Origin of the sequence: Agrobacterium sp. ES01 (assembly GCF_050320885.1) — a bacterium.
GTDB lineage: Bacteria > Pseudomonadota > Alphaproteobacteria > Rhizobiales > Rhizobiaceae > Allorhizobium.
Genome location: NZ_JBNQTH010000001.1, coordinates 1,457,886 through 1,569,340, shown reverse-complemented (window position 1 = coordinate 1,569,340; position 111,455 = coordinate 1,457,886). Strand labels below are relative to the sequence as shown.

The 111,455-nt window shown below is 57.3% G+C and carries 115 protein-coding genes and 1 tRNA gene (1 of these 116 only partly in view); 64 read left to right on the top strand and 52 right to left on the bottom strand.

Annotated elements, in window-relative coordinates:
- The first annotated feature begins 210 nt into the window (after positions 1-210).
- The 8 genes from ACQQ2Q_RS07720 to ACQQ2Q_RS07685 all read left to right on the top strand — a co-directional run bounded on the left by ACQQ2Q_RS07720 (position 211) and on the right by ACQQ2Q_RS07685 (position 10,010).
- Positions 211-1,269 carry a dipeptidase gene (locus ACQQ2Q_RS07720; RefSeq protein WP_428186420.1) on the top strand — a complete coding sequence of 353 codons (1,059 nt, stop codon included), beginning with the start codon at positions 211-213 and terminating at the stop codon, positions 1,267-1,269.
- Positions 1,270-1,494: 225 nt separating this feature from the next.
- The gene (locus ACQQ2Q_RS07715; RefSeq protein WP_428186419.1) at positions 1,495-2,562 is read left to right on the top strand and encodes a DUF2218 domain-containing protein; all 1,068 of its coding nucleotides are present in this window, start codon (positions 1,495-1,497) and stop codon (positions 2,560-2,562) included.
- 240 nt (positions 2,563-2,802) lie between these two features.
- A complete protein-coding gene (locus ACQQ2Q_RS07710) occupies positions 2,803-3,789 on the top strand; it encodes a BMP family protein (RefSeq protein WP_428186418.1) in 987 nt (328 codons plus the stop codon).
- An 11-nt stretch (positions 3,790-3,800) separates the two neighbouring features.
- Entirely contained in the window at positions 3,801-5,204 is a 1,404-nt protein-coding gene (locus tag ACQQ2Q_RS07705; RefSeq protein ID WP_428186417.1) for an amidase, read from the top strand.
- Positions 5,201-6,724 (top strand): ABC transporter ATP-binding protein, encoded by a 1,524-nt coding sequence (locus ACQQ2Q_RS07700; RefSeq protein ID WP_428186416.1) that lies wholly within the window; start codon positions 5,201-5,203, stop codon positions 6,722-6,724. The genes ACQQ2Q_RS07705 and ACQQ2Q_RS07700 overlap by 4 nt, the downstream gene beginning before the upstream one ends.
- Positions 6,714-7,763, top strand: coding sequence for an ABC transporter permease (locus ACQQ2Q_RS07695; protein WP_428186415.1), 1,050 nt, complete (start codon positions 6,714-6,716; stop codon positions 7,761-7,763). Before ACQQ2Q_RS07700 ends, ACQQ2Q_RS07695 begins: the two co-directional genes overlap by 11 nt.
- Positions 7,760-8,704 carry an ABC transporter permease gene (locus ACQQ2Q_RS07690; RefSeq protein ID WP_428186414.1) on the top strand — a complete coding sequence of 315 codons (945 nt, stop codon included), beginning with the start codon at positions 7,760-7,762 and terminating at the stop codon, positions 8,702-8,704. The genes ACQQ2Q_RS07695 and ACQQ2Q_RS07690 overlap by 4 nt, the downstream gene beginning before the upstream one ends.
- Before the next feature lie 19 nt (positions 8,705-8,723).
- Positions 8,724-10,010 (top strand): amidohydrolase family protein, encoded by a 1,287-nt coding sequence (locus ACQQ2Q_RS07685; protein ID WP_428186413.1) that lies wholly within the window; start codon positions 8,724-8,726, stop codon positions 10,008-10,010.
- Between the two features lie 97 nt (positions 10,011-10,107).
- On the opposite strand, the gene ACQQ2Q_RS07680 is transcribed toward ACQQ2Q_RS07685, so the two are convergent.
- The 3 genes from ACQQ2Q_RS07680 to ACQQ2Q_RS07670 all read right to left on the bottom strand — a co-directional run bounded on the left by ACQQ2Q_RS07680 (position 10,108) and on the right by ACQQ2Q_RS07670 (position 12,504).
- Positions 10,108-10,809 carry a pirin family protein gene (locus ACQQ2Q_RS07680; RefSeq protein ID WP_428186412.1) on the bottom strand — a complete coding sequence of 234 codons (702 nt, stop codon included), beginning with the start codon at positions 10,807-10,809 and terminating at the stop codon, positions 10,108-10,110.
- A 93-nt stretch (positions 10,810-10,902) separates the two neighbouring features.
- Complete coding sequence (locus ACQQ2Q_RS07675) at positions 10,903-11,514, bottom strand: alpha/beta hydrolase (protein WP_428186411.1); 612 nt, start codon at positions 11,512-11,514, stop codon at positions 10,903-10,905.
- A gap of 57 nt (positions 11,515-11,571) precedes the next feature.
- Complete coding sequence (locus ACQQ2Q_RS07670; RefSeq protein ID WP_428186410.1) at positions 11,572-12,504, bottom strand: ring-cleaving dioxygenase; 933 nt, start codon at positions 12,502-12,504, stop codon at positions 11,572-11,574.
- Positions 12,505-12,629: 125 nt separating this feature from the next.
- Between ACQQ2Q_RS07670 and ACQQ2Q_RS07665 the strand changes: the two genes are divergently transcribed.
- Entirely contained in the window at positions 12,630-13,529 is a 900-nt protein-coding gene (locus tag ACQQ2Q_RS07665) for a LysR family transcriptional regulator (RefSeq protein ID WP_428186409.1), read from the top strand.
- 10 nt (positions 13,530-13,539) lie between these two features.
- On the opposite strand, the gene ACQQ2Q_RS07660 is transcribed toward ACQQ2Q_RS07665, so the two are convergent.
- The 5 genes from ACQQ2Q_RS07660 to hutI are packed head-to-tail and all read right to left on the bottom strand — an operon-like array spanning position 13,540 to position 19,426.
- The gene (locus ACQQ2Q_RS07660) at positions 13,540-14,115 is read right to left on the bottom strand and encodes a HutD/Ves family protein (protein ID WP_428186408.1); all 576 of its coding nucleotides are present in this window, start codon (positions 14,113-14,115) and stop codon (positions 13,540-13,542) included.
- 17 nt (positions 14,116-14,132) lie between these two features.
- A complete protein-coding gene (hutU, locus tag ACQQ2Q_RS07655) occupies positions 14,133-15,806 on the bottom strand; it encodes a urocanate hydratase (RefSeq protein WP_428186407.1) in 1,674 nt (557 codons plus the stop codon).
- A 2-nt stretch (positions 15,807-15,808) separates the two neighbouring features.
- The gene (hutG, locus tag ACQQ2Q_RS07650) at positions 15,809-16,618 is read right to left on the bottom strand and encodes an N-formylglutamate deformylase (protein ID WP_428186406.1); all 810 of its coding nucleotides are present in this window, start codon (positions 16,616-16,618) and stop codon (positions 15,809-15,811) included.
- 1 nt (position 16,619) lies between these two features.
- On the bottom strand, positions 16,620-18,155 hold the full coding sequence (hutH, locus tag ACQQ2Q_RS07645; protein ID WP_428186405.1) for a histidine ammonia-lyase: 1,536 nt from the start codon (positions 18,153-18,155) through the stop codon (positions 16,620-16,622).
- On the bottom strand, positions 18,152-19,426 hold the full coding sequence (gene hutI / locus ACQQ2Q_RS07640) for an imidazolonepropionase (RefSeq protein ID WP_428186515.1): 1,275 nt from the start codon (positions 19,424-19,426) through the stop codon (positions 18,152-18,154). The genes hutH and hutI overlap by 4 nt, the downstream gene beginning before the upstream one ends.
- A 90-nt stretch (positions 19,427-19,516) precedes the next feature.
- Here hutI and ACQQ2Q_RS07635 point away from each other — a divergent pair, with 90 nt between their 5' ends.
- A complete protein-coding gene (locus tag ACQQ2Q_RS07635; RefSeq protein WP_428186404.1) occupies positions 19,517-20,875 on the top strand; it encodes a formimidoylglutamate deiminase in 1,359 nt (452 codons plus the stop codon).
- Between the two features lie 43 nt (positions 20,876-20,918).
- Positions 20,919-21,659, top strand: coding sequence for a histidine utilization repressor (hutC, locus tag ACQQ2Q_RS07630; RefSeq protein WP_428186403.1), 741 nt, complete (start codon positions 20,919-20,921; stop codon positions 21,657-21,659).
- 37 nt (positions 21,660-21,696) lie between these two features.
- On the opposite strand, the gene ACQQ2Q_RS07625 is transcribed toward hutC, so the two are convergent.
- Complete coding sequence (locus tag ACQQ2Q_RS07625; RefSeq protein WP_428186402.1) at positions 21,697-22,410, bottom strand: GntR family transcriptional regulator; 714 nt, start codon at positions 22,408-22,410, stop codon at positions 21,697-21,699.
- A 260-nt stretch (positions 22,411-22,670) separates the two neighbouring features.
- On the opposite strand from ACQQ2Q_RS07625, the gene ACQQ2Q_RS07620 reads away from it, so the two are divergent.
- From ACQQ2Q_RS07620 to ACQQ2Q_RS07595, 6 genes are all read left to right on the top strand, one after another.
- Complete coding sequence (locus ACQQ2Q_RS07620) at positions 22,671-23,759, top strand: ABC transporter ATP-binding protein (protein WP_428186401.1); 1,089 nt, start codon at positions 22,671-22,673, stop codon at positions 23,757-23,759.
- 36 nt (positions 23,760-23,795) lie between these two features.
- Positions 23,796-25,082 (top strand): ABC transporter substrate-binding protein, encoded by a 1,287-nt coding sequence (locus ACQQ2Q_RS07615; protein ID WP_428186400.1) that lies wholly within the window; start codon positions 23,796-23,798, stop codon positions 25,080-25,082.
- A gap of 151 nt (positions 25,083-25,233) precedes the next feature.
- Complete coding sequence (locus ACQQ2Q_RS07610; RefSeq protein WP_428186399.1) at positions 25,234-26,139, top strand: ABC transporter permease; 906 nt, start codon at positions 25,234-25,236, stop codon at positions 26,137-26,139.
- A gap of 1 nt (position 26,140) precedes the next feature.
- Positions 26,141-26,959 carry an ABC transporter permease gene (locus tag ACQQ2Q_RS07605; protein WP_428186398.1) on the top strand — a complete coding sequence of 273 codons (819 nt, stop codon included), beginning with the start codon at positions 26,141-26,143 and terminating at the stop codon, positions 26,957-26,959.
- Between the two features lie 8 nt (positions 26,960-26,967).
- Positions 26,968-27,711 carry an aspartate/glutamate racemase family protein gene (locus tag ACQQ2Q_RS07600; protein WP_428186397.1) on the top strand — a complete coding sequence of 248 codons (744 nt, stop codon included), beginning with the start codon at positions 26,968-26,970 and terminating at the stop codon, positions 27,709-27,711.
- Positions 27,711-28,556, top strand: a complete 846-nt coding sequence (locus ACQQ2Q_RS07595; RefSeq protein WP_428186396.1) for a GNAT family N-acetyltransferase — start codon at positions 27,711-27,713, stop codon at positions 28,554-28,556. The genes ACQQ2Q_RS07600 and ACQQ2Q_RS07595 overlap by 1 nt, the downstream gene beginning before the upstream one ends.
- A 30-nt stretch (positions 28,557-28,586) precedes the next feature.
- Here the strand turns inward: ACQQ2Q_RS07595 and ACQQ2Q_RS07590 are convergent, their stop codons facing one another.
- From ACQQ2Q_RS07590 to ACQQ2Q_RS07555, 8 genes are all read right to left on the bottom strand, one after another.
- Positions 28,587-29,039: a CoxG family protein gene (locus ACQQ2Q_RS07590; RefSeq protein ID WP_428186395.1), complete on the bottom strand. Its 453-nt coding sequence runs from the start codon at positions 29,037-29,039 to the stop codon at positions 28,587-28,589.
- Between the two features lie 115 nt (positions 29,040-29,154).
- On the bottom strand, positions 29,155-30,459 hold the full coding sequence (gene pncB, locus ACQQ2Q_RS07585; protein ID WP_428186394.1) for a nicotinate phosphoribosyltransferase: 1,305 nt from the start codon (positions 30,457-30,459) through the stop codon (positions 29,155-29,157).
- Between the two features lie 145 nt (positions 30,460-30,604).
- A complete protein-coding gene (locus ACQQ2Q_RS07580) occupies positions 30,605-30,853 on the bottom strand; it encodes a hypothetical protein (protein WP_428186393.1) in 249 nt (82 codons plus the stop codon).
- Between the two features lie 109 nt (positions 30,854-30,962).
- A complete protein-coding gene (locus ACQQ2Q_RS07575; protein WP_428186392.1) occupies positions 30,963-31,925 on the bottom strand; it encodes a 2-hydroxyacid dehydrogenase in 963 nt (320 codons plus the stop codon).
- A gap of 27 nt (positions 31,926-31,952) precedes the next feature.
- A complete protein-coding gene (locus ACQQ2Q_RS07570; RefSeq protein ID WP_428186391.1) occupies positions 31,953-33,584 on the bottom strand; it encodes an ABC transporter ATP-binding protein in 1,632 nt (543 codons plus the stop codon).
- Positions 33,581-34,711 carry an ABC transporter permease gene (locus ACQQ2Q_RS07565; RefSeq protein ID WP_428186514.1) on the bottom strand — a complete coding sequence of 377 codons (1,131 nt, stop codon included), beginning with the start codon at positions 34,709-34,711 and terminating at the stop codon, positions 33,581-33,583. Before ACQQ2Q_RS07565 ends, ACQQ2Q_RS07570 begins: the two co-directional genes overlap by 4 nt.
- Positions 34,712-34,721: 10 nt before the next feature.
- Positions 34,722-35,816, bottom strand: a complete 1,095-nt coding sequence (locus ACQQ2Q_RS07560; RefSeq protein WP_428186390.1) for a microcin C ABC transporter permease YejB — start codon at positions 35,814-35,816, stop codon at positions 34,722-34,724.
- Between the two features lie 159 nt (positions 35,817-35,975).
- Positions 35,976-37,820: an extracellular solute-binding protein gene (locus ACQQ2Q_RS07555; RefSeq protein ID WP_428186389.1), complete on the bottom strand. Its 1,845-nt coding sequence runs from the start codon at positions 37,818-37,820 to the stop codon at positions 35,976-35,978.
- A gap of 178 nt (positions 37,821-37,998) precedes the next feature.
- Between ACQQ2Q_RS07555 and mepA the strand changes: the two genes are divergently transcribed.
- The 6 genes from mepA to ACQQ2Q_RS07525 all read left to right on the top strand — a co-directional run bounded on the left by mepA (position 37,999) and on the right by ACQQ2Q_RS07525 (position 43,961).
- Entirely contained in the window at positions 37,999-39,042 is a 1,044-nt protein-coding gene (mepA, locus tag ACQQ2Q_RS07550) for a penicillin-insensitive murein endopeptidase (protein WP_428186388.1), read from the top strand.
- Between the two features lie 76 nt (positions 39,043-39,118).
- Positions 39,119-39,505, top strand: a complete 387-nt coding sequence (locus ACQQ2Q_RS07545) for a methylglyoxal synthase (RefSeq protein WP_428186387.1) — start codon at positions 39,119-39,121, stop codon at positions 39,503-39,505.
- A 36-nt stretch (positions 39,506-39,541) separates the two neighbouring features.
- Positions 39,542-40,567, top strand: a complete 1,026-nt coding sequence (locus ACQQ2Q_RS07540; RefSeq protein WP_428186386.1) for a glucokinase — start codon at positions 39,542-39,544, stop codon at positions 40,565-40,567.
- A gap of 124 nt (positions 40,568-40,691) precedes the next feature.
- Positions 40,692-42,488 (top strand): ABC transporter ATP-binding protein, encoded by a 1,797-nt coding sequence (locus ACQQ2Q_RS07535; protein ID WP_428186385.1) that lies wholly within the window; start codon positions 40,692-40,694, stop codon positions 42,486-42,488.
- Entirely contained in the window at positions 42,485-43,300 is an 816-nt protein-coding gene (gene dapB, locus ACQQ2Q_RS07530; protein ID WP_428186384.1) for a 4-hydroxy-tetrahydrodipicolinate reductase, read from the top strand. Before ACQQ2Q_RS07535 ends, dapB begins: the two co-directional genes overlap by 4 nt.
- A gap of 25 nt (positions 43,301-43,325) precedes the next feature.
- Positions 43,326-43,961 carry a 2,3-bisphosphoglycerate-dependent phosphoglycerate mutase gene (locus ACQQ2Q_RS07525; protein WP_428186383.1) on the top strand — a complete coding sequence of 212 codons (636 nt, stop codon included), beginning with the start codon at positions 43,326-43,328 and terminating at the stop codon, positions 43,959-43,961.
- Positions 43,962-43,974: 13 nt separating this feature from the next.
- Here the strand turns inward: ACQQ2Q_RS07525 and phnF are convergent, their stop codons facing one another.
- A complete protein-coding gene (gene phnF / locus ACQQ2Q_RS07520; protein WP_428186382.1) occupies positions 43,975-44,715 on the bottom strand; it encodes a phosphonate metabolism transcriptional regulator PhnF in 741 nt (246 codons plus the stop codon).
- Between the two features lie 85 nt (positions 44,716-44,800).
- On the opposite strand from phnF, the gene phnG reads away from it, so the two are divergent.
- From phnG to phnN, 15 genes are all read left to right on the top strand, one after another.
- A complete protein-coding gene (phnG, locus tag ACQQ2Q_RS07515) occupies positions 44,801-45,274 on the top strand; it encodes a phosphonate C-P lyase system protein PhnG (RefSeq protein WP_428186381.1) in 474 nt (157 codons plus the stop codon).
- Positions 45,274-45,882, top strand: a complete 609-nt coding sequence (gene phnH, locus ACQQ2Q_RS07510) for a phosphonate C-P lyase system protein PhnH (protein ID WP_428186380.1) — start codon at positions 45,274-45,276, stop codon at positions 45,880-45,882. The genes phnG and phnH overlap by 1 nt, the downstream gene beginning before the upstream one ends.
- Positions 45,883-45,885: 3 nt before the next feature.
- A complete protein-coding gene (locus ACQQ2Q_RS07505; RefSeq protein WP_428186379.1) occupies positions 45,886-46,998 on the top strand; it encodes a carbon-phosphorus lyase complex subunit PhnI in 1,113 nt (370 codons plus the stop codon).
- Positions 46,995-47,408, top strand: coding sequence for a FosX/FosE/FosI family fosfomycin resistance hydrolase (gene fosX, locus ACQQ2Q_RS07500; RefSeq protein WP_428186378.1), 414 nt, complete (start codon positions 46,995-46,997; stop codon positions 47,406-47,408). Before ACQQ2Q_RS07505 ends, fosX begins: the two co-directional genes overlap by 4 nt.
- 142 nt (positions 47,409-47,550) lie before the next feature.
- A complete protein-coding gene (locus tag ACQQ2Q_RS07495; protein ID WP_428186377.1) occupies positions 47,551-48,465 on the top strand; it encodes an alpha-D-ribose 1-methylphosphonate 5-phosphate C-P-lyase PhnJ in 915 nt (304 codons plus the stop codon).
- Complete coding sequence (gene phnK / locus ACQQ2Q_RS07490) at positions 48,462-49,238, top strand: phosphonate C-P lyase system protein PhnK (RefSeq protein ID WP_428186376.1); 777 nt, start codon at positions 48,462-48,464, stop codon at positions 49,236-49,238. Before ACQQ2Q_RS07495 ends, phnK begins: the two co-directional genes overlap by 4 nt.
- A 16-nt stretch (positions 49,239-49,254) precedes the next feature.
- Complete coding sequence (phnL, locus tag ACQQ2Q_RS07485) at positions 49,255-49,962, top strand: phosphonate C-P lyase system protein PhnL (protein WP_428186375.1); 708 nt, start codon at positions 49,255-49,257, stop codon at positions 49,960-49,962.
- Positions 49,959-50,573, top strand: a complete 615-nt coding sequence (locus ACQQ2Q_RS07480) for a DapH/DapD/GlmU-related protein (protein ID WP_428186374.1) — start codon at positions 49,959-49,961, stop codon at positions 50,571-50,573. The genes phnL and ACQQ2Q_RS07480 overlap by 4 nt, the downstream gene beginning before the upstream one ends.
- Positions 50,574-50,693: 120 nt before the next feature.
- Positions 50,694-51,551: a phosphonate ABC transporter ATP-binding protein gene (gene phnC / locus ACQQ2Q_RS07475; protein WP_428186373.1), complete on the top strand. Its 858-nt coding sequence runs from the start codon at positions 50,694-50,696 to the stop codon at positions 51,549-51,551.
- An 82-nt stretch (positions 51,552-51,633) separates the two neighbouring features.
- Positions 51,634-52,539, top strand: a complete 906-nt coding sequence (gene phnD / locus ACQQ2Q_RS07470; RefSeq protein WP_428186372.1) for a phosphonate ABC transporter substrate-binding protein — start codon at positions 51,634-51,636, stop codon at positions 52,537-52,539.
- A gap of 100 nt (positions 52,540-52,639) precedes the next feature.
- Positions 52,640-53,602, top strand: a complete 963-nt coding sequence (phnE, locus tag ACQQ2Q_RS07465; RefSeq protein ID WP_428186371.1) for a phosphonate ABC transporter, permease protein PhnE — start codon at positions 52,640-52,642, stop codon at positions 53,600-53,602.
- 9 nt (positions 53,603-53,611) lie between these two features.
- Complete coding sequence (gene phnE / locus ACQQ2Q_RS07460; protein ID WP_428186370.1) at positions 53,612-55,111, top strand: phosphonate ABC transporter, permease protein PhnE; 1,500 nt, start codon at positions 53,612-53,614, stop codon at positions 55,109-55,111.
- A gap of 66 nt (positions 55,112-55,177) precedes the next feature.
- Positions 55,178-55,867: a DUF1045 domain-containing protein gene (locus tag ACQQ2Q_RS07455; protein WP_428186369.1), complete on the top strand. Its 690-nt coding sequence runs from the start codon at positions 55,178-55,180 to the stop codon at positions 55,865-55,867.
- A gap of 20 nt (positions 55,868-55,887) precedes the next feature.
- On the top strand, positions 55,888-57,027 hold the full coding sequence (locus ACQQ2Q_RS07450; RefSeq protein ID WP_428186368.1) for an alpha-D-ribose 1-methylphosphonate 5-triphosphate diphosphatase: 1,140 nt from the start codon (positions 55,888-55,890) through the stop codon (positions 57,025-57,027).
- On the top strand, positions 57,027-57,614 hold the full coding sequence (gene phnN, locus ACQQ2Q_RS07445) for a phosphonate metabolism protein/1,5-bisphosphokinase (PRPP-forming) PhnN (protein ID WP_428186367.1): 588 nt from the start codon (positions 57,027-57,029) through the stop codon (positions 57,612-57,614). Before ACQQ2Q_RS07450 ends, phnN begins: the two co-directional genes overlap by 1 nt.
- 4 nt (positions 57,615-57,618) lie before the next feature.
- On the opposite strand, the gene ACQQ2Q_RS07440 is transcribed toward phnN, so the two are convergent.
- The 5 genes from ACQQ2Q_RS07440 to pcaD are packed head-to-tail and all read right to left on the bottom strand — an operon-like array spanning position 57,619 to position 61,301.
- Positions 57,619-58,674, bottom strand: coding sequence for a 3-carboxy-cis,cis-muconate cycloisomerase (locus tag ACQQ2Q_RS07440; RefSeq protein WP_428186366.1), 1,056 nt, complete (start codon positions 58,672-58,674; stop codon positions 57,619-57,621).
- Positions 58,675-58,732: 58 nt separating this feature from the next.
- A complete protein-coding gene (gene pcaG, locus ACQQ2Q_RS07435; RefSeq protein ID WP_428186365.1) occupies positions 58,733-59,350 on the bottom strand; it encodes a protocatechuate 3,4-dioxygenase subunit alpha in 618 nt (205 codons plus the stop codon).
- A gap of 1 nt (position 59,351) precedes the next feature.
- Positions 59,352-60,092 (bottom strand): protocatechuate 3,4-dioxygenase subunit beta, encoded by a 741-nt coding sequence (gene pcaH, locus ACQQ2Q_RS07430; RefSeq protein ID WP_428186364.1) that lies wholly within the window; start codon positions 60,090-60,092, stop codon positions 59,352-59,354.
- Positions 60,089-60,502 carry a 4-carboxymuconolactone decarboxylase gene (gene pcaC / locus ACQQ2Q_RS07425; RefSeq protein ID WP_428186363.1) on the bottom strand — a complete coding sequence of 138 codons (414 nt, stop codon included), beginning with the start codon at positions 60,500-60,502 and terminating at the stop codon, positions 60,089-60,091. Before pcaC ends, pcaH begins: the two co-directional genes overlap by 4 nt.
- Positions 60,503-60,512: 10 nt before the next feature.
- Complete coding sequence (gene pcaD / locus ACQQ2Q_RS07420) at positions 60,513-61,301, bottom strand: 3-oxoadipate enol-lactonase (protein ID WP_428186362.1); 789 nt, start codon at positions 61,299-61,301, stop codon at positions 60,513-60,515.
- A gap of 93 nt (positions 61,302-61,394) precedes the next feature.
- Here pcaD and pcaQ point away from each other — a divergent pair, with 93 nt between their 5' ends.
- From pcaQ to ACQQ2Q_RS07395, 5 genes are all read left to right on the top strand, one after another.
- A complete protein-coding gene (gene pcaQ / locus ACQQ2Q_RS07415) occupies positions 61,395-62,312 on the top strand; it encodes a pca operon transcription factor PcaQ (RefSeq protein WP_428186361.1) in 918 nt (305 codons plus the stop codon).
- 80 nt (positions 62,313-62,392) lie between these two features.
- Positions 62,393-62,662, top strand: a complete 270-nt coding sequence (locus tag ACQQ2Q_RS07410) for a hypothetical protein (RefSeq protein WP_428186360.1) — start codon at positions 62,393-62,395, stop codon at positions 62,660-62,662.
- A 137-nt stretch (positions 62,663-62,799) separates the two neighbouring features.
- The gene (locus ACQQ2Q_RS07405) at positions 62,800-63,009 is read left to right on the top strand and encodes a hypothetical protein (RefSeq protein ID WP_428186359.1); all 210 of its coding nucleotides are present in this window, start codon (positions 62,800-62,802) and stop codon (positions 63,007-63,009) included.
- A 142-nt stretch (positions 63,010-63,151) separates the two neighbouring features.
- Positions 63,152-63,643, top strand: a complete 492-nt coding sequence (locus tag ACQQ2Q_RS07400) for an acyl-CoA thioesterase (protein ID WP_428186358.1) — start codon at positions 63,152-63,154, stop codon at positions 63,641-63,643.
- Positions 63,644-63,728: 85 nt separating this feature from the next.
- On the top strand, positions 63,729-64,022 hold the full coding sequence (locus tag ACQQ2Q_RS07395) for a hypothetical protein (RefSeq protein ID WP_428186357.1): 294 nt from the start codon (positions 63,729-63,731) through the stop codon (positions 64,020-64,022).
- A gap of 107 nt (positions 64,023-64,129) precedes the next feature.
- Here ACQQ2Q_RS07395 and ACQQ2Q_RS07390 read toward each other — a convergent pair whose 3' ends face one another.
- From ACQQ2Q_RS07390 to ACQQ2Q_RS07380, 3 genes are all read right to left on the bottom strand, one after another.
- On the bottom strand, positions 64,130-64,495 hold the full coding sequence (locus ACQQ2Q_RS07390) for a YegP family protein (RefSeq protein ID WP_428186356.1): 366 nt from the start codon (positions 64,493-64,495) through the stop codon (positions 64,130-64,132).
- A gap of 244 nt (positions 64,496-64,739) precedes the next feature.
- Positions 64,740-66,566, bottom strand: a complete 1,827-nt coding sequence (gene lepA, locus ACQQ2Q_RS07385; RefSeq protein WP_428186355.1) for a translation elongation factor 4 — start codon at positions 66,564-66,566, stop codon at positions 64,740-64,742.
- A 206-nt stretch (positions 66,567-66,772) separates the two neighbouring features.
- Complete coding sequence (locus ACQQ2Q_RS07380) at positions 66,773-67,366, bottom strand: GNAT family N-acetyltransferase (RefSeq protein WP_428186354.1); 594 nt, start codon at positions 67,364-67,366, stop codon at positions 66,773-66,775.
- An 81-nt stretch (positions 67,367-67,447) separates the two neighbouring features.
- Between ACQQ2Q_RS07380 and ACQQ2Q_RS07375 the strand changes: the two genes are divergently transcribed.
- The gene (locus ACQQ2Q_RS07375; protein WP_428186353.1) at positions 67,448-67,849 is read left to right on the top strand and encodes a ketosteroid isomerase-related protein; all 402 of its coding nucleotides are present in this window, start codon (positions 67,448-67,450) and stop codon (positions 67,847-67,849) included.
- Positions 67,850-67,890: 41 nt separating this feature from the next.
- On the top strand, positions 67,891-68,412 hold the full coding sequence (locus ACQQ2Q_RS07370; protein WP_428186352.1) for an N-acetyltransferase family protein: 522 nt from the start codon (positions 67,891-67,893) through the stop codon (positions 68,410-68,412).
- A 25-nt stretch (positions 68,413-68,437) separates the two neighbouring features.
- On the opposite strand, the gene ACQQ2Q_RS07365 is transcribed toward ACQQ2Q_RS07370, so the two are convergent.
- Positions 68,438-69,637 (bottom strand): MFS transporter, encoded by a 1,200-nt coding sequence (locus tag ACQQ2Q_RS07365; protein WP_428186513.1) that lies wholly within the window; start codon positions 69,635-69,637, stop codon positions 68,438-68,440.
- Positions 69,638-69,673: 36 nt separating this feature from the next.
- Complete coding sequence (locus ACQQ2Q_RS07360) at positions 69,674-70,294, bottom strand: TetR/AcrR family transcriptional regulator (protein WP_428186351.1); 621 nt, start codon at positions 70,292-70,294, stop codon at positions 69,674-69,676.
- Between the two features lie 184 nt (positions 70,295-70,478).
- Here ACQQ2Q_RS07360 and ACQQ2Q_RS07355 point away from each other — a divergent pair, with 184 nt between their 5' ends.
- Complete coding sequence (locus tag ACQQ2Q_RS07355) at positions 70,479-71,504, top strand: histone deacetylase family protein (RefSeq protein WP_428186350.1); 1,026 nt, start codon at positions 70,479-70,481, stop codon at positions 71,502-71,504.
- 91 nt (positions 71,505-71,595) lie between these two features.
- Here the strand turns inward: ACQQ2Q_RS07355 and ACQQ2Q_RS07350 are convergent, their stop codons facing one another.
- Positions 71,596-72,702 carry a TRAP transporter substrate-binding protein gene (locus ACQQ2Q_RS07350; protein WP_428186349.1) on the bottom strand — a complete coding sequence of 369 codons (1,107 nt, stop codon included), beginning with the start codon at positions 72,700-72,702 and terminating at the stop codon, positions 71,596-71,598.
- Positions 72,703-73,002: 300 nt separating this feature from the next.
- Between ACQQ2Q_RS07350 and mbfA the strand changes: the two genes are divergently transcribed.
- Positions 73,003-73,986: an iron exporter MbfA gene (mbfA, locus tag ACQQ2Q_RS07345; protein WP_428186348.1), complete on the top strand. Its 984-nt coding sequence runs from the start codon at positions 73,003-73,005 to the stop codon at positions 73,984-73,986.
- Positions 73,987-74,059: 73 nt separating this feature from the next.
- Here mbfA and ACQQ2Q_RS07340 read toward each other — a convergent pair whose 3' ends face one another.
- Positions 74,060-74,674 carry a transglutaminase-like cysteine peptidase gene (locus ACQQ2Q_RS07340; protein ID WP_428186347.1) on the bottom strand — a complete coding sequence of 205 codons (615 nt, stop codon included), beginning with the start codon at positions 74,672-74,674 and terminating at the stop codon, positions 74,060-74,062.
- 110 nt (positions 74,675-74,784) lie between these two features.
- The gene (locus ACQQ2Q_RS07335; RefSeq protein ID WP_428186346.1) at positions 74,785-75,591 is read right to left on the bottom strand and encodes an alpha/beta hydrolase; all 807 of its coding nucleotides are present in this window, start codon (positions 75,589-75,591) and stop codon (positions 74,785-74,787) included.
- Between the two features lie 181 nt (positions 75,592-75,772).
- Here ACQQ2Q_RS07335 and infC point away from each other — a divergent pair, with 181 nt between their 5' ends.
- The 7 genes from infC to ACQQ2Q_RS07300 all read left to right on the top strand — a co-directional run bounded on the left by infC (position 75,773) and on the right by ACQQ2Q_RS07300 (position 83,131).
- A complete protein-coding gene (gene infC, locus ACQQ2Q_RS07330; RefSeq protein WP_428186512.1) occupies positions 75,773-76,309 on the top strand; it encodes a translation initiation factor IF-3 in 537 nt (178 codons plus the stop codon).
- Positions 76,310-76,777: 468 nt separating this feature from the next.
- Entirely contained in the window at positions 76,778-76,981 is a 204-nt protein-coding gene (gene rpmI, locus ACQQ2Q_RS07325; protein ID WP_029620731.1) for a 50S ribosomal protein L35, read from the top strand.
- A 39-nt stretch (positions 76,982-77,020) separates the two neighbouring features.
- On the top strand, positions 77,021-77,425 hold the full coding sequence (gene rplT / locus ACQQ2Q_RS07320; RefSeq protein ID WP_428186345.1) for a 50S ribosomal protein L20: 405 nt from the start codon (positions 77,021-77,023) through the stop codon (positions 77,423-77,425).
- A gap of 217 nt (positions 77,426-77,642) precedes the next feature.
- The gene (pheS, locus tag ACQQ2Q_RS07315) at positions 77,643-78,728 is read left to right on the top strand and encodes a phenylalanine--tRNA ligase subunit alpha (RefSeq protein ID WP_428186344.1); all 1,086 of its coding nucleotides are present in this window, start codon (positions 77,643-77,645) and stop codon (positions 78,726-78,728) included.
- 32 nt (positions 78,729-78,760) lie between these two features.
- On the top strand, positions 78,761-79,084 hold the full coding sequence (locus ACQQ2Q_RS07310) for a DUF2442 domain-containing protein (RefSeq protein WP_428186343.1): 324 nt from the start codon (positions 78,761-78,763) through the stop codon (positions 79,082-79,084).
- Complete coding sequence (gene pheT / locus ACQQ2Q_RS07305; RefSeq protein WP_428186511.1) at positions 79,063-81,501, top strand: phenylalanine--tRNA ligase subunit beta; 2,439 nt, start codon at positions 79,063-79,065, stop codon at positions 81,499-81,501. The genes ACQQ2Q_RS07310 and pheT overlap by 22 nt, the downstream gene beginning before the upstream one ends.
- Before the next feature lie 181 nt (positions 81,502-81,682).
- Complete coding sequence (locus ACQQ2Q_RS07300) at positions 81,683-83,131, top strand: diguanylate cyclase domain-containing protein (RefSeq protein ID WP_428186342.1); 1,449 nt, start codon at positions 81,683-81,685, stop codon at positions 83,129-83,131.
- Between the two features lie 55 nt (positions 83,132-83,186).
- Here ACQQ2Q_RS07300 and ACQQ2Q_RS07295 read toward each other — a convergent pair whose 3' ends face one another.
- On the bottom strand, positions 83,187-84,185 hold the full coding sequence (locus ACQQ2Q_RS07295) for an aldo/keto reductase (RefSeq protein ID WP_428186341.1): 999 nt from the start codon (positions 84,183-84,185) through the stop codon (positions 83,187-83,189).
- Positions 84,186-84,303: 118 nt separating this feature from the next.
- On the opposite strand from ACQQ2Q_RS07295, the gene ACQQ2Q_RS07290 reads away from it, so the two are divergent.
- A complete protein-coding gene (locus ACQQ2Q_RS07290; RefSeq protein WP_428186340.1) occupies positions 84,304-85,194 on the top strand; it encodes a LysR family transcriptional regulator in 891 nt (296 codons plus the stop codon).
- 7 nt (positions 85,195-85,201) lie between these two features.
- On the opposite strand, the gene ACQQ2Q_RS07285 is transcribed toward ACQQ2Q_RS07290, so the two are convergent.
- The 4 genes from ACQQ2Q_RS07285 to ACQQ2Q_RS07270 all read right to left on the bottom strand — a co-directional run bounded on the left by ACQQ2Q_RS07285 (position 85,202) and on the right by ACQQ2Q_RS07270 (position 88,274).
- The gene (locus ACQQ2Q_RS07285; protein WP_428186339.1) at positions 85,202-85,651 is read right to left on the bottom strand and encodes an N-acetyltransferase family protein; all 450 of its coding nucleotides are present in this window, start codon (positions 85,649-85,651) and stop codon (positions 85,202-85,204) included.
- Between the two features lie 3 nt (positions 85,652-85,654).
- Complete coding sequence (locus tag ACQQ2Q_RS07280) at positions 85,655-86,605, bottom strand: aldo/keto reductase (RefSeq protein WP_428186338.1); 951 nt, start codon at positions 86,603-86,605, stop codon at positions 85,655-85,657.
- A 119-nt stretch (positions 86,606-86,724) separates the two neighbouring features.
- Complete coding sequence (locus ACQQ2Q_RS07275) at positions 86,725-87,714, bottom strand: GlxA family transcriptional regulator (RefSeq protein ID WP_428186337.1); 990 nt, start codon at positions 87,712-87,714, stop codon at positions 86,725-86,727.
- On the bottom strand, positions 87,711-88,274 hold the full coding sequence (locus ACQQ2Q_RS07270) for an isochorismatase family protein (RefSeq protein ID WP_428186336.1): 564 nt from the start codon (positions 88,272-88,274) through the stop codon (positions 87,711-87,713). Before ACQQ2Q_RS07270 ends, ACQQ2Q_RS07275 begins: the two co-directional genes overlap by 4 nt.
- Positions 88,275-88,479: 205 nt before the next feature.
- On the opposite strand from ACQQ2Q_RS07270, the gene ACQQ2Q_RS07265 reads away from it, so the two are divergent.
- Positions 88,480-89,466, top strand: coding sequence for a Gfo/Idh/MocA family protein (locus ACQQ2Q_RS07265; RefSeq protein ID WP_428186335.1), 987 nt, complete (start codon positions 88,480-88,482; stop codon positions 89,464-89,466).
- A 3-nt stretch (positions 89,467-89,469) separates the two neighbouring features.
- Here ACQQ2Q_RS07265 and ACQQ2Q_RS07260 read toward each other — a convergent pair whose 3' ends face one another.
- Together ACQQ2Q_RS07260 and ACQQ2Q_RS07255 are read right to left on the bottom strand one after the other, a co-directional pair.
- A complete protein-coding gene (locus ACQQ2Q_RS07260) occupies positions 89,470-89,844 on the bottom strand; it encodes a GtrA family protein (RefSeq protein WP_428186334.1) in 375 nt (124 codons plus the stop codon).
- On the bottom strand, positions 89,841-90,857 hold the full coding sequence (locus ACQQ2Q_RS07255) for a glycosyltransferase (protein WP_428186510.1): 1,017 nt from the start codon (positions 90,855-90,857) through the stop codon (positions 89,841-89,843). Before ACQQ2Q_RS07255 ends, ACQQ2Q_RS07260 begins: the two co-directional genes overlap by 4 nt.
- A 141-nt stretch (positions 90,858-90,998) precedes the next feature.
- On the opposite strand from ACQQ2Q_RS07255, the gene ACQQ2Q_RS07250 reads away from it, so the two are divergent.
- The 3 genes from ACQQ2Q_RS07250 (at position 90,999) to ACQQ2Q_RS07240 (ending at position 95,042) form a co-directional block, all read left to right on the top strand.
- Positions 90,999-92,843 carry a hypothetical protein gene (locus ACQQ2Q_RS07250; protein ID WP_428186333.1) on the top strand — a complete coding sequence of 615 codons (1,845 nt, stop codon included), beginning with the start codon at positions 90,999-91,001 and terminating at the stop codon, positions 92,841-92,843.
- 80 nt (positions 92,844-92,923) lie between these two features.
- Positions 92,924-94,564 (top strand): exodeoxyribonuclease VII large subunit, encoded by a 1,641-nt coding sequence (gene xseA / locus ACQQ2Q_RS07245; protein ID WP_428186332.1) that lies wholly within the window; start codon positions 92,924-92,926, stop codon positions 94,562-94,564.
- A gap of 139 nt (positions 94,565-94,703) precedes the next feature.
- Positions 94,704-95,042: a hypothetical protein gene (locus ACQQ2Q_RS07240; RefSeq protein ID WP_428186331.1), complete on the top strand. Its 339-nt coding sequence runs from the start codon at positions 94,704-94,706 to the stop codon at positions 95,040-95,042.
- Between the two features lie 66 nt (positions 95,043-95,108).
- Here ACQQ2Q_RS07240 and ACQQ2Q_RS07235 read toward each other — a convergent pair whose 3' ends face one another.
- The 6 genes from ACQQ2Q_RS07235 to fabA all read right to left on the bottom strand — a co-directional run bounded on the left by ACQQ2Q_RS07235 (position 95,109) and on the right by fabA (position 100,012).
- Positions 95,109-96,362 carry an aminopeptidase gene (locus tag ACQQ2Q_RS07235; protein WP_428186330.1) on the bottom strand — a complete coding sequence of 418 codons (1,254 nt, stop codon included), beginning with the start codon at positions 96,360-96,362 and terminating at the stop codon, positions 95,109-95,111.
- 140 nt (positions 96,363-96,502) lie between these two features.
- Positions 96,503-96,976, bottom strand: coding sequence for a Cys-tRNA(Pro) deacylase (gene ybaK, locus ACQQ2Q_RS07230; protein ID WP_428186329.1), 474 nt, complete (start codon positions 96,974-96,976; stop codon positions 96,503-96,505).
- An 8-nt stretch (positions 96,977-96,984) separates the two neighbouring features.
- Positions 96,985-97,335 (bottom strand): ArsC family reductase, encoded by a 351-nt coding sequence (locus ACQQ2Q_RS07225; RefSeq protein ID WP_428186328.1) that lies wholly within the window; start codon positions 97,333-97,335, stop codon positions 96,985-96,987.
- Between the two features lie 81 nt (positions 97,336-97,416).
- Entirely contained in the window at positions 97,417-98,223 is an 807-nt protein-coding gene (gene fabI, locus ACQQ2Q_RS07220) for an enoyl-ACP reductase FabI (RefSeq protein WP_428186327.1), read from the bottom strand.
- A 5-nt stretch (positions 98,224-98,228) separates the two neighbouring features.
- Positions 98,229-99,452, bottom strand: a complete 1,224-nt coding sequence (gene fabB, locus ACQQ2Q_RS07215; protein WP_428186326.1) for a beta-ketoacyl-ACP synthase I — start codon at positions 99,450-99,452, stop codon at positions 98,229-98,231.
- 44 nt (positions 99,453-99,496) lie between these two features.
- Positions 99,497-100,012: a 3-hydroxyacyl-[acyl-carrier-protein] dehydratase FabA gene (gene fabA / locus ACQQ2Q_RS07210; RefSeq protein WP_428186325.1), complete on the bottom strand. Its 516-nt coding sequence runs from the start codon at positions 100,010-100,012 to the stop codon at positions 99,497-99,499.
- A gap of 331 nt (positions 100,013-100,343) precedes the next feature.
- Here fabA and irrA point away from each other — a divergent pair, with 331 nt between their 5' ends.
- The gene (gene irrA / locus ACQQ2Q_RS07205; RefSeq protein WP_428186324.1) at positions 100,344-100,745 is read left to right on the top strand and encodes an iron response transcriptional regulator IrrA; all 402 of its coding nucleotides are present in this window, start codon (positions 100,344-100,346) and stop codon (positions 100,743-100,745) included.
- 149 nt (positions 100,746-100,894) lie between these two features.
- Positions 100,895-101,365 (top strand): hypothetical protein, encoded by a 471-nt coding sequence (locus ACQQ2Q_RS07200; protein ID WP_428186323.1) that lies wholly within the window; start codon positions 100,895-100,897, stop codon positions 101,363-101,365.
- Positions 101,366-101,375: 10 nt separating this feature from the next.
- Here ACQQ2Q_RS07200 and ACQQ2Q_RS07195 read toward each other — a convergent pair whose 3' ends face one another.
- The 5 genes from ACQQ2Q_RS07195 to ACQQ2Q_RS07175 form a co-directional block, all read right to left on the bottom strand.
- A complete protein-coding gene (locus ACQQ2Q_RS07195; protein ID WP_428186322.1) occupies positions 101,376-102,167 on the bottom strand; it encodes a YdcF family protein in 792 nt (263 codons plus the stop codon).
- Positions 102,168-102,195: 28 nt separating this feature from the next.
- Positions 102,196-103,014, bottom strand: coding sequence for a class I SAM-dependent methyltransferase (locus ACQQ2Q_RS07190; protein ID WP_428186321.1), 819 nt, complete (start codon positions 103,012-103,014; stop codon positions 102,196-102,198).
- A 14-nt stretch (positions 103,015-103,028) separates the two neighbouring features.
- Entirely contained in the window at positions 103,029-103,943 is a 915-nt protein-coding gene (locus ACQQ2Q_RS07185) for a metal-dependent hydrolase (protein ID WP_428186320.1), read from the bottom strand.
- 201 nt (positions 103,944-104,144) lie between these two features.
- Positions 104,145-104,220 (bottom strand) — tRNA-Ala (locus ACQQ2Q_RS07180).
- Between the two features lie 151 nt (positions 104,221-104,371).
- A complete protein-coding gene (locus tag ACQQ2Q_RS07175) occupies positions 104,372-104,758 on the bottom strand; it encodes a TIGR02300 family protein (RefSeq protein WP_428186319.1) in 387 nt (128 codons plus the stop codon).
- Between the two features lie 264 nt (positions 104,759-105,022).
- On the opposite strand from ACQQ2Q_RS07175, the gene cmk reads away from it, so the two are divergent.
- Together cmk and rpsA are read left to right on the top strand one after the other, a co-directional pair.
- Positions 105,023-105,670, top strand: a complete 648-nt coding sequence (gene cmk / locus ACQQ2Q_RS07170; RefSeq protein ID WP_428186318.1) for a (d)CMP kinase — start codon at positions 105,023-105,025, stop codon at positions 105,668-105,670.
- Between the two features lie 169 nt (positions 105,671-105,839).
- Positions 105,840-107,540, top strand: a complete 1,701-nt coding sequence (gene rpsA, locus ACQQ2Q_RS07165; RefSeq protein WP_428186317.1) for a 30S ribosomal protein S1 — start codon at positions 105,840-105,842, stop codon at positions 107,538-107,540.
- A 79-nt stretch (positions 107,541-107,619) separates the two neighbouring features.
- On the opposite strand, the gene ACQQ2Q_RS07160 is transcribed toward rpsA, so the two are convergent.
- Positions 107,620-109,281, bottom strand: coding sequence for a hypothetical protein (locus tag ACQQ2Q_RS07160; protein WP_428186316.1), 1,662 nt, complete (start codon positions 109,279-109,281; stop codon positions 107,620-107,622).
- Positions 109,282-109,558: 277 nt separating this feature from the next.
- Between ACQQ2Q_RS07160 and ACQQ2Q_RS07155 the strand changes: the two genes are divergently transcribed.
- Complete coding sequence (locus tag ACQQ2Q_RS07155) at positions 109,559-110,944, top strand: nicotinate phosphoribosyltransferase (RefSeq protein WP_428186315.1); 1,386 nt, start codon at positions 109,559-109,561, stop codon at positions 110,942-110,944.
- Between the two features lie 10 nt (positions 110,945-110,954).
- Here ACQQ2Q_RS07155 and ACQQ2Q_RS07150 read toward each other — a convergent pair whose 3' ends face one another.
- Together ACQQ2Q_RS07150 and ACQQ2Q_RS07145 are read right to left on the bottom strand one after the other, a co-directional pair.
- On the bottom strand, positions 110,955-111,263 hold the full coding sequence (locus tag ACQQ2Q_RS07150; protein ID WP_428186314.1) for a hypothetical protein: 309 nt from the start codon (positions 111,261-111,263) through the stop codon (positions 110,955-110,957).
- Between the two features lie 147 nt (positions 111,264-111,410).
- Positions 111,411-111,455, bottom strand: the end of a protein-coding gene (locus ACQQ2Q_RS07145; protein ID WP_428186313.1) for a ribonuclease D. It continues 582 nt past the right edge of the window; the window shows 45 of its 627 coding nt (coding positions 583-627); its start codon lies beyond the right edge, outside the window — the gene reads right to left on this strand; the stop codon is at positions 111,411-111,413.

Genomic DNA, 111,455 nt, shown 5'->3' with positions numbered 1-111,455 from the left:
CGGTGTCTATTGCAAGGCCATTGTGAGCATATGGCCTTGCAGGAGCTTAACGTCGAAATCGCGTCACCGTGCTCCATCGGCCTTCAATCTTTGCCGAAAGCTTGCCGTTCCTACGGACGATGTCGTAGACGGCACTCAAACGACGGTCGAAGCAGGACCGATAACGCAGCGAGCGTCGCTGTCCAAAAAATATAACCACGAGGTGACAGAATGAACGAGACCGGGATTGCCGCAGAGCCAGTGCGTGTGCCTGTCTTCGATGGACATAATGACATCCTTTCACGATTGACGCGTGAAGGCGTTGATGGTGCCGAATCCCGTTTTCTGAACGGGCAGCCTGGTGTCCACATCGATCTGCCCCGTGCTCGGATCGGTGGCCTCGCCGGCGGACTTTGTGCCATATACACATGGACTGAGGGCAGAACAGCGGATGCCAATGGCGATCTGCCGCGCGTAGATCGTCGAAGCGCACTTGATCAGACTGTTCAGCAGGCAGCCCTTCTGCACCGCATCGAGGCACAGTCGCAAGGCGCATTCACGATCTGCACAACGGCAGCCGGTATCCGTGATGCAATGAAATCGGGTAGCTTTGCCGCTGTTTTTCACATCGAGGGCATTGAAGCTGCAGGTGATGATCTTGATCTTATCCATCTGCTTTATGCTGCCGGCCTTCGAACTCTCGGTCCGGTCTGGAGCCGTCCGAATATTTTTGCTCACGGCGTTCCCTTCCGTTTTGGTCACAGCCCGGATATCGGGCCCGGATTGACCAAAGCGGGTGCCGACCTCGTTCGACTTTGCAATAGGCTGAAGATCATGGTCGACCTGTCGCATATGAATGACGCCGGCTTCTGGGACATTGCGAAAATCTCCGACGCGCCTCTGGTTGCGTCTCATTCGAATGCGTTCGGCATATGCCCGCACAGCCGCAATGCCACCGACAAGCAACTGGATGCGATCCGCGACACCGGGGGGCTGATCGGCCTCAATTTCGGCGTCAAGTTCCTGGATCCGGATGGCAGACCTGACACTGGACTGAATCTCGAGACAATGGTTCGTCACATCGATTATCTGGTCGAACGGGTGGGCATCGACCATGTCGGCTTTGGCTCTGATTTCGACGGAACGCTGATCTCGGGAAATATCGGTGACGTGACCGGCCTGCCGGTTCTGCTGACTGCGCTCAAATCCGCCGGTTACGATGACGATGCTTTGGCAAAGATCGCGCATCAGAACTGGGTTTCGCTTCTGGAGCGTACCTGGGGCGCCTGACCACATTCGGCCTTAAGTCGATAAATATCATCATTGAGCCTCGCGCCGGCACCGAGTTGCCGGCGTTTTGATTTCTCGTTCTCCGTTTGCCGCTGGACATTCTTCTTCAGGCGATGCTGATTAACTTGACATTTTTACACCAGATTAATATCGCGGTTTGTTAGAGTGTGCGTTCCGGGTAAACGCCGCAACGCCCCACACCTTGTCGAAGGGACGAAAGCACCGATGAATCAGGTTCAGACCTTCACGCTGACTGGCGTTGCAGTGCCTAAAAATGCAGTTCACATGTTGGCGGAAATTAGCGAGCACTTCGCGGAACATGCCGAGGTGAGAGAAAAGGCAGACGGGGTGGTCCTGCTGAGCGAGATCGGTGACGCCGATATAACGCTCAAAGACGGCTCGCTTGAAATCGTTTTGAACTGCCCGACCCAAAAGGCACTTGATGTCAGTCGCAATGTCGTCGCTGAGCATTTGTTTTTCTTTGCCGGGGAAGAGCCTCTTGAGCTGACCTGGGACCAGACCGATGAGCCCAAGCCGGCCCCCAACGTTCACATCGTCAAGGTCGTGTCATCCGAAGACGTCACCCCGCATATGCGCCGTGTCAAAGTCGCCTGCGACGACGTCACGCCGTTTACCGGCGGTGGGTTGCATGTCCGGCTGATGGTGCCGCCCATCGGCCGCAAACCTGTCTGGCCAACCATGCGCGCCGACGGACGCATCGGATGGCCGGAGGGCGATGATGCCCTGTTGGTGCGCATCTATACCATTCGTACGGTCGATCAGGAAAAGGGACATCTGTGGATCGACATCCTGCAACACCCCTCGTCAGAACACGAAACCCCCGGAGCTGACTTTGCTCTTCGCGCTGAACCCGGTCAGGTTCTGGCTCTTATGGGGCCGGGCGGCGGGGGTGTCCCGGAAACTGAAAGCCTGGTGATGGTAGGCGATGAAACGGCTTTGCCGGCCATTGCGCGCATCGCCGCTGAATTGCCGGAAGCCGCCACTATCACGGCTGTGATAGAAGTTGGCGACAAAGCGGAAGAGCAGCCGATCGTCAGTGCCGCGAGGCTCGACATCCGCTGGCTGCACAGGAATTCCTATGCGCCTGATACGCGCTTCGCTCTCGCCGCTGCCCTGTCTGACATGCTGGCGCAGAATGCCGATCCGGATTACATCTGGGCCGCCTGCGAGGGTGGCGAAGCCAAGGAAATCCGAGCGCTTCTGCGCCAAAAAGCGCATCCCAAAAACCGCATGTATGTGGCTGCCTACTGGCAGCAGGGCAAAAGTGCATAAGACATCGCTTCAGTCGCCGTCTGAACACTAACGCGACCTTAGAGAGTGGTTCTGTCGCAAAATGAGGTCGCTCGGGCGTCTGGCAAGGCCTTGGCGACCGCTTGCCCTGCGGCAGCATTAATCCCGGCAGGTGACCTGTGGGAGTAAATTGCCCATTTGCTGGGCTTTAACTTCACTTGACACTTTTTTGGGCTCCCCCTAGAAATCTCTACCAACTGGTAAATTTAAGGGGTCTCAGCCATGACGCATGACATCAAGTTCTCCCGCCGTAGCCTTCTGGCCACCGGTCTCGTTCTCGGTTCGGGCCTTTTTGCGCCGACCCTTCGTGCCGCCGCTCCGATCAAGGTCGCAGGCATTCACGGATCTCCAGTCGAGAACGCCTGGAATTCGGTCTTGCACAAGGCCATGCAGGACGCTGCAGCGGAAGGTGTGATTGAATATGTCTTCTCGGAAGGCGTGTCCGGCACCGATTATGCCCGCGCCATGCGCGAATATGCCGAGCAGGGCAACCAGCTCATCATCGGCGAGGCCTATGCAGTCGAGACCGAAGCCCGTGAAGTGGCTGCCGATTATCCTGAAACCGCATTCGTTCTCGGTTCCAGTGGCAAGGAATCCGGCGACAATTTCGGCGTTTTCGGAACCTGGAATCATGATGGCGCCTATCTCGCTGGCATGCTCGTCGGCAAGATGACCAAGAGCAATATTGTTGGCGCGGTCGGCGCCATGCCAATCCCGGAAGTGAACATGCTGATCAACGCCTTCGGTGAAGGCGTGAAGGCCGTGAACCCGGATGCCAAGCTGCTTGTGTCCTTCATCGGCACCTTCTTCGACCCACCGAAGGCACGCGAAGCCGGTCTGGCCCAGATCGACGCGGGCGCCGATATCCTGTTTGGCGAACGTATCGGCACGGCCGATGCCGCCAAGGAGCGCGGCATCAAGTCTGTCGGGTCGCTGATCGATTACACGCCGCGTTATCCGGAAACTGTTTTCGCCAACGCTTTGTGGGGGTTCCGCCCGATCCTCAATGCTGCTCTCGCAGATGTTGCCGCCGGAAAGCCGGTTGGCAAGGATTACACAGCATTCGGCTTGCTCAAGGAAGGCGGCAGCGATATTGCCTACGTCCAGGGTGCCGCTCCATCGGATGCAGAAGCAGCAATGGAAGCCAAGCGCGAAGAAATCAAGGCCGGCACCTTTGAGGTTCCGCGCAACATGGACGAACCAAAGTAAGCCAATTCCGCATGCATGCCGACGCCACAGCACTCGCCGAAGCGATCGGCTCCGGACAATTGACGGCGCGGCAGGCGATGGAGACATCGCTTGCCGCCGCCACATCCAACGCCTCTCTTGGGGCAATCACCCATCTGGACGAGAAGAAAGGCCGCGCCTCGGCTGACGCATTCGATGCATTGCCGGTCGACCAACGTGCAGCCATGCACTTTGGTGGTGTGCCCACTCTCGCCAAGGATCTCGGCGGTCCGTTTGAAGGCTTTCCGGTCAGTGCTGGTTCCAGCTCGATCCCCCGCAGGGGTGGTATGGCAGATTCTGATCTGGCCATTCGGTTTCGTGGCTCAGGTTTATGCCTGTTCGGATTGACCACAAGCCCCGAATTCGGTTTATCGCTGGCAAGCGAACCGGCAATGGGTCCGGTGTCGCGCAATCCACTCGCACCCCACTTAAGCTCCGGCGGATCGTCAGGCGGGGCAGCGGCAGCCGTTGCAGCTGGCATTGTGTCGATTGCCCATGCAACGGACGCCGGCGGTTCCATCCGCGTGCCCGCCGCCTGTTGTGGACTGATCGGTTTGAAGCCCGGCCGCGGCGCAATACCTGCCGGCCCATCCTATGGTAATTACCTTGGCGGGATCGCCAGCGAACTCGCCATTTGCCGCTCGGTTCGCGATACCGTGTCGATCTTCGCAAATGTGAGCGGCGACGCAAGGGGACCCTTTCCGCCTGTCCTTCAGGTGCCGGCGAAGGAAGAGGGACTGCGCGTTGGCGTATTGACCGATACCGGCGCGGATATGCCGACCGCCCCAGAGCGACTTGAGGCTGTTGAGGCTGCGGCCCGCTCGCTTGAGAAGAAGGGCCATCGGATCATTCCGGTGAAATGGACCGAAATCGATCAATTGGCGCTAGCCAGCGCCACGGCCTTTGCCGATATAGTCTGCATCAATCTCGCCGAAACGGTTGAGCGCCTCTCTGCCGATCTCTCAGGCACCGAGGAGATCACCCAGGCGGTGCTGGAGCGCGGGCTCGACATGCGCGGCACGGATGCATGGCGCGCCATGAATATGCTGGCATTTATCAGCCGGGATCTCTGGCGTCTGTTCGACGATATCGATTGTCTGCTGACGCCGATGCTTGCGACAGCGCCCAAGCCGATTGGCTCCTTTCCGACCGATCATCGCGATGTCGAAGCGCATTTCCAACGCATGACGGCCTTTGCGCCTCTGGCGCCGCTTGCCAATATTTCCGGATTTCCCGCCATCACGCTGCCCTTTGGTGAAGATGGTAAAGGTTTGCCGCTCCCGGTTCAGCTTCTGGCGCCGATGGGTCAGGAAATGCGCCTTCTTGCGCTTGCCGCGCATCTGGAAAAAGAGGAACGTTGGTCCCATCGCTTTCCTGTTGCGGGGTTTGCCCAATGAACGATGCCGTTCTGACAATTTCGGGCGTCAGCAAGCGCTTCGGTGATAACCTCGCCAATGACGATATCTCGCTGAGCCTTGGCGAAGGGGAGATCGTGGCTCTTCTGGGCGAAAACGGTGCCGGCAAGACGACCCTGATGAGCATTCTCTTCGGTCACTACGTCCCGGATACAGGCCATGTCACGGTGATGGGCAAGCAATTGCCGCCCGGCAAGCCACGTGCGGCCATCCGCGCAGGCATCGGCATGGTCCATCAGCACTTCTCGCTGGCACCCAATCTGACCGTGATCGAAAACGTCATGACCGGTACGGAAAGCCTCTGGTCTCCCGCATCATCCGTGGCGGCAGGTCGCAAGAAGCTGATCGAGATTTCAGAGCGCTTCGGGCTCAAGGTCGACCCGGATGCCTGTCTCGCGGAACTGTCTGTCGGCGAGCAGCAGCGTGTGGAGATCCTGAAGGCGCTCTACAATGACGCCCGCATCCTCGTTCTGGATGAGCCGACAGCGGTTCTCACCAAGCTTGAGGCGGAAAAGTTGTTTTCCACCTTGAAGGAAATGGCACGGCTGGGCCTTTCTCTTATTTTCATTTCCCACAAGCTCGATGAGGTCATGGCGACCGCTGACCGCATTGTCGTTTTGCGTGGCGGCAAGCTAGTCGCCGAACGGAGTGCCAGTGAAACCAGCAAAGCAGAACTTGCCGAACTGATGGTCGGTCGCAAGGTGACGAGGCCGGTGCGTGAGGCATCGACACCGGGTGCAGTCGTGCTGGAAGCTGCAGGCATCACCGTGCGCTCTGGTGGCATCGACCGTCTGAAGGCCATCGATTTCCGTCTTCGCGCCGGGGAAGTACTCGGTATCATCGGCGTGTCCGGAAACGGTCAGGCGACATTGGCGCAACTGCTCAGCGGCACCATCGGTAGAACCGCGGGAGATCTGGTGCTGTTCGGACATGGCATCGCCGATCTGACTGTCGCAGAGGCGGTTGAAAAAGGCATCGGGCGTATACCCGAGGACCGCAATCGCGAAGGCGCGATTGGCGAAATGGCCTTATGGGAAAATACAGTTCTCGAAAGGCTTGCGCGTTTCTCCAGGCATGGTCTCGTCAACCGCCAGGCCGGCATCGCTTTTGCCCAGAAGATCATCGATGCATTTGATGTTCGGGGCGGCACGCCGACAAGCCGTATCCGGCTTTTGTCCGGTGGCAACATGCAAAAGCTGATCCTTGGGCGTAACCTGATCGAACATCCCCGTATCTTGCTGGCCGCCCAGCCGGCGCGTGGTCTGGATGAAGGCGCAGTCGCCGCCGTACATGAAAGAATACTGGATGCCCGCAGGGCCGGAACCGCCGTGCTGTTGATCTCCGAGGATCTGGATGAAGTGATGGCGCTGGCCGACCGCATTCAGGCCATTGTCGGCGGCAGGTTGTCGCCACCGGTCAGTGCAGAAGACGTCGATGCCCGCAGGCTCGGTTTGATGATGGCGGGAGAATGGCAAGCACAAGGAATGGCCGATGCGGTTTGAGAGGCGGGAACATCGTCCAACAGCGCTGGTCATCGCCACGCCACTGATTGCCATCATCGGCGCACTGGCGATTGCCGGCATCCTGATCGCTTTTGCCGGCGCACCGGTTTTCGAGGCCTATTGGAAAATCGCAACCGGCGCCTTCGGCTCGCGCTTGTCAGCCACGGAGACCTTGACGCGTGCCACGCCTTTGATTCTGACGGGGCTTGCTGCCGCAGTGGCATTCCGGGCGCGGCTTTGGAACATCGGAGGGGAGGGACAATTCTATCTCGGTGCTATCGCCGTTGCCGCAGCAAGCGCCCATCTCGTTGGCGGTTTACCGTCTTTCATCCAGCTTCCGGTCCTGTTCGTCGTGGGCGCGGGCGCCGGCATGGTTTTGTTGCTCTTGCCGCTTTGGCTGAGGCTTCGCTTTTCCGTTGATGAAGTGGTGACGACGCTGCTCTTGAACTTCGTCGCCATCCTCTTTGTCTCGATGCTGATCGATGGCGTGCTGAAGGATCCGCTGGCCTTTGGCTGGCCGCAATCGCAAGTGGTTGATGCCGCAGCACGCCTGCCAAAACTGCTGGCACGGTCGCGGCTTCATGTCGGTCTGGTCATTGCCGCCGTCATCGCCGTCATCGTCTATTTCGTTCAGACGCGCACCGTCTTCGGTCTCCAGTCACGTGCGGCTGGTCTCAATCCGTCGGGCGCTGCCTTTGCCGGCGTTCCGTTGGCGCGCACTCTGGTCATCGTGGCCATGATCTCAGGCGGTCTTGCAGGGCTTGCAGGCACCATAGAGGTGCTGGGCGTAAAGGGTTATGTGACCACCGATCTTTCGCCCGGCTACGGCTATTCCGGCATCGTGGTTGCCATGCTTGCCAATCTTAATCCGCTGGGTGTGGTGCTGGCGGCCCTCTTCACGGCAACCATGTTCGTCGGTGCCGATGGCATGAGCCGGAGCATGGGTATCCCAAGTTATATTGCTGACGTCACGGTGGCGCTATCGCTGCTCTCGATGCTGGTTGCCGTCTTCTTCACGCAGTACAGGATCCGCCGATGAACGCTCTGGTCGATATCCTTGCCTCTGCCGGTCTTTGGGCCGCGGTTCTACGTATCGCCACGCCGCTCATCCTCGGCACATTGGGCGCGCTGCTGTGCGAGCGCTCCGGTGTCCTCAATCTCGGCATTGAAGGCATTATGACCTTCGGCGCGATGATCGGCTGGCTTGCCGTCTATAATGGTGCAGATCTCTGGACAGGTCTGCTTGTCGCAGCCCTGGGCGGAGCGGTCTTCGGTTTGCTGCATTCGGTTCTCACCGTCACACTTGGCCTGTCGCAACATGTCTCCGGCCTGGGTGTCACGCTGTTTGCCTCAAGCTTCGCCTATTATGTCTTCCGTCTCATGGTCCCAGTCGCAGGCACTCCACCGACAATCGTGCCGTTCCAGCCCATTGATGTGCCGTTCCTCTCGGATCTTCCCTTCGTCGGTTCGGCCTTGTTTACCCAGACGGCGCCAACCTATGTGGCCATTCTGCTGGCTGTCGTGCTTGCCTATGTCATTTCGCGAACGCCCATAGGCCTTGCCATCCGCATGACCGGCGAGAACCCGCATGCAGCAGAAGCGCAGGGCATCAACCCAATGGCGATCCGATACGGTGCCGTCATTGCCGGCAGCGCTTTGATGGGCGTGGGCGGGGCATTTCTGACACTATCAGCCTTTAACAGCTTCTTCCCCACCATGGTGCAGGGGCGCGGCTGGATCTGCATCGCCTTGGTCGTCTTTGCCTCGTGGAAGCCGGAGCGAGCGCTGTTCGGGGCATTGTTGTTTGCCTTTTTCGACGGTTTCCAGCTGCGCTTGCAGACCGTGTTGAGCGGCGTCGTTCCTTATCAGATCTTCCTGATGATCCCTTATATCCTGTCGATCGCAGCCCTTGCCGTCATGGCGCGCCGCGCACGCGTGCCACAGGCGTTGATGCAACCCTATCGGCGCGGCGAGCGCTGAAGCGAAGAGAGACCTTTCCATGTTCGATCTCATGATTCGAAACGCCAATCTGCCGGACGGTCGCAAGGGCATCGACATCGGTGTGTCCGGCGGTAAGATTGCAGCGATCGAGGTAGGATTGCCCGGCGCGGCAGGGGAAGTGATCGATGCCACCGGCCGTCTGGTCAGCACCTCCTTCGTCGATCCGCACTTTCATATGGACGCGACCCTGTCGCTTGGTTTGCCGCGCATGAATGTCTCTGGCACGCTGCTGGAGGGCATTGCGTTGTGGGGCGAACTGCGCCCGCTGCTGACGAAGGAGGCACTGGTCGAGCGTGCGCTTGCCTATTGCGACCTCGCAGTCAGCCAGGGTCTCCTGCATATCCGCACCCATGTCGATACATCCGATCCCCGCCTTGTCACGGCTGAGGCCATGCTGGAGGTCAAGGAGCGCGTTGCGCCCTATATCGATCTACAACTCGTCGCCTTCCCGCAGGATGGCTATTACCGCGCAGAAGAGGGCGCAAAGTCGCTCGAACGCGCGCTGGATATGGGCGTCGATATCGTCGGCGGCATTCCGCATTTCGAGCGCACCATGCAAGACGGCGCCGCCTCGGTCGAGGCACTCTGCCGTATCGCAGCTGATCGCGGCCTGCCGGTCGATATGCATTGCGACGAGACCGACGACCCTATGTCGCGCCATATCGAGACCTTGTCGGCCCAGACCGTGCGCTTTGGCTTGCAGGGGCGAGTTGCCGGCTCGCATCTCACATCCATGCATTCCATGGACAACTACTACGTCTCGAAGCTCATTCCGTTGATGGCAGAAGCGCAGATCAATGTGATTCCCAACCCGCTCATCAACATCATGCTGCAGGGTCGCCACGACACCTATCCCAAACGCCGTGGAATGACCCGGGTGCGTGAACTGATGGCAGCCGGCCTGAACGTCTCGTTCGGCCATGATTGCGTGATGGATCCCTGGTATTCCATGGGTTCCGGCGACATGCTGGAAGTTGGCCATATGGCAATTCACGTGGCCCAGATGGCCGGTGTCGAGGACAAGAAGCAGATCTTCGATGCGCTGACTGTGAATTCTGCAAAGACAATGGGCCTCGTGAACTATGGTCTGGACGTTGGCTGCAATGCCGATCTGGTCGTGTTGCAGGCGGAAAACGTGCAAGAGGCGTTGCGCCTCAAACCGGCACGGCTGGCCGTGCTTCGTCGTGGCAAGACCATTGCCCGCACGGCGCCGAAGATTGCCGAGCTGAACCTTTCCGGACGACCCGCCAAACTGGATACCGGTCGCAACCCGACGGCACGCTGAGCGTCCCAGCTATCGGACTTTGTGGGTAAAGTCTTTGCGGGGCAGATGGTTCGCGGTCATTGCCGCATGATCTGCCCCGACTTCGACATTCTGACGCCTATCTGGGCAGATCGAACATCAGGGCCTTGCCGTCGGTCAGCCAATGGATATCCGGCACGGCCTCATTGCCGATCTGAAGCCCATCACCGGTCCTGATTGTCTCCCCCTCGATCTGGGCCAAACCCTCGATGAGGTGTACGAATGTCAGGCGATCGGATGCTTTCGAAATTGTGCTGATGTCTCCATCGCGCGGGTTGGCAATCCACACCCGGCTGTCTGACAGCAACCGGAGCGGAGCATCACCGGACGGCCCGCTGGCAATGAGTGTCCAGTCCCGTGCCGCCGCCCCTTCCGGCATCTTTGCCTGCTGATAAAGCGGATCCGGGTTGCGTGTTTCCGGGATCATCCAGATCTGCAGGACATGGGCGGTCTCGGTGTCGGATGCATTCATTTCGGAATGGCGCAACCCGTTGCCAGCGGACATCAGCTGCATCTCGCCGGCCGTGATGTCGGAGACATTGCCAAGCGTATCCTTGTGGCGCAGTGCGCCTTCCAGAACGATTGTCAGGATATCCATGTTGTCGTGCGCATGTTCGGCAAAGCCCGAACCTGGAACGATCCAGTCTTCATTGATGACCCGCAATGGACCAAAGCCCATACGGTTCGGGTCATGAAAACCGCCGAAGGAAAATGTGTGGTAGCTGTTGAGCCAACCCTGTCTGGTGACGCCGCGGTTCATGTTTTCATGAATAAGGATCATGGTCATACTCCCGAAGACGCCGGGAACGCGTCCCGGCGATATTTGAGTGTTCTTCCAACGGGACGCGGGGTGGTTGAGAACCCGAGGCCCTGTTTAGCGCTGCAGGAAAGTGGATAGCGCCTGCAATTCACTCTGGCGGATTTCGTGCCCGCCCTCATGGATGCTGGCCTCGACCGCAGCGCCCTGCGCTTCAAGGTAACCAATCAGCCCTTGCGTGAGGGGGAGAGGGCAAATCGGGTCGCGCTGGCCGGCAGTAATCAGGATTTCCTTGGCGGAAAGCCCTGAATTTGCCTGAGGTTGCCAGGGGATCAGCGGATGCAGCAAGGCCGCCTTTTCAAATAGATCCGGCCTTTCAAACAGCACCGATGCCAGAATGTTGGCCCCGTTCGAATAGCCTAGCGCGTAAACCGGGCGCCCCGGATTGGCTGCTTTGTGCTCATCGATAAAGCTCACCATCTTGGCGGTCCGCATGGCAAGATCGTCCATATCGTAGACACCTTCACCCGTACGCTTGAAGAAACGTAGAGCGCCATATTCAGACACATCTCCTCGCGGCGAGACGATCGAGGCATCCGGCAGCATCTTTTCAACCAGTTCTGTGAACTGCATTTCGTTGCCGCCAGTGCCGTGAAAGGCAAAGACCAGCGGAGCGCCGGGCGTACCGGTCCTGGTAAAGGCGGCATAGGATGAGTTTGTCGCGGTCATGGTCAAATCTCCAATGGGCGGGACCAGACAGTCCCGCCATTCGCGTCATCTGAGCGGTTAGTCATTGATCGGAGACAGGGTTTCTTCGATCTGTGAGCGGTGGGGCTCGTAGCGGCTGGGAAGCTTTAAGGCTTCACCGAGATGCGCCGTGTCTTCATCGCGGTCGAAACCAGGTTCGTTGGTCGCAATCTCAAACAGGACACCGCCGGGTGTGCGGAAATAGATGGCCCAGAAGTAATCGCGGTCGATGACCGGCGTGACCTGATAACCGGTATCCATCAACGCCTTGCGCACTTCGAGTTGGGCAGCCCGGTCCTCCACGGCAAAAGCGATGTGATGAACAGAGCCAGCACCCTGGCGCGCGGCATTGGCCTGCGGCAGACTTTCAAGGTCGATGAAATCGGCACCGTTTCCGCCTGGAATGGCAAACCGCGTCCATTCGGCCTTCTGGTCTACCTTTTCATAGCCCATGAAGCCGAGAAGTTCGCGCATCGCGCCGTCATCCTGAAGACGCATGCTGGCACCATGAAAACCCTTGATCGCTTCGGCAGCACCGATGTCGTCATGTAACCAGCCATCACGCTTGTCGCTGTCGACTTCGACCAGCGAAAACCCATCCTTGTCGGGGCCGCTGAAGCGCAGGCGCTTTTCGCCGAACACTTCGGTCTCGTTGATGTCCTTCACGCCGAGCGTATCGAGGCGACCCTTCCAGAAATCGATCGAACCCTTTGGAATGGCAAAATAGGTTTCACCGACCTCGCCCGTGCCGGGGCGACCGGGAGCGATATGCGGGAAGGGGAAATAGGTCATGACGGAGCCCGGCGTTCCGACTTCATCACCATAATAGAGGTGATAGACGTCAGGGGCGTCGAAGTTGACGGTTTTTTTCACGCGGCGCAGGCCAAGCGTCTTGGTGAAGAAGTCGCTGTTCACCTGGGCATTGGCGGCCATGGAGGTGACGTGGTGCAATCCTTTGATCTGAGTAAGCATCGTACTGTTCCTTTTGTTTGGACGACGTTGCGTTTCGTTGTCTGGAGAGAAGATGGAGCCGATGCGCTGCAAAGTGAATAGAAATAAAATTGACAATATTGTTGCATATATTGCAATAATTGAACATGAGCGATCTGGACGACATAAAGGTTTTCCTCGCCGTAGCGAAGGAACGCAGTTTCGTGGCCGCGGCACGGCAGCTGTCTATGACCGCGTCTTCGGTCACGCGATCTGTGGGCGCGCTGGAGCAGCGTCTGGGTGTGCAACTCTTCCTGAGGACCACGCGGCAAGTATCGTTGACCTCTGCCGGCGCGGTCTATGCCGCCCGGATCGAACCATTGATCAAAGCATTCGAAGAAGCGACGGAGCAAGTCAGAGCCGAGGAGGGGCATCTGGCAGGCCTGATCCGGCTCAATGGGCCGTTGTCTCTCGGACAGCGCATTCTGCCTGATGTGATCTCGGGATTTTTGGTCGAAAACCCGGCGATTTCCGTTTCGCTGAGCCTGACCGACCGTTTTATCGACATCGTCTCGGACAGTTTCGATCTGGCGATCCGTATTTCGGAGCAGCCGCGAGACAAGTCGACAATCTGGCGCAAGGTGCGACCGATCCGCAGGGTACTGGTGGCATCGCCGGGTTATCTCGCGGAAAACGGTATTCCCAAGACACCCGACGACCTCAACGAAGCGGCCTGCATTGCCTATGACGAGGAAGCATTGTCGGAAACCTGGGAGCTGACCTTTGCCGGTAAGACCCGCAAGGTCCATGCCGGTCGCAAATTGGCTGGCAACAACGGTGAGTTCACGGCACGCCTTGCCGAGACAGGCAATGGAGTGGCCCTGCTACCCATGTTCATCGTCGAGAAGTCCCTCGCGGACGGGCTTCTGGTGCAGATCCTGCCGGACTGGCAGCCGCCGGAACTCTGGCTGACCCTTTATTATCCACCGTATGAAAAACTGCCCATGCGCGTTGCGAAGTTTTCGGATTTCTTCGAGAATTTTGTCACCGCTGTGCGACCGCTTTGACGCGAATGTGTCAGTGTTCGTCGACACCGATGACATAGGCAACGGCAGGTCCCGACGACGAAAGTGAAAGCCTTGTCTCGCTGGGAATATCGACGATCACATCGTCAACATCGGCCTCGAACGCATGCGCATCGGAAGAAATTCGCACCGCACTGGTAAAGACGAGCATGGTCAACCGATGCCATGTCTCTATCGTCGTTTCTCCCGCCCAGCCGAGGCGCGCCATGTCGTGATGCGCGTGACCGCGCAAGGTCATGATATTGAGGTCGATTGTTTCGGCGCCGTCCGTGAATGCAGAGACCTTCGCATCACCGGAAAACGCAAATGGTTCTCCCAACGCGTGAAGTTGCGCGACCTCCTTGCCATCGATTGTCAGCCGAACTGGATCGCCGCGCAGAGCTGCGATGGTACGATCGATGCCGGGAAAGAGCGAGAAGGGGCCAGATTGGCGGATGGTTGCAAGACTGAGACGCCAGACAAAGGGCGAGCTTTCATTGAGCGCCGGGGCAGACGCGACTTCCCGCGTCACCCCGCCTCCATTTTTCCAGGGCATGGCCGTGTGATCCGTAGCCCTCAGAATGCGCATCTGCCCCTACACTCCTCTCAGTTGCCGAGAATGCCGGGCAGCCTCAGATCTTGTTCCTTGGCGCAATCAATGGCGATGTCATAGCCGGCATCGGCATGGCGCATAACGCCGGTGGCCGGGTCGTTCCAAAGAACACGCTCGAGGCGGCGGTCCGCATCTTCTGAGCCGTCGCAGCAGATCACCATGCCGGAATGCTGCGAAAAGCCCATACCGACGCCGCCGCCGTGATGGAGCGACACCCAGGTGGCACCCGAGGCCGTGTTGAGGAGCGCGTTGAGGAGCGGCCAATCGGAGACCGCATCGGAACCATCCTTCATTGCTTCCGTCTCGCGGTTTGGCGAGGCGACGGAACCGGAATCGAGATGGTCGCGACCGATCACGATTGGCGCTTTCAACTCACCGGTTCTCACCATTTCATTGAAGGCAAGGCCGAGTTTATGCCGATCGCCGAGACCGACCCAGCAGATACGCGCCGGCAGGCCCTGAAAGGAAATGCGCTCCTTGGCCATGTCGAGCCAGTTATGCAGGTGCTTGTTGTCGGGCAGCAGTTCCTTAACCTTGGCGTCGGTCTTGTAGATGTCTTCCGGATCGCCAGACAGGGCGGCCCAGCGGAACGGCCCGATGCCGCGGCAAAACAAAGGACGGATATAAGCCGGCACAAAGCCGGGGAAGGCAAAGGCATTCTCGAGCCCCTCATCCTTGGCGACCTGACGGATGTTATTGCCGTAATCGAGTGTCGGCACGCCCATGTTCCAGAAGTCGACCATGGCGGCGACATGCACTTTCATGGAGGCGCGCGCGGCCGTTTCGACGACTTTCGGAGCGCTTTCCTGTTTCTCGCGCCATTCAGAAACCGACCAGCCCTGCGGCAGATAGCCGTGCAGGGGATCATGGGCTGAGGTCTGGTCGGTCACGATGTCCGGCTTGACGCCACGCTTGACGAGTTCAGGAAAGATGTCGGCGGCATTGGCGATGAGCGCGATAGATTTCGCCTCGCCGGCCTTGGTCCAGGCATCGATCCTGGCCAGCGCCTCGTCCAGACTATGAGTCTTCTCGTCCACATAGCGGGTTCGCAGACGGAAATCGGCACGGGTTTCATCGCATTCGACGGCAAGGCAGCAAGCGCCGGCCATCACGGCTGCGAGCGGTTGCGCACCACCCATGCCACCAAGGCCGCCGGTCAGGATCCACTTGCCCTTGAGATTTCCGCCATAGTGCTGGCGGCCCGCCTCAACGAAGGTTTCATAGGTGCCCTGGACGATACCCTGGGCACCGATATAGATCCAAGATCCGGCTGTCATCTGGCCGTACATGGCCAGGCCCTTCTTATCCAGTTCGTTGAAATGGTCCCAGGTTGCCCAATGCGGCACCAGGTTCGAATTGGCAATCAGCACGCGCGGCGCATCCTTGTGGGTGCGAAACACGCCAACAGGCTTGCCCGATTGAACGAGCAAGGTCTCGTCTTCGCTGAGGTCCTTGAGGGTTGCCACGATCTGATCGAAATCGGACCACGTGCGGGCAGCGCGGCCGATGCCGCCATAAACCACGAGATCATGCGGACGCTCGGCCACATCTGGGTCGAGATTGTTCATCAGCATGCGCAGCGGCGCTTCAGTCATCCAGCTTTTTGCGTTGAGTTCGGTTCCACGCGGCGCGCGAACATCACGCATATTGTGACGCGGATCGGTCATGATCAGTTCCCCTCAGTCTTCAATTCGTATGCCAGATCCTCGATGCGCGTCAGGATCTCCTTGAGATAACCGCGCAGATACTCTGCCTTTTCTTCATCATAGGCGAATGGCACGGCTTCGGTTTTGAGATGGCTCGATTGGCTAAGCTCCATCTGGATCGCGTGCACGCCATCAGCTGGATGGCCATAATGTCTCGTCGTCCAGCCACCCTTGAACCGACCGTTGACAATGCTGGTCAAGCCGACGGCAGTTGCGGCAATCTCGGCCGTAATGCGCTCGAACTCCAGCGCGCAGGTGGCACCGTCATTCGACCCAATGTTGAAGTCGGCAAGCTTGCCTTCAAACAGGAAGGGGATTTCAGACCGGATCGAATGACAATCATAAAGGACAGCCACTTCATGGATGGACTGTACCCGCGCAATCTCTGCTGCCAGTGCGGCATGGTAGGGCTGATGAAATCTGGCCAGGCGCTCCGCGATATCCGCATCTGTCGGCGCTTCACCCTCCTTCCAGATAGGCAATCCGTCAAAGTCAGTCGTCGGAACAAGACCTGTGGTGTTCTGGCCTGGATATAGGCTCTGGCCGGCCGGATCACGGTTGGCATCTATGACATACCGGTGGAAGGTGGCGCGCACTGTCGTCGCATTCGGCAGGAGGCCATCATAGATGCGCTCGACGTGCCAGTCGGTATCCGCCAGGATCAGGCCGTTGTCGTTCAGTCGCGCACGGATGCCGTCTGGCACATACGTTCCGGTATGCGGTAGGCCAAGAATGACCGGGGAAGAGCCTTGCTTGATTTCGACAACGCTCACTTCAACGCTCCAGTGTCGGCAGAAGATCAGCTGAAACAGCGTCTGCAAGAGCGCCGGATGCGACCAGTTCACTGGCCGCTGCCAGATCATTGGCCATATAGCGGTCTTCCTCGAGCGTCGGCACTTTTGCGCGGATTGCCGACATCGCACTCAGCAGTTCAGGACTGGTGGCGAGCGGCGCACGGAACTCGACCCCTTGTGCGGCCGTCAGCGCTTCGATGCCAACAATGGCGAAGAGGTTTTCCGTCATGGCAAGCAACCGCCGCGCTCCGTGGCAGGCCATGGAAACATGGTCTTCCTGGTTCGCCGAAGTCGGTGTTGAATCAACCGAAGCTGGATGCGACATCTGCTTGTTCTCGCTCATCAGGGCAGCTGATGTGACTTCCGCGATCATCAGTCCGGAATTCAGTCCGGGCTTTTTCGCAAGGAAAGCCGGCAGGCCGTAGGAAAGCGATGGGTCAACCAGAAGCGCAATGCGGCGCTGAGCAATGGCGCCGATCTCGCAGATTGCAATGGCAATCTGGTCTGCGGCAAAAGCAACCGGCTCGGCGTGAAAATTGCCTCCCGAAACGACAGAGCCATCAGACAGCACCAGCGGATTGTCTGTGACCGCATTGGCCTCGATTTCCAGCGTCCTTGCAGTCATGCGCAACAGATCGAGGCAAGCGCCGTCGACCTGCGGCTGGCATCGAATGCAATAGGGATCCTGCACCCGTTCGTCGCCCTGCCTATGGCTTTCGCGAATGACCGAACCCTCCAGAAGTCCGCGAAGGGCGGTCCCGGCATCGATCTGGCCCTTGTGTCCTCGCAGGTTATGAATGTCCGGATGAAACGGCGCAGACGAGCCCATGGCGGCATCGGTGGAAAGCGCGCCGGTGATCAGTGCGCTCTGGGCGGCGCGATGGGCGCGAAAAAGTCCAGCCAGCGCCAGGGCCGTCGATGTCTGCGTGCCGTTGATAAGGGCGAGACCTTCTTTGGCAACAAGCTCGACGGGTTGAAGGCCTGCAGCGTGAAGTGCATCCGCAGCATTCATGCGTGTCTCGCCATAAAACGCTTCGCCATGCCCCATCATCGCTGCCGCCATATGGGCAAGCGGTGCAAGATCGCCGGATGCGCCAACGGAGCCCTTTTCCGGAATGACCGGGGTGACGCCCTTGTCCAGCATGGCTTCGATCAGCGTGGTGATGGCAAGGCGCACACCAGACGCGCCGCGGCCAAGGGATATGAGTTTGAGCGCCATGATCAGTCGCACGATATTTTCGGAGAGCGGAGCGCCGACGCCGCAGCAATGCGACAGGATGAGATTGCGTTGCAAGGTGGCCGTGTCGGCAGCATCGATCTTGATCGAGGCAAGCTTTCCAAATCCGGTATTGATGCCGTAGACGGGCTCATTGCCGGCGGCAATTTCGGCAATCCGGGCTGCCGCCTTTTCGATCCCGGCATGAAAAGAGGGATCAAGCCGCGCTGGCACTCCGGTCCAGTAGATGTTTTCCAACTCGGCGAGCGAAACCGCTCCAGGCTTGAGAACGATCGTCATCGTGTGAACCACTTTCCCTTGAAAATACGCGCATGAAGCGGATTGAAGCCAATCCGGTAAACCAGTTCAGCCGGGCTCTCTATGTCCCAGATGGCGATGTCTGCGGATTTGCCGGCCTCGAGCGTTCCGGCCTGGTCAAGCGCTCCAAGCGCGCGTGCGGCTTCGCGGGTGACGCCGCAGATGCATTCATCCACGGTCAAGCCGAAAAGCGTGGCAGACATGTTCATCGTCAACAACAGCGATGTCAGCGGCGACGTGCCAGGATTGCAGTCCGTCGCAATCGCAATATGGGCACCTGCATTGCGCAAGGCTTCAACCGGCGGCTTCTGCTTCTCGTTCAAAGCATAAAACGCGCCGGGCAGAAGCACTGCAACCGTTCCGGCCTTGGCCAAGGCCTGTGCGCCACCTTCATCCAGATATTCGAGATGGTCCGCAGATAGCGCGCCATACGAGGCCGCAAGCTTTGCTCCGCCCAGATTGGAAAGCTGCTCCGCATGAAGCTTCACTGGCAGACCTAAAGACTTGGCCAGATCGAAGACCCGGGCGATCTCCGCTGGCTGAAACGCGATACCCTCGCAAAAACCATCAACGGCATCGACGAGGCCCTGTTCGTGAGCGGCTTTCAGTCCCGGCAGAACGACCTCGGTAATATAAGCACCATTGCGGCCCTTATAGTCCGCCGGCGTTGCATGGGCCGCGAGATAGGATGTGCGAACGCGAACAGGACGGTGGTTCTCCATCGCGCGGGCTGCGCGCAGCATATTGAGCTCTGCCTCGATGTTCAGCCCATAGCCTGACTTGATCTCGACAGTCGTTACGCCTTCGGACAGCAACGTGTCGAGCCGTGGCAATGCTGCCGCAACAAGTTCGTCGACAGACAGAGCGTTTGTCGCGGACACGGATGAGACGATGCCGCCGCCAGCGCGTGCAATTTCTTGGTAGGAAGCACCATTCAGGCGCATCTCGAATTCCTTGGCGCGATTGCCGCCGAAGACCAGATGCGTATGGCAATCGATCAGGCCGGGTGTGGCCCATCGTCCCTGAAGGTCGATGGTCTCGAAATCGGTCCGGAACGCCTGAGGAACCGCATCTTGCTCTCCGGCAAAACGGATCAAGCCGTCTTCAATGACGATCGCTGCGTGTTCAGTAACAGTCAGTCCGGCGCTTCCCGCGCTGGGACTTGCCATCCGAAGATTTTGAAGGATCTGACGTTTTGTATTTTGATTTTCGCTGCGCAAAATTCGTCTCCCGACGAAGTTTCGTCTTTCAATCTGGTCAAACATGTATATACATAAAAATAGGTTTGCAAGCGATTTTTAACCCGCATGTTTCGAGTGATCGGGTCAGATAAGGGGTGCGCGTTGACGACAATGTTTGCCAGAAAAGCCCTTCTGGAGAATGGATGGGCAGAAAACGTCCGCTTAGAGATGACCTCCGGCCTGATCAGCGCCGTTGAGACGGGCGGGCCTTCTCCGCGGGATGCAGAGATTGTTGAGATTGCGGTTCCGGGAATGCCCAATCTCCATAGTCACGCCTTTCAGCGCGCCATGGCGGGCCTTGCCGAAGTCCGCGGACCATCCAGTGACAGTTTCTGGAGCTGGCGAACTGTTATGTATGATTTTGCGCTGTCGATGAACCCCGACGATATCGAGGCGGTGGCAGCACAACTCTATATGGAGATGCTGGAGGCGGGCTTCACTCGTGTCGGCGAGTTCCATTATCTGCATCATGCCCGCAACGGCAGCCACTACGACAATATCGCCGAGCACGCGGAGCGGATAGCAGCCGCAAGCCAGTCCTCTGGCATCGGCCTGACATTGCTTCCAGTATTTTATGCGCATGCCGGGTTTGGTGGCGAAACGCCATCGGACGGTCAGCGCCGTTTCATCAATTCGATCGACAGTTTTGAAAAACTCGTCCAGGCCTGCCAGGGCTTGGTCGCAGGTGTTCCTGGTGCCAATCTCGGCCTTGCCCCGCACAGCCTGCGCGCAGTGACACCAGAAGAACTGTCACATCTTGAGCAGATGGCGGGCGACGGGCCAATCCATATTCACGTGGCTGAGCAGACCAGAGAAGTGGACGAATGTGTTGCTTGGTCCGGCAAGCGTCCGGTCGAGTGGCTGTTGGATAACGCCAGGATCGATCAGCGTTGGTGCCTCATCCATGCGACACACATGACCGATGCTGAAACGCGTGAGATGGCTGCGAGTGGCGCCATCGCCGGATTGTGCCCCATCACCGAGGCCAATCTCGGGGATGGGATTTTTCCAGCGGGCGCATTTTTGGCGGCTGGCGGCGCGTTCGGGATCGGCTCGGATTCCAACATATCGATCTCCGTCGCTCACGAACTGCGCCAGTTGGAATATTCGCAGCGCCTTGCAGCAAGGGCGCGCAATGTCATCGCCGATAAGGGGCATTCGACGGGAGCCAAGCTCTTTAGCGGAGCCATGGCCGGCGGTAGTGCAGCATTGTCCACAAAGGCTGGCCTTGCAGTTGGCGCGAGCGCCGACATCGTCGCGCTCGATGCGGGCCAGGCATTGCCAACTGGTCCAGACCAGCTCCTCGACCAATGGATTTTTGCCGATGGCGTGAAAATTGACAGCGTCTGGTCTCGCGGTAAGAAGGTCGTGGCGGACGGAGCGCATATTGATCGCGAACGGATTTCGGATCGCTTCCGCGAAACTATGGCTGCCTTGATGAACGGGCATTCAAACCACTAAAGCCGGGTTCTCCGGAAACTCGAAACGAAGGGCAACGATTGGCGTGACGAACAGGAAGTCCCAGACGGGCCTGACCCTCCATCAAAAAATCCTTTCCGATATCGAGCACAAGATTGTCTCAGGCGATTGGCCGCCGGGCTACCGTCTGCCTTTCGAAGTGGATCTGGCAAAATCCTACGATGTCTCGCGCATGACCGTAAACAAGGTCATGACGCAACTCGCGGGCGCCGGCCTCGTCGAGCGTCGGAAGAAGTCGGGCACCTTTGTTGCCCAGCCCCGGGCGCAGTCTGCGATCCTGGAGATTTCGGACATTGAAGTAGAGGTCAGTGCCCTCGACCTTCCCTATTCATTCTCTGTCCTGTCCTCGGTCGAGCGAGCGGCCGCCGCAGCCGATATCACTCGGTTCGAGGTATCGACCGGTGACAATCTCCTGCAGATCAAATGCGTGCATTTTGCCGGCACAAAACCGTTCTGTCTTGAAGAGCGGCTGATTAGTCTGGAAACGGTACCCGAAGCGCGCCAAGCGTCTTTCGAAGGGGCGGCACCCGGTCAGTGGCTGCTGAAACAGGTTCCCTGGAGCGCCGCCGAGCACAAGATCCTGGCAGTCACCGCGACGCCGGAAACGGCCGGTTTGCTGGAGATACCCAAGGGCGCGGCCTGTCTGGTGGTGGAGCGACGCACCTGGAGCGAAACAGGGCCTGTAACCTTCGTTCGCATCACCTATCCCGGCGACAGCCACACCATCATTGCCAATTTCCGTCCGGCATCGATCAACGCGACTTGAGAGTGGCAAGGGCAAGTTTCAGGCAGATATTCGAAGCTTAAAGATTAAGCGCTTGCTTGAGTGTCAGACCGTCGCCGACACGCAGATCCAGATCCGCTTCGATATGGCCGATGTGATGGAGCATCAATTCTGTGGCAAGCGAGACATCGCCGGCCTCCAGCGCATCCAGCACTCTGGCATGATCGTCGTGACCGCAACTGGAGACACCGGTGCGGCCATAAAGCGCAATCACCAGCGACGAACGCGCAACCAGTTCGTCCATGAACTTTTCAAGGATGGCATTGCCTGCCACGCGCGCCAGCATCAGGTGAAAATCACCGGACGCCTTGATCTCCGCACGGCGCGCAGCCGCACCCCGTTCGGTCTTGTAGCGCTCCTCTTCCTCAAGATGTGTCCGGAAGCCTTTGATATCCTCCGCTGTGATCCGTTCAGCGGCGGCAGATACGATCCCGGGCTCGATCAATCTGCGTGATGCGAAAACCTGCTGCGCTTCGTCAGGCGTGGGGTTGGAAACGAAAGCACCTCGATTGCGCTCGGTTTTTACCAGGCCTTCAAAAGTCAGCATCTGCAAGGCGTAGCGAACAACCGTACGGCTCACATCGAACAGCGTGCCCACTTCCGCCTCAGACAGTTTCGTCCCCGGTGCCAGGCGCCGGTCCACGATGGCATCACGCAGCGAATCCCGGATCGCTTGCGCGCGGTCTTCCTGGTTGGCGTCGATAGTCAGCTGGCTGTTCGGCGTTATGTTCATAGGTCAATCCGTTCCTGGCCCTTTCTAGCGCCAATGACGCGCAAAGAAAATATGAACGGAGCTCAATGAGGCAAAATGATTGTCAACAATTGACGATAACTTTCGTATGCAATCGCATAAAATTTATGCATGCACATCGGCTGTTAAAAAGTACGCATTCTACCCGAATACAAATAGATCATGAATCCAATAGCTTATCCTGCAGTGCACAAACTGGCACGCGGCATGCATGTAACTTTGCGTTGAAACAGGGTTCAGACATGACGAAAGCTGCCGAAATCGACATTGCCGCCGTTTCGAAAATATACGGAACAACGACCGCGGTGCACACGATCAGCCTGAAGATCCCGGCTGGAAGCTATTGTTGTCTGTTGGGGCCGTCCGGTTGCGGCAAGACGTCGACGCTCAGAATGATCGCCGGCCACGAAAGTGTCTCTCACGGTGACATCCTGCTGGGCGATACGATCGTCAATGATCTGCCGCCGGCCCAGCGCGGGACTGCGATGATGTTCCAGTCCTATGCGCTCTTTCCCCATGTTGATCTGATCGACAATGTTGCCTTCAGCTTGAAAATGAAGGGCGTAGAAAAGGATCAGCGGCGGCGTGAAGCAATGGAAATGCTCAAGCTCATGCAACTGGAGCCCTATGCGTCCCGTCGTCCGGCACAGTTGTCCGGTGGACAGCAGCAACGCGTCGCTCTGGCCCGCGCGCTTATCACCAGGCCTCAGGCCCTTTTGCTGGATGAGCCCTTGTCGGCACTCGACCCGTTTCTGAAGATCCAGATGCGCGCGGAGCTCAAGAAGCTTCAGACATCCCTCGGCATGACCTTTGTCCACGTCACCCACAGCCAGGAAGAGGCGATGGCATTGGCCGATCTGGTCGTGATCATGAACGACGGGCGCATTGAACAGGCGGCCAGCCCCCGCACGGTCTTTGAGAAGCCCGCCACCGCTTTCGTTGCCCGTTTCATGGGCACCCACAATGTCGTCTCGGGCCGGATCGTCGATCGAAGTGACAATGGGATTACGGTGGAGGTGAATGGAGGAGGCCGGATTGTCGCTCCCGGCAAAGTCTCGCCATCCGAGCAGTCCGCAGACATCGCCATTCGCACCGATCATGTCCGCATCGGTGAAAGCACGATCCCGGGTCTCGGCTTTTCCGGTTTCGTGTCCCTCGTCGAAGACCTCGGCGCCACGGTCAAGATTTCCGTCACCGGCGCCGGCATCGATGACTTCACCGTCATTCTGACGGATGCCGATTTTTTTGCAAAGCCGGTGAAGGTCGGCGATGCCGTGCCGCTTTCATGGTCGGAGGCGGATGCGATCATTCTTGGTCGCGTGAAGAAGTGAAGATCAAGACGAACAAACATAAAAGGAGAACAGCGCATGACTGAGACGAAGAAAACCAAGGGCATTTCCCGCCGCAACCTTTTGAAGACGGCATCCGCTGTTGCCGGCGTCGCCGCCGGCTCGGGTGTCATCACCGGTTTCCCGACTATCTGGGCCCAGAACCCGATCACATTGCGCCAGTTCGGCACGGGTGTTTCTAACATCAACGCCATCGCTGACAAGTGCAAGGAAGACCTTGGCATAACGCTTGAGATGACGGCAACGGATTCTGACGCTGCGGCCCAGCGTGCAGTCACCCAGCCGAATTCTTATGACATTGCCGACATCGAGTATTGGATCCTCAAGAAGGTTTATCCGACCGGTGTGATCCAGCCCATGGATGTCACCAAGCTCAAATATTACGACAAGGTCGTCCCGCTGTTTAAGAATGGCAAGCTCAAGGAAGACAGCGTCATCGCCCAGGGCACCGCGCCGCACACGGTCGGTTTTGTGGAAGGCCCGGGTGACAAGACATTTGCTGCCGGTGAGACTGGTTGGTTCACCATGATGCCGACCATCTACAATGCCGATACGCTCGGCATCCGCCCGGACCTCGTCGGCCGCGAGATCACTACCTGGGCCGATATCATGGACCCGGCGTTCAAGGGCAAGACCTCGATCCTCAATATCCCGTCGATCGGTATCATGGACGCTGCCATGATCATGGAGGCTATGGGCAACATCAAATACGCAGACAAGGGCAACATGACCAAGGAAGAAATCGATGCCACCATCGACTTCCTGATCAAGGCCAAGCAGGACGGCCAGTTTCGCGCCTTCTGGAAGTCCTTCGACGAATCCGTCAACCTGATGGCATCAGGCGAAGTCGTCATTCAATCCATGTGGTCGCCGGCCGTCGCTGCAGTTCGCTCCAAGGGCATCGCCTGCAAGTACCAGCCGCTCAAGGAAGGCTACCGCTCATGGGGCGGTGGTCTGGGTCTTGCATCGCACCTGTCGGGTGCCCAGCTCGATGCCGCCTATGAATATATCAACTGGTACACATCCGGCTGGGTCGGTGGCTATCTCAACCGTCAAGGCTATTACTCGGCCTGCATGGACACGGCCAAGGACCACATGAGCGCCAACGAATGGGGCTACTGGATCGAAGGCAAGCCAGCCTCAGACGATATTCTGTCACCCGAAGGCAAGGTCATGGAAAAAGCCGGTGCCGTGCGTGATGGCGGCTCGTTCGAAGAGCGCATGGGCCATGTTGCATGCTGGAACTCGGTGATGGACGAGGACCGCTACATGGTCCGCCGCTGGAACGAGTTCATCGCTGCGTAATATCTCCTTCCCCACGGGGAAGGGTGCCACGCGCCGTGGATGGCGGGCGTGGCGCGATCAGCCAAAGCTTGGCTTCTCCCCCGACGGGGGGGAAGCCGGCAGATCAGACGTGCGTCGCTTGCTGCGGCAGGAAATATAGCGAGGACAGATCATGACCACAGTGCGCTTCATCGGCGTCGGCGAGCAAAAGCCAAGGCGGCGGATCCGCATTCCCGGCTGGTTGACCTCCTATATCCAATCCACGCCCCTGGCACTGATCCTGGGCTTTTTTCTGCTGCTGCCGATCTTGCTGATCGGCGTCGTCAGCTTCTGGGACTACGATTTTGCCCAAATGTATCCCGATTTCGTGACCTTCAACTATGTTGAAACGCTGGGATCCTGGATCACCTGGAAGACCTATCTCAATACGTTGAAATTTGCCTTCATCGTCTGGGCGATCACGCTGTTTATCGGCTTTTGGGTCGCCTATTTCCTGGCCTTCCATATCCGCACCTCGACCATGCAAATGGTGATGTTTCTCATCTGCACGGTACCCTTCCTGACATCCAACATCATCCGCATGATTTCGTGGATACCGGTTCTGGGGCGCAACGGTCTGGTCAACAGCACGCTGGTAAACGCCGGCATCATCCCCAGGCCGATCGAATGGTTGCTATATTCCGATTTTGCCGTCGTGCTGGCCATGGTGCATCTCTATACCCTGTTCATGGTCACGCCGATCTTCAACACGCTGATGCGGATCGACAAGGCGCTGATCGAGGCCGCGCGCGATGCCGGTGCGACCAGCTTCCAGATCCTGACCAATGTCATCATCCCGCTGGCAAAGCCGGGCATGGCCATTGGCACGATATTCGTCGTCACTCTGGTCATGGCGGACTTCTCAACCGTTCAGGTCATGTCGGGCGGACAAAGTGCCTCTGTGGCACTGATGATGAAGAACCAGATGTCTCTGCTGCAATATCCCGCCGCAGCGGCCAATGCTGTCGTTCTCCTCATTCTCGTGCTTTTGATGGTGGCAGCCATCCTGCGCGTGGTCGATATCCGAAAGGAACTCTGAGATGTATGGCGAGAAGCGCTCACGCGAATTCTATGTTCTGGCGGTATTCTTTACGATCTTCGTGCTGTTCCTTTACGGTCCGCTATCGGCGATCCTGATCCTGTCGTTTCAGGGGCCGAATGGGGGTCTCACCTTTCCGCTCAATGGCGTCTCTCTTCACTGGTTCGCCAACCTGTTTGAACGTCAGGCCGTCGGAGATTTCGGAGGCTCCTTTCGCCGCTCCTTTGCACTCGGCCTGATGGTCATGATCACCACCGTTGTCGTCTCTCTCCTGGCGGGCCTTGCCTTTCGCCGCAAGTTTCGCGGCGCATCGGCCCTGTTTTATCTCTCCGTCGCAAGCCTTGTCGTCCCGTCAATCATCATCTCGCTTGGCATCGGCGTCCTCTTCAGCCAGCTCGGTTGGCAACCTGCCTGGTATTCGTCCGGTTTCGGTGCCCATCTGACATGGACTTTGCCTTTCGGTGTCCTGATCATGTTTGCAATCTTCAATCGGTTCTCGCCAAGCTATGAGGAGGCCGCACGCGACCTGGGCGCAACCTCCTGGCAGACATTCATCCATGTCGTCCTGCCAATGATCACGCCAAGCCTGATCGGCGTCGGCCTGTTCGGCTTCACTCTGTCTTATGATGAATTTGCCCGTACGCTGCTGACCTCCGGCACCTACAACACGCTACCGCTTGAAATCTACGGCATGACGACGAATGTCACCACGCCGGTTCTCTATGCACTCGGCACCGTCACCACGCTCTTTTCCTTCATTGTCATTGGCGGCACGCTGGGGCTGATCGTCTATCTGAACCGCCGCCGTGCGCGCGGGTGAGGACTGACATGGATCTGCTAGTCGTAAATCCGAACACCACAAAGAGCATGACGGCGACAATTGCGGATGCGGCTGATCGTGTGCGAAATCCCTCGACAAGGGTAACGTCCGTCACGTCCTCAATGGGGCCCGTCTCGATCGAAGGTTATTACGACGAGGTCTTTGCGGTTCCAGGTCTTCTTCTCGAGATAGCCAAGGGTGAGCGACAAGGCGCGCAAGCCGCAATCATCGCCTGTTTCGACGATACCGGGCTGGATGCGGCGCGCGCTATGGCGAATATCCCGGTAGTGGGAATCTGTGAGGCGGCATTGGCGACAGCTGCCTTTATCGCCCAGCGGTTTACAATTGTCACAACCATGGAACGCTCCCGCCTACCGCTCGAACATCTCGTTCAACGCTACGGTATGACAGGGCGTTGCAATGTGCGTGCCGCCGATATTCCAGTGCTGTCGCTGGAGGATCCGCAGTCGAATGCGCGAGACAGGCTACGAAACGAAATCGATGCGGCGCTCCGCGAAGACAGGGCCGAAGCAATCGTGCTGGGCTGCGCCGGAATGGCGGATCTCTCCATCGAGCTTCGAAAGGAGTTCGGCGTGCCGGTCGTCGATGGCGTTGCCGCTGCCGTCAAGCAGGCAGAAGCACTCGTCGCCCTTGGCCTTTCGACGGCAAAGCGCGGTGCCTATGCAAGTCCGGTACGCAAGACCTATAGTGGTGCTCTCCGAGACTTTGCGCCTGACATAATGGTTGGATAATGACCGAAAAAATTGAGGTTCGTGTCGCCGACGCGGATGAAGTTGCTGAGCTTTTGCGCTGGGCAGGAACCGAAGGCTGGAACCCGGGCTTGGGCGATGCCGAAGCATTCCGTGCGGCCGACCCTCAAGGATTTCTCGGCTCATTTGTTGATGGTAGACTCGCCGCCGGTATCTCCGCCATCCGCTATGGCGAATGCTTCGGCTTCATCGGCCTCTATATCTGCCATCCGGACTTCAGGGGCAGGGGCCTTGGTATGAAGGTCTGGAATGAAGGAATGGAACGGCTCGCTGAGCGTACTATAGGTCTGGATGGAGTGCCGGCCCAGCAAGCCAACTATTCAGCCATGGGTTTCAACACGGCCTATACCACCGCACGCTGGAGCGGTCGGTCCCAGACGACACATCCGCAGAACTTGGAAGGCGTCGTTCCATTCCAGGCAGCGATGGCCAATGCAGTTGAAGCCTTCGACCGGCGGTTCTTTCCGGGACCACGCAGGCATTTTCTGGATGCCTGGCTTTTGCCACCGCATCGGACGTTCCTCGTGGAAACCGGTGGTCAGCTTCGTGGCTATGCGGTGGTGCGGCAATGTCTGGACGGGTACAAGCTAGGCCCGCTTTTCGCCGAGGACATTGATATAGCGATCCGCCTATTCAACGCCTGTCACTCGATATCCAAAGGCGCTGAATTGCATCTGGATGTGCCAGATCGTCAAATTCAGTTTAGCCAATTTCTCGCAAGTGTCGGCTTTACCAGAGGTTTCGAGACCGCCCGCATGTATCGCGGAGCAGCCCCGGTAATCGAGCAAACGGGTGTTTTTGCAATAACGTCTCTGGAACTCGGTTAAACGCCTGTTTCGCGCTCTAGAGATGGTTGCTCACGCTTCTGGGTTCCCCACCAGAGCACTGAACCTCGAGAAAAACTCGCCAGCAAGCTTCTTTGACGTCGAATCGATAAGCCGGCTACCGAGTTGCGCGATTTTGCCGCCCACTTCAGCCTTGACGGTATAGGTCAGGATCGTGGCGTCGGGCCCGTCTTCTGCAAGGGCAACATCTGCACTGCCTTTGGCAAATCCGGCAATGCCGCCCTTGCCTTCACCCGCGATAGTATAGGAATGGGGTGGATTGAGGTTCAGCAATTCAACGGCCCCGTCGAACTTGGCCTTGATCGGCCCGATCTTCAAGACAACCTTCGCCGCCATGGTTGATTCCGACGTTTTCTCGAGATTTTCGCATCCCGGAATGGCTTGGCGCAGGATTTCGGGATCGTTCAAACCCGTCCACACTATTCCAATCGGCGCCTCGATACGCTCGCTGCCGTTCATATCCATTGTTTTTCCTCCCTCGACGTCATCGGCCTGACTTTCCGCCAAATCCATTAGACGAGCCGCATTGTTTCACTGCCATCGAAGAATAGGCAAGCGATAAACGTGCCGAGGAGAGATGCTAGACGAAGACTGGTTGATCGACGCGGTCGTCGGAGCCAAAAAACTTGATGTAGCGCTCGACTTCGGCCGGATCGCCTGTCGCCTTGCGGGGATTGTCAGACAGTTTGACTGCTGGTCGGCCGTTGGCTTCCGATACCTTGCAGACGATCGAAATCGGGTTGAGGCTTGCCATTTCCTGCGGTGCGCAGCCGACGAAGTCATTGGTGAGGTTCGTGCCCCAGCCAAAGCTCATGCGTACCCGGCCTTCGAAATGTTTGTAGGTATCGATGATCGCATCGACATCCAGGCCATCGGAAAAGATCAGCAGCTTCTGACGGGGGTCGCGTCCCATCTTCTTCCACCAGTCGATGATCTTTTCACCACCCTCGATCGGCGGCGCGCTGTCGGGACGGAAACCGGTCCAGTCGGCAATCCATTCAGGCGCATTGCGAAGAAAGGAGGCTGTGCCAAAGGCATCGGGCAACACGATCAACAGGTTGCCGCCGTAAAGTTGGTTCCAGTCTTTCAATACGTCATAAGGAGCAGCTGCAAGCTCCGCATCCGTACGTGCAAGCGCTGCCGAAACCATCGGCAGTTCATGGGCATTGGTTCCGACGGCCTCAAGGTCTGAGTCCATGGCAAGCAACACATTGCTCGTGCCGGTAAATGCCGGCCCGATGCCTTCCTTCAGCGCCTCGACGCACCAGCGCTGCCACAGGAAGCTGTGTCGACGGCGCGTACCGAAATCGGAAATTCGAAGCCCTGGCAAATCCTTCAGACGTTCAACCTTCGCCCACATCTTGGCTTTCGCCCGCGCATAGAGAACATCGAGCGTAAAGAAGCCCAGCGAGCGCATGGCAGCGCGGCTGCGCAACTCATTGATGATCGCCAGGACTGGAATTTCCCACAGCGTGGTTTCCATCCATTTGCCATGGAAGCGCAGCTCGTACTGACCGTCGTGGCGGGTAAGCTCATAGTCGGGGAGCTGTAGATTGGATAGCCAGTTGAGAAACTCCGGCTCGAAGATTTGCGAGCGACCATAGAAGGTATTACCGGCAAGCCAGATCATTTCCTTCTTTGTCAGTCTCAAGGTGCGCACATGATCGAGCTGCTCACGCAGCTCCTGCTCGTCGATTTCATCCGCCAGGCGGACTGTCTTTGTACGGTTGGTGACCTCGAACGTGGTGTCCACCGTCGGGTAGAGCTTCCAGATCATCTGCAGCATGAGAAGCTTGTAGAAATCCGTGTCGATCAGACTGCGGATAATAGGATCCAGCTTCCAGGTGTGGTTGAAGACGCGGCGTGCAATATCGGTTTTCGTCATCGTATTCGCCGCCCGTCTTGCTTTCTCATGCATTTATGACCGACCCAAACGCATGCGGGCGGCCCATCGGTCGCCCGTTATCGAAAAATATCGAAGCAAAGTCCATAGCGCGATCGCAACGATGCGTCAGGACAAATTGCAGCCGTCAGTTAGCGCCACCCGGCTCAACTGTACTGGCAGCGGACGGTTGATTAATGGAGCCTGAGCCATCGGGAACCTGCGACTGCCCCCACCATTCCGCAGGAACCCAGATCAGCATGGCTATAGCCAGACCGGCCAGAAGCACGATCAGAACCCGACGCCCGCGCCGAGCCTGACGAGCGTCGACTGCCGAAAGCGGCTCCTCTCGTTGTTCATCACGGCCGTGGATTGGATCGTCGTTATGGCTGACCATATGCGTCTCCTTCAATGTCCTATTTCTGCTCAATGCCCTTTTTGGGGCCTAAGCAAACTCAAAGGAAAAACGGTAGGCTGACGCTATTGTTCCAAATGTCGTAAAACGCTCAATAACCGGCCTCCCTGTCGACCACATGTTCAAGCGGCTCGCCGCGCTCATAGCGGGCAATCTGTTCTTCGACATGGACGAAAAGAGCGCGAACATCGGATGACGCCGCCGCGTGCGGCGTGATGATCACATTCTCGATGTCCCAGAGGGGGCTCTCGGCTGGCAGCGGTTCGGCTTCAAACACATCGATCGAGGCACCGCCCAGAACGCCATTTTCCAGCGCAAAAATGATGTCAGCTTCAATCTGGCTGCCGCCACGACCGGCGTTCATGAAAACAGGCTTGCCGAGCGCGCCGCCTTGCTTGAGCTTGGCAAATAGTGAGCGGTTATAAAAACCTCGCGTCTCTTCGGTGAGGGGCAACAAGCCGACGAGAAAATCGGTGTGTGCGAGAAACGCGTCCAGGCCATCTGAATCGAATGTCTCGATGCCGTCGATATCTTTCTTCCCGCGTGACCAGCCGATGACGTTGAAGCCCATGGCCTTCAGCTTTCTTGCAGCATCAATGCCGAGGACACCGAGACCCATGACACCGACTGTGACGTCGCAAGCTTCCGGCTGCCCGTCGAGTTCATGAAAAACATGCTCGCGTTGCTGCTTGCTATAGGCTGTCACCTGCCGAAGATGAGACAGGCATTGAAGCACTACCCATTCGCTCATCCGGTCGGTGAGGCTGCGATCGACAAAGCGGACGATTGGAAGGTCGGGCAGTTCATATGCTGTCAGGATATGGTCGACGCCGGCACCGCCTGAGAAAATCACCTTGAGGTCCGGCATCTTCTCGAAAAGTCTTTGATCGGGCTTCCAGACGACCGCGTAGTCCACGTTGGAGAGATCGCGACCTTGATTGGCCTCGTCGGCCATGTTGATGACGTCGCGCTCTGCGAATGCAGACTGCAGAGCTTCAGAAATCGAGTTCGGTGTAAATTTCAGATCAATGACAATAGAACTCGGCGCGGACATGCGACCTCCTGGTCGATACGGGATAAATTATTGGCTGATGCCGTCAATTTCGACGGCTTTGATGTCAAAGGCGGCGGCCATCAGAGCGCGGGTATATTCCGCCTTGGGCGCTGAAAAGATCTCTGAAGACGGCCCTTGTTCCACCACCTTGCCCATCCGCATCACGATCACTTCGTTTGCGAGCGCGCGGACGACCTTCAGATCGTGGCTGATGAACAGGTAGGCGAGGTCATGCTTCGCCTGCAGATCGCGCAACAGATCGACAACCTGCGCCTGCACACTCATGTCAAGCGCTGAGGTTGGCTCGTCAAGCATCACGAAACGGGGTTTCAGCACCATGGCACGCGCAATGGCGATGCGCTGCCGCTGACCGCCGGAAAACTCATGCGGATAGCGCCAGCGGGTGGACGTATCCAGTCCGACCTCGTCGAGTGCCCAACAGACGCGCTGATCGCGCTCAGCAAAGCTCAGGCGCGGCTCATGGACCTTCAACCCCTCCGCAATGATTTCCCCCACTGACATGCGCGGGCTGAGCGAGCCATAGGGATCCTGGAAGACCACCTGTAGCCGGTCGCGCAGTGGTAGCATTTCCTTGTAGGCGAAGGAGCCGATGTCGTTGCCGAGGAATGTGATACGCCCTTTGGAAGCGATTAGGCGGGCAAGGGCAAGGCCGAGTGTCGTCTTGCCCGAGCCGGATTCGCCAACGACGCCGAGCGTCTCGCCGGCTCGAAGCTCCAGATCGATGCCGTCAACGGCTTTGACATGGTCGGTAACCTTGCGCAGCAAGCCTGTCTTGATCGGAAACCAGACCCGCACATCCTCTGCGCGCATGACGACAGGTTTTGTTTCGTCAGCCAATGGCGGTTCGCCGCGTGGCTCCGATGCCAGTAGATGTCTTGTGTATTCGTGCTGCGGATTGGCGAAGATCTCCTCAACGGGACCACTCTCAACGATCTTGCCCTTCGTCATGACGCAAACGCGGTCGGCAAATTTGCGCACGATGCCGAGATCATGGGTGATGAACAGCATCGACATCCCGTGCTCGCCCTTGAGCTGGCGCAGCAGTTCCAGGATCTGGGCCTGCACGGTCACATCGAGCGCAGTCGTCGGCTCGTCTGCAATCAAGAGCTTCGGCCGGTTTGCCAGCGCCATTGCAATCATCACACGTTGGCGTTGTCCGCCGGACAACTCGTGCGGATAGGCTTTGAGGCGTTTTTCCGGCTCACGGATTCCGACTTGGAGCAACAATTCGAGAATGCGTGCTCGCGCCACCCGCCCCGTGAGACCCTGGTGAAGGAGGAGGATTTCGCCAATTTGCTTTTCGATGGAATGCAGCGGATTGAGCGAGGTCATCGGCTCCTGAAAGATCATCGTGATGGCGTTGCCACGGATCTGTCGAAGCTCGGCCTCCTTGATCCGCATCATGTCGCTGCCCTCGAACGAGATTTCGCCCGAAGGGTGGCTGGCAGAGGGATAGGGCAGGAGCTTGAGGATCGAGTTGGCTGTGACAGATTTGCCAGAGCCGGATTCTCCGACCAGTGCCAGCACTTCGCCCGGACAGATGTCGAACGACACGCGATCGACAGCCGTCGTCGTTGTCCCCCCCTGTTCGAAGGCGATTGAAAGGTCCTTGACGGAAAGAAGCGGTGTCTTGCTCATTTGAAGGCCTTCCTCGGATCGAAGGCGTCGCGCACCGCCTCGCCGACGAAAATGAGGAGCGAGAGCATGATCGACATGGTGAAGAAGGCCGTGAGCCCCAGCCAAGGAGCCTGCAGATTGCTTTTGCCCTGAGCAATCAACTCACCGAGCGACGGCGACCCGGGTGGCATGCCGAAGCCAAGAAAGTCGAGCGAGGTAAGCGTCGTGATCGAACCCGACAGGATGAACGGCAGGAAGGTCAGAGTGGCCACCATCGCATTGGGCAGCAGGTGACGATACATGATCGTCCAGTTGCCGACACCGAGCGCGCGTGCCGCATTCACATATTCAAAATTTCGGGCGCGCAAAAACTCTGCCCGGACGATGCCGACAAAACTGACCCACGAAAACAGCAGCATGATGCCGAGCAGAATAAAGAATCCGGGCGGCAGGATCGCTGCGATGATCAGCAGGATGTAGAGCACCGGCATCGACGACCAGATCTCGATGAAGCGCTGCATCAAGAGGTCGGTCAGGCCACCGAAATAGCCCTGCATGGCGCCGGCTGTGACGCCGATAAAGGCCGAGGCGATGGTGAGAATAAGCCCGAACAGCACCGAAATCCGGAAACCATAAATCATCCGCGCCGTCACATCGCGGGCCTGATCGTCGGTTCCCAGCCAGTTCAGGTTTCCAACCACGCAGTCAGGATCGTCAACCCCCTCAGGATAGCCGGAACAACGTTCTGTCTTGTCCATCAGCCAGAAGGGCGCAGTCGGTGCGGAATGCGGGATGTTGGAATTTACCGTGCGGTAAGAATAGCGGATGGGCGGCCACACCATCCATCCATTGGCTTCGATCTCGTCGCGGATAAAGGGCGAGCGATAATCGGTGACGGCCAGAAAACCGCCGAATTTTTCTTCCGGATAGTCGACCACCACCGGAAACAGGATTTCTCCGTGGTAGGAAACGATCAGCGGCTTGTCATTGGCAATGAACTCGGCAAACAGGCTGAGACCAAACAAGACAAGAAAGATCCAGAACGACCAATAGCCACGTCGATTGGCCTTGAAGTTGGCAAGCCTGCGCCGATTGATGGGAGAAAGCCACATTTTACGCGGCGGTTTCTGTCCTGCGACCGTATCCATTCCCACCATCTCAGACATCCCTGCGCTCGAAATCGATGCGGGGATCGATCCAGGTGTAAATGAGATCGGAAACAAGGCTGACGACAAGGCCCATTAGCGAGAAGATGTAGAGGGTGCCGAACACGACCGGATAATCGCGGTTCACGACCGAAAGGTAGCCGAGACGACCGAGGCCATCGAGCGAGAATATGTTTTCGATCAAAAGCGAACCGGTGAAGAAGGCGGAGATGAATGCCCCTGGAAATCCGGCGATCACGATCAGCATGGCATTGCGGAAGACGTGGCCATAGAGCACCTGCCGCTGGTTCAGACCTTTGGCCTTGGCGGTCACGACATACTGCTTCTTGATCTCCTCGATGAATGAGTTCTTGGTCAGCAGCGTCGTGGTTGCAAAGGCCGATAACGACAGCGCGATCAGGGGCAGGGTCAGGTGCCAGAAGTAGTCGATGATCTTTTCCCACCACGACAGACTGGCAAAATTGTCCGAGGTCAGGCCGCGCAATGGAAACCAGTCGAAAAATGAGCCGCCAGCAAACAGCACGATCAGCAGAATGCCGAACAGGAAGCTTGGCACCGCGTAGCCGATAACGATGATCGCAGACGTCCACACATCGAAGGTCGATCCGTCCTGCACCGCCTTCTTGATGCCAAGCGGTACCGAGATCGCATAGGAAATGATCATAATCCAGATGCCGAGCGAAATCGAAACCGGCATCTTGTCCACAATGAGATCGATGACCGAAGTATTGCGGAAGAAGCTCTCGCCGAAATCGAAGCGGATGTAATTGCCCATCATCTCCAGAAAACGCGTCAGCGGCGGCTTGTCGAAGCCGAATTGTTTTTCCAGCTTTGCGATCAAATCGGGATCGAGACCCTGAGCGCCCCGATATCTGGAGTTCAGATCTTCCGCGCCCATCTGGCTGCCCAAAGCATCGCCACCGCCAGACAGCCTCTGGTCGGCGCTGTCGCCCTGGCCGGTGAGCTGCGCGATGACCTGTTCCACAGGGCCGCCGGGTGCAAACTGGATGACCAGAAAGGAAATGCCCATAATGCCGACCATTGTCGGGATCATCAAAAGCAAACGCCGAAGAATATAGGCGCCCATTAGACGAGGCTCCCCGAGATGTTGCCATCAAGCCCAAGGCTGGTGCGCCGAAAAGCGCTCAATCCGCATTCTCCAGTCATATGATGCCTGCCTCATTCAGGCAGGTCTGATTCGTGTCGCACATTGGTATCTGCTTGAGCTTGTGACGCAAGCCCCCGCCTATTGAGCGTCCGGTTTGACCCACCAGATATCCGGAAACCCAGTCGCATACGTTGGCAGTTCTGCTGGGTGAGCAAGCTTGCTCCAGTAGGCAATCTTGACCTCACCGGAGTAAAACAGGGGGATCACATAATGATGCGCAAGCAGTACCCGGTCGAGCGCCCTCACGGCTGCGACTTGTTCATCTCTGTTGGGCGCAAATGTGATCATCTTGATCAGCTTGTCGACGGCTGGATCTGAAATCCCGGCATAATTGCGCGAGCCGTGCCGATTCACCGATTCCGATCCCCAGTAATTGCTTTGCTCATTCCCCGGATTCATGGTCTGGCCCCAGACCACCCAGATCATGTCGTAGTCGAAATCGCGGATTCGATTGATATATTGCGATGAGTCGACTGTCCTGACGCGCGCGTCGATGCCGATTTTTCTGAGGCTGTTTGTATAGGGCAAAACCGAACGTTCAAGCGAAGGACTGCTGAGCAGGATCTCGAAACTCATCGGCTTGCCGGTCTTGGTATTGACCATCTGGGTGCCCTTGAGTTCCCAGCCGGCCTCCTTGAAAAGCGCAATCGCCTTTCGAAAATTGTCCCGCACCTTTTGCGGGTCACCGGCGACGGGGTTCTTGTAAGGTGTCGTGAAAACCTCCGGCGGAACCTCATCCTTGAGGTTTTCCAGGATCTCCAGTTCGCGGCCTTCCGGCAGCCCCGACGAGGCAAGCTCGGTGCCCCAGAAGAAACTGTCGACGCGCTTCAAACCGTCATAGGCAAGGTTCTTGTTCAGGTCCTCGAAATCGAATGCATAGTTCAGCGCGTCCCTGACGCGCGCATTCTTGAAGAGATCGCGCCGCATATTCGGCACCATGGCCTGCATGATGCCGGTCGCGCGGAAGGGATTGGGAAGCGCCTCGCGGATGACACGCCCATCCTTCACGGCATCGAATTCGTAGCGGGTTGCCCAACGGCTTGAGCTGTTTTCCTGATAATAGTCGATATTGCCGGCGCGAAACGCTTCGAACTCCACTTCAGGATCTGAAAAATAGGTGTAGGTGATCGCGCCGATATTGTTCTGGCCTACATTAACCGCAAGGTCCTTGCCCCAATAGTCGTCACGCAGTTCATATCGCAGGATTGATCCCGGTTTGACTGAGGCGAGCTTGTAAGGGCCGGACCCCATCAGCGGTTCCAGTGTAGTGCGGGAGATGTCCCGCTGTTTGCCATCGGCATCTTTGGCTTCCCACCAGTGCTTGGGAACAATCGGAAAGTCTCCGACGATCAATGGCAGTTCCCGATTGTTCTTCTCGTCGAAGGTGAATTTTACCTCATTCGCACCACTCTTTTCGGCTGATACGACATGGCGATAATAGTCGGAAAACAGTGCGCTATGTTCTTTCGCGTTATTGAAGCTGAAGACAATATCATCCGGTGTCACCGGCTCACCATCAGCCCATTTCGCTTGCTCGCGCAGCTTGAATGTCACGGACGAGACGTCTGCTGGGAAGGAAAAGGACTCGGCAAGCAGGCCGTATGAGACGTTAATCTCATCTTGGGAGGGCACCAGAAGTGTCTCGAACACATTTGATGTCCCGGTTCCGGGCGTACCCCGGTCGATCAGCGGATTGAGGTTGTCGAAAGTGCCTTCCTCTGAAAGCCTGAGTTCGCCGCCCTTCGGCGCCGTTGGATTTACATAGTCGAAATGTGCAAAATCATCAGGATATTTGGGTGCCGCAAGGAGTCCGTAGGAATGGCGAAATGGAGCGTCTGGTTCCTGAGCCGAAACGATGCCTGGCGCAGCACCCAGCGCCATAAGTGGCAAAACCAGAAGCAGTCCCATTCGAGACAGAGCCATATTCAAATCCCTGTGTGTTGTTTTTGTTCGTGACACAAGGATAGGCAAAACTTTGACAAAATACAGCCACGCATCGCCTGTATCCGCCTTATCAATTCACGATCCGGTCATTTCGCGGTAATTTGCGTGCAAATCGGTGGGCAAAGACCGAAAGTCCGCAATCAGGAGCATTTCAGGTATGGCAGCGAAGATATCCCGGACTTGGGCAGGCGCATTGGCCGCTATTGTCGCCATGATTGCGATGAACCCTCCGGCTTTCGCGGACGGCAAGCCCGCCAAGGCATTGTTCGGCGCCGAAAAACTGCCAACGCAAGCCTCGCCCTCATCCTTTGGATTCTATTCCAAGGGCTGTGTTGCCGGAGCCGTGGCTATTCCGACCGACGGTCCGACCTGGCAAGCGATGCGGCTGTCGCGCAACCGTCGATGGGGCCACCCCGAACTGATCGCATTGCTGGAGAGGCTGTCGCAGGATGGCGCCAAATATGACGGATGGCCGGGGCTGTTGCTGGGCGATATTTCGCAGCCACGCGGCGGACCCATGGTATCGGGACACGCCTCCCATCAAGTGGGACTCGACGCCGATATCTGGCTGACACCGATGCCGCCACGAACCTTGACTGCGAATGAGCGTGAGACGATTTCGGCAACCTCGATGTTGAAGAAAAATGCGCGACTGACCGTCGATGATCGAATCTGGACGCCGGCCCATGCCCGCATCATCATGCGGGCTGCAAGCTATCCTCAGGTCGAGCGCATTTTCGTCAATCCGTCGATCAAGAAGAAGCTTTGCGAGACATGGACGGGCGACCGCAGCAATCTCGGCAAGGTGCGCCCCTATTACGGCCACGATTACCATTTCCATGTGCGGATCAAATGTCCCGAAGGATCTCCCGGTTGCAAGGCGCAGGCGGCAGTCCCGGCAGGCGATGGTTGCGGTAAGCCGCTTGCCTGGTGGTATAGCGATGAGCCCTGGGCTCCAGCGAAAAAAGATCCAAACGCAAAGCCAGCTCCCAAGCCAAAGCCGATGCAGGTTTCCGATTTGCCAAAGGCCTGCTCGGTCGTGCTTGAGGGTAAGGCAGCCTCCAGCGAGGCTGCCGCAACGTTCCGGGGCGGATCGGGTATGGTTTCCTACTCGGCTTCATCGTCTCCCGCAGCTGCACAATACGACGTGATGTTGCCCGCCGTGGTCCCGCTGCCGCTGCCGCGCCCGATGCAGCAATGACGGCGCGCCACCGCTTTTCAATCAGGTCTGATCTGATATAGAAGGCACTCAAATCGATTTAAAAGGTATGGGGCCAATGTCATCATCCGCTGCCGAGAAACGCTGTGTCGCGCTGATCGCGCATGATCAGAAAAAGGATGATCTCGCCGATTTTGCGCGCCGTCATGAAGCCAGATTTGCCGGTTGGCGCATCGTTGCGACAGGCACGACAGGTGGTCGCATCAAGGATGCCTGCCCCTCCCTCGATGTGACCCGCATGAAAAGCGGCCCTTTGGGTGGCGACCAGCAGATCGGGGCGTTGATCGCCAACGGCGAAATCGAGTTGTTGATCTTCTTTGTCGATCCGCTGACCCCGATGCCGCATGACGTCGATGTGAAAGCCTTGATGCGCCTGGCGACGGTCTACGACATCCCCATGGCGCTCAATCGTGCCTCCGCAGAATTGATGATGAACGTCGTTTGATCCCAGAAACCGAAATCACCGCCAAGAGTACCGGCCATGCCCATGCAACATGATAACGACCAGCCGACGTTTCCGATCCTGATTGGCGACATCGGTGGAACGAATGCCAGGTTCTCGATCCTGATCGATGCCTATGCCGAGCCGACGCAATTTCCAAATGTGCGCACGGCCGATTTCGCCACGATCGATGAAGCGATTCAGGTGGGTGTGCTGGACAAGACCTCCTTGCAACCCCGCTCGGCCATTCTGGCGGTTGCGGGGCCCATTCGGGGCGATGAGATTCCGCTCACAAATTGCGACTGGATCGTTCGCCCGAAGCAGATGATTTCCGGTCTTGGCTTCGAAAATGTGCTGGTTGTCAACGATTTCGAAGCGCAGGCTCTGGCAATTGCCACGATGCCTGATGAATACCGCGAGCCAATTGGCGAAAACGTCACCGGCAAGCAAGCCTCTCGTGTCGTTCTGGGGCCAGGTACGGGACTTGGAGTCGCCGGTCTTGTTTATGCACAACACCGCTGGTTTCCCGTTCCGGGCGAGGGCGGGCATGTGGATGTGGGGCCGCGAAGCAGACGCGATTTCGAGATCTTTCCCTATCTGATTGCCATCGAGGGTCGCATTGCGGCTGAGCAGTTGTTGTGTGGCCGAGGCCTCGTCAACATTTATCAGGCGGTCTGCAAGGCCAATGGTGAGGAGCCGACATGGACCGATCCAGCGGACGTCACCGGCCATGGTCTGGCAGGAACGGATCGCAACGCGGAAGAGACCCTGTCACTTTTTGTCACCTATCTTGGCCGCCTTGCCGGAGACATGGCGCTGGTCTTCATGGCCCGAGGCGGCGTTTATCTTTCGGGCGGTATTTCACAGAAGATCATACCGGCTTTGAAGAAACCGGAATTTCGAGCCGCTTTTGAAGACAAAGCCCCCCATTCCGCCATGATGCGCACGATTCCGACTTTCGTGGTCACGCATCCGCTGGCCGCATTGTCCGGCTTGGCGGCCTATGCCCGAACGCCATCCGACTTCGGTTTGGCTGTAGACGGGCGTCGATGGACCCGTGCGTGAATATCAGCCTCTGCTGTTTTCTATGGTCAAAGCCCATGTGACGGTTTATAGAGCCGCGTGTTTTGCCCTGGCAGACCGGTCGTGAAATATTGTGAAGGAACAGCTCTTGAAACCCGATAGCAAAATGGGAAAGTCGTTGGACTCCCAGGGTATCAGCGTCGTTCTGAAGCGCGTCATTGCAGAAAATGGCCGCGATCACTGGAAGTCCTATGCGGTGGCGATTGTCTGCCTTGCCACAGTGGCCGGCACAACGGCATTTACCGCATGGATCATGGAAAGCGTGGTCAATGAGGCGTTCGCCAACCAACGTGCAGACATTGTCTGGATGATTTGTGCGGGCATCCTCGGGGCATTTATCCTGCGCGGCTTTGCCAGCTACGGCCAGGCCGTAACTTTGGCCAAGATCGGCAATAATATCGTCGCCCGTTATCAGCGTCGGCTCTTCAACCATTTGATGACCTTGTCTGTCGGCTATTTCAGCGAGGCGCGCTCCTCGCATCTTGCGGCGCAGATCAGTCAGAATATCTCCGGCATTCGTGACGTGCTAAATCTGACAGTGACGTCGATGGCGCGCGATTTGCTGACGCTCGTCGCACTTGTTGGCGTCATGGTGGCCAAGGATCCTGTGCTGAGCGTAATCGTCTTCGTGGTTGCGCCGCCGATGCTTCTCGCCCTGCGCTATATCTCCAGGCGCCTTCGTCAGGCCACCCGCGATTCCGTGATGTACAACAGCCGTGTACTTGGCGCGATGCAGGAAACGGTGCAGGGAATAGCCATCGTCAAAGCCTTCACGATGGAAAAGGAGCTGACCCGTAACGTGGATGGGATCATCTCCACGGCCGAACGCCAGTCCAACCGGATCACGCGCCTGTCCGAACGTACCTCGCCGATCACCGAAACATTTGCCGGTTTTGCGATCTCCAGCGTGCTTGCCTATGCAGCCTTCCGCTCGATCTATGGCGGCGTCATGCCGGGAGCGTTCTTTTCCTTTATCGCGGCGTTGCTGATGGCCTATGAGCCGGCAAAGCGTCTGGCAAAGCTGCAGATCTCGATGGAACGTGCGGTCGTGAATGCCCGGATGATCTATGAAATCCTCGACATGGAGCCCCATCAGCGTGACAAGGACGGTGCGGCAGATCTCGTGGTCGACCAGGCGCGCATCGAATTCAAGGGCGTCAGGTTCGCCTATTCCAGCGGCGATGATGTCCTGAAGGGCGTCGACTTTGTTGCTGAGGGTGGCAAGACCACGGCATTGGTTGGGCCATCCGGGGCCGGCAAGTCGACGATCATCACATTGATCCCGCGCTTTTACGATCCGAAGGGTGGCGAGATCCTGATCGACGGTCAGAACATTGCTGATGTTACCAAATCGTCTTTGCGTCAGCATCTGGCCTACGTCTCCCAGCAGCCTTACTTGTTTGAAGGCACCATTCGCGACAACATCCGCTACGGCCGCCAGGAAGCAACCGACGCTGAGATCGAAGCGGCGGCCAAGCAAGCCTATGCCCATGATTTCATCCTGGCGCAGCCGCAAGGTTACGATACGCCCGTTGGCGAAAATGGCGTGACGTTATCCGGTGGCCAGCGTCAGCGATTGTCCATCGCGCGTGCACTGGTGCGTAATGCTCCGATCCTTCTTCTGGATGAGGCAACCTCTGCACTCGATACAGAATCAGAAGCCGCGGTGCAGAAAGCACTGGACGAGGCCATGGCCGGCAGAACGGTCGTCGTCATCGCCCACCGTCTTTCGACAGTGGTCAAGGCGGATAAGATCGTCGTCATGGAAAACGGCCTGGTGGTGGAGCAGGGTGCCCATGGCGAACTTGCGCAGCGCGAGGGCGGGCTCTACGCTCGACTGAACAATATGCAGGACACGGCAGTCGGCAATAAATTACTATTGGGAGAAGAGGCCAGTTCATGAGTGAAGCGATGAAGCTCGTCGTGGTCGGTGCATCGGGTCGCATGGGTCAGGCGCTGATCCGGATCATTCATGAGACGGATGGCGCGGTCGTTCACGCCGCCATCGAACGTCCCGGTGCAAGCTGCCTCGGCCAGGATGCTGGCGAACTCGCCGGCCTCGGTCCCATTGGCGTGAAAATCACGGATGATCCATTGTCCGCCTTCGTCGCTGCTGATGGCGTGGTCGATTTCACCGTGCCGGCTGCGAGCACGAAGTTTGCCGCCCTTGCCGCCCAGGCCCGCATTGTCCATGTGATCGGCACCACCGGCTGTCATCCTGACGATGATGCCAAGTTTTCGGCCGCTTCGCGCCATGCCCGCATCGTCAAATCCGGCAATATGAGCCTCGGCGTCAATCTACTCTCGGTCCTCGTCAAGCAGGCTGCCAAAGCCCTTGATGCCGCCGGCTGGGACATTGAGGTCGTCGAGATGCACCACAAGCACAAGGTCGATGCACCGTCCGGTACCGCGCTTCTGCTCGGTCAGGCCGCAGCCGAAGGTCGTGCGATCGATCTGTCGGACAATTCGGTCCGCGTTCGCGACGGCCATACCGGCCCGCGCGAAGAAGGATCGATCGGTTTTGCCACCTTGCGCGGCGGCTCCGTCGTCGGTGATCATTCCGTCATTCTGGCCGGCGAAGGAGAAATGGTGACCTTGTCCCATTCCGCCGGCGATCGGACGATCTTTGCCCGCGGTGCCGTGAAGGCGGCTTTGTGGGCGCGCGATAAAAAGCCCGGACTTTATTCCATGCTCGACGTGCTCGGGCTTTCCTAACTCATCCCTGCGGAGGATTATTGATATGAGCGGTACCCTCGTTCTCGTTCGACACGGCCAAAGCGAATGGAATCTCAAGAACCTCTTTACCGGTTGGCGTGATCCGGGCCTCACCGAGCTCGGAGTTCAGGAAGCCAATGCCGGCGGCAAGGCACTTGCAGATTACGGCATCAAGTTTGACGTGGCCTATACATCTGTACTTTCGCGTGCGCAGAGAACTTGCCAGATCATCCTCGACAATGTCGGTCAGCCTGATCTGGAAACCATCCGCGATGAAGCACTGAACGAGCGCGATTACGGTGATCTGTCCGGTCTCAACAAGGATGATGCCCGCGAGAAATGGGGTGAGGAGCAGGTTCACATCTGGCGCCGGTCCTATGACGTCCCCCCACCTGGTGGCGAAAGCCTGCGTGACACCGGTGCACGTGTCTGGCCCTATTTCATGACTGACATTCTTCCGCGCGTCCTGCGTGGCGAAAAGCTGCTTGTGGCAGCCCATGGGAATTCCCTGCGGGCATTGGTGATGGTGCTGGACCGCATGACCAAGGAAGAGATCCTCAAGCTCAATCTCGCGACCGGCGTGCCCATGGTCTACAAGCTGAACGCTGATTCGACGGTCGCTTCCAAGGAAGTGCTGGGCGACATGTCAGCCGCACACTGAAGTTTTTTTGCGATCACCCGCTGCTGACGGTCAATTGCACGCGATCGGCAGGAAAGCGGGTGATCGAATACTGGACTGGCCGGCCTTCGAGGTCGACATTGCTCGCCTTCGTCACCAATGCGATCGCGCCCGGTGACAGTTTCAACAGGCTGGCATCCCCGGCATCCGCATGGGTTGCCGAAATTTCCGTATTTTGCCGCACATAGTCCATCAGGCCGCAAATCGCAAAGGCTTCGGTGATCGACCCTGTCTTGCCATAGGCTTCATCGATACCGGCGAAGCGAGGCAGCGGAAACCAGCTTGTCGAGACGGATACAGGTCGGCGATCGGCTTTCCTGACCGTCTCAATCCGTAGAACATCGGTCTTGACACTGATTTGTAGTGCTGTCGCGATCTCTGCACGCGCAGGCTCGACACCGGATGCCAGCAGCAGTCCCTCAAGATCGCTGGCCTGAGCGCCAATTCCAGCCGTAAAGCGCGTTCGCCGCGAGATCGGAAAGCTGATGCGCTGACGATCTTCAATCAGCGTTCCACGACCTTGAACGGCGCGGACAATTCCCTCCTGCCCCAGTGCAGCAAGGGCGCTTCTAATGGTGTGCCGATTGACGCCGAAGGTGTCTGCCAGAACCGTTTCGGGCGGCACCATGCCCGTTGTGTCATAGTCACCTTCTACAATGGATGTGCGGATACGGTCGGCGATCTGTCGCCAAAGGGCCACGCCGCTTTGCCGCTGCACGCGATTTGCATCCGTCATGTCACACTCTTGTCATTCTGAAAAAGTACATCAATAGTATGTTGTACGGTTGTCTATATTAATAGACATTTAGAGGCAAGTGAAAATGAACTCAGCAGTCAAGAGTGACGGCGTTGAAGCGGAACGGGCGCACAAGCGAGCCTGTGATCTTCTCGCCAACGCCACCATGAGTGAACTTCAGCAGGCATGGGCTGCCCATGAGCCCAAGCCCGATGTCACGCCGCTGCGTGGCCCCGAGACCGGTCTGGTCATGGTTCGCGGTCGGATTGGCGGCGGAGGCGATCCCTTCAATCTGGGAGAGATTACCGTCAGTCGTGCGTCGGTGCGGCTGGACTGTGGTTCGGTTGGTCATGGGCAAACGCTTGGGACCAGTCGTGAAAAATCCCGACTGGCCGCCATCTTCGATGCTCTCTGGCAAAGGCCGGACCTGCAAGAAGAGATAGAGCGCAAATTGCTTCTCCCTGTCGCCGAGAGACTGGCCGCGGAAGATCGGAAAAAAGCGGAAGAGACAGCGGCAACGCGCGTCGATTTCTTCACCATGGTTCGCGGAGAAGACTGATGGATTTGAAGGCAGATGCCCTGACCGGGGGCTTTTCCGAGCCGGTCTTCCATGCCCAGAGCGTCTTCCGAATGTTGATGGACTGCATGGCTCGCCCTGGCAAGATAGAGACCATCACTCCTGAGATCGCGCCACCTATGCCGCTGGGCGCGGCGGCTGGTGCTGTGGCTCTGTCACTTTGCGATCACGACACGCCTGTCTGGCTCACATCGGGTTTGTCAAAATCGACCGCAGGGGAATGGATCCGCTTTCACACCGGCGCAGCGCTCACACGTGAAAAATCGGAAGCGCGCTTTGCCTTCATGGAAGCCGGCGCCGCACTCACGCCATTTGGTCTTTTTGCAGCAGGCAGTCAGGAATATCCGGATCGCTCCACCACGCTGGTTATCGAGGTGGCCAGACTCGACGGAGGCCAAAGCCTAATTCTGACCGGTCCGGGCATCAAAGAAACGACCGTGATTGCACCGCGCGGTCTTCCGGAGATGTTCCAGCGCCAATGGGGCGAAAACCGCACGCTCTTTCCGCGCGGCATCGATGTTGTGCTGACGTCCGGGCGCAGTTTCCTTTGCTTGCCCCGGACCTGCAAGATGACCGTCAGGGAGAATTGAAGGATGTATGTAGCTGTAAAAGGCGGCGAGGCGGCAATCGAAAATGCCCATCGTCTTCTGGCCGACCGTCGTCGTGGAAACCGCTCGCTCCCGGCCCTCACCATTGATCAGGTCATTGAACAACTGGGTCTGGCCGTGGACCGCGTGATGGCCGAAGCCTCGCTTCACGATCGCCGTCTGGCAGCCCTTGCCGTCCGTCAGGCGAGGGGGGACATGATCGAGGCAATCTTCCTGTTGCGGGCCTACCGCACCACACTGCCGCGTTTCGGTTATTCCAAACCCATCGACACCGGTACGATGTTTGTGGAGCGCCGTGTTTCGGCAACTTACAAGGACCTGCCGGGCGGCCAGCTTCTGGGCCCGACATTCGACTATACCCACCGGCTTCTCGATCCCGCACTTCTGGAAGACGAAGAGGTGCCAGCCGGCGCAATGCGGCCGACAGACGCGGAACCCGTCATGCGGGTTTCGGAGATCCTCGCGCAGGAAGGCTTGATCGAGGCGGATGGAACGATGCCGGAAGAGCATGTGCCGGGTGATATCACCCGCGAACCGCTGGAATTCCCCATGGCGCGGGACATCAGGCTCCAGGCACTCGCGCGCGGCGATGAAGGCTTTCTGCTGTCGCTCGCCTATTCCACCCAGCGGGGTTACGGCCGCTCACACCCCTTCGTGGGTGAAGTTCGCATAGGTGAGGTTGAGGTGGAACTGGACGTTGCAGAGCTCGGCTTTTCCGTGTCGCTTGGTCGTATCCGTGTCACCGAATGCCAGATGGTCAATCAGTTCAAGGGGTCGTCCAAGGCACCGCCTCAGTTTACCCGCGGATATGGTCTGGTCTTTGGCCAGAGCGAGCGCAAGGCCATGGCCATGTCGCTGGTCGATCGCGCCTTGAGAGCAGGGGAGTTTGGCGAAGATATCGTGGCGCCCGCGCAGGACGAGGAATTCGTGATTTCCCACTCCGACAATGTGCAAGCCACAGGCTTTGTCGAGCATCTGAAACTGCCACATTACGTGGATTTCCAGGCTGAACTCGATCTCGTGCGCCGCATGCGCCGCGAACACGATGCGCGCCAAAGACCGGCGGATGACGGGGAACGGGCAGAGGCCGCGGAATGATCGAGGGTCTGTCGCATATTACCCTGATCGTTCGGGATCTCGACAGCATGGGCCAGATCCCGGAACAGGTTCTGGGCGCAAAGGAAGTCTACCGCAGCGGGGACAAGCAGTTCTCGCTCTCACCGGAGCGTTTCTATCTGGTGGGGGAAATCTGGGTCGCCGTGATGGTCGGCGAGGTTTTGGCGGAGCGCACGTATAATCACATAGCGTCCAAGGTGCCGGATGATGCGCTTGACGGCTATCTGGTCCGCATCGAAGCGCTTGGCCTGGACGTCAAGCCATCGCGTTCACGCGTAGAGGGTGAAGGCCGGTCGATTTATTTCTACGACCACGACAATCACCTGTTCGAACTCCATAGCGGCAGGCTCGATGAGCGGCTGGCGCGCTATGCGCGGGAGGTCGCAGCGTGACGGGATTTGTATTTTTACTTCCGGCTGAAGGCATACCAGCCGGCGCTTCCGATCGTGCTGACAATCATGACACCCATGACGAGGGTAAGAATGGTTGCGATATGCATGGCGTAAATCTCCTTTTGCATTGGGATAACGTGCAATGAGCCAAGAAGTTTCCGCCCCCGACCATGCCCATGACGGGCTTGCCGAATATAATTTCGCCTATCTGGACGAACAGACCAAACGAATGATCCGTCGCGCGATCCTCAAAGCGATCGCCATTCCGGGATATCAGGTCCCTTTTGCCAGCCGCGAAATGCCCATGCCATACGGCTGGGGAACTGGCGGTGTCCAGGTAACCGCGTCCATTCTCGGGCCGGATGATCGCCTGAAAGTCATCGATCAGGGCGCCGACGATACCACCAATGCAGTCTCGATCCGTGCGTTCTTTCAGAAGGTTGCCAATGTCGCGGTCACCACCCGCACACGGGAGGCAACGATCATCCAGACGCGTCACCGCATTCCCGAAGAACGGTTAAGCGAAGGCCAGGTGCTGGTTTATCAGGTTCCAATACCCGAGCCGCTGCGCTTTCTGGAGCCGCGCGAGACGGAGACACGCAAGATGCACGCGCTTGAGGAATATGGCCTGATGCATGTGAAACTCTATGAGGACATCGCCCGTAACGGTCATATCGCCACGACCTATGCCTATCCGGTCAAGGTCAACGAGCGATATGTCATGGACCCGTCGCCCACACCGAAATTCGATAATCCGAAAATGCACCAGTCCGAGGCACTTCAGCTGTTTGGCGCTGGCCGTGAAAAGCGTATTTATGCGGTGCCGCCCTACACCGAAGTCGTTAGCCTCGACTTTGAGGATCACCCGTTCACGATCCAGAAATTCGATAAACCCTGCGCGCTTTGCGCCGCGGAAAATGTCTATCTCGATGAGGTCATTCTCGACGATAAGGGCGCGCGAATGTTTGTCTGCTCCGACACTGATTACTGCGAGGAACGCCAGGCAGAGGGACATGTCGGCCACATGCTGGCACCGAGCAAGGAGGCCGCGCAATGAGCGATTTGCCGCTTCTCAAGGTGCGCAATATTTCCAAGTTCTACGGAAGCCGCATCGGCTGCAACAATGTGTCATTCGATCTCTGGCCGGGAGAAGTTCTGGCCGTGGTCGGTGAGTCGGGTTCGGGTAAGACGACGCTGCTGAACAGTCTTTCGACCCGTCTGATGCCGACGACCGGCTCCATCGAATATCATATGCGCGATGGCTCCTACCGTGAACTCTACCACATGAGCGAGGCCGAGCGCCGCTTCCTCATGCGCACCGATTGGGGCTTCGTGCACCAGAACCCGGCGGACGGACTGCGCATGACGGTATCTGCCGGCGCCAATGTCGGCGAAAGGCTGATGGCCGTTGGTCAGCGCCATTACGGTAATATTCGCGAGACGGCCGGCGAGTGGCTCGAGCGTGTCGAGATCAATACCGACCGCATCGACGACCAGCCTCGTTCCTTTTCGGGTGGCATGCGTCAGCGCCTGCAGATCGCCCGAAATCTGGTAACCGGACCTCGGCTGGTGTTCATGGATGAACCGACGGGTGGTCTCGACGTCTCTGTTCAGGCGCGTCTGCTCGATCTGGTTCGCAACCTTGTCAACGATCTCGGTCTGTCCGCCATTGTCGTCACCCACGATCTCGCTGTCGCCAGGCTTCTGTCGCATCGCATGATGGTGATGAAGGACGGCAACGTGATCGAGGAAGGCCTGACCGATCGTGTTCTGGACGACCCTCGCGCGCCTTACACCCAACTGCTCGTCTCCTCCATTTTGCAAGTCTGAGAACAGGAAAACCGCCATGGCTACGCCTCTCGTCGTATCGGAAGTGTGCAAAAGCTTCACCATGCATCTGCGCGATGGCATCCGTCTGCCGGTCGTCTCGAATGTGTCTTTCTCTGTTGCTGCTGGCGAATGTGTCGTTCTGGGTGGCCCATCCGGTATCGGCAAGAGCTCGATCCTGAAAATGTTGTTCGGCAATTATGCTGTAGACGGCGGCCAGATCCTCGTCTCGCGCGATGACAGCATCATCGATATAGCCACTGCCGATCCGCGCACGATTCTAGAAGTGCGTCGCCAGACGATGGGCTATGTCAGTCAGTTCCTGCGCACGGTCCCGCGTGTTTCTGCCGTCGATATCGTCGCCGAACCGCTTTTCGCCCGCTCTGTTCCAATGGATGAAGCGCGTGCGCGTGCCTGCGACCTGCTGTCGGCCCTCAACTTGCCGCAAGCACTGTGGCAACTTCCGCCAGCGACATTCTCCGGTGGCGAGCAGCAGCGCGTCAATATCGCCCGTGGCTTCATCACCGATCACAAGATCCTCCTGCTTGACGAACCAACGGCATCACTCGACGCGCAAAACCGAGCTGTTGTCGTCGACATGATTCGTCGCAAGAAGCGCGAGGGCGTGGCCATGCTCGGCATCTTCCATGATGAAGAAGTGCGCGAAGCCGTTGCCGATCGCATTATCGACGTCTCCGCTTTCTCGCCGCGAAAGGCCGCCGCATGAGCCGCAAACTTGGGGTCGAGCCGCTCATCCATCCGACCGCTTCCGTCAACAATTCCAAACTTGGCCGTTATACGGAAGTCGCGGATCGTTGCCGGATCGATGAAGTGGTCATCGGGGACTATTCCTATGTCATGCAGGACGGCGGCATCTGGTGCGCCGAGATTGGCAAATTTGCCAATATCGCGGCATCCGTGCGCATTAACGCCACCAATCACCCGACATGGCGTGCCACACTTCATCACTTCACTTATCGCGCCGCCGACTATTTCGAGGGCGCCGATATGGACACGGATTTCTTTGCCTGGCGTCGCGAAAACAGGGTGGCGATCGGTCACGACGTTTGGATCGGCCATGGTGCGACTATTCTCCCTGGCGTCACGGTTGGCAATGGTGCCGTCATCGGGGCAGGTGCTGTCGTCTCCAAGGACGTCGCGCCATACACTATCGTGGGCGGTGTGCCAGCCAAACTCATTCGCGAGCGCTTTTCCCGCGAATTGGGTCAAGCGATGAACGCGCTTTCCTGGTGGGACTGGGAGCATGACCAGTTGCATGCGGCCCTGGACGATTTTCGTCATCTCTCCGCTGAAGAATTCGTCGCCAAATATTCCTGAAGATCGTTTAACTTCAATTGCTTAGCCGTTGTCATGGAACTGTCATCCCTCTGACATTCACGCTTCATCAATCATCGTTAAAGCCTTGGGTGACTTGTGGACGTCATCGAAAGAGCGATTATGCGATTTAAGCTTGATAATCTTACCCGGCAGTTCGGACGCAATACGGCAGTGGAATCCGTTTGTGTGGACATTCCGTCGGGCCAGATGGTCGGGGTTATCGGGCGTTCCGGTGCGGGCAAATCGACGCTTCTGCGGATGATCAATCGATTGATCGATCCAAGCTCAGGTTCGATATATTTCGGTGATACCGAGGTTTCGTCCCTGCGCGGTGCGGCCTTGCGCGACTGGCAGCGCGATTGCGCAATGATCTTCCAGCAGTTCAATCTGGTGCCGCGCCTCGATGTGTTGACCAATGTCCTGCTGGGCCGCCTCAATCATCGCCCGACTGCGCTCAGCATTCTCAACATGTTCAGCCGCGACGAACGCCTGATGGCAATTGCTGCGCTCGAGCGACTTGGTATCGAGCAGACGGCTTTGCAACAGGCGGGCACACTTTCGGGCGGTCAGCAGCAGCGCGTGGCAATCGCTCGGGCATTGATGCAGGCACCCAAGATGGTGCTCGCCGACGAGCCGATTGCCTCGCTGGATCCGCTCAATGCGAAGATCGTCATGGACGCACTGCGTGATATCAACCAGCGCGAAGGCATTACCGTCATTACCAACCTGCATACGCTCGATACCGCGCGCAACTACTGTGAGCGCATTATCGGCATGGCCCAAGGCCGCGTTGTCTTCGACGGTACGCCTGATGAGCTGACGATAGGGGCCGTGCGTGAGATCTATGGCTCTGACAGCACCGGTGCCGAAATCGACGAGCGCATGACTTCGACCAGTATCAATGCGCCAGCCGTGCAAATCCCTGCCGGCGATTCCCCATCAGTTGTGCGCAAGCCCCTCGTTGCCGCAGGGGTCTGACGCACGCGCAGATCGTACACCCGCGTCAAGGGTAGCCAAACACGCCAAAATCCGGCGCGACCGGAAAAACAGGAGAGAACCCATGTTGAAGAAGACCCTTCTTGCCGCTGTCGCGCTTGTCGCGCTTGCCAGTGGTGCAGCCGCTGAAGACCTCAAGGAATTCCGTATCGGCATCCTTGGTGGCGAAAACGAAGCCGACCGCCTGCGCAACTTCCAGTGCATGGTCGACACGCTTCCCGCCGTTCTCGGCGTTGAAAAAGTGTCGCTGTTCCCGGCCGCCGACTATGACGGCGTGATCCAGGGCCTTCTCGGCGGCACACTCGATTACGCCGAACTTGGCGCATCCGGTTACGCCAAGATCTATCTGGCCGATGCCAAGGCTGTTGAGCCTATCCTTACAACCGTCCAGACCGACGGCTCCATGGGCTATCACTCGGTCATGGTCGCTCGCAAGGATTCGGGCATCACCAAGCTGGAAGACATGAAGGGCAAGAAGCTCGGCTTCGCAGATCCCGACTCTACCTCGGGCTACCTCGTTCCGACCGTAACACTTCCGGAAGCCGTGGGCGCTCCCGTTAAGGAATTCTTCGGCGAAACCGGCTTTGGTGGCGGTCACGAGAACCTCGTTCTCGAAGTCCTCAAGGGCACATTTGACGCCGGCACAACCTGGGCCTCGGGTGTTGGCGATTTCAAGGACGGCTACACATCGGGCAACCTCCGCAAGATGGTCGACAAGGGGATCCTCAACATGGACGACCTCGTTCAGCTCTGGGAATCCCCATTGATCCCAAATGGCCCGATCGTCGTTCGCAGCACCATGAATGACGACATGAAGTCCAAGTTCAAGGCATTCATGGTGGACCTGCCGAAGTCTGACCCGGAATGCTTCGCAGCGATCCAGGGTGGCGACTATACCGGTTATGCCGAAGTCAACGTCGATTTCTACAAGCCGATCATCGACGCACGCAAGGCAACCATCGGCGGTTGATAGCCGGCTAATTCAAGGGGACGCCGAATGCGCTCGCGCATTCGGCGGCTCTATTTCTTTAGCCCTGCATTCATTCGCGGCTTACAGCGGACCACCATAGATGAGCTCAACCACACTAAAGCCTGTTCTCAGTGAACGAGGTGCTGTCGTCGAACGCCACTGGCAAGAACTGGCCCGCGGCCGCCGGCTCTACACCGTAGTGTCTTTGCTGTTTCTGGCCTTTGCGCTGGGTGGCTCGCTTTGGTTTGCTAATGAGACGAATTCGGGCAAATTCCTCGACAGGCTTCCGCATTTCTTTGATTTCATTGGCGATCTGTTGCCGCGTGATCCACTGGAAATCTGGCGGGCCTTGTTCGATCTTCCGTCGCCCTACTATGACGGCAGTCTGCAATATAATTATCCTGAGGGCCGGTACTACATTACCCAGAGTCTTTATATCCCGGAATATTTTTACAAGATGACCGAGACGCTGAATATCGCGCTCCTCTCGACCATCATCGGATCTATCTTCGGCTTCCTGCTGTCATTCCTGGCCGCCAAGAACCTGACGCCAAATCCCTGGATTCGAGGTCCGGTGCGGCGGTTCATGGAAATCCTGCGTGCCTTTCCGGAAATCGTGCTGGCCGGCTTCTTTCTGGCCATCCTCTCTCTCGGACCCATCCCTGCCATCATCGCTGTCACGATCCACACCATTGGAGCGCTTGGAAAGCTGTTCTTCGAGGTCGTCGAGAACGCGGACATGAAGCCGGATGAGGGGTTGAAGGCTGTTGGTGCCACCTGGGTCGAACGGGTCTGGTTCGGAATGGTGCCGCAGGTCATGCCGAATTTTGTCAGCTATTTCCTGCTGCGGCTCGAGATCAACGTCCGCGCTTCGACGATCATTGGCGCCGTTGGCGGCGGCGGTATCGGCGAACAGCTTCGCCTGTCCATCAGTCGCGGCCACGAAGCAAAGACGCTCGCGATCGTATTGCTGCTGTTTGTCACCATCATTGCCGTGGACAACCTGTCCGCCATGCTCCGCCGAAAGCTTGTCGGCGAGCAGGCGTTCCAGGCCGTGGCCTAGGACGTCGCCATGAACACGCTCAGCGCCTCCGATATGGAAGCCATCGCCTCCCGTCACCCGCATCTGCTCACCACCTCGCTGTGGCAACGGTTTCGCTTTGCCATCATTGGCGGCGCAACGGTGCTTTACATCATCTTCTGCTGGTGGTTCTTTTCCATCGGCGCTGTTCTCGGCTCTGCCAACTGGGGCATTGCCGGCACATACCTTGCCGATTGGATCTCCTATGAAGAGCGGCCTGACATCTCCATTCACAAGGATGGTACGATGCAGATCGAGTTCTCACGCTACGATCCAATTGGCCCAAATCCAAATCCCGACTGGATCACCGCCAGACGCGAAACCCTCACGCGCACTATCGAGATCCCGGCAAGTGCCGCTCCTCAGACCAAGTCGACGTCATCCTTCAGCTTCGTTGCTCCCAGCAATGCCGGCGATCAGTCCGCGGAAAGCACCAAGGCGAGTACCGAGACCCGCAAGGAAGAAGTCGTAACCCACGCGGTCGTGGATATGAACGCGACCGACAGGATTGAACTTGCCCCGCCGACAATCACTGTGGCTCGGGGAGATGAGCGTCTCGAAGTCTCGATTGGCAGCGACGGCGTCACGGCATTATCGCCCTTGCCCGAATGGGCCACACAGCGCGCACCGGGCGCAAAAGTCATGCTGGCATTCGGCTTTTCGGGCTGGGCCGAGATCCGTGACGACGCTGTTCTGGTTCACAAACGCTATCTCGGTTGGGAAGGCTTCTTCTTCGACATCAGCTCGCCATTTTTTGGCAAATCCTTCGGCGAAGTCTTCACACTGATCAGGTCAGGCGAGCGGATCAATGCGAACCAGAGCAACCTCTCTCTGGCGGTAGACAATTTCCTCTACAATCCATCCTGGCAGCATCTCGATGTCTGGACCAAACTGCTCCAGACCATCGTCATGGCTTTTGTCGGCACACTCTTTGCCATGGTGGTTGCTTTCCCGCTCTCCTTCATTGCCGCGCGAAACATCACCCGCAACAAGCCGGTCAACCAGTTGGTGAAGCGCTTCTTCGACTTCCAGCGGTCGGTTGACATGTTCATCTGGGCGCTGTTCTTCACCCGCGCCTTTGGTCCGGGACCTCTTGCCGGGATTTCTGCAATCTTCTTCACCGACACCGGCACGCTCGGAAAGCTCTATTCCGAAGCGCTGGAAAACATCGACGACAAGCAGCGCGAAGGTGTGAAGTCGGTCGGAGCCTCGCCCATCGCCGTTCAGCGGTTCGGTGTCCTGCCGCAGGTGCTCCCGGTCTTCGCATCGCAGGCGCTCTATTTCTGGGAATCCAACACCCGCTCGGCCACGATCATCGGTGCAGTCGGCGCTGGTGGTATCGGTCTCAAGCTCTGGGAAGCCATGCGCACCAATGCCGACTGGGAAAATGTTGCCTATATGGTGGTGTTGATCCTCATTGTCGTGTTTGTATTCGACGCGATTTCCAATGCGCTGCGGACCCGGCTGATGGGCAATCGCCGTCGATCTTGAGAACCAGACCCTGGAGCTGCTGCTGTGATCGCTGCACAATGAAAATGACCCTCTCGGAGAATACATTTGAGATACGCTATCTATTTCACCCCGCCGGCTGAAGCGCCTTTAACCCGCGCCGCAAGCAACTGGTTGGGGCGCGACGCGTTTACCGACGCGACGATCGCGCAGACGGCCGTCGAGGGAATTTCTCCGCAAAGATTGTTGGAACTGACCGCAGATCCGCGTCGCTATGGATTCCACGCAACCTTGAAGGCGCCATTCGAACTCGCCAGCGGCCAGACTGAAGCGGATCTGCTTGCTGCATTTTCTGCCTTTTGTGCCAAGCAGTCTGCTTTTGAGATACCGAAAGCAGTGATTGGACAACTCGGAAAATTTTACGCGCTTGTGCCCGAGGAAACCTATCAACCGTTACAGGATTTCGCCTCGGCTGTTGTGCAGGTTTTCGAGCCGTTCCGGGCACCGCTATCCCCGGAAGACATGGCACGGCGAAAGCCGGAGAAGTTGTCCCAAGCTGAGCGTAACAATCTTGAGCGTTGGGGCTATCCATATGTATTCGATGCGTTTCGCTTCCACATGACGCTGTCGGGCCAGGTGCCCGAGGCCGAGGCTCCGGCCGTAGGGGCAGCTTTGGATCGCCACTTCGCGGGCCTTGTGCCAATGCCGCTTGCCGTCAATGGCCTCGGCCTTTTCCGCGAGGAAACCAGAGGCACTGCCTTTACCGTACAAACCTGGCTGCCGCTTGCTGGCGCCTGACTGACTGAAAGACCCTGACCATGTCCGCCGAATTGCTGCTTACAAATGCCCGCATCGTCCTTGAGGATGATATCCTTCACGGGTCCGTTCTGATCCGAGATGGAAAGATTGCCGATATCTCCGAAGGCCCGATGGCGAGCGGCGAAGATCTGAATGGCGACTATCTCATTCCGGGCCTGATCGAGCTTCATACCGACCATCTGGAATCGCATTATTCTCCGCGCCCGGGCGTACGCTGGCACAAGACTTCGGCCATTCAGGCCCATGATGCCCAGATCGTCACCTCCGGTATTACCACCGTATTCGACTGCCTGCGTATGGGCTCTGACGAAGATGGCGGTTTCGAAAAGGGCGAGATGCGCGACATGGCCGATGCCATTCAGGCGGCCGAGCGAGACGATCGCTTGCGGGCCCAACATTTTATCCATCTTCGCTGCGAGGTCGCCTCCGACAACGTGCTGGATCATGTGGCGGATTTCGAAGCGGACCCTCATGTCCGGCTCGCGTCGCTGATGGATCACTCCCCAGGCCAACGCCAGTTCCAGACGATGGAGCAGTACACGCTGTACTACAAGACCAAGCGGGGCCTGACCGATGAGGCTTTCGCCCGTTTCGTTGAAAGCCGTCTTGCGCTGTCAGCACGCTATTCCACGGCCCACCGGGATAGTCTCGCCACCATGTGCGCGCAACGAGGTGTGACTGTCGCAAGTCATGACGACGCGACGCTTGCGCATGTGGAAGAAGCCAAGGGACATGGGGTGAAGCTCGCTGAATTTCCGACCAGCCTTGAGGCAGCCGAAGCCTCGCATAAGGCAGGCATGAGTGTGCTGATGGGTGCGCCCAATGTCGTTCGCGGCAAGTCCCATTCTGGCAATATTGCTGCCCGCGATCTGGCAAAACTCGGTGTCCTCGACGTTTTGTCGTCTGACTATGTGCCACTCAGCCTCATGCACGCGGCCTTCGTCCTTGCCGATGAAATCGACGGTATATCGCTGCCAAAAGCGCTTTCCATGGTAACAAGCACGCCAGCCAAGACAGTGGGCCTAAATGATCGTGGCCGCATCGCAAACGGCCTTCGGGCGGACCTCGTGCGCGTGCGCCATGATGAGGGTGTGCCTGTTGTTCGCTCTGTGTGGCGCGAAGGCCGGCGGGTCGCCTGATGGACCGTCAAGGTGGGCATAAGACGCAACAGGCACTGGGCACACTGGTTGCAGTGGTCGGTCCGAGCGGGGCGGGTAAAGACACGCTGATGAACCTGTCAGCGCAGCATTTCGCCGACCGGCAGGACGTCCATTTCGTTCAGCGCGTCATCACTCGCCCTCATGATTCCGGCGGTGAAGATCACAGATGCGTCACCTGTGACGAGTTTGACGAGATGCGGCAGGCCGGGGCCTTTGCCATCGACTGGAATGCCCATGGCCTCAGTTACGGCATTCCGGCATCTGTGCGCGAAAAGCTGGCACTGGGTCATCTTGTTGTCGCCAACGGTTCCAGATCCGTGCTGGACCGCTTTGCAGGGACCTTCTCGCCATTCGTCGCCGTTAACGTCGTTGCAAGCCCCGACATACTGGCAAGCAGGCTTGAGGCGCGTGGACGTGAAAGCCGGGAAGATATCCTGCGGCGTCTTGCGCGCGGTTCGCTGGAGATAACGGGTGCGTTTGATGTTGTCACAATAGACAATAGCGGTTCGCTTGATGACGCAGCCGCGCGCATGAACCAGACCTTGAGCCGCTTCCTCAACGACTAACAGGTCAAACGGTTTTTCCAATCCGCTCAACGTTCGAGAGCATGCCTTGCGCGTGAAGAAGTGCAGTGCCAGCCGCCTCAATCATTTGCGGCAGCACCATCCATTCCAGTGTCCAGGCAGCCCCCGAGCGCTCCTGCTCGTGTATGAGTGCCTGATGGACCGCAGACACTTGCACTGCATTGAAGCGCGCGAGCGCGACCAGCACCTCGGCACGAACAGGGTTCTGCTTGTGCGGCATGGCCGATGATCCGCCGCCGCCGGAGATTGCGATCTCCTGTCTATCGCTTTGTGCCATCAACGCAACGTCCTGTCCCAACTTTCCAAGCGCGCCGGTCAATCGCGCAAGCCAGTTTGCCAGATCGGCAAAGCGACCCCGGTCAGCATGCGGAACATAGTTTGGCATCGAGAGCCCGAGGATGATCGCAAGGCTCTGACGCACCTCCGCGATCTTGTCCCCGAATTTTTCCGACGTGCCGGCGGCCCCTGCCAGAGAGACAATAAGAGCTTCTCTCTGGATCGTATGGAGTTCGGCGGCAACACGAATGATCGATTTGCGCCAGACTCGAAGGCGGTCGCCAGCGGCAATCTCTATGGCTGCCTGCATTCGGGTTTGTGCCATGACCGGCTTATGCTCGAACCGACGCAGAAGGTCATCGAATGTTGCATCGAGTTCGAGCAGTCGTCCTTCGAACACGGCAAGAACGGCCTTCAGCTTAAGTGCCAGCGCCGTATCGATCACGTCTTGGCTGGTGGCTCCGAAATGAACGGAAGATCCATGGGAACCGGCTGCCGCACGCAACTGCTTGACCAGTTCCGGCACCACGACCCCGTCCTTGAGGGTGGCTTCGCTGAGTTTGGCCACATCTGGCTGAAAGCTCTGGAGGCTGCTGTCAATTCCGGCCGCGGCCGCGGGCTCGATCAGTCCGTGCTCGGCCTCCGCCTTTGCCAACCCCCGTTCGAAGGCAATCATCGCATTGATGTCAGCTTCGGTTCCCATGAGGCTGACAACGTTGGCATCGCCGAGCAACTGGTCGAGATAGGCAAGCGACGAAAGCGCCATGAGCAATTCATCTCCATTGGCATTGAAGACAGCGCGTCGAAAAGCGCGCTGTCTTGAATCAGATATCGAAGAAGATCGTTTCTTTGTCACCTTGAAGATGAATGTCGAACGTGTAGGTGTTGCCGTCCTGACTGGCGATCAGTGTCGCCACTCGCACCTTGAGCTCGATACGGCTGAGCACAGGATCGACGGCATTCGCGTCTTCCTCGTCGGGGAAATACATCCGCGTCTGAAGTCCCAGATTGATACCGCGGGCCACCACCCAGAAGGTGATATGCGGCGCCATGAGACGGCCATCCTTGAAGGGAACCGGGCCAGGTTTGATCGTCTTGAACACGAATTCCCCGGTTGCCATGTCGCCGGGGCAGCGCGCCCACCCGAGAAACTCCGGATCCGCCAAGCCACGAGTTTCCGAAGGGCTCTGGTAGAGGCCTTGGGCATCGGCCTGCCAGATTTCGATCAGGGCATCCCGAAGGGGTGTGCCAGACCCATCATAGACGAAGCCGCGTACGGTGATGCGCTCGCCCTTGGTCTTGTCATTGTAGAGCGGTCCAGATCCGAGATCGGTATCGAAGACGCCCTCAATTCCGGAAAAGTTGGGCGTGCAGCCAATATGCACATAGGGGCCGGCGGTCTGGGAAGCGGATTCCTTCAGATATCCAAGCGATTGAACCATCTCAATTACCCTCCTTCCGGTTTTCAAACAGTGTGGAGCGACGTCCGCGCAGAACGATATCGAATTTATAGGCACGCAGATCGTGTGGGATCGTGGATGCCATGTCGAGAGGTGCGATCAGCTGCTTGATTGCTTCCTCATCAGGGATCGTCTTAACGATAGGACACCGCCAGATCAGCGGATCACCTTCGAAATACATCTGCGTGATCAGGCGCTGGGCAAAGCCATGCCCGAAGACGGAGAAATGGATGTGCGCCGGTCGCCAATCATTGACGCCATTTGGCCATGGATAGGGTCCGGGCATAATCGTCTTTAGCCAGTAAGAGCCGTCTTCATCTGTGATGGTGCGGCCGACGCCACCGAAATTGGGGTCTAGCGGCGCGAGATATGTCTCTTTCTTGTGGCGATAGCGTCCACCGGCATTGGCCTGCCAGAACTCCACAAGTGCGCCAGAAACGCCTCTGCCACGCTCGTCAAGCACGCGACCATGGACCATGATGCGCGGGCCGATCGGCATTTCGCCCGGCTTGGCGTAGTTCATGATCAGATCGTTATCGAGCTCGTTGAGGATGTTGTGGCCGAAGACAGGGCCGGTGATTTCGCTCTTGGTGCCTTCGAGAGAAATAAGCGCCCGCTGCGGCGAGCGCAAAACAGTGGTCTTGTACCACGGCGTATAGGCCGGCGGATGCATCTCCAGGTCACGGGCAAAGAATGGTCCCGTTTCCGGTTTAGAGTTTCTCATGTCTCCTCCTCCAAGGTCTGTGCATCGTCCATCTGCTGCAAAGTCGCCTTCACGATCTTGATCGCATGATTGGCGGCAGGCACTCCGGCATAGATTGCCACATGCATCATTGCCTCCATCAGGTCCTCTTTCGTGGCACCCGTGTTGGCAGTTGCACGCACATGCATGGCCACTTCGTCATGATGGCCTAGAGCCGCCAGAAGGGCGATGGTCACCATGGAACGCTCACGCTTGCTCCAGTGGGGACGAGACCAAACATGGCCCCAGGCGGCCTCTGTAATCAGATCCTGAAACGGTTCGTCGAAACCTGTTTTGGCCTTGGTCGCCTGATCGACATAACGGTCACCCAATACACTGCGACGTGTCGCCATGCCTTGCTGGAACCGTTCGGATTTCTGCTGTTCTGCCATCTACGCCCTTTCAGGTCTTGCGAAGGAAAGCCTCTATGAGCTCACCGAGAATTTCCGGTTGTTCGACGCAGGGAATATGGCCGCAACCGGGGATCTCTTCGAATGTTGCACCTGGAATACGCTCTGCCATTGCGCGCACCAGTTCTGGCGGCGTCGAACCGTCCTGATCACCAGCAATGCATAGTGTCGGCACGGTGATTGCTGAGGAAATATCGGTGACATCGGCATCGCGGATCGATGCGCAGGTCTGCACATATCCGTCGGCAGGCTGACGTTCCATCATCAACTTGTAGCCGGCGAGATCGTCGCCACGCTCCTGATGGAAGTCTGGCGTGAACCAGCGCTCCATGACGTTGTCAGAGATACTGGAGAGGCCAGATTTTTCAATGGCCTCGATGCGCGCATTCCACATCTCATCATTGCCGATCTTCGACGCGGTATCGCACAGGATCATCTTGTCGAACAGTTCTGGCCGCTTGGCAAAGAGACCTTGAACAATCAAGCCGCCGACTGAAAGACCGCAGAAGATTGCCTTCCGGATACCGACATGATCGACAAGCGCGCCAAGGTCATCGACAAGATCGTCCATGGTGAATGGCCCGTCGCCCGTGCCCGAAAGGCCATGTCCGCGCGAATCGTAGAGCAGTACGGAAACATCTTCGGGGAGTTCATCGAACAAGGGCAGCCAGATGCGGAAATCTGTGCCGAGCGAGTTGGAAAATACGATCAGCTTCTTGGCGCGTGCCTCGCCGATCAGTTCATGGTGAACGGTAATTCCATTGATGGTGGCAAATGCCATGTCGTCACTCCCTAGGATCTCTGTGATAGGCGATGTTTTTTGTAAGTTAAAATGATATTATAGCCGAAACGCATAACGAAAATGGTATAAGTTATGGATGCGCGCATCAAGTTCCGGCATCTTCAGACATTCCTTGAAGTCGCACGCCAGCGCAGCGTCGGCAAGGCAGCAGATGCCTTGTCGATCACACAGCCAGCTGTTTCACGGACCCTAAGTGAACTGGAGGCTATTCTCGACGTCGAGTTGACGGAGAAAGATGGTCGCGGCATCAGGCTTTCGCATTTCGGCGAACTGTTTTTGAAACACGCTGCCGAAAGTGTTGCGGCTGTCCAGCGTGGTATTGATTCCATCGGCCTGGCGCAGAGATCCGAAGGACCGCCCATTCGCATCGGCACTTTGCCGACGGCGTCAGCCACCTTCATGCCGGAGGCGATTGCCGAGTTCCTGCAACGGGACACCGGCAGCAAGGTGACCATCATATCCGGCGAAAATCGTGTACTGCTTGATGCCTTGCGGCTTGGGGAACTCGATCTAGTCGTTGGGAGGCTAGCTGCGCACGAACTGATGACATCGCTTGTTTTCGAACCGCTGTATAGCGAAGAAGTGATGATCGTGGTGGGCGCTGACCATCCGCTGTTGGAGCGGCGTAACTTCACTCTCAGTGCATTATCTAGCTACACGGTTTTAATGCCACCGAAGGGCTCCGTCATTCGCCCCTTCGTGGACCGCCTGTTTCTGATGAACGGCATTCCGGAACTGTCTAATACGATTGAGACCGTGTCCTATTCATTCGGCCGCGCTTTCATATCTCGCCATCCCGCAGTCTGGATCATATCCCGCGGGGTTGTGGTCGAAGAAATCCGATCCGGGCGTTTCGTGGCTCTCCCTTTGGATATGAGCGAAACGCGCGGCGGTGTAGGATTAACCACCCATTCTGCAGTTGAATCGACTGCCGCACTCGACCTGATGAAGCAGGTCATTCGGGAGCATGTTCGCCGGCAGTTGCTGTGACACCGCCGCCTTGGAGCGTCTCTGTCTGGAACGAAAAGGAGCGAGAGGCATTTTCCTCTTTACAAAGAAAAGGAGAGAAAATGGCATACGATCCGGATAGACAGGAAACGCCCCCCAGCGGCAGTGACATCCCAACAGCGCCAATTGGCATGACCTGGCTGCCTTGGGCGATTGGATTTGCAGTCGTCATTCTCGGTATTGCTGTCTGGTCGATAACCGGTGGCGCGGTGACAGATCCGATCACAACCTCGTCGACCAAGCCGACCTATACCGATCCGGCGACGCCGGAGAACTCGCCCGGCAGCGTTAACGTGCCTGCAATCGAAACGCCTGCAGCGCCCCGGCCATAAGATCCAGGATCGTCAATCTGTAGAATATTCGCGGTCTCAACCGTCGGTGGGGCCATGTCAGCTGCCTGTCTGGCCATCAATTTGGGAACCGACAGCCGAAAGCGGCATTGTTACTTTAAAGAAAGGAAGGTCCCGCCATGGTTCTTGATCCCGATCCATCTGACAAACGCGAAGCGCTCGAGCGACCGCCCATGCCACCGGGCAAACCGGCGCGCGCGCCGTGGCTTGCCCTCTTGGCCGTCCTCGTTCTCGGCCTGATCGGCTGGTGGATGATGGGAGGCAACACGGTTGATCCGGAGACGACGTCGTCAACGGCTCCGGTGGTGGACACGTCCCAAGGACAGTAAACAAGACTTCTAAACCGCTCGCCCGATGGAGGGCGGACGGTTTTGTAGATCTTTGTTGGATTTTTTCTGCGCCACGATTTTCCCGCTTCTGTCGATGATCGATGGCGGCTAGTGTATCTCCTGATACTTTAGAGGAGAGATGATGGACCGCGCTCACGACCCAAGCGAGCTAGAAATGGTGGTGCTGATGACGCCGGATATGGCGAATTTCTCCGGCAAGGTTCATGGTGGCGCTCTGCTCAACCTGCTTGATCGCGTTGCCTATTCCTGCGCGTCCCGGTTTTCTCAGCAATATGCAGTCACCCTGTCGGTCGATCAGGTGGTGTTTCGACAGCCCATCCAGGTGGGTGAACTTGTGACGTTTCGCGCCGCCATCAATTATGCCGGCAAAACATCCATGGAAATCGGCATTCGGGTCGAGGCGGAGAATATCCGCACAGGCGAACGGCGGCATACCAATAGCTGCTACTTCACCATGGTGGCCGTCAATGCAGACGGCAAGCCAACCGCAGTTCCCAAGCTATTGCTTGATACAGAGGCCAAACGCCGACGCTCCCGCCAATCGGAGGCACGCAGATCATTGCGCCAGGAATTTGAGGCCAGACACAGCCAGTTGAAGGACGAAACGGACTGAAAGGGATCATTGTCACAAGCAGGCGACGGAACAAAATAGAGCCGTTTTGCATTTTCCGCTCAGACAACCTAAGGAGGAGATGTAAATGACTTATGATCCCAATATGAATTCCGGACGTCCCGATCTTCAGTCGCCGCGCCCGCCAAATCGCGGAAACTGGTTATGGGCAGCGCTTGGCGCTGTCGTCGTCCTCGGTGTCGTTCTCTGGGTCAGCATGGGTGGACCGGCAACAGATCCGACGACGACCTCGTCGACCACGCAGCCAGCGGCCACTGAGACAGCACCGGCGATAGAACCAATGGATCCTGCTGCTCCGGCGACCCCGCCGGCTGGTGATGTGGCTCCAGCAACACCAGATGCAGGCACTGCGCAGCCTTGATCCGGACTTAAAATTGATCGTTCAAGCCGTCCGCCTTGAAAGCGGGCGGCTTTTATTCTTGCACCATCACGGCTGCTAGATACCACGCATATGGCGGGCAGATTCGATCAGCTCTCGTCTTCCACCGGAGCATCTGGCGAATTTTTCTGGATGGACGTGGCGCAGTTCGTCGCACTGGATTTGTTCTTGTAGGTCTCTGAGCGAACCATGATTTCACCGTTCGACGCACGAAAGCGCACGAAAGTTTCACCGTTCTTGGCCTCATCGATTTCGAAACGATAGCCGGTGCCGGTTTCGCCCTTGGTGAGGTCAACGATGGCGGCACCCGGCGTATTTTTCTTCATCGAGTCGATGCAGTTCTGCGCGCTCGACTTGGCAGAATAATTCTCCGACCAGACCATGACTTCCGCATTATAGACGAACTGGACGCGATACTGGCCCTTGTCATTCTTCAGGATTTTGAACTTGTGCATGCTCTCGAAGTCCCCCTCGCTAACCGATGCTGCAGCATCACTTCATTATGACATGCGAATAAATAGCGCGTGACGCATCAGCCCGCAACAGTGTCCGGTGATGGAACGGATGGATAAAGTCGCGTTTACAATGCCTGCAGCCTAAGGGGCAAATACGGACTCGATAACCGCCGAGCCAAAGTGCAGCCAAAGGAAGGCGAACTCGTTGAGGCCGCCACCTTCCTATCAGAACACTGCAAAATCTCTATTCGTCGCTCATCTTCAGCGCCGCGATAAACGCTTCCTGCGGGATCTCGACCTTGCCGAACTGGCGCATGCGCTTCTTGCCGGCCTTCTGCTTGTCGAGCAGCTTGCGTTTGCGGGTTGCGTCGCCGCCGTAGCACTTGGCGGTCACGTCCTTGCGGAGTGCGGAGATGGTCTCGCGGGCAATCACATTGCCGCCGATGGCGGCCTGGATCGGGATCTTGAACATGTGCTTCGGGATCAGGTCCTTGAGCTTCTCGCACATGTCGCGGCCGCGCTTTTCGGCGGCCATGCGGTGCACCATCATGGAAAGCGCATCGACGGGTTCGCCATTGACGAGGATCGACATCTTCACGAGGTTGCCTTCCTTGTAGCCGTCGAGATGGTAGTCGAAGGAGGCATAGCCCTTCGAGATCGACTTCAGTCGATCGTAAAAATCGAACACCACTTCATTGAGCGGCAGCTCATAGGTGAGCATGGCGCGCTTGCCGACATAGGTAAGGTCGGTCTGGACGCCACGACGATCTTGGCAGAGCTTGAGAATTCCGCCCAGATAATCGTCCGGTGTGAGGATCGTGGCCTTGATCCAGGGCTCATGGATCTCGGAAATCTTCACGACATCCGGCATGTCGGCGGGATTGTGCAACTCGCGCTCTGAACCGTCCGTCATTGCCATTTTGTAGACAACCGAAGGGGCCGTCGCGATCAGGTCGAGATCGAATTCGCGCTCCAGTCGTTCCTGGATGATTTCCAGATGGAGCAGTCCAAGGAAGCCGCAACGGAAACCGAAGCCGAGCGCCGCCGAGCTTTCCATTTCAAACGAGAAGGACGCATCGTTCAGGCGAAGCTTGCCCATAGCCGAGCGCAGATCTTCAAAGTCATCGGCATCGACAGGGAAGAGACCGCAGAACACCACCGGCTGCGCCGGCTTGAAGCCCGGCAGCATTTTTTCTGTCGGCCGCTTGTCCTCTGTAATCGTGTCGCCCACACGCGTATCGGCCACTTCCTTGATCGAGCCGGTGAAGAAACCGATCTCGCCCGGACCGAGACTGTCGACCGCGAGCATTTTTGGCGTCAGCACGCCGACGCGCTCGACATGATACTTGGCATCGGTGCCCATCATACGGATCACCTGACCCTTGGTCAGAACGCCGTCGAGCACGCGCACCAGAACCATGACGCCAAGATATGTGTCGTACCAGCTGTCGACCAGAAGTGCCTTCAATGGTCCTTTTTCGCCGGCGTCGCTCTTTGGCGCTGGCAGCTTGTGCACGATTGCTTCCAGAACGTCCGGAATGCCAAGACCTGTCTTGGCCGAAATCAGAACGGCCTCGGACGCGTCGATCCCGATCACTTCCTCAATCTGTTCCTTGATTCGGTCGGGTTCCGCTGCCGGCAGGTCGATCTTGTTGAGAACGGTGACGATCTCGTGGTCGTTATCGATGGCCTGATAGACGTTGGCGAGCGTCTGCGCTTCGACGCCCTGGGAAGCGTCAACGACAAGCAGCGAACCCTCGCAGGCAGACAGCGAGCGCGATACTTCATAGGCGAAGTCGACATGACCGGGGGTGTCGATCAGGTTCAGCACATAGGTTTCACCATTGTTTGCCTTGTAGTGCAGACGCACTGTCTGGGCCTTGATGGTGATGCCGCGTTCGCGTTCGATATCCATGCTGTCGAGCACCTGCTCGGACATGTCTCTCTCGGCAAGGCCACCGGTCGACTGGATCAATCGGTCGGCGAGCGTCGACTTGCCGTGGTCAATATGGGCCACGATCGAGAAGTTGCGGATATGGTCAAGCGGGATACGGTTCGGATTTGTGCTCATGGTTCGCGCATATAGCAGTGCTCGCAGTGTCCGACTAGCGGGAACTTCGCGTAAAAGTCGACAAAATCAGCCTTTCAGATTGCAAATCGTCGCTTGCGGTCGTCTTTCACAAGTCGCTGTGGCGAGCTTCATCGTTAGCCGGGGCCCGGTCGATCGCGTTGCGTGATCGAGATTGGCCCTTTGTGCCGTGCGACCTCCGTTGTCGTTCAAGCTTGGATATCCCTGATCCAGAAGGAAAGGGGTTTGGGGCTCTCAGCGGTTTCGTCGAGGTCTTGCCAGGTAAATGTCGTGCGTAATTCCGGATGATGGCGATAGCCACGCTTGTTCCAGAACCCGTTGAGCGGCAGATAGTCGGCGGGGCGCCGTGGGTGATCGTCGGGGCGCTCGACGGCGCAAAATGTGCAGTATCGAAGGCTGAGCTGGCGCGCCTGCGTCTCGCGCTCCATAAAGAAGGCAACGCCGATACCGCGCCCGCGATACTCAGGCAAAAGCACGCTTTCACCGAAATAGAAATATTCGGCCGGATCGCGACCTGCCGCGACAAATGGCGTTTTGACCTCCTCCGTCTCGGCGCCCATGGGCATTCCGGTTGATGCACCAATGACCTTGCCGTCATCGATGGCGAGCACGAATATGGAGCCTTCTGATCTGGCATAGGTCGCCAGATATTTTCGCTCGTATTCCGGATCGCCCTCATAGAGATAGGGGAACGCACGAAAGACCGTGATTCTCAGCCGTGCGAGGTCGTCAAAATACTTGGCCGCGTCGCTTCCCGAAAAGGATTTGATTTCAAGAGACATAGATTGTTTTCAGTCCATTTTCGTTCGGTTATACCGTCTCGACCCAGTCGATAAAAGCCTGCTGATGCCAAGGAGTATCCCATGACCGCCACCGATACCATTCGCGCCTACTACGCCGCCTTCAATGCTCAGGACATGGATGCGTTTCTGGCTCTTCTGACAGACGATGTCGCCCATGACATCAATCAGGGCGAACGTCAGACCGGCAAGGCAGCCTTCGCCAAGTTCATGGAACACATGAACCGCTGCTATAAGGAAACGCTGACCGACATGGTCATCATGGGCAGCGAGGACGGCAGCCGCGGAGCCGCCGAATTCACCGTGAATGGCGAATATCTGGCGACAGACGAGGGCCTGCCGGAGGCAAACGGCCAGAAATATGTGTTGCCGGCTGGCGCATTCTTCGACCTGAAGGACGGCAAGGTTGCCCGCATTTCGAACTACTACAATCTCCCCGACTGGATCGCTCAGGTCCAGGGCTGAATACGGCATGTCTGCGGTTCCAATGTCCGCTGGAGATTGTCATGAGTGAAATTCGAAGACTGAACGAAGAAGAGGCCCTGTCGGCCATTCCGGCCTTATCGGCAGTCCTCGCCGATTGCGTGGAAGACGGCGCCTCGGTCGGTTTCATGTATCCGCTGGCGGAGGGGGAGGCAGAGGCCTTTTGGCGCGGCGTTGCGACCAATGTCGCACGCGGTGAAGTCGCTTTGCTGGTGGCGGAACACGACGGTGAAATCGTCGGAACGGTGCAAATGGGATTGACGGCAAAGCCTAACCAGCCGCATCGCGGCGATGTGATGAAACTGCTCGTTCACCGCAAGGCACGGGGTCTTGGTCTGTCCAAAAAGTTGATGGCTGCTGCGGAAGTAGAAGCAAAGGCCCATGGTCGCTGGCTTCTGGTTCTCGATACCGCCACCGGAGAATTGGCCGAAGGCATCTATGAGCGCCTGGGCTGGACGCAGTCTGGTATCATCCCCAATTATGCGCTTTATCCGGATGGCCGCTATTGCGCGACCACCCTGTTCTTCAAGGACTTGCGCGAATGAGTTGGCAAGTCTGTCGGTGATAAAGCTAGCGGCGACGATCTTCCGTCAGGAAGTAGAACAGGGCGCTGATGGGCAGCGCAATGCCGATCATCGAGGCTTCGAACCAGCCGCCATTTGCGAAAGCCCAGGCCCCGATGGCGGAGCCGAGCGCCCCGCCAGTAAAAAATGTCGCCATATAAAGTCCGTTGAGACGGCTGCGCAAATGTGCGCCGAGGCTGAAGATGGCGCGCTGGCCGGTCACGAGCGTCGTCGTTACGCCGAAGTCCAGCAGGATTGCAGCAAAGGTCAATAGGCCAAGGCCGAGAGTGGAGCCGTCTTCGGCAATGTGCGTGATCGCGAAGCTGGCCAGCACACACAGCATCCCGAATACAGTGGCCGGGCGACTGAGGTTCCGGTCTGCCAGATGTCCCGCAATCGGAGAGGCAATGGCGCCTGCAACACCGGCAAGTGCAAACAGCGCAATGCCAGCCTGGGTGAGATTATAAGCCGGGCCGGCGAGATAGAGTGGTGTCACTGTCCAGAACAGGCTGAAGGCCGCAAACTGAAAGGCCTGGTAAAGCGCCCGGCGCCGCAACACCGGTTGCGTGGCCACAAGGTGGCGCATGGATCCCAACAGTTTGTCATAGCTAAGCTTGGTCTCCGGCTCACGCCTTGGCAATTTCACGGCGAGCAGGGCTGCGAGCGCGATCATGATCCCAGCCGAGATGAAGAAAACCATATGCCAGGACGAGAAGCGCGCAATGAAGCTTGCAAAGGGTCGCGCCAGCATGATGCCAAGCATAAGCCCGCTCATGACATTGCCGACAACGCGTCCCCGCGCATGGTCTGGTGCCATATGTGCAGCCAATGGCACGATCATTTGAACCGCAACTGAGCCGAGACCGATGGCCAGAGAGGCCACGAGGAAGGGGATGGCGGTATGCGAGATCGCGGCTGCGAGCAGTGAGACGGTCACGAGACCGATCATTCCGAGGATGAGTTTGCGGTTCTCGACCAGATCGCCGAGCGGCACCAGTAACAGCAGGCCGAGCCCATAGCCGATCTGGGTCAGCGTGACGATCAAGCCTGTTGCCTGCGCAGGCAGCCCCACCGACGCCGCGATCGGGCCGGCAAGTGGCTGCGCGTAATAGAGGTTGGCCGCAATCAGTCCACAGGCCGCGGCCATGAGAAAGGACATGCCGGCTGGCATGGAAGGGGTTTGCGCCGAAACACCGGCTGTAGGCACGTTGGTCACGGGAGTTCTCCTTGGGAGAAGAGAGGGTTAGTCCAGAATTTTCATGGCAGCGTCGGCAGCAGCCATCACGGCGTCGCGGTCCTGTCCCGTCTTACCGGCAATGCGTAACCCCTGCATGAAGCAGAACATGGCGCGTGCCGACTGGTCAGGATCGATATGTTTACCGATTGAGCCATCGGCACGGCCCTCGCGGATGGAGGTCTCAATCAACTGGAACGTATGCTGCTGATGAGCGGATACTTTGCTGGCAGCGTCTTCATCGAACAGAGCCAGTTCGACCGCAGCGCCGATAATCAGGCAGCCTCGTATGCCGCTCTCACCGTGGGAATTTTCCGCGTAGTAATCGAGCAGCGCGCGAACGCGGCCTCGCCCGGTTGCAGCCTTTGCAATTCCGGCGTCGCGCCTGACATTGCCAAGCAGTTTGTAACGAGCCATCGCGGCAAGGAACATGCCGCGCTTATCGCCGAACGCCTTGTAAATGCTGCCGGCCGTGAGGCCAGTCGCTGCAGCGAGTTCTGAAATGGAGGCTGCCTGATAGCCTCGCTCGGTAAAAACTGAGATAGCCTTGTCCAGAACCTCTTTCACATCGAAGCTTCGCGGTCGCCCCGCACTTCTCTGCGGCTCCGGCAATCGGCCAGTGTTCGGCATGGTGCACCTATTTGGAAACGTTTGTATCCAAATAGGTCGGACACTCATTTTCGTCAATAGCCTTGGGGTTCTGCTGCCTCCACTATTTTGGTCGGACGACTAAAAACTGATCATTCGCGCTTGCAGGTCTTGGCCGTAAAGCGGTAGCTTTTCGACGAACGTAAATGCGGGAGCAGCCTTTAAAATGCGCGTATTCTATTCCGAGAAACATAAACTTCGCGACGCCAAGACAGAGCTTCACGGCGGCATTCTGGTGAAGCCATTCGAAGGTCCGTTCCGCGCCGAATGGATACTGGAGGCGGTCCAGCAGGCAGGCTTTACCGATGTCGTGGCGCCGACAGAACACGGTCTTGAAACCGCGCTGAAGGTACATGATGCCGGCTATCTGGAATTCCTGCGGACTTGCTGGGAGCGCTGGTCGGCTGAGGATTTTCCGGGCGAAGCCATTCCCACCGCATTTCCCTATCGCCGCGGGCAGCAGCGGGTGCCAAACAATATCGACGGGGCCATCGGCTATTATGCCAATTCCGTCGAAACGTCGATTTCCAACGGCACCTATGAGGCGGCGATTTCATCGATGGATGTCGCGCTGTCGGGTGCCGATTGGTTGAAGGCGGGAAATCGCTTTGCCTTCTCGCTCTGCCGTCCACCGGGCCATCACGCGGGGATCGATCTGTTCGGCGGCTATTGCTTCATTAACAACGCGGCCGTCGCCGCACAGCACATGCTCGACAATGGCGCAAAGAAGGTCGCAATCCTCGACGTTGATTTCCACCACGGCAATGGCACCCAGGACATCACCTACAATCGTGGCGATATCTTCTTCGCCTCCTTGCACGGTGATCCCGTGGACGCATTTCCTTATTTTCTCGGTTACGCAGATGAAACGGGTGAGGGCGATGGCGAGGGGCTCAACGCCAACTACCCGATGCCACCCGGCACACCATGGGACGTATGGTCGGCAGCACTTTCAGACGCGCTGAAGCGCATTCATGACTACGGCGCCGAGGCCATTGTGCTCTCCCTTGGTGTAGACACCTTCGAGAAAGACCCGATCAGCTTCTTCAAGCTCACATCCGATAACTACGTGACGATGGGCAGCATGATCGCAGCAACCGGGCTTCCCGTCCTCACGCTGATGGAAGGCGGCTATGGCGTGCCAGAGATCGGTCTGAATGTGACCAATGTCCTGAAAGGACTGGAAGCCTGATCAACTGACTGCTCCGGAAACAGTCACAAAACGAAATCGGGCCGCCTGCGCACAAAGCGGAGGCGGCCCGTAATCGCAGTGCCCGGAGATCTTACAGCGTGCCCTGACGTTGCTGGATCATCTGATAGGTGTCGAAGGTGTAGTCAGCGATCTGTGCCCAGAGATAAGCGTCCTTCTTGAACGCCTGCTGGCTGTCGTAGAGCTTCTTGAAGTTCTCGTTCGACGCGCTGAGTTCGGCATAGGTCTCCTGTGCCGCCTTGTGGCAAACGTCGAGGATCTCGGTGCTGAACGCACGCAGTTGTGCGCCTTCGGCCACCAGTTCCCTGAGGGCTTTGGCGTTGGATGCGTCGTATTTTGCCAGCATTCGCGCGTTGGCAGAGGCGCATGCATCGGTCAGCATGCGCTTGTAGTTCTCTGGCAAGCCTTCGAACTTTTCCTTGTTGAAGAAGGCGTGAACACAAGGGCCGCCTTCCCACCATGCAGGATAGTAGTAGTACTTCGCCACTTTGTAGAAGCCGAGCTTCTGGTCATCGTAGGGGCCGACGAATTCGGTCGCGTCGATCGTGCCTTTTTCAAGCGCTGCGTAAACGTCAGAGCCGGCAATCTGCTGCGGGGTCACGCCAACTTTGCTCATAACCTGACCGGCGAGGCCGGCAATGCGCATCTTCAGACCCTTGAGGTCGTCGATGGTATTGATTTCCTTGCGATACCAACCGCCCATCTGCGCGCCGGTATTGCCGGCAGGAAGCGCGTAAAGGCCGTAACCAGCCAGGAATTCGTTGATAAGGTCGGTTCCGCCGCCGGCGGAGAACCAGGAATTGGTCATACGGGCATTGAGGCCGAAGGGGATGGCCGTGCCGAGCGCAAAGGCAGGGTCCTTGCCGATATAGTAGTAGCTGCAGGTGTGCGCCATTTCGACAGTGCCGGACGCAACCGCGTCAGCAACTTGCAGTGGCGGCACGATTTCGCCGGCGGCATAAGTCTGAATGGTAAAGTTTCCATCCGATGCCTCGGCCACGCTCTGGGCGATCTCGTCACATGCTCCGAAAAGAATATCGAGGCTTTTCGGGAAAGACGAGGCCAGTCGCCAGTTCAGTTTTGGGTTTTCCTGCGCAATCGCTGGAGCGGCGAGAACTGTGGAAGCGGCGGCGCCAACGCCGACGACACCTGCCTGCTTGAAGAATTTACGACGGTTCATTTTTGCTGCCTTGGGTAGTTTTGTTATGGAATACGGATTTCTTATGGGGCGGGTCTAATCATGTCGTGCCCTACGTTTCAAGACCAAAGAGCAATCATTGCGTTCGCGCGCATCTGGGAGACAGGAAATTTCGCCAATGACCAGTCATCCGTTTTTATCCGAATACCCCCGATGGATTGGCGCATCGGAATGGCGGAAGGTGTCAGGAATGCCGGTCAATCCCCGCCCTCTGGGGCGACGACCACCTTGACGATACAATGAATGGCGCTTAGATTAGAATTATTCTAAAAAGAGGCTGTCATGATTGATCGATTTTTCCAAGGGACTCGTCGCCCGTTCTCCAGTCTCAACGAGCAGGAAGTCCTGGCGCTTGCGATCTCCTCTGAAGAAGACGATGCGCGAATTTATCTGGCCTATGCGGATCAGCTTCGAGACCAGTATCCGCAATCTGCCAAGGTGTTCGAAGACATGGCGGAGGTTGAGCACACCCATCGCAACATGCTGATCGATATGCACCGCCGCCGTTTTGGCGAGCGTATTCCTTTGATCCGGCGGGAGCATGTGCGGGGATTTTACGCCAGAAAAGCCGATTGGTTGCGCAAGAATCAGTCCCTGGATCAAATCCGGGCTGAAGCGGAACTCATGGAACAGCAGGCCTTCCGTTTTTACACTGAAGCGCAAAAGGGGACAGCCGACGCTGAAACGCGTAAACTCTTGGGCGATCTGGCGCTTGCCGAACAAGGACATGAGGATATCGCGCGGGCGCTGACCGGAACCCATACCCCGGAAGACGTGCGCGAAGAAGAGGATGCCACAGAGCGCCGGCAGTTCGTCCTGACCTATGTTCAGCCGGGCCTTGCGGGCCTCATGGACGGTTCTGTCTCCACGCTCGCGCCGATATTTGCGGCAGCTTTTGCCACCGGCGATACGTGGCAGACCTTCTTGGTCGGCATGTCCGCCTCTGTAGGCGCCGGCATTTCCATGGGATTTACGGAAGCTGCCCACGATGACGGAAAGCTGTCGGGGCGCGGTTCGCCCCTAAAGCGCGGCCTTGCCTCCGGTATCATGACAGCCCTGGGCGGACTGGGGCACGCCTTGCCTTACCTCATCCCCCATTTCTGGACCGCCACACTGACGGCGGCAGTGGTCGTCTTCTTCGAACTGTGGGCAATCGCCTTCATCCAGAACAGATATATGGACACGCCCTTCTGGCGCGCAGCCATGCAGGTCGTTCTGGGTGGGTCCCTGGTCTTGGCCGCCGGTATTCTGATTGGCAACGGCTGATCGACGCGGATCGTTGGCTGTCTAACAAAAAAAGCGACCTCCAAGGGCCGCTTTTTCAACGGATTTTGATGCCTTACCGGAGTGCGCCGACGAGAACGTCGCGACCGTCATCGATGGTCACCCAGCGACCGGTGTCAAACGTTGCCTGACGCTTCAGAAAGCTGTAGGGCGTGCGAAACCACGGCTTCACGTCGTCAGATAGATTGTCGAGCACGAAATCGCCATCTGAACTGCGCAGAGTAAGGACAGCATGTCCCTCGCCATCCGGCTTTCTGACAACGGTGATCAAAAGGGCGGATACGGGAAAGCCAGCCTCGATCAGCATCTTGCGCTTCAGCAAAACGAAATCTTCGCAGTCGCCGGCATCCACGGGATAGGCCCAGACTTCTTCTCGACCATAAATTTCCATATCCGTCATCGGAGTGATCGTTGAGTTGACCGACGCATTCACGTTGCGAACGATATCCCAGCCGTGATCTGTAATGGTTGGCGGCGCAGACGGTTGGCTGCGGATAGAGCACTCATCGCGATGCGCACGGCAAAAATCGTAATGGCCGATCGGCTGAGATGTCACGCTACCGGTCGGCATTGCGTAAGGCGTGTTCGGCGCAGGCGTTGCCACAGTCGCTGACGCGGCAATGGCCATGCCCGCCAGAACCAGGGCAATTGCCCTCGATCGATTTACCATCTGGTCGTCCCCTTGATGCTTAACAAAAAGTTAATGAACAAAGGGGTGGTTAGTCAATCAAACGAACGGGGGAAGCACAGGCAATCCGTTGGTATGGTTAAAATGACACATTAGCAGTGCTGCACAATCTCCTCGATCGCGGCTGTCATGCGCTCCAGATCCTGCGGACGGGAAAGGCGATGATCGCCGTCCCGTATCAACGTCAAGACGACATCGTCCGATGGCAGGTGCTCGAGAAGTTTGAGTGCGTGTGTATAAGGAACATCAGGATCGTTCATTCCCTGCAGGATATGGACGGGGCATCCCGTTTCCACGATACCCTTCAGCACGCGATTTTTCTCTCCGTCTTCGAACAGCTTGCGCGTGAAGATATTCGGATCCGGGCTGTATTCCGATATCTCTTCGAAATAGCCCTTCTCTGCAAGGTCATGGCGTTCGGTGTCGGTCAACTGAGGCTCGATCAACTCGATGGTGAAGTCTGGCGCTGGAGCAATCAGTACGAGGCCTTCGATCTCGGGTCCATTGCCACGGCGCCGGATCTCTTCGATCAGCCGAAGCGCGATCCAGCCACCCATGGAGGAGCCGATCAGGATGACGCTTTCCGGGGCTTCGTGATCGAGGACGCTGAGTGCCTCTTCAGTCCAGCGGGATATGGTGCCGTCCTTGAAATCGCCTCCGGACTGACCATGTCCAGAGTAATCGAAGCGGATAGCAGCCAGTCCATGCGTGTCGGCCAGCCGGTCCATCTCGATTGCCTTGGTCCCGGCCATATCCGACCTGTAGCCGCCGAGCCACATCAAGGCTGGTCCACTGGCTTCTGTTTTGGATCGACGAGACTGTGTGGCGATCTGGCGTGCCTGATCGCCGGAACCAACCGTGATCGTGACCGTTTCAATACTGCTTGCAGCCGTGCTCATTCATTCGTCCTCGTTTGTTTGCGGCCTATAAAGCAGATTCGACAGATATCGGACAGCAGGTGATTTCTTGACGGAACCATGCTATTGACTTGCTCACCGTAATCGTCACATTGCCGGAAAATTGCGCGTACAAGGCCGTTGACCCTTGTAAATTCACGCATCATCAAAGGAGAATACGACCATTCGCAGACCTTTTAAAGCCGACGCCCCCGTCAAGGAGGGGCCGCGCTCGAACCGAGAAATCCGGGTTCCCAAAGTCCAGCTTATTAACGACGAAGGCCAGAACCTCGGCGCAGTCCCGACGGAAGAAGCGCTTAGGATGGCAGAAGAAGCGGGACTTGATCTCGTGGAAATTTCGCCCAATGCCGAGCCGCCCGTTTGCAAAATTCTGGATCTGGGTAAGCTGAAATACGCAAACCAGAAAAAGGCCGCTGAGGCCCGCAAGAAGCAGAAGATCGTCGAAATCAAAGAGATCAAGATGCGTCCCAATATCGACACCCATGATTATCAGGTGAAGATGAAGGCGATGAACAGGTTCTTTGACGAAGGTGATAAGGTTCGTGTCACACTGCGTTTCCGCGGTCGTGAAATGGCCCACCAGGAACTCGGCATGAAATTGCTGACGCAGGTCAAGGAAGACACCGCGGAGATCGCGAAGGTCGAGGCCGAGCCGAAGCTCGAAGGCCGTCAAATGATGATGGTATTGGCGCCGAGGTAATCGGCGTCCATTCGGACCGATGAAGCCGCCGTGGGCGGCTTTTGTCGTCTCCGATTGCTGGTAAGCACGATTGTCGCGCGCGCGGCATCTTGCTGATAACAGTGCAAGGCGAAAGCAGCCATAGCCGCGCTGGAGTCTTATGAATGGCTGTCTCCCAACAAAAAGCAGGTCTGTTGATCAGTAAACACGCTGGTCAGTGACTTTCGATCTGAGAATAATGTCGAGGAACAGCACCCATTTGCGTCTCACCAAGATTTGCTAGGGAGCACGTCAGGTGATGTGACGTTTGCCTCGACGTCGAAACAGGTGGCCTCGGAAAAGATTCCGTGTGCAGTCGTGTTGCACTTTTATATCTCTACGGTTATAAGCGCGCGTCCGAACGGTCCGGCAGGGCATGCCGTGGCCGTTCTTAATGCTTGAGGTTGGTTTCGTCTCCGGCCTCAAAAAAGAACCTTATGGAGTAGCAAAATGCCCAAGATGAAGACGAAGTCGTCCGCCAAGAAGCGGTTCAAGATTACAGCAACCGGCAAGGTTGTTGCAGCTGCTGCTGGCAAGCGCCACGGCATGATCAAACGGTCCAACAAGTTCATCCGCGATGCACGCGGTACGATGGTCCTGGCTGAGCCTGACGGCAAGAAGGTCATCAAGAACTACCTGCCGAACGGTCTCTGAGACCCTCTGCGTTTTTTTGGATATTAAGGAGATCATGACATGGCACGCGTAAAACGTGGCGTAACTTCCCGCGCCAAGCACAAAAAAGTTTATAAGGCAGCCAAGGGCTTCTACGGCCGCCGCAAGAATACGATCCGCGCAGCAAAAGCTGCTGTAGACCGTTCCAAGCAGTACGCCTATCGCGACCGCAAGGTTAACAAGCGCAACTTCCGCGCTCTGTGGATTCAGCGTATCAACGCTGCTGTCCGCGAATTCGGCCTCACATACGGCCGCTTCATCGATGGCCTGAACAAGGCTGGCATCGAAGTTGACCGTAAGGTTCTCTCCGACATGGCCATCCATGAGCCCGAAGCATTCGGTGCACTCGTTGCGGCCTCCAAGAAGTCGCTTGAGTACCTCAAGGAAGCCGGCACCACCAACGAGTTTGAAAGCGCGGTTCGTTGAGCCGAGCGCGCCGAAGGCGCGCAAAGCTGGCTCAACCAACCGAGGCGGCGCATGTGCCTTGCACGCGGGCTGCGCCCGCATGGGACATGCGCTAACCAGCGCTTCCCAACTTTACAATTGAATTGGGAAACCCGCGCTGGCAGGGCTGGCGCGGGTTTTTTCATGATAGCGTCATGTACCGGGCGTAGTGCCCGGAAAAGAGGCAGGAAAGACGAAAATGTCCGATCTCGATAGTATGAAGACGGCGCTTTTGGCAGATGTCGCCGCAGCGGGAGACGAGGCAGCGATTGAAGCGGTTCGCTTGTCGGCGCTGGGCAAAAAAGGCTCGGTGTCGGAATTGCTGAAGACCTTGGGTTCCATGACCCCGGAAGAGCGCCAGTCACGCGGTGCAGCGATCAATGCTTTGAAGAACGAGATTGCTGAGGCAATCAACGAGCGCAAGACCGCGCTGAGAGATGCCGCCATCGACGCTCGCCTGAAGGCAGAGACGGTCGATGTCAGCCTGCCGGTCCGCAGTTCCCCTGCAGAGCGCGGTCGTATTCATCCGATCACTCAGATCGTCGATGAAATTACCGCGATTTTTGCTGACATGGGTTTCTCCATTGCCGAAGGTCCGGATATCGAGACCGATTACTACAATTTCACGGCCCTGAATTTCCCCGAGGGTCACCCGGCCCGCGAGATGCACGATACCTTCTTCCTCGCACCTGATGAGAATGGCGAGCGCAAGGTTCTGCGCACCCATACGTCGCCCGTGCAGGTCCGCACCATGGAGGCCCAGAAGCCACCGATTCGTATCGTCATCCCCGGCAAGACCTATCGGCAGGACAGTGACGCAACCCATTCGCCCATGTTCCACCAGGTGGAAGGCCTTGTCATCGACAAGACCGCCAATGTCGGGCATCTGCGCTGGGTTCTTGAAGAGTTCTGCAAGACCTTCTTCGAGGTCGATAACGTCGTGATGCGCTTCCGCCCGTCATTCTTCCCGTTCACCGAGCCGAGCTTCGAGGTGGACATACAGTGTGACCGTTCGTCCGGACCGATCGTCAAATTCGGCGAAGGTACCGACTGGATGGAAATTCTCGGCTGTGGAATGGTTCATCCCAACGTTCTGCGCGCCGGCGGGCTTGATCCCGACGAATATCAGGGCTTTGCCTGGGGCATGGGGCTCGATCGTATTGCCATGCTGAAATACGGAATGCCGGACCTGCGCGACTTCTTCAATGCCGATGTTCGATGGACGAGCCACTACGGTTTTAGACCCCTCGATGTGCCGACATTGTTCGGCGGCCTGAGTGCGTAAGTCATGCGTGCCGTCATATCGAGAGGCTATGCATGCTGAACTCTGAAATGCCGAAGAAGGGCACGCAGCCGGTAGATGCGCTTTGCGATGAAAGCTATCTGCATGTCGAACTGGTCGATGGCCGGGTCATCAGCGTACCAACGGCCTGGATCCCCGCTCTCGAAGGCGCAAGCGCGACGGAGCGGAATTCCATGGAGTTCCTCGCGGCAAGCCTGCTCTGGCCGGACCTTGGCGCTGAAATACAGGTGTCGACTCTGCTGTGCGGACGCGATGCCATTCGCAAAGCAACGTCGTCACAGATCGAAATCAACGCAGACGCCTTGTTGCGATCCGTATCCGAAAGATTGGACCAATGAAATTCACTCTCTCCTGGCTGAAAGATCATCTCGAAACCGATGCAACGCTGGATCAGATCTGCGAGCGGCTGACGGCGATCGGCCTCGAGGTCGAAGATGTTGACGACAAGGCTGCCTACAAGCCGTTCGTCATCGCCAAGGTTCTGTCTGCCGAAAAGCATCCGGAAGCCGACCGCCTGCAGGTCCTGTCCGTCGATGCCGGCGATGGCAAACCAGTGCAGATCGTCTGCGGCGCACCGAATGCGCGCGCAGGACTGGTTGGTGCGTTGGCACGACCCGGCACCTATGTGCCGGGCATCGACGTGACCTTGTCTGTCGGCAAAATCCGTGGCGTCGAAAGCCACGGCATGATGTGTTCTGAAAAAGAGCTCGACATGTCGGATGACCATAACGGCATCATTGATCTACCGGAAGACGCGCCGGTTGGCACCTCCTTCGCTTCCTATGCTGGCCTCGACGACCCGGTCATCGAAATCAATCTCACCCCAAACCGTCCTGACTGCACGTCGATCTACGGCATTGCCCGCGACCTGGCGGCTTCCGGTCTTGGAACGTTGAAGAGGCCGACGCCACCGTCGTTCAAGGTCGAGGGTAATACGCCGCAAGAGGTCAGGCTCGAACTTGAAAGCGAGCTTTGCCCAGGTTTCGCCTGGCGTCTCGTACGCGGCGTGAAAAACGGCCCAAGCCCGAAATGGATGCAGCAACGGCTGCTTGCTATCGGCCTTCGCCCGATTTCTGCTCTGGTCGATGTCACCAACTACATGACCTTCGATCAGGGTCGCCCGATGCACGTGTTCGACGCCGACAAGGTTAAGGGTGCCCTGGTGGTACGTCGTGCAAAGGATGGCGAAGAAATCCTGGCGCTCGACACGCGCACCTACAAGCTGAACCCCACCAACGTCATCATTGCCGATGACAATGGTCCGGAATCCATCGGCGGCATTATGGGCGGAGAACATTCCGGCTGTGACGAGAATACCACCAATGTGCTGATCGAATCTGCGCTTTGGGATCCGATCAATATCGCCAAGACAGGCCGTTCGCAGGGCATCATCACCGATGCACGCTACCGCTTCGAGCGTGGTGTGGATCCCGAATATATGGTTCCGGGCCTCGAGCGCACCACCGAGCTGGTGCTGGACATGTGCGGCGGCACTGCGAGTGAAGCAAAGGTCACAGGCTACAAGGGCTATGAACCCAAGCGCGTTGACTTTCCTTACGCGGAAGTGAAGCGTCTGACTGGACTGACAGTTTCGAATTCGGAAGCGAAAGACATTCTGACTGGTCTCGGCTTCGAGGTTTCCGGCGATGGCGATACGGTCAAGGTTGCCGTTCCATCATGGCGACCGGACGTCGATGGCAAGGCTGACTTGGTTGAAGAAGTCATGCGCATCCACGGGGTTGACGAGATCAAGCCTGAGCCGCTGCCGGCGGCTGGCGCGGTCAACGCAAAGATCCTCACCACGCTGCAGATCCGCACCCGCACAGCCAAGCGTGCGCTTGCGTCGCGCGGCATGCTTGAGGCCGTGACGTGGTCCTTCATTTCGCACGACCACGCCAGGCTCTTCGGCGGAGGTAGCGCTTCGTTGAAGCTTGCCAACCCGATCGCCTCCGACATGTCGGATATGCGTCCATCACTATTGCCGGGTCTTTTGACTGCGGCCCAGCGTAACGCAGATCGTGGCTTCGGCGATGTGGCACTCTTTGAAGTGTCGGGAACTTATGAAGGTGATACGCCGGAAGGGCAGCGTCGCGTGGCTGGTGGCGTCCGTCGTGGCACGGCATCATTAGCGGGTGCTGGACGCATGTGGTCGAACACTGCCAACGGTGGCGGAAAGCCGGTTGGCGTTTTTGACGCCAAGGCCGATGCACTTGCCGTCATCGAGGCTTGTGGCCTGCCGATGAGCAATGTCCAGATCGAGGCCGGCGCACCTGACTGGTATCATCCGGGGCGTTCCGGCACCATCAAGATGGGGCCGAAGATTATCCTTGGCTACTTCGGCGAATTCCATCCGAAGACGCTGTCGGGCCTTGATGTCTCTGGCGCACTTTGCGGCTTTGAGGTCTTCGTGGATGCTATGCCTGAGCCGAAGAAAAAAGCCACCCGTACAAAGCCGGCTCTGGATCTGTCATCTTTGCAACTCGTCAAGCGTGATTTCGCCTTTGTGGTCGATCGCGCAGTCGAAGCCGGGGCGATCATGCGCGCGGCGGCAGGGTCCGACCGAAAGCTCATCACGGGTGTAAACGTCTTTGACGTCTTTGAAGGCGCAGCCCTCGGCGACGGCAAGAAGTCGGTCGCGATCGAGGTCTTGATCCAGCCGATCGAGAAAACGCTGACAGATGAAGACTTCGAAGCGTTGACAAAGAAGATTGTCGCGAATGTCGAAAAGACGACGGGCGGCACGCTGCGAGCCTGATTGCAACTGCACAGAAAACGGAAGAAGCGGCATGGTGTCATGTCGCTTCTTTTTTCTCTGTAGTGCGTTGTCGAGACGTCCGCGGACGTCAATATGCGGTTTACTAATTAAATGTACGCTATCGAGTACTAAACCTGCAGAGGTTGTTTTTCAGATTTCATATTAAAATAGGCGATTTCAAATGACGGGCTCAATCGATAGCAATATTTTTGACCTCGCACCTATCGCCATGTGGATCGAAGATTTCAGCGAGGTTAAGGCTCAGTTCGACGCATGGCGCAAAGGCGGCGTCTCCGATATTCGCGCCTTTTTGAAGAGTGACCTTTCAAGGGTCGCAGAATGCTCATCCAAAATACGGATAATGCGGGTGAACCGTAAAACCCTTGAGCTGTTCGAGGCGTCCGATATCGATCACCTCACGAGCAATCTCGACAAGGTATTCCGAGACGATATGTGGGAGACACATATCAATGAACTGGCCGAACTTTGGGACGGCAAAACCGAATTCACCGGCAACGCCGTCAACTACTCGCTATCCGGACAACGGCTGGATATTCAATTACGCGGGTCCGTGATGCCGGGATATGAAGACACGCTCGGCCAGCTTCTCATTACAACCGAAAATGTAACCGAGCGGGAAGCGGCAAGGCATGCCGAGGAGGAACATCGACGGTATGCCGAGGGCGTGTTCGAACATTCTCCGGTTTCTCTCTGGATTGAGGATTTCAGCGGTATACACGCGCTGATCGAAGGCGTTCGAGAGCGTGGCATTGAAGACTTCCGCGTCTTCACCGATGTTCACCCCGAATTCGTCCGCCAGTGCCTGGCTGAAATCAGGGTCATTGACGTGAACCAGGCCACTTTGGACCTGTTCTGCGCACCAGATCGGCAGACATTATTGGTGCGGCAATCCGAGATCTTTCGGGGCGAGACGGAAAAGCCGTTCCGGGAGCAATTGGTCGATCTCTGGGAGGGGCGTCTCTATCACAGCCGCGAAGTGGTCAATTATGCGCTCGATGGTTCCGAGCGTCACATCTTGCTCAATTTTTCCGTGTTTCCGGGCCATGAGGCCGATTGGTCTCGTGTGCAGGTCGCATTGACCGACATCACCGCTCGCAAGAAGGCTGAAGCCTATCTGGAATATCTCGGAAAACACGACATTCTCACCAAGCTTCATAACCGTGCCTTCTATACTGACGAGCTCAACAGGTTGGAGAGAAAGTCTCTCCGTCCGGTGTCAGCCATCGTAATTGATCTCAATGGACTGAAAGAAGCCAATGATCAGCTTGGTCATGATGCTGGCGATGCGCTTTTGCGGCGCTTCGGCGAGGTGCTCAATGGCGTCGCAAAGGCACCAAATCATGCAGCCCGCATTGGGGGCGATGAATTTGCTATCCTGATGCCGGGCGCGGATCAACACGCGGCGCACGCTTTGGTCGAGACGGTCTACGAGATCTTGAAGATCAACAACCAGTTCTATTCGGACGCGCCGCTCAGCATTTCACTCGGTATGGCAACCAGCGAGCCTGGCGAGAGCATGGAATCGCTGATGAAACGGGCCGACATCCTGATGTACGATAACAAGCGTGCCTATTACGCGACGAAGGCATCCAAACTAGCAAAAGCTTGACCCTGCTTTCGCGATAATCGTAATTGCGCACAGGGACGGCAACAGCGACGAGGCATCAGCGCCCCGCCATCTTGGCTAGGCGCTCCGGATATCTACCACCAGCCACCTTCGCAGGCGAAAGCAGTTCACCCAGTGTGTCGGCTTCCGTCTTGATCAGAATAACATCTGCTGCGGCTACATTCTTTTCCAGGTTTGCGATCTTCGTCGTGCCGGGAATGGGAACGATAAAATCGCCCTGTGCCAGCACCCATGCGAGGGCCAATTGTGCGGCCGTAACGCCCTTTTCGGCAGCCATGTCTTCGAGCAATTGAACGAGTGCCAGATTGGCGTCGAAGTTCTCCGCCTGGAAGCGGGGCAGGGTGCGGCGAAAATCGTCGGCAGCCAGCCCGTCCAGTTTCTTCAATCCACCTGTGAGCGTTCCGCGACCGAGAGGGGAAAACGGTACGAAGCCGATACCAAGCTCGCGGCAGCTATCCAGAACGCCATTCTGCTCGACGTCGCGCGACCACAGGGAATATTCGCTCTGGATGGCTGCGATCGGGTGCGTTGCGTGAGCACGGCGAAGCGTGTCTGCGCTTGCTTCAGAAAGCCCGATGGCCTTCACCTTGCCCTGTGAAACCAGATCGGCCATGGCCCCGACGGTGTCTTCGATTGGAACCGCAGGGTCAACGCGATGCTGGTAGAACAGGTCGATAACGTCGGTATCCAGACGCTTCAATGAGGCCTCAGCAACTGCGCGGACATTCTCCGGTGTGCCATCTGTGCCGACCATCATTTCGCCGGCGGGCTTGGAGGCATCGATCCTGAAACCGAATTTGGTGGCGATCTTGACCTTGTCGCGCATCGGTTTCAACGCCTTGCCGACAAGGCTCTCGTTGATATAGGGGCCGTAGACTTCGGCTGTGTCGAACAACGTGACGCCAAGATCAACAGCGCGGTGGATGGTGTCAATCGACGCGCTGTCGTCCTGTGAGGGGCTATAGCCATGGCTCATGCCCATGCAGCCAAGTCCGAGCGCGGAGACGGAAAGGGAACCCAGGTTTCTGTTCTTCATGGCGAGAAACTTTCTTTGAAATCCATATCTCTCTGTTCTGAGATATTTCACCGTAGACCGCTGAATTATCATTTGGAATAGCTGTAATTTCGATCAGCTTGTTCTATTAAATAGAACAATGAACAGAGCGCAACTTTCCCAACTAGCCGTCCTCGCCATCGTCGCCGAAACAGCCAGCTTCAGGAAGGCAGCCGCAGAGCTGGGCATAGCCCCGTCTGCCGTCAGCCACGCCGTCTCAGCGCTGGAAGAGAGCCTCGGCATCCGTCTGCTGGCGCGCACCACCCGCAGCGTGTCACCCACCCAGGAAGGCCGGCAATTGCTTGCCACTTTGACTCCTGCCCTGGCAGAAATTGGAGCGGCACTCGACACTCTGTCAGAGACCAGATCCAGGCCGGCCGGGACCTTGCGCATCACTTTACCACGCCTAGCGGCAGAGCACCTTATCGCACCTCGATTGGGAGAGTTTAGCCTTGTCTACCCCGACATCGCGTTGGAACTGGTCGCGAACGACAGTTTTGAAGACATCGTTGAACAGGGATTCGATGCCGGCCTCCGTCTCGGTGAGCATCTGGAAGCTGATATGGTGGCAGTCAAAGCCAGCGGCATGTGGCGTGGCGCCATCGTCGCAGCACCTCGCTACTTTGAGCGCTATCCTGTCCCGACGCAGCCGAGTGATCTCATGGCCCACCGCTGCATACGGCGGCGATTCGCCAGTGGCCGAATTTACCGCTGGGAGCTTGAAAAAGACGGCAAGGCCGTGGTCGTCGATGTCGCCGGCACGCTCACTCTTCCCGATGATCGGGCAATCCTTGCTGCCTGCCTGGATGGGGCAGGACTGGCCTTCGTGTTCGAAACCCGCATTCAAGACGAATTGGCCGACCGTCGGTTGATCCGGGTCATGGAAGACTGGTGCGAACCCTTCGACGGCTTCTATATTTACTATCCAACCCGTCGCCAGATGCGTCCGGCTTTGAGGGCATTTGTCGATTTTTTCCGCCACAAGGGCTGAAGCAAAATCAGGTTTCGAGCTCGATCTGGTAGCACACGAAGCCATTTGCGTCGCAGTAACTGTCGTACAGTTTGCGCGCTTGTGCGTTGTCGTTTGCCGTATGCCAATAAAGCCGGCACCAGCCATTGGTTTGGCATATGGTCAACAGATCATCGATCAGCGCCCGCCCTATACCTTTGCCGCGGATTGTCTCGTCGACAAACAGGTCTTCGAGGTAACACGTCGGTGTCATTTCCCATGTGGTCTCATGGATAAGATGGATGGCGAACCCGGCCACCTGTCCATCAACAATGGCAAGGCGCGCATTGACCGGCGAGTTCGGATCGAGGATCCGCGCCCAGGTATGGGCCGTCACCTCCTCTGAAACATCGGCTTTGTAGAATGTGAGATAGGCCGCCCAGTATCGTCGCCATGGAGCTTCGTCGGCTTCACTGGGATTGCGGATTTCGACGCTCATCGATCACGCCCCTGCGGCGTTAAGCTGCGCCATCTGGTCGGAGCTAAGGCTCAGTTTGCCGGCAGTGATAATTGCGTCCAGTTGTTTCAGGCTCGTGGCGGATGCGATGGGTGCGGTAATACCGGAGCGCGCAGCAACCCAGGCGATGGCAACAGCTGCTGGTGTCGTTCCCGTCTCCTTCGCAATGCTGTCGAGCGCGCCGAGGATCGCAAATCCTCTGTCATTCATGTATTTGGACATATTGCCTCCGCGCGCTTTGCCTTCCGCATCTTCAGCCTTGCGATATTTTCCGCTCAGAAAGCCCGAGGCCAAGGCAAAATAGCTGATGACGCCGATATCATTTGCCTGGCAAAGCTCCGAAAGCGGACCGTCGAAAGTGTCCCTTGTATAGAGATTATATTCGGGCTGGATCACATCGTAGCGCGGCAGACCGGATTTCTCGCTCGCTTCAAACGACGACTTCAACTGTTCAGCGTTGAAGTTCGAGCAGCCGATCGCCCGGATCTTTCCCTGTTCCTTGAGCTTGGCGAATGCTCCAAGCGTCTCCTCGTGTGAACGTCCCTCTTCCGGAAAGTGCGAGAGATAGAGATCGATATAGTCCGTCTGCAGACGCTTCAGCGAGTTTTCGACGGCCTCAAGTATCCACGTTTCCTGGAGGCGTTTTTCATCGCCCCACATCGGATGCCCGACTTTGGTGACGATAATCGCCTTGTCGCGTATGACACTCCCGCGCTTCAGCCACTCGCCGATCACTCTTTCGCTTTCGCCACCTTCATGGCCGTCGACCCAGGTGGAGTAAACATCGGCTGAATCGATGGCATTGAAGCCTGCATCGAAGAATTTGTCGAGCAGATTGAAGGACGTCTCCTTGTCCGCTGTCCAGCCAAACACGTTGCCGCCGAAAACGACGGGGGCGATGGAAAGGCCGGTACGACCGAGTGCGCGCATTTGCATGGGAGACTCCGAGTAAATTAAATTCCAGTCTCCCAAGTAGTGCATTCGATGTCTGCCGGAAAGGCCACATCCCAAACTCAGTCACTGGCGGGAAAATGTGATTGTCCCTGTCGAATGTATCAAGTGGACTGACGGTAGTGGCTAGGTGGCCGGTCATAGTGTCTGGACCAGGCACGGCGCAGGTGGCGGCTCGAGGCAAATCCTGCACGCTCTGCGATCCCTTCGATGTCGATCCGCGACTGGCTCAAAAGATCGTGCACCAGCGTGACCCGCATCAGATTGACGTAGTCGATCACAGTCATTCCGGTTTGCTCGCGAAACAGGCGCGAAAGGTGTCTTTCGCTCAGATGCGCGACATCTGCCAGCCGTCCGAGCGACCAGTCTGCTGACGGTTCCCCCATGATGGCATCCTGTGCCCGGTGTATGGACGGATGAATGTGATTGCGCCCAGAGAGCCAGGGGGATAGCTGCGGATCTGAGCCGCTGCGCCGCATATAGATCACCATGGTGCGCGCGATCTTTAGCGCGACGGCGGGAGATGTCAGGCGAGACACCAGCTGCAGCATCAGATCTGAACCTGTCGAAATGCCAGCGCTCGACATGCGAGCGCCATCTTCTACATACAGTCGGTTTTCAAGCACCCGTGCCGCCGGCGCAATGCGTTGCAATTGCTCAATGCAGTCCGCATGCGTAGTGCACTCGTAGCCGTCCAGCAGGCCTGCAGCGCCGGCAAGCAATGCACCGGAGCATATGGTGACAAGATTGACACCGGGATGCACGGTCTCAGCCAGCCATTTCGAGATTACTTGTCTTTCAGTTTTCTCGGACGGCTCGTCGTTCCAGCGCGTCATCGCGCCAGAAATAACCACATAGGCACCCTCAGGCAGCGCGCCTGGCAAGGGTTCCAGATTGGCGAGTGTCAATCCGATCGACGTGGTCTGCTCCCGGCTGACGGCAAGGAAGTGCAATTCGAAAGATAGCTCGCTTTGTGCCGCATTGGCATAACGCAAGACCTCAAGCGGCCCGGCCACGTCCACCAGCAGACAATGCGGCGGCAATACCGTGTAGACAGGAATAACCAGAGCGGTTGAGATCTCGCAGTCCGTCATGCAGCGGCGCTCAACATATCGAGGGCTTCGCTGACGGTCGCGATCCGCGCGAAGCGACCGGCCAGAACGAGTTCCGTTCTCGCCTTTATCTCGTCCGCGCTATAAGTCGTGCCGGACGCATGCGTCATCGCAAATGTGAGCGTGGCGTCCGAGACGAAATCAACGATATAGCCAAGATCGGAAGCATGGCGCGTTGTCGTTTCGCAGCACTGCTCCGTGCGGATGCCGGACACGATCAGGCGGGTGATGCCGTGTTGCCTGAGCCAGATATCAAGTTCCGTTCCGACCAGCGCTGAATGGCGGCTCTTGTAAAAGACGACGTCTGGGGCGATGGACAGGCCTTCGAGAGTGCGAATATGTCCGCTATCGCGATGAAAGGGGCCGTCGCCGTCGCTGTGAAAAATCTGGATCACCGGCAGACCTTTGGCGCGCGCGCCATCGATGAGTGCCTGCTGGTTGGCCAAGAACTCCGGCACATTGTCCTCGCTCCACGAAGGGCGATGCCGAAAGGACTCCTGAACGTCGATGACAAGCAATGCGGTTTTGGGACTTGCAGACATTTTGTTTATCTCCAGATGCAGGCTACATCCGAATAATATCCCTGATGTTCAAGCGGAAAAGCACTTTTGGAGACGAAGATAGGACATATTGAGCCATTTCAGAGCATGATGGCCGATCATTTTATGTTCTCCCGGTGCCATCCAGCGTTGCAGCGCCGGGGCAATGCCGTTAGCTTTCGCCCAACAAATTCGTGGAGGAAAAATCATGTTGCGTTTCGGTATAATGTCGACAGCCAAGATCGGTCAGGAGCTCGTTGTTCCAGCCATTCAGGATGCTGAAAATTGTGTGGTCACGGCCATCTCCAGTCGTGATCCAGCGCGGGCACGCAGCATGGCAGATCGCTTTTCGGTCCCGCACGCCTTCGGATCTTACGAAGAAATGCTGGCATCCGACACAATTGATGCCGTCTATATTCCTCTGCCGACATCCCAGCATGTGGAATGGGCGATCAAGGCTGCCGATGCCGGCAAACACGTTCTGTGCGAAAAGCCGATAGCGCTGAAAGCCAGTGACATCGACGCAGTGATCGAGGCGCGTGACCGCAATGGTGTGGTGGTCAGTGAGGCCTATATGGTCACCTATTCGCCGGTCTGGAAGAAAGTCCGCTCGCTTCTAGCCGAAAAGGCCATTGGTCAATTGCGCCATGTGCAGGGCGCTTTCACCTACTTCAACCGCGACCCGGACAATATGCGCAACATCCCATCCCTGGGCGGTGGCGGACTTCCCGATATCGGCGTCTACCCGGCGATCACGACACGGTTCTCCACCGGCAAGGAGCCCGTGCGTGTGCAGGCGACGACGGATCGTGATCCAGTATTCGGCACAGACATCTATTCCAGCGTGAAGGCCGACTTCGGCGACTTTGAGCTGAGCTTTTATATCTCCACCCAGCTCGCCAACCGACAGATCATGGTGTTCCACGGCACGGAAGGGTTCATAGAGGTAAAATCCCCGTTCAATGCCGACCGCTGGGGGGCCGAGGAAGTAGAGCTTTCAAACCAGTCTCATGCCAGATCGGAAATTTTCCGCTTCCCCGATAGCCGTCAGTACAAATTGGAAGCAGAGGCCTTCGCGTCCGCAGCGAAAGGGGGCCAGAATGAACTGGTGTCTTTGGAAAATTCAAAGGCCAATCAGAAGTTTATCGACGCCATCTATCGTGCAAGCGAAAGGGACGGCTGGGAAAACATCTGACGTTCAGCGCCGGAAGACGAAGCGCGAATAGCCAAAAAAGCTGAAACCCATAGCGGCAATGGATGAGAAGATCAGTGCCGCAAATGGACTGAGCGTTGGAATGGTCAGCAGAAGACCAGTGAATATGAGATAGTTCACCAGGGCCGATGTCAGGCCGACCGAGCCATAGCGAAAGCCCTCGCGGATAACGGAATATCGCGAGGCCCCGAAGGTGAAGCGCCGATTGAGATACCAGGTCGCAGCAAGCGCGGTCAGGATCGCCAGTGCACGTGCCGGAATGGCACTTATCGGTGTGAACGTCAGAAGAAGCGCGAGCATCGATGCGTCCACAAGGAAGCCGGCACCGCCAACGACCGCGAAACGCAAAAGCCGCATCATGCCGCTTTTCTCGCCTTGCGCTTTCGCGGAGCTGTCTTGGTTTCAACCACATCCGCGACAGTGCTTGATGAGGCCTGTCCCATGACCGGCAGCGACATATAGTGGATGCGCAGCTGTTCGGCGCGCGCACGCGCCAGCGAATCGAGAATGGTGCCTGCGGTCAATAGCAGCAGCGACATCATCGTCAGCGCCATGGAAAACACCCATGTCGGCATCCGATCAACGAGGCCTGTCTGAAAATACGAATAGAGGACCGGCGCCATGAAAATCAGGCTGCTGCTCATGAGTACACCGGCAAAGAGACCGAAGAAGGCAAACGGCCGAGTTTCCTTCATCAAGGTTGCAAACATCCAGAGGATCTTCAGCCCGTCGCGAACCGTCGAAAGCTTGGAATGCGATCCTTCCGGACGCCGTCCGTAATCCAGTTCAAGCTCGCAGACCGGCAATTTGAGCCGCAAGGCATGAACGGACATTTCTGTCTCGATCTCGAAACCGTTGGAAACGGCCGGAAAACTTTTCACATAGCGCCGAGAAAACGCCCTGTAGCCTGACAGGATGTCTGTAAAGCCCGGGCCGAACATCACGCGATAGATCTGGTTGAACAACCGGTTGCCGAAGGCATGACCATTGCGCCCGGCATCGGCATGAACGCCACGTCGCGTTCCCACCACCATATCTGCGCGTTCGGTAATCAGCGTGCGTATCAGATCTTCGGCATCGCCAGCGGCATAGGTGCCGTCGCCATCCGCCATCAAATAGATATCCGCTTCGATATCTGCAAACATGCGGCGCACCACATGACCCTTGCCCTGACGGCGCTCGCGAAAGACGGTGGCGCCGGCCAGCATGGCGTGAAGCGCCGTGCCATCGGTTGAATTGTTGTCGTAGACGTAGACATGAGCACTGGGTAGCGTTTCGCGAAATGCGCGCACCACTTCGCCCACGGTCGCAGCTTCGTTGTAGCAGGGCAACAGCACTGCGATCTCGTGGTCGGTCGTCTCGGAATCGAGCATCTGCTTGGCAATCCTGTCGGGCAGCGGTCTCATGCGCGCCAGACTTTACTATTTCTTGAGAAGGTTAAGGCTAGGTTTCGGGGGATTGATGCTTATGAGATATTTTCGCCGGACACCCAGTCGCCGGCAGGAACAGGCGATATGGCAAGCAGTGCAGATGCAGAGACAGCTAAGCGGGAGCGTTTTTCATTCTGGCGTTACTACTGGCCGTCCGTTCTGGTTTACAGCGCGCTGCTCATTCTGGCCCTCCTGGCGATAACCCTGCCCTGGTCCAACGATTATGTTGGCAAGGACAATGATGACGTCATGCGCCTCGTTCAGGTTCGTGATTTTCTAGCAGGCCAGGGCTGGTTCGATCTCGTGCAGAAACGGCTGGGCCTCGATGGCGGCACCTTGATGCATTGGTCGCGATTGGTGGATCTGCCAATCGCGGCGTTGATTATGTTATTTAAGCTGTTTTTTGCGCCGGAAAGCGCTGAGGCAGCAGCACTTGCCGTTTGGCCTCTGGTGCTAGTCATTCCGCTCGTAGCCGGTATCGGCCTTGCCGGTCGTCGCGTGGGAAGCGCACAGACGATGCACATAACCATGGGCTTTACGGTACTCATGGTTTTGACCAGCAATCGTTTCCTTCCCGGCTCCATTGACCATCATAATGTGCAGCTTGGCCTGGTCGCGATTATCCTTGCCATGCTGGTTGACCCGCGAAGACGGGCGCTTAGCTTTGCAGTCGCTGGCTTCGCCTCAGCCCTTGCCATAGCAATCGGTGCAGAGACCACACCGCTGATCGTCATGGTTTGCCTCGTGGTTGCTGTGATGTGGGCATGGCATGGCGTCGCTTTTGGCCGCCCTGCAATGGCGTTTTCCGTTGCAATTGCCGTCAGCATCTCTGTTTTGTTCTTCGCAACAGTACCGGCCAGCCGATATTCACAGGTCACCTGCGACAGTCTTTCTCTGGGCTATTACGGGCTTGTATCAATCGGCGGGCTCGTCCTTCTCCTGTCAGTACTGTTCACAAATCGTTTTGGCAGGCTTGTGCGGTTTGCTGTCCTCGGTTTTGACGGAATGCTGATGGCTGGCGCGGCTTTGACGCTCGCGCCGCAATGCATTGGAAATCCGCTCAGCAGTCTCGATCCGCTGCTTGTCACATTGTGGTTGAACAATGTGAGCGAAGCGCAATCCATCTTTTCCGAATTGAGAAACGATCCTGGAATCGTTGGCGGCTTCTATGCACCCGGTCTTTTCGCAATTGCCATTTGTGGATTCCGCATCTGGCAACGTGATCGTGTTGAATTGCACGCACTGTTGCTGCCTCTCCTGTTGGTCAGTGCGTTGATTGCGTTTGTTCAGGTACGGGGCTCTATCTTTCTCAATCTGGTTGCGATCGTGCCATCGGCCTTGCTCGTCAGTGAGCTTCGCCAGATATCCAATAGAGATGCGGAAAATGTCTCGAAGGGGTTCGCATTCGTCACGGCCACACTCTTTTCGGTGCCGAGTTTCTGGGCGCTTGGTGGAACCATGCTGACCGAAGGGACGGCAGGTCTCACCAACAGGATGGAGAACGTAATATCCTCAGGCACAGACACTTCGCCAACGAGTTGCACGTCCCGCCGATCAATGCAGCAACTTCTAAGCCTGAAGCCAGGTCTGGTGGCGGCACCGTCGAACAGTGGCGTCGACATACTTCGGTTTACCGAAAACAGGGTTCTCTCCGCTCCCTACCATCGCAATCAAGGCGGTATGCTCACCGAACTGCATATCGGTCTTGCGCAGCCAGACGAAGCGGATGCGTTCCTGCGCGGTGCAGACGTCGCGACGATAGCCTTTTGCCCGGATGATGTGCAGACGGAAATGATCATCGCGATGAAGCCTGACGGTCTGTATGCGGCGCTGAGCCGCGGAGAGGTGCCTGCCTATCTGAAGGCTTTGCCAAAGGATCCAGAATCGGGGTTCCAGATCTACCAGGTCGAGCTGCCTGACTTGAAATAACGTCCTTGTTGGCGCCTGAAAATTGTGTCCGGCCTGCCTGCCTGTACTGATCTTGGCCCGGTTTTGGGTTACGAGAAGGCATGGCCAATTTGTTAAGCGATGATTCGCCCACCAATCTCACCGAATTCTCGGTGTCCGAACTCTCCGGATCGATCAAGCGGACGGTTGAAACCGCATTTGATCATGTGAGGGTGCGTGGTGAAATTTCTGGCTATCGCGGTCCGCACTCATCAGGTCACGCCTATTTTGCCCTGAAGGATGACCGGTCGCGCATCGATGCCGTGATCTGGAAGGGCAATTTCTCCAAGCTGAAGCACCGTCCCGAAGAGGGGATGGAGGTAATTGCAACCGGCCGGGTCTCGACGTTCCCCGGGTCCTCAAAATACCAGATCATCATCGAAACCATTGAACCTGCCGGCGCCGGCGCCTTGATGGCGCTGATCGAGGAGCGGAAACGCAAACTGGGTGCCGAAGGCCTGTTTGATGCATCGCGCAAACAGCTGTTGCCGTTCATGCCCAAAGTGATTGGTGTGGTGACGTCACCGACAGGTGCCGTTATCCGCGATATTCTGCACCGTATATCGGACCGTTTCCCGGTCCATGTCGTCGTCTGGCCGGTCAAGGTGCAGGGCGAGGGCTGCGGGCACGAAGTTGCCAGTGCCATCAATGGCTTCAACGCCATGACGCCTGGAGGACCAATCGCGCGTCCGGACGTCCTGATCGTCGCGCGTGGCGGTGGCAGTCTGGAAGATCTGTGGGGCTTCAATGATGAAATCGTGGTGCGGGCGGCGGCGGCCAGCGAAATACCGCTGATTTCGGCCGTCGGACACGAAACAGACTGGACACTGATCGATTATGCCGCCGATGTGCGGGCACCGACGCCAACAGGCGCTGCGGAGATGGCCGTTCCGGTCAAGGTGGAGCTCGAAGCTCAGGTCGCCAACCTTGCGGCTCGTCTGTCGGGTGCCTCAAGCCGGCAGATGGATTTGCGCCGCCAGAATGTGCGCGCCCTTGCCCGTGCGCTTCCCTCGCTCGATCAATTGCTTGCTCTTCCGCGCCGTCGTTTCGATGAAGCCGCAGCGGGCCTTGGCAGAGGGTTGGAGCGCAACACCATCGCCAAGCGTCACGGCTTCGAAAAGGTGGCGACCCGCCTGACGCCCGACACGCTGTCGCGCCGTTTTTCCGATTGGCGAAATCGCCTGAATGAACGCTCTGCACTCTCCGATCGCATTCTTGAGCGTCTTATCGACCGCCAGCGCGCGCGTCTTGATCGTTTTGATGCAACACTGAGTGCCGTGCCATCCAGACTAACGGCGCAGATTGATCGCAGCCGTGATCGGTTTGATGCTCTGAGCCGTCGCGCCGAAAGCGCGGTCAGCAACGACCTGCGCCGCGCACGTCAGATGCTGTCTGCCCAAGAGCGCATGTTGCAGTCGCTATCCTACAAAAATGTGCTCAATCGTGGCTATGCGGTAATCCGGGATGAAAACGACAAGCCGGTATCTCGCGCTGCGTCTCTGTTGGATGGCCAGCGGATTGCCATTGAATTCGGTGATGGCCGCGTTGATGCGGTGACCGGAGAAGGCGCTGGCGGTCCGGTGGCGGGCAGCGGTGGAGCGAGCCCGAAAAAGGCGGCTGCGGCCAAGTCCTCGGTCAAGGAAGCAAAGCAGCGGAGTCCCGTCAGCGACAATCCGCCGCCAAAACAGGGCAGCCTTTTCTGAGGTTTGCTTGGATGGCGTATGGGCATGCATCTGGGATACCAAGAAGCTCGCGGGTGTCTGATTTTGACAGTCCCCATTCTTTTTTGGCTCCGGCCGCCCTATCTCCTGTTGAAACGGCATCATCATCAGGAGTTCCCCAATGAAGACCATTGCTGCCTCGTTTATTGTTCTGGCTGCCCTCGCGGCGGCCACGCCATCGGCATATGCTGATCAAAGCAGGCTTGCCGAGATTATCTTCGGCAAGGATTATCATGACGGTGTCATTGCGGTTCCGGTGGGACAAGATAGCCGACGCCATGGCCGTTCTGGAGAAGCGCTGGCAATTTATCCGCTTCCGGTCACGATCAAAGAGGCGCAGGCAGACGTGTCCAGCGATCCGGCGTTGTTGGCGGCACTGGTTAGGCGCAATATCGCCGTTCACAATGTCCTGAAGGTCGACACCGCCGCAAATGGCGGACACGTTATCTACTACCGCTGATTAATAAGGCGGTCGGAAAAAGAGATGCCCCTGCCTTCCCAGTAGGGGCATAAAATATTTATTGTCTCAAACCCATTCGCCGCCGCGCATGACCGGCGTCACGCTGCCATCGGCTCTCACGCCGTCGATGTCGACCTTGTCGGAACCGATCATCCAGTCGATATGGATCAGGCTCGAATTTCCGCCCTGCGCCGTGATTTGTTCCTGCGACAACGAAGCACCGTCGAGGAAGCACTTGGAATAGCATTGGCCAAGGGCGATGTGGCACGACGCGTTTTCGTCGAACAGCGTATTGTAAAACAGGATGCCGGATGCCGAGATCGGTGACGAGTGCGGAACCAAGGCCACCTCTCCAAGACGTCGCGCGCCCTCATCGGTATCAAGAACTTTCTGCAGCACTTCTTCGCCCTTGGAGGCTTTCGCCTCAACGATACGACCGCCTTCGAAACGCACTTGGATGTCGTCGATCAGAGTGCCTTGATGCGAGAGCGGCTTGGTCGAGGATACCGTGCCTTCGACCTTGAGCGCATGCGGTGTGGTGAAGACCTCTTCCGTGGGAATATTCGGATTGCAGGTGATGCCGTTTTTCGCAACCGATGCGCCACCATGCCATTCATGGCCGTCAGCAAGTCCAACCCTCAAATCGGTACCCGGACCGGTAAAATGCAGTGCTGAGAAACGCTCGCCATTCAGCCAGGTGGAACGGCTGCGCAGCTGAGCATTATGGTCACCCCAGGCAGCGATCGGATCCGCCACATCGACCCGTGACGCGGCGAAAATGGCATCGGCCAGTTTCTTCACGGCCTCCTCTTCAGCAAGGCCCGGAAAGACAAGCCTTGCCCATGCAGGATTGGGATAGGAGCAGATGTGCCAGTTGATGTCGAAATTGGATATGTGCTCGAGCGCTGGCTTGTATGCCATGGAATTTGCCTTGTTGGCACGGGCCACCTTCGCCGGATCTTGCGCGGACAACATCATCGGGTTGTCACCGGCGATGGCAAGCCGTGCAGCGCCATTTTCGAAGGCCTTGGCCATGCCGTCATAGAGCCAGCCGGACGCCTTGTCGAAGCTCTCGTCCGGTGCGTGTGCGTAACGGGAAAGTGTCATGTCTTCATCGGCAAAGAACGTCGTGACAATTCCGGCGCCCGCCATATAGGCATGCTTGGTGATCAGGCGTGCGAGGGGCAGGGCCGCCATCGGCGCGGTCATGACCAGATCCTGTCCACGCTCTAGCCTCAGCCCAACCTGTACAGCGACTTCCGCGAGCTTTTCCAGTTTGACGGGATCGATGGATGTTTCAAATCTTGGCAATACGGTCATGACATTTCCGGCTTTCGTTAACGTATGGCTAGAGACTTAAGAGCCTTTGCCGCCAAATTGAAGCGCGAAACGAAAATTATCGCCGCAATCATGCCCAAGGGGGCAGGCGCAGAGGGAGCGCGCTTAGAAAATCACCCTCGTCAAGCGACCAGTGGCGCGATCACAGCCCGTAAAACCCGCTGCGCATCTCTGGGATCTAGCCTCACCTGCAGGCCCCGCTGACCACCATTCAAATAGACCAGTGAATGGTCCAGTGATGCCACTTCCATCGCTGTCGGAACGGGCTTCTTCTGGCCGAACGGACTGATGCCGCCGACATGATATCCCGTCAAACGCTCTGCACCCGTCGGCTTCATCATTGATGCGGATTTGCCGCCAAAGGCAGCAGCCAGCTTCTTCATGCTGACTTCGCGGTCGGAGGGCACGATCACGCAGACCGGTTTGCCATCAAGCTCAGCCATCAGCGTCTTCAAAACCCGAGACGGGTCTTCGCCCAACGCTTCCGCGGCCTGAATGCCAATGCGCTCTGTGGCTGGCTGGTAAACATAGGTGTGAACGGTGAACGAAATACCGAACTTGTCGAGGACTTGAGTAGCGCGCGTCGTCTTGGACATTGCGCTCGTTACTCAGAGAAGAAAGTGTCGTAAGTGTCTGGCTTAAACCCGACGATCAGCCCGTCATCCGAGACAAGAACCGGCCTCTTGATCATCGAGGGTTGCTCAAGCATCAACGTTATTGCTTTGTCTTGGTCGAGATCGGCCTTTGCCTCGGGCGGTAACTTCTTGAAGGTCGTTCCTGCCTTGTTCAGCAGAACCTCCCAACCGGCTTTTCCAGCCCAGATCTCAAGTGATGGACGGTCGATGCCTGCCGACTTGTAGTCATGGAACACGTAAGCTTGCCCATGATCATCCAGCCACTGACGGGCCTTTTTCATCGTATCGCAGTTCTTGATTCCGTAGATCGTGAGGGTCATCAAGCGCACCGACTGAGTAGAATTCCTAAGGAAAGGGCGACTTCCGGCAAAGCGCCGGAAGCGCAAGCGTGACGCCGAGACTTATTCGTTCTCGGCAGCCTCCATGGTGTCCAGCACCGGCATAGACGTGATGTTGTAACCTGAATCGACGAAATGCACCTCACCGGTCACACCACGCGACATATCCGAAAGCAGGTAGGTCGCTGACGAACCGACATCGTCGATCGTCACGGTCCGACGCAGCGGTGAATTCTTCTGCTGCCATGACAACATGGCGCGTGCATCAGCAATACCGGCGCCAGCGAGCGTACGGATCGGACCGGCTGATATGGCGTTCACGCGAATGCCGCGCGGGCCGTAATCACCAGCCAGATAACGCACCGAGGCTTCAAGTCCTGCCTTGGCAACGCCCATGACGTTGTAGTTCGGCATGATTCGCTGCGAACCATTATAGGTCAGCGTCAGCATCGAGCCGCCATCGGTCATCAACTCCGCTGCGCGCTTCGCGATTTCCGTGAAGGAGAAGCAGGAGATGACCATCGTGCGCACGAAGTTCTCACGCGACGTATCGGCATAGAGGCCCTTCAACTCATTCTTGTCGGAAAAGCCGACGGCGTGAACGACGAAATCGATCTTGCCCCAACGTTCCTTGATCGCGGCCATGGTTGCGTCAACGGATGCGAGATCCTCGACATCGCAAGGCAGCACAAAATCCGAGCCAAGTTCGGCCGCAAGCGGTTTGACCCGCTTGCCCAGAGCGTCCCCCTGATAGGTGAATGCAAGCTCAGCGCCTTGAGCGGCAAGTGTCTTGGCGATGCCCCAGGCAATCGAATGGCTGTTGGCGACGCCCATAATGAGGCCGCGCTTGCCCTGCATGATACCGTTCATAGGCGTTACCCGTTGTGACGCTGGAAGACCAGCGTGGCGTTCGTGCCGCCAAACCCGAAGGAGTTCGAAAGGACCGTGTCGATCTTGGCGTTGTCGATACGCTCGCGAACAATCGGCACACCGTCGAATTCAGGGTCGAGTTCGGTGATATGCGCGCTTTCACCGATAAAGCCCTCCTGCATCATTAGCAGGCCATAGATCGATTCCTGCACGCCGGCTGCGCCGAGCGAATGGCCCGTCAGAGACTTGGTCGACTGGACATGAGGAATATCCTGTCCGAAGACCTCGCGAATTGCGCCGATCTCCTTGCTGTCGCCCACCGGTGTCGAAGTACCATGGGTATTGATGTAGTCGACCTTGCCTTTGACAGTCGAAAGCGCCTGTCGCATGCAGCGGATTGCGCCTTCGCCTGAGGGGGCAACCATGTCGTAGCCGTCGGATGTTGCGCCATAGCCGGTCAGTTCTGCGTAGATCTTCGCGCCGCGGGCCTTTGCATGTTCCAGCTCTTCAAGAACCAGAACGCCAGCACCACCAGCGATGACGAAGCCGTCGCGGCTGACGTCGTAGGCGCGGGATGCTGTAGTTGGCGTGTCATTGAACTTTGAGGACATGGCGCCCATCGCGTCGAACAGGTTCGACATGGTCCAGTCGAGATCTTCGTGACCGCCGGCAAACATGATGTCCTGCTTGCCCCATTGGATGAGCTCTGCAGCATTGCCGATGCAATGGGCCGACGTCGAGCAGGCTGACGAAATCGAGTAGTTCACGCCATGGATCTTGAACCATGTGGCAAGCGTCGCAGACGCCGTCGACGACATGGCTTTCGGCACGGCAAATGGGCCAATGCGTTTGGGGCTGTTGTTCTTGATCGTGGTTTCGGCCGCATCGACAACGGTGCGTGTAGAAGGACCACCTGAACCCATGACGATGCCGGTGCGCTCATTGCCGCTATAGTCGGACTCTTCCAGTCCGGAATCGGCAATCGCCTGCTTCATCGCCACGTGGTTCCAGGCACCACCTTGCGACAGAAAGCGCATTGCGCGGCGATCAACGAGGTCAGTCGGATCGAGGTCCGGCTTGCCCCATACGTGGCAGCGGAAGCCATGCTCAGCAAAATCTGGAGAGAATGATATCCCGGACTTCGCTTCGCGCAGGGACTTCGTCACTTCTGCAGCATCGCGTCCGATCGAGGAAACAATTCCGAGACCCGTAACAACAACCCGTCTCATGATAAGACCTTTTCTCGTTTCACGCCTTCGCGTGGGCCAGCTCTTTAAGCGGCCTTGTCCTTGGACAGACCAACGCGAAGGTCTGTCGCCTGATAGATAACTTCACCGTCAGCCTTGACCCAGCCATCGGCCGTGCCAAGCACGAGCCTGCCACGCATGACGCGCTTGAAGTCGATACCGTATTCGATGAGCTTCGTTTCCGGGCGAACCATGCCCTTGAATTTGACTTCGCCGGTGGAAAGAGCCATGCCGCGGCCTGGTTCGCCAAGCCAGCCAAGGAAGAAGCCGGTAATTTGCCACATTCCGTCAAGGCCCAGGCAACCGGGCATGATCGGATTTCCCTGGAAATGGCAAGGGAAGTACCAGTCATCAGGCTTCACATCGTATTCGGCTCGGATATAGCCCTTGTCGAAAGTTCCGCCAGTTTCCGAAATGTCGGTGATGCGGTGAACCATCAGCATGGGCGGCAGAGGAAGCTGTGCGTTGCCGGGGCCGAAAAGCTCCCCACGGCCGCAGGCCAGAATCTCGTCATAATTGAAGCTGGATTGTCTGTCTGTCATATACTTTTTCTCCTCCCCCTCGGCTGTCGTAGCCATCGGAGATGTAGAGCAAGATCTTGGCGAATTGAAGCGGAACATTGATTCCCACTCCAGTGTTTCGTTGTCCTGACCCTATCGCCCTTAGAGTTTGAACTCGCCGTCGCATACAGGAAGCAATTGGCTTCGGCCAGAGGGAAATACGTCAAATCATTCGAATTGCAACCGTTTGCCCCATATAGGGAGCTTGGAAAACTGTTGAAAGACGCGCTCTTAGAAGTTATATCCAGCAGCAGTATATCAACCAGAAGGGCCGGCAAGCCGGTGCCCATGGCGAATGGAGTGTGTGCCAAAGGTGCAAGTTGAAGCGAAACTGCGAAAGTCGGGTCTCCGTCCGACAAGACAACGTGTCGCTCTCGCGGACCTGCTTTTCGCCAAGGGTGATCGTCACCTGACGGTGGAAGAACTCCACGAGGAGGCAATCGCCGCCAACGTGCCCGTATCCTTGGCCACCGTCTACAACACCCTCCATCAATTTACCGAGGCTGGCCTTATTCGTGTGCTTGCGGTTGAGAGCGCAAAGACCTATTTCGACACCAATGTGTCCGACCACCATCACTTCTTCATCGAGGGCCAGAACGAGGTTCTCGATATTCCGGTGAGCAATCTCGAGATCGGCAATTTGCCTGAGCCACCGGAAGGCATGGAAGTCGCCCATGTCGATGTGGTCATCCGTCTGCGGCCAAAGGCGCGCTGACAATTCCCTCCCGAGATTTGGGTTTGGTAGGTGGCTTGTTACAGAAAACGAGCGCTAAGACTTTATGCCGCGTGCTGTTAAGAGACGCGCAAGGCCCGAATAGTATGCTTGGGTAGCCATTTGTCTGGAGCCAATACGCGGAGAAAGCCTTGCGTCTCGCATTCACCCTCTTGCTGAACCTGATGTTGATCCTTTCCGCCACAGCCGTGCACGCGCAGCAAAAGCTGCTGCGCGACCCGGAACTGTATGAAAGGCAGCATTTCGAAAAGCGTTGCGAGAGCGTGAAATATGGTGCTGACTTCATAAGTCGAATAGATATCAATAATGACGGCATCACCGATATGGTGGTCAATGAGGGTTCGATTATCTGTGACGGTGATCCAGGTCCCGATTGCAGCGAAGAGGGTTGCCCCTACAATTTCTATTTGCAGGTGAAAGAAGGCGGCTATTTCATGATTGCCACCGCCCAAATGTATGGCTACGACTTCATCAAGCGTTTCGGCAACATGGTCTTCGTCTTGAAGATGCATCCGAAATTCTGCGACCGCACCGACAGCAAGCCCTGTGAAATGACGGTTCGTGTCAAGGGAACCAAGTTCCTGACCATCTCAAAGAAATAGCGACCGCCTTTCACGCAGAGGGCAACAGCGTGTCGGTCCGACCCGTGAGATAATAGGCTGCAAGCCCGATCCATTCCCGAAGCGCCGTGGACATAAGCTGGCTGTTTAATGTCGGCTGGGTAAAGTCCAGCCGAAGCACAACCTTGCCGCTGGTGCGATAGTCGACTGGCCAGGGCTGAACCGGAATGCCGGCCTTCCGGAACAGTCCGATGGAACGCGGCATGTGAAACGCCGATGTGATCAGGAGGCAGTCGGAGAGTGACGAAGGCGCGAGAAGTCCTTTGGTGTTTCGGACGTTTTCGAACGTCGTGCGAGACGCATCCTCTTGGATCAATCGGCCCGGATCGACACCAAATTCCGTGAGAAACCGTCGTGAAACATCAGCGTCTCCTTCGTAATCACCGCTGAGCGAGCCATCTCCACCCGTAACCAGAATGGTCGCCTGCGGATACTTCAACGCCAGCCGCAGCGCTTCCACAAAGCGATCGCCGGCCTGGTTTACCTCGATGCCGCCTCTGCTGCTGGTGACTTCCGTCTCGAAGGCACCGCCCAGCACAATCATGCATTGGAGATCAGCTGGATCGGCACCAGGCTTTGGGAACCGGTTCTCCAGCGCCTGCAGCGCAACAGAGCCGGTCGATGTAAAAAGCGTGACGAAGAGTAAAAGGCAAGCAGAGGAGAGAATAGCTACGCCAGAAAGGCGGCACTTGAATGCGACCAGAATGGTGCCTGCGCTAAGCAGCAGGAATGTCAGCGAAAGTGGCTGGGCAACCACCCAGAATATCTTCGACAGCAAAAACATGCGGGTCTCTCAAGCGTCCAAGGCGGCGTTAGCCTTCCTTCCGGTAGCGCCGGGCCTCATAGACGATCTGACCATTGGACAGACCCTTGTAGAGCTGCGACCCCCTTGAACCGGAGAACTCCTTCATAAAACGCTTCATGAACCATGAGCGCTCGATGCGCTGGCGTTTACGAGCATCAGCGGCATCAAGCGCGCCGACGACATTCTTTGAGATGTTCTTTCTTTCCACCAATTCCAGGCCGGGCACGGTCAGTTGATCATTGAGAATCTTCAGCTGGTTCTTTGGCCGCATATCGGCAAAGGTAAACCATCCACCGGGCTTGAGCACACGTTCCACTTCTCGGGCGAAGGCGGGCACATTGCCGTAGCAATGCGAGGATTCGATATTGACGATGATGTCGAAAGAGCCGTCGGCAAAGGGCAGGGCCTCGGCATCTCCAGTCTCGAAGGTCAGCACCGGCGTATCGCCATTGAGGCTCTGCGCCCGCTTGACCGTATCCGGCGAATAGTCGAGCCCCGTCATGGATGCTGGCCCATGGTAGCGAGCGATATAGCGTGATCCGCCGCCACGGCCGGAACCGATCTCGAGAACGCGAGCTCCTCCAATCGGCAGACCTTCGACTGCCTGCTGGTACAGGCCAATAAAAGCACGCTCCGGCTCGTCGTCTGCGTTGAGCGGAAAAGGCTCGCCGAAGGGCAGGTAGCCATAGTTCATGAAACGCCAGTCGCCATCGCTCCAGAAGCGATTAAGCACATTGTAGACACGGCGCCAAACCCACTTCTGCGCGCGCGGATAACGACCAGGCGTGGTAACGTCGAGGACCCTGGAAAACAGACGACTGCTCATGAACTAACTTGCTTTCAGCCGGCCTGCTCGGCGGCGGTATCGGCCTTTAATGCCTCAAATTCCGTGTAGAGCCATGCGCGGCCCTTATGGATCAATTCGTCGTCGTCCTTGTTTTCCGGGCTGAAACCCGGCAGATAATATTTGAGCACCAGAGGTGCGCATTTACGCCAGTAACCCGGTGACAAGAACAGAACCTTGACCATCTTCAACCAGAAAATTGGTCCGGTCTTGATGCCGTCGGCCTTGGCAAAGATCGTCATATTGCGCAGCGTAATCATCAAAAACTGCCAGGCCACGGCGTTAAATGCCATTGTGCGCAACAGGTAGCGCTGCCAGGCAGGCGTGTTGGGGGTTGCTGCCTTCAAGACGTCGAGAGCGACAGCCTTGTGCTCCAGTTCTTCCAGCGCGTGCCACATCCACAAGCGCCGATATGCCGGAGCTGCGTCTTCCAGAAATTCGGGGTGTCGCAAGGTGACAGTCGACAAGGTCGCAGTCAGGTGCTCGATCGCGCAGGTCACGGCGAGCCGAAAGACAGGCTTCTTGTCGCGACCAAGCGTTAGCTTGACCGGGGCTTCCATGGCTTCGACATCGTAGCCGAGTTTCACCAAGGCCTTATTGTAGGCTTCGTGTTCGCGGGTATGAAAAGCTTCCTGCACGGCATAGCCGTTGATTTCGTCCGCAAGTTGTTTGTTTTTCAGCTTCGGTGCGTAAAACTTCAGCGAACGGATAAAATAGCGCTCCCCCTCAGGCAGGAAAATCGACAGGCCGTCAGCCAACACAGTCTTGTGGAAATCACCACCTAGCCAATGGCGCACCGGGTTCTCCAGAATTCCGAATCGAATGTCGCGCGGAATGATGTCTTCATCGTCATTGCCTGGCGCGGCTGCATCCCATCTGGCTTGCTGACGAACGTTTTCCGCCTGTGCCATCTCATCACCCCATTTTCCGAATCACGAGCTGCTACTCGCCCCGAGATCCTCACCCTGTTTCACGCACATGAAATGTTGTCGAGCAGCATATGGAATGCACGGCGAGGGAGCAACGCCCGATTTGGCGCACGCAGCGAATGACCCTGCATCGTGCAAAGCTTCCAAGTGCATGGGGCGAACATAAAGCATTTTGAGAAAGTTTGGTGGAGCTAAGCGGGATCGAACCGCTGACCTCTTGCATGCCATGCAAGCGCTCTCCCAGCTGAGCTATAGCCCCATCAATTGGGTCCGGTAAGTTCCGGTTCCGGGAACCGAGGGGCGTCTGCCCGTTCGGTGGCGGCTTATTACTTCCGCATTTGGAAGATGGCAAGCCGAAAATTCGCGCCCCGCAAAAGTTTTCACCTTAAGCGGGGCGAAAGCAGGTCGAATTAGGTGTCGTCGTCGTCGCCGCCAACACCAACGATGCCGGTAACGTCATCATTGTCGTCATCTTCGTCGGCTTCGAGGAAGGTGTCGTCATCATCGTCGTCGATTTCAACGTCGTCATCGCCGATATCCGGGATATCGTCATTGCCTTCGCTGTCGTTCATTTCGTCGCCGGTCGTGACTTCGACATCGGTGTTCTCGGCATCGACTTCAGCAACTTCTTCTTCCTCAGCCTTTTCGAGAACGGCAATAGCCGAAGTTTCCTCGAAATAAGACAGAGGCCAGCTTTTGCCCGTGTAGGGCGAAACAACTGGATCGTTGCCTAAATCATAGAATTTTTTACCCGTGTCCGGGCATGTGCGTTTCGTTCCAAGTCCCACTTTAGCCACTGTCAAGCCTCTTGAAGCACTGAGTGAATACGGCTGTGCCGTTCGATTGGCAGAGGGCCGCTCGATTTGTTAGCCGGTCCCCATAATCATTGTGCAGTGTCCTGTCAAAGATAAACTTGCAGATTGCGCGATGTCCCATGACCCGGCTGCTGGATGACGCACCGTCTGCAGTGTGCTAACGAGCCGCCCCAATAGCAGGGATATGCATAGGCCACATTCGGTTGAGACGATGATCTAAGCGGCAACTGACAGGCAAAAACAGGGATGAGTGCATTGAATGGAAGCTTCGTAATCGCGATCGATGGGCCGGCTGCTGCCGGCAAAGGCACGCTGTCGCGGCGCATCGCCGAGGAATATGGTTTCCATCACCTCGACACTGGCCTGACCTACCGCGCAACAGCCAAGGCATTGCTGGATAAGGGGTTACCTCTCGATAGCGAGGAAATTGCAGAAGGCATCGCGCGTGACCTGGAGCTTGCTGATCTCGACCGGTCCGTCCTTGCGCGTCACGAAGTCGGTGAGGCGGCATCCAAGATTGCGGTCATGCCCGGAGTTCGCCGTGCGCTCGTGGATGCGCAGCGGCGATTTTCAGCGAAAGAGCCTGGCACGGTTCTCGACGGTCGCGACATTGGAACGGTGGTTTGCCCGAATGCGCCGGTGAAACTTTATGTCACTGCCTCGTCTGAGGTGCGCGCGCGCCGACGCTTTGACGAAATTATATCTGCCGGCGGCACGGCCGAATTCGGTGAAATTTTCTCTGATGTGAAGAAGCGTGACGAACGCGATATGGGCCGGGCCGACAGCCCATTGAAGCCTGCCGCGGATGCGCACTTGCTTGATACGTCGGAAATGAGTATAGAAGCCGCGTTTAAGGCAGCTAAGTCTATTATTGATCTGGCCCTGAAACCTTGAAGTGAGAATATGAATGGCGGCTGGTCCGTTTTTATATTCGACAAAAAAAGCCGACATCGCCGTCCCCGCGCCGGATAGCCTTTTTAAAAAGGCGGACGGAGATGTCAGTTAAATTTAACACTAGCCCACCGGCGCTCCGTGTCCTCATGAGGCACGACTAGGAGATTTCATGACTGTTTCTACACCCACGCGCGACGACTTCGCAGCAATGCTCGAGGAATCCTTCGCCAAGACTGATCTGGCAGAAGGCTATGTCGCCAAGGGCATCGTGACCGCGATCGAGAAGGACGTTGCAATCGTTGACGTCGGTCTCAAGGTCGAAGGTCGCGTTCCGCTGAAGGAATTCGGCGCCAAGGCCAAGGACGGTTCGCTGAACGTCGGCGATGAAGTTGAAGTTTATGTCGAGCGCATTGAAAATGCACTCGGTGAAGCTGTTCTGTCGCGCGAAAAGGCTCGCCGCGAAGAAAGCTGGATCAAGCTCGAAGTTAAGTTCGAAGCTGGCGAACGCGTTGAAGGCGTTATCTTCAACCAGGTCAAGGGCGGCTTCACGGTCGATCTCGACGGCGCTGTTGCCTTCCTTCCGCGTAGCCAAGTCGACATTCGTCCGATCCGCGACGTGACCCCGCTGATGCACAACCCGCAGCCCTTCGAAATCCTCAAGATGGACAAGCGTCGCGGCAACATCGTTGTATCGCGTCGTACGGTTCTCGAAGAGTCCCGTGCTGAACAGCGTTCTGAAATCGTGCAGAACCTCGAAGAAGGCCAGGTTGTCGAAGGCGTCGTCAAGAACATCACCGATTACGGTGCATTCGTTGACCTCGGCGGCATCGACGGCCTGCTGCACGTGACCGACATGGCATGGCGCCGCGTCAACCATCCGTCGGAAATCCTGACGATCGGCCAGACGGTCAAGGTTCAGATCATCCGCATCAACCAGGAAACCCACCGCATCTCGCTCGGCATGAAGCAGCTCGAGTCGGATCCTTGGGATGGCATTGCTGCCAAGTACCCGGTTGGCAAGAAGATCTCCGGTACTGTCACCAACATCACCGACTACGGTGCATTCGTCGAGCTGGAGCCAGGTATCGAAGGCCTCATCCACATCTCGGAAATGTCCTGGACCAAGAAGAACGTGCACCCCGGCAAGATCCTGTCCACTACACAGGATGTTGACGTTGTCGTTCTCGAAGTCGACCCAACCAAGCGCCGTATTTCGCTGGGCCTCAAGCAGACCCTCGAAAACCCATGGCAGGCATTTGCATTCAGCCATCCGGCTGGTGCTGAAGTCGAAGGCGAAGTCAAGAACAAGACCGAGTTCGGCCTGTTCATCGGCCTCGAAGGCGATGTTGACGGCATGGTTCACCTGTCCGATCTCGACTGGAACCGTCCGGGCGAGCAGGTCATCGAGGAATACAACAAGGGTGACATGGTCAAGGCCGTCGTTCTTGATGTAGACGTCGAAAAGGAACGCATCTCGCTCGGCATCAAGCAGCTTGGCAAGGATTCGCTCGGCGACGCAGCAGCCTCTGGCGAACTGCGCAAGAACGCTGTCGTTTCGTGTGAAGTGATTGCTTCCAACGAAGGTGGCATTGAAGTGAAGCTCGTCAACCATGACGACATCACCTCGTTCATCCGTCGTGCCGACCTTTCGCGTGACCGTGACGAACAGCGCCCAGAGCGCTTCTCGGTCGGTCAGATCCTTGACGCCCGTGTGACCAACTTCTCCAAGAAGGATCGCAAGGTCATGCTGTCGATCAAGGCTCTCGAGATCGCAGAAGAGAAGGAAGCTGTTGCTCAGTTCGGTTCGTCCGACAGCGGCGCTTCGCTCGGCGATATCCTTGGCGCGGCTCTGAAGAACCGCTCCGAATAAGCTGAACGACTATCGATAAAAGAAAGCCCGCCGGTTATCACGACCGGCGGGCTTTTTCATTTTCAGGATCGAGTAAGCGTCAGGACCAGCCGGCCATCTTCCAGTAAAGGTCGTTGGCATTTTCCCCTTCAGCGCTTCCGCCAGGCGAGAGGCTGCCGGGCTCTTCGGAATCGGCTTCAACAGATTCGACGCCGATCGCATCCTCGTCTTCGCCGCTGGAATTCTGTTCAGGATTTTCCTCCTGATCCTCGAAACCATCGCCTCCGCCATGCTGGAAGGGATAGTTCAATTCCTCGGCTCGCGTTTCCTGCTCGTTATCTCGCGCAAAGAGATAATGCACCATTGGCAGTGCGGCGGCATTTCTGGCAGCTGGCGTCGAGGAAAGCGCTGCCAATTCGGCCTCGGCGCTTTCTGCAAGGGCCGCCACAAGTGCGTCACCCCGCAGACGCGTGGCATTTTGCTGCTCCGCATCCGTCTTGACCTCGGCCGGATCCGGTGTAAGTGCCTGGCGCGAAGCCTTGACGTTCTCGTCTGTTTTACCCGGATCGATGGGCTGCCGCGCGTCAGCTTCAAAGGGCGTGCGTTGCGCACGTGTCATCGGCTCGGCAAACAGGCTCGCCTTCAGAAATTTACCGAGGCTGTCCGGTTGAGGGGTCTCTGACTTTCCGGGGGAGGTGAGTGTTGTAACCTCCTGCCAACCTTTCAGGGCATAGAGCGTTTCGATCTTCTGTGACTGTGGAGCATCCGGTTGACCGATAGCTGTTTTGTCGATTGCAAGCGATGCCTCGGCCTTGATCTGTTGCGTGCTTGGAGCGGGACTCTTTGCCTGGACGGCATACACTGCACTACCCTTTTCTTGAGAGCCAATGCTGTTGTGTAGACGGTCTTGATGATGACCTGCGGCGTCTCCCGCATCGGCCTGCATCTCGCCTTGGACAGATGGGTTTGGCAGAAGGTCGGCAGGCCGTGTCAGTGCACTTGGCAAGCCGGGTCTTTCCAACTGTGCTTGGGGAATACGCCCCTCTCCAGATTCAATTCGGGACGACGCTTCCATACGCGATGCCTGAGTGGTGCCGCCTTCTCCCGGAAGCTTCTGCACTGCGATGCCAGATGAAGCGACCGGTGCTTCCTCTCGCTTGACGCTGGCAGCGGCGGTTTCGGCAGCGATCGGAGCCGATTTTGCTGCTGAGACCTGTGAAGGGTTAGGTCGCTGCGCGTTCGATACAGGACGCTCATCGGCGTCATTCTGAAGATATGTGGTCACCACGCTCTTCGTCGCGAGATCCCTGTCGGACGCATCTGCTTCAATGTGGAGGGCCATGGCTGTCGCGGCTGTTCCGGAAGGGTTTTCAAATGCTGCAATCACCATCTGCAGCTTCAGACCTTTGAAAAGCTGGTCGAGTTGCGTTTCGATGACCGTGCGGCGCTCCGGTGGAAGGTTGGCCAAAGCCTCTACGATGCGCTGGGCATAGCTTGCCGCGGTCTCTCCGTCCTTGCGTGCCAGACCAAGAGATCGACCGAAGACATCGGCCAATATCGAAAAATTCTGTGCAATGCGCTCATCACTGGTCAGCAGCAGCAGGTTCAGCTTCCCCATAATCGCTGCGTTGAGCTCGAGCCCTGATATTGCTGTGGACTGTTCAGCCTGCGGTGAGACGCCGGCCGTCGCCGCAGCGACATCGAAGCGCTGGCTCTTGTAGAGCAGAGGTGTACTGGCTGTTGCCGATAGCGGAGGCAGCATGGAATGCTCCCTTGGACGTAAAGGTTGGGAATTCAGAGGCAGTTCACGCCGCTCATGCGGCGGGTGCGTGTTCCCGCCAAACCTGCAAAGGTCAGCGGACGAGCATCGAGTGCATATATGCCGGACTTCAAACTGAAAGCTTGCCAGAAAAGTCTTAACAAGTTGCTAACCATAATGGTGGTCTGCAGCCTTGCCGGTGCCGGGGAGGTCACATAAGTTTGTTGGGTCAAACGCGCTGCTAATGCGCGTCAGCCTGAATGGATCAGCGGAAGTCTCGATGAACATCACCAATCCGATACTCAATACGGACAGCTACAAGCTCGGTCACTTCAGGCAGTATCCGCCGGAAATTTCTGCGATCAGCGGTTATATCACAACCCGTGGTCAGTCCTTCAGACCGGAAGTGGTGTTCTTCGGTTTGCAGATGTTTCTAAAGGAGCATCTCTCCCGCGCAATCACGGCGGCCGATATCGCCGAGGCTGAAGAGATTAGCCGATTGCATGGCCAGCCTTTCAATCGGGAGGGCTGGGAATACATCGTCAATACCCATGGCGGATATCTACCCTTGAGGATTGATGCGCTCCCGGAAGGAACGGCAGTGCGTCGTGATGTGCCAATGGTGCAGGTCGTCAACACGGATCCAAAACTGCCTTGGGTCACAAGCTACATCGAGACAGCCCTGCTGCGCGCCATCTGGTACCCTTCCACCGTCGCAAGCAATGCGCGCCGCATCTGGCAAACTTTGGCGCCGCTTTATGAAAGCACCTCTGATGATGCACAGGAAATGCTGCCGCTGGCACTCAGCGATTTTGGTGCCCGTGGCGTAGCGTCTGCGGAGCAGGCGGGATTGGGGGGGGCCGCGCATCTGCTCTATTTCCATCGCACAGATACGCTGGCTGCAATCCTCGCTGCCCGGAAATACTACGGTGCGGAGATGGCGGGCAGATCCATCCCGGCTTCCGAGCATACGACTATGGTCGCCTGGGGGCTTGAGCGGGAGACCGACGCCTATGCCAACATGATCGAGAGCTTTTCGGAGTTCGGCGCCTATTCGGTGGTGTCTGACAGCTTCGATATTGCCAATGCCGTCGCCGAAATATGGGGCAAGACATTGCAGGACAAGGTTCGCAATGCGGGCGCGACACTGATTGTGCGCCCCGACAGCGGAGACCCGATCGACACGCCGGTGCAGGTCGTCGCCCAGCTGGCTTATGCTTTCGGAACGAAGCAGAACAGCAAGGGCTACAAGGTCATCGATGGCAATGCGCGCGTCCTCCAGGCCGATGGATTGACGACGCAAGACATCACCATGGTTCTTGGTAGGCTCGAGGGTATGGGCTTTGCCGCCGAGAACATTTCCTTTGGAATGGGTGGTTCACTTCTGCAGAAAGTGAACAGGAACAGCTATTCCTTCACGATGAAATGCAGTGCCAAGCAAAATGATGATGGCAAGTGGCACGACATGTCGCGTCTGCCTCCAAACCCGCAGGAAAAGCTGCCGCGAGCGGGACGTCGAGCCGTTGCCGAAATTGACGGCGCTCTTTTCGACATGCATGTCGATGAATTGGCCGGGCGCGAGAATCTGCTTCAGCCGGTGTGGGAAAATGGCAGGCTATTGAAGGATCTGAGCTTTGCCGAAATCCGCGCCCGCGCTGCCTTATGAATGCCGGTGATTACGGGGATATATTCTGGAACATTCGATAAAGACCGGCTTCGTCAGAGTTGACCGCAGAAATCTTGTCGTGTCCGGGCAGTGGCAATTCATGCCGGTCGCTCGGCAAAGCGTCAAGCCAGTTGGCCGGCACGTAGCCCTTTTCAGAAACCTCTGCCTCGTCGTCATCGATATCGCTATCGTCAATCCGTGCAGACATTCGCTCGTAAGTTGCCTTGGCGCTTTCGAGCACATCGTCTGAAGTGCGTGATTGCGAATATCGGGGCAGAGCGAGTGACATCTCGCTGGAATTCGCCGATGCATCCGTCATGGTCGCATGTCTTCCATTGGCGCCACCGAAAGACATTGGTGGCTCGTGTTTCAGTCCGTGGCAGTCTCCGTGGAAAGGGAGACTACGCGCGGTCCGTTAACACTTCCTGACCGGGCCAAAAGACGGTTTCCGTTTGGTGGATGCGCCTTAACTATGCGCGAAGATATCGGTGTCTTCCCAGCCCAGAAGATC

Bases quoted from the DNA above. Each gene is read 5' to 3' on its own strand.
- ACQQ2Q_RS07720 (WP_428186420.1), top strand. From the start codon at position 211: ATGAACGAGACCGGGATTGCCGCAGAGCCAGTGCGTGTGCCTGTCTTC.
- ACQQ2Q_RS07715 (WP_428186419.1), top strand. From the start codon at position 1,495: ATGAATCAGGTTCAGACCTTCACGCTGACTGGCGTTGCAGTGCCTAAA.
- ACQQ2Q_RS07710 (WP_428186418.1), top strand. From the start codon at position 2,803: ATGACGCATGACATCAAGTTCTCCCGCCGTAGCCTTCTGGCCACCGGT.
- ACQQ2Q_RS07705 (WP_428186417.1), top strand. From the start codon at position 3,801: ATGCATGCCGACGCCACAGCACTCGCCGAAGCGATCGGCTCCGGACAA.
- ACQQ2Q_RS07700 (WP_428186416.1), top strand. From the start codon at position 5,201: ATGAACGATGCCGTTCTGACAATTTCGGGCGTCAGCAAGCGCTTCGGT.
- ACQQ2Q_RS07695 (WP_428186415.1), top strand. From the start codon at position 6,714: ATGCGGTTTGAGAGGCGGGAACATCGTCCAACAGCGCTGGTCATCGCC.
- ACQQ2Q_RS07690 (WP_428186414.1), top strand. From the start codon at position 7,760: ATGAACGCTCTGGTCGATATCCTTGCCTCTGCCGGTCTTTGGGCCGCG.
- ACQQ2Q_RS07685 (WP_428186413.1), top strand. From the start codon at position 8,724: ATGTTCGATCTCATGATTCGAAACGCCAATCTGCCGGACGGTCGCAAG.
- ACQQ2Q_RS07680 (WP_428186412.1), bottom strand. From the start codon at position 10,809: ATGATCCTTATTCATGAAAACATGAACCGCGGCGTCACCAGACAGGGT.
- ACQQ2Q_RS07675 (WP_428186411.1), bottom strand. From the start codon at position 11,514: ATGACCGCGACAAACTCATCCTATGCCGCCTTTACCAGGACCGGTACG.
- ACQQ2Q_RS07670 (WP_428186410.1), bottom strand. From the start codon at position 12,504: ATGCTTACTCAGATCAAAGGATTGCACCACGTCACCTCCATGGCCGCC.
- ACQQ2Q_RS07665 (WP_428186409.1), top strand. From the start codon at position 12,630: ATGAGCGATCTGGACGACATAAAGGTTTTCCTCGCCGTAGCGAAGGAA.
- ACQQ2Q_RS07660 (WP_428186408.1), bottom strand. From the start codon at position 14,115: ATGCGCATTCTGAGGGCTACGGATCACACGGCCATGCCCTGGAAAAAT.
- hutU (WP_428186407.1), bottom strand. From the start codon at position 15,806: ATGACCGATCCGCGTCACAATATGCGTGATGTTCGCGCGCCGCGTGGA.
- hutH (WP_428186405.1), bottom strand. From the start codon at position 18,155: ATGACGATCGTTCTCAAGCCTGGAGCGGTTTCGCTCGCCGAGTTGGAA.
- ACQQ2Q_RS07625 (WP_428186402.1), bottom strand. From the start codon at position 22,410: ATGAACATAACGCCGAACAGCCAGCTGACTATCGACGCCAACCAGGAA.
- ACQQ2Q_RS07620 (WP_428186401.1), top strand. From the start codon at position 22,671: ATGACGAAAGCTGCCGAAATCGACATTGCCGCCGTTTCGAAAATATAC.
- ACQQ2Q_RS07615 (WP_428186400.1), top strand. From the start codon at position 23,796: ATGACTGAGACGAAGAAAACCAAGGGCATTTCCCGCCGCAACCTTTTG.
- ACQQ2Q_RS07610 (WP_428186399.1), top strand. From the start codon at position 25,234: ATGACCACAGTGCGCTTCATCGGCGTCGGCGAGCAAAAGCCAAGGCGG.
- ACQQ2Q_RS07605 (WP_428186398.1), top strand. From the start codon at position 26,141: ATGTATGGCGAGAAGCGCTCACGCGAATTCTATGTTCTGGCGGTATTC.
- ACQQ2Q_RS07600 (WP_428186397.1), top strand. From the start codon at position 26,968: ATGGATCTGCTAGTCGTAAATCCGAACACCACAAAGAGCATGACGGCG.
- ACQQ2Q_RS07595 (WP_428186396.1), top strand. From the start codon at position 27,711: ATGACCGAAAAAATTGAGGTTCGTGTCGCCGACGCGGATGAAGTTGCT.
- ACQQ2Q_RS07590 (WP_428186395.1), bottom strand. From the start codon at position 29,039: ATGGATATGAACGGCAGCGAGCGTATCGAGGCGCCGATTGGAATAGTG.
- pncB (WP_428186394.1), bottom strand. From the start codon at position 30,459: ATGACGAAAACCGATATTGCACGCCGCGTCTTCAACCACACCTGGAAG.
- ACQQ2Q_RS07580 (WP_428186393.1), bottom strand. From the start codon at position 30,853: ATGGTCAGCCATAACGACGATCCAATCCACGGCCGTGATGAACAACGA.
- ACQQ2Q_RS07575 (WP_428186392.1), bottom strand. From the start codon at position 31,925: ATGTCCGCGCCGAGTTCTATTGTCATTGATCTGAAATTTACACCGAAC.
- ACQQ2Q_RS07570 (WP_428186391.1), bottom strand. From the start codon at position 33,584: ATGAGCAAGACACCGCTTCTTTCCGTCAAGGACCTTTCAATCGCCTTC.
- ACQQ2Q_RS07565 (WP_428186514.1), bottom strand. From the start codon at position 34,711: ATGGATACGGTCGCAGGACAGAAACCGCCGCGTAAAATGTGGCTTTCT.
- ACQQ2Q_RS07560 (WP_428186390.1), bottom strand. From the start codon at position 35,816: ATGGGCGCCTATATTCTTCGGCGTTTGCTTTTGATGATCCCGACAATG.
- ACQQ2Q_RS07555 (WP_428186389.1), bottom strand. From the start codon at position 37,820: ATGGCTCTGTCTCGAATGGGACTGCTTCTGGTTTTGCCACTTATGGCG.
- mepA (WP_428186388.1), top strand. From the start codon at position 37,999: ATGGCAGCGAAGATATCCCGGACTTGGGCAGGCGCATTGGCCGCTATT.
- ACQQ2Q_RS07545 (WP_428186387.1), top strand. From the start codon at position 39,119: ATGTCATCATCCGCTGCCGAGAAACGCTGTGTCGCGCTGATCGCGCAT.
- ACQQ2Q_RS07540 (WP_428186386.1), top strand. From the start codon at position 39,542: ATGCCCATGCAACATGATAACGACCAGCCGACGTTTCCGATCCTGATT.
- ACQQ2Q_RS07535 (WP_428186385.1), top strand. From the start codon at position 40,692: ATGGGAAAGTCGTTGGACTCCCAGGGTATCAGCGTCGTTCTGAAGCGC.
- dapB (WP_428186384.1), top strand. From the start codon at position 42,485: ATGAGTGAAGCGATGAAGCTCGTCGTGGTCGGTGCATCGGGTCGCATG.
- ACQQ2Q_RS07525 (WP_428186383.1), top strand. From the start codon at position 43,326: ATGAGCGGTACCCTCGTTCTCGTTCGACACGGCCAAAGCGAATGGAAT.
- phnF (WP_428186382.1), bottom strand. From the start codon at position 44,715: ATGACGGATGCAAATCGCGTGCAGCGGCAAAGCGGCGTGGCCCTTTGG.
- phnG (WP_428186381.1), top strand. From the start codon at position 44,801: ATGAACTCAGCAGTCAAGAGTGACGGCGTTGAAGCGGAACGGGCGCAC.
- phnH (WP_428186380.1), top strand. From the start codon at position 45,274: ATGGATTTGAAGGCAGATGCCCTGACCGGGGGCTTTTCCGAGCCGGTC.
- ACQQ2Q_RS07505 (WP_428186379.1), top strand. From the start codon at position 45,886: ATGTATGTAGCTGTAAAAGGCGGCGAGGCGGCAATCGAAAATGCCCAT.
- fosX (WP_428186378.1), top strand. From the start codon at position 46,995: ATGATCGAGGGTCTGTCGCATATTACCCTGATCGTTCGGGATCTCGAC.
- ACQQ2Q_RS07495 (WP_428186377.1), top strand. From the start codon at position 47,551: ATGAGCCAAGAAGTTTCCGCCCCCGACCATGCCCATGACGGGCTTGCC.
- phnK (WP_428186376.1), top strand. From the start codon at position 48,462: ATGAGCGATTTGCCGCTTCTCAAGGTGCGCAATATTTCCAAGTTCTAC.
- phnL (WP_428186375.1), top strand. From the start codon at position 49,255: ATGGCTACGCCTCTCGTCGTATCGGAAGTGTGCAAAAGCTTCACCATG.
- ACQQ2Q_RS07480 (WP_428186374.1), top strand. From the start codon at position 49,959: ATGAGCCGCAAACTTGGGGTCGAGCCGCTCATCCATCCGACCGCTTCC.
- phnC (WP_428186373.1), top strand. From the start codon at position 50,694: ATGCGATTTAAGCTTGATAATCTTACCCGGCAGTTCGGACGCAATACG.
- phnD (WP_428186372.1), top strand. From the start codon at position 51,634: ATGTTGAAGAAGACCCTTCTTGCCGCTGTCGCGCTTGTCGCGCTTGCC.
- phnE (WP_428186371.1), top strand. From the start codon at position 52,640: ATGAGCTCAACCACACTAAAGCCTGTTCTCAGTGAACGAGGTGCTGTC.
- phnE (WP_428186370.1), top strand. From the start codon at position 53,612: ATGAACACGCTCAGCGCCTCCGATATGGAAGCCATCGCCTCCCGTCAC.
- ACQQ2Q_RS07450 (WP_428186368.1), top strand. From the start codon at position 55,888: ATGTCCGCCGAATTGCTGCTTACAAATGCCCGCATCGTCCTTGAGGAT.
- phnN (WP_428186367.1), top strand. From the start codon at position 57,027: ATGGACCGTCAAGGTGGGCATAAGACGCAACAGGCACTGGGCACACTG.
- ACQQ2Q_RS07440 (WP_428186366.1), bottom strand. From the start codon at position 58,674: ATGGCGCTTTCGTCGCTTGCCTATCTCGACCAGTTGCTCGGCGATGCC.
- pcaG (WP_428186365.1), bottom strand. From the start codon at position 59,350: ATGGTTCAATCGCTTGGATATCTGAAGGAATCCGCTTCCCAGACCGCC.
- pcaH (WP_428186364.1), bottom strand. From the start codon at position 60,092: ATGAGAAACTCTAAACCGGAAACGGGACCATTCTTTGCCCGTGACCTG.
- pcaC (WP_428186363.1), bottom strand. From the start codon at position 60,502: ATGGCAGAACAGCAGAAATCCGAACGGTTCCAGCAAGGCATGGCGACA.
- pcaD (WP_428186362.1), bottom strand. From the start codon at position 61,301: ATGGCATTTGCCACCATCAATGGAATTACCGTTCACCATGAACTGATC.
- pcaQ (WP_428186361.1), top strand. From the start codon at position 61,395: ATGGATGCGCGCATCAAGTTCCGGCATCTTCAGACATTCCTTGAAGTC.
- ACQQ2Q_RS07410 (WP_428186360.1), top strand. From the start codon at position 62,393: ATGGCATACGATCCGGATAGACAGGAAACGCCCCCCAGCGGCAGTGAC.
- ACQQ2Q_RS07405 (WP_428186359.1), top strand. From the start codon at position 62,800: ATGGTTCTTGATCCCGATCCATCTGACAAACGCGAAGCGCTCGAGCGA.
- ACQQ2Q_RS07400 (WP_428186358.1), top strand. From the start codon at position 63,152: ATGGACCGCGCTCACGACCCAAGCGAGCTAGAAATGGTGGTGCTGATG.
- ACQQ2Q_RS07395 (WP_428186357.1), top strand. From the start codon at position 63,729: ATGACTTATGATCCCAATATGAATTCCGGACGTCCCGATCTTCAGTCG.
- ACQQ2Q_RS07390 (WP_428186356.1), bottom strand. From the start codon at position 64,495: ATGCACAAGTTCAAAATCCTGAAGAATGACAAGGGCCAGTATCGCGTC.
- lepA (WP_428186355.1), bottom strand. From the start codon at position 66,566: ATGAGCACAAATCCGAACCGTATCCCGCTTGACCATATCCGCAACTTC.
- ACQQ2Q_RS07380 (WP_428186354.1), bottom strand. From the start codon at position 67,366: ATGTCTCTTGAAATCAAATCCTTTTCGGGAAGCGACGCGGCCAAGTAT.
- ACQQ2Q_RS07375 (WP_428186353.1), top strand. From the start codon at position 67,448: ATGACCGCCACCGATACCATTCGCGCCTACTACGCCGCCTTCAATGCT.
- ACQQ2Q_RS07370 (WP_428186352.1), top strand. From the start codon at position 67,891: ATGAGTGAAATTCGAAGACTGAACGAAGAAGAGGCCCTGTCGGCCATT.
- ACQQ2Q_RS07360 (WP_428186351.1), bottom strand. From the start codon at position 70,294: ATGCCGAACACTGGCCGATTGCCGGAGCCGCAGAGAAGTGCGGGGCGA.
- ACQQ2Q_RS07355 (WP_428186350.1), top strand. From the start codon at position 70,479: ATGCGCGTATTCTATTCCGAGAAACATAAACTTCGCGACGCCAAGACA.
- ACQQ2Q_RS07350 (WP_428186349.1), bottom strand. From the start codon at position 72,702: ATGAACCGTCGTAAATTCTTCAAGCAGGCAGGTGTCGTCGGCGTTGGC.
- mbfA (WP_428186348.1), top strand. From the start codon at position 73,003: ATGATTGATCGATTTTTCCAAGGGACTCGTCGCCCGTTCTCCAGTCTC.
- ACQQ2Q_RS07340 (WP_428186347.1), bottom strand. From the start codon at position 74,674: ATGGTAAATCGATCGAGGGCAATTGCCCTGGTTCTGGCGGGCATGGCC.
- ACQQ2Q_RS07335 (WP_428186346.1), bottom strand. From the start codon at position 75,591: ATGAGCACGGCTGCAAGCAGTATTGAAACGGTCACGATCACGGTTGGT.
- rpmI (WP_029620731.1), top strand. From the start codon at position 76,778: ATGCCCAAGATGAAGACGAAGTCGTCCGCCAAGAAGCGGTTCAAGATT.
- rplT (WP_428186345.1), top strand. From the start codon at position 77,021: ATGGCACGCGTAAAACGTGGCGTAACTTCCCGCGCCAAGCACAAAAAA.
- pheS (WP_428186344.1), top strand. From the start codon at position 77,643: ATGTCCGATCTCGATAGTATGAAGACGGCGCTTTTGGCAGATGTCGCC.
- ACQQ2Q_RS07310 (WP_428186343.1), top strand. From the start codon at position 78,761: ATGCTGAACTCTGAAATGCCGAAGAAGGGCACGCAGCCGGTAGATGCG.
- ACQQ2Q_RS07300 (WP_428186342.1), top strand. From the start codon at position 81,683: ATGACGGGCTCAATCGATAGCAATATTTTTGACCTCGCACCTATCGCC.
- ACQQ2Q_RS07295 (WP_428186341.1), bottom strand. From the start codon at position 84,185: ATGAAGAACAGAAACCTGGGTTCCCTTTCCGTCTCCGCGCTCGGACTT.
- ACQQ2Q_RS07290 (WP_428186340.1), top strand. From the start codon at position 84,304: ATGAACAGAGCGCAACTTTCCCAACTAGCCGTCCTCGCCATCGTCGCC.
- ACQQ2Q_RS07285 (WP_428186339.1), bottom strand. From the start codon at position 85,651: ATGAGCGTCGAAATCCGCAATCCCAGTGAAGCCGACGAAGCTCCATGG.
- ACQQ2Q_RS07280 (WP_428186338.1), bottom strand. From the start codon at position 86,605: ATGCAAATGCGCGCACTCGGTCGTACCGGCCTTTCCATCGCCCCCGTC.
- ACQQ2Q_RS07275 (WP_428186337.1), bottom strand. From the start codon at position 87,714: ATGACGGACTGCGAGATCTCAACCGCTCTGGTTATTCCTGTCTACACG.
- ACQQ2Q_RS07270 (WP_428186336.1), bottom strand. From the start codon at position 88,274: ATGTCTGCAAGTCCCAAAACCGCATTGCTTGTCATCGACGTTCAGGAG.
- ACQQ2Q_RS07265 (WP_428186335.1), top strand. From the start codon at position 88,480: ATGTTGCGTTTCGGTATAATGTCGACAGCCAAGATCGGTCAGGAGCTC.
- ACQQ2Q_RS07260 (WP_428186334.1), bottom strand. From the start codon at position 89,844: ATGATGCGGCTTTTGCGTTTCGCGGTCGTTGGCGGTGCCGGCTTCCTT.
- ACQQ2Q_RS07255 (WP_428186510.1), bottom strand. From the start codon at position 90,857: ATGCTCGATTCCGAGACGACCGACCACGAGATCGCAGTGCTGTTGCCC.
- ACQQ2Q_RS07250 (WP_428186333.1), top strand. From the start codon at position 90,999: ATGGCAAGCAGTGCAGATGCAGAGACAGCTAAGCGGGAGCGTTTTTCA.
- xseA (WP_428186332.1), top strand. From the start codon at position 92,924: ATGGCCAATTTGTTAAGCGATGATTCGCCCACCAATCTCACCGAATTC.
- ACQQ2Q_RS07240 (WP_428186331.1), top strand. From the start codon at position 94,704: ATGAAGACCATTGCTGCCTCGTTTATTGTTCTGGCTGCCCTCGCGGCG.
- ACQQ2Q_RS07235 (WP_428186330.1), bottom strand. From the start codon at position 96,362: ATGACCGTATTGCCAAGATTTGAAACATCCATCGATCCCGTCAAACTG.
- ybaK (WP_428186329.1), bottom strand. From the start codon at position 96,976: ATGTCCAAGACGACGCGCGCTACTCAAGTCCTCGACAAGTTCGGTATT.
- ACQQ2Q_RS07225 (WP_428186328.1), bottom strand. From the start codon at position 97,335: ATGACCCTCACGATCTACGGAATCAAGAACTGCGATACGATGAAAAAG.
- fabI (WP_428186327.1), bottom strand. From the start codon at position 98,223: ATGAACGGTATCATGCAGGGCAAGCGCGGCCTCATTATGGGCGTCGCC.
- fabB (WP_428186326.1), bottom strand. From the start codon at position 99,452: ATGAGACGGGTTGTTGTTACGGGTCTCGGAATTGTTTCCTCGATCGGA.
- fabA (WP_428186325.1), bottom strand. From the start codon at position 100,012: ATGACAGACAGACAATCCAGCTTCAATTATGACGAGATTCTGGCCTGC.
- ACQQ2Q_RS07195 (WP_428186322.1), bottom strand. From the start codon at position 102,167: ATGTTTTTGCTGTCGAAGATATTCTGGGTGGTTGCCCAGCCACTTTCG.
- ACQQ2Q_RS07190 (WP_428186321.1), bottom strand. From the start codon at position 103,014: ATGAGCAGTCGTCTGTTTTCCAGGGTCCTCGACGTTACCACGCCTGGT.
- ACQQ2Q_RS07185 (WP_428186320.1), bottom strand. From the start codon at position 103,943: ATGGCACAGGCGGAAAACGTTCGTCAGCAAGCCAGATGGGATGCAGCC.
- cmk (WP_428186318.1), top strand. From the start codon at position 105,023: ATGAGTGCATTGAATGGAAGCTTCGTAATCGCGATCGATGGGCCGGCT.
- rpsA (WP_428186317.1), top strand. From the start codon at position 105,840: ATGACTGTTTCTACACCCACGCGCGACGACTTCGCAGCAATGCTCGAG.
- ACQQ2Q_RS07160 (WP_428186316.1), bottom strand. From the start codon at position 109,281: ATGCTGCCTCCGCTATCGGCAACAGCCAGTACACCTCTGCTCTACAAG.
- ACQQ2Q_RS07155 (WP_428186315.1), top strand. From the start codon at position 109,559: ATGAACATCACCAATCCGATACTCAATACGGACAGCTACAAGCTCGGT.
- ACQQ2Q_RS07150 (WP_428186314.1), bottom strand. From the start codon at position 111,263: ATGACGGATGCATCGGCGAATTCCAGCGAGATGTCACTCGCTCTGCCC.